Consider the following 115,343-nt stretch of genomic DNA (forward strand, 5'->3'; position numbering starts at 1 on the left):
CATTTGTTACTATCCTCAAAGCTTATTTTGTTCGACCACAAACGAGCTGGTAAGTTGAATATTAAATAACCGACAGTGATTGATCCCTTTTTCATTACGCCTATTAACTAGACCGCTCCTTTACAATTTTTATAGAACTGTGTCTCTTCTACCGTTCCTCTGCTTTTTTCCCCTTCCTGTCGGAGCATAAAAGGATAAACTCATTGCTTCTTCTGGCCACCATTGATGTCGTTAATTCCACACTATTCCGTAGTATAAGGTTGTATTAGAACAGATCTGCGAAAGAATACGTATTCGGCAAGAGGAAGTGAGCACTATATAATTACGGTTCTTGGAAAAGGGTCAAAAGTCGTTTCTATAAATAAAGAGATGAGGAACTACTCACATCCATTCGTCAAGCGCTACACGTTGAACCTGATTTTTATACCTTGAGCATTTGCGGGGGCTACGAAGTAAAACAATGCATCAGCGTTAGTCCTGGTGGCAAGACAACCTAAGTATTTGACATGTCCGACAGGAATCCTACTCCATCTATTCAAAATCCATGAAAATTGATAGTTTTTCACACATGTTTGAGCACTTAATTTAATTAAATAAACTATTTTTTATCTTTACAAACTCATTGTTGCATTTAATCCAATTCTTTCTATTATTTATATACACAACTGCCCCTTTTGAAATGACTCAGTGATGACTTTTTAGACACGTCTTAAATTTTCTATTGCCTGTCCATCGCTACCAAGCAACCGAACGTAATCCTCTGTCTGCAAGGTCAGACGTTATCTACCCACTGCATTAGAGCACCAATAGTCCCTATCCCCATTTTTCAATCTAACTGACAAAATTGACATATTTCACTGATATCCCATCTGGGCTAATCGATGACTTGTTATTTTTTTTCAAGTGTGAGACTTAAGTATTCAACTTCAATTAGTATATTTATGAACAAATTCACAATCCCGGTATGAGGACTTAATGATTTTGATCCGCATGCTGACAACATATCATTAGTACCACTGAGCAGATTATTCCCAGTAGGCTTGACTGGAACTTCATTGAAATAAGAGCGATAAGTTTAGCTCATTAAGCAAGAAACAGTTCTAACATTCGCACTGTTATACTCCAATGATTTCTACATACAAAAGAAAACTTAACATCAATTAAAGGATTGACACACAAAATCACCAGTGTTAGCATATATAAAACCGATATAAAGTCATATTTCATGACATAATCTTTCCGTAAAACATAATGCCCCCTCTTTATGTGAACTATGTGTCATATTATTAGCCAACCAAATCCCTCTTGTATAAGCCCATTAATCTGGAATGGGCGTTTCTACAGGCAACCGTAAATTGCCCCAGGCTACAAGAGGCACACAAGACTCAGCGTTCTCCCTGGAGAAGCCGTGCTCCGGCATGTCCCTCCAAGGCAGCGTATGTAGCTTGACCGTGCCTCTTGCGCCCGGGGTTTTTTATATTTAACATTAATGCATTTTGCATAAGGAGTGAGGAGCATGAGCACCAATGTAGAGAAATTAAGCCAGTCCATCAGCAGCGCCAAAAGCGTGCGTATCCACAAAGACCAGGATACCGTCTATGATTTCAAGCTGTATCCCTTCGGGGAACGCGGCACGTATATCGAGCCCGGACTGATCAGGGAAATTACGGATAATCTGGCGGAGGACGTCACAGAGCATTTCCCGGCCTTCGATTACATCGTTTCGCCCGAACCCGGCGGGCACACCTGGGGGATGCTGGCCGCTTACAAGCTGGGGAAGCCGATGAATATTTTGCGGCTCAGCACCGAGCTTTATGACAACTATGAAGTATGCGTTAAGCGCGAAACGGCCTATAACGAGAACTACATTTATTTTGACGGCTTCAAGCCGGGCGACCGTGTGCTGCTCCTTGACGATGTGATCAGCTCCGGAGCCACAATCCGCTGCATTGCCCGCCAGTTTGCCGTTATGGGCGTGGAACTGGTTGGCGTTCAGGCCATCTTGGCCAAGGGTGAGCATTACAAGAAGCTGGAGGCGGACCTGCAAGTTCCGGTGCGTTTCCTGTCCCGCGTATAACAACCTTCATCAATCCCCTGCCTGCTTCCCGACTTCTATTTAAGGATGTGACCGCCACTATGGCTTATTACTACGACCAACCTTCCAGAACATTCAGTGAATTCCTGCTCGTCCCCAATCTCACCACCAAGGAATGCGTGCCCGGCAACGTCGATCTGCGTACTCCGGTGACCAAATTCCGGCGCGGCGAGACCCCGGCGCTCAGTATGAACATTCCGTTCACCTCCGCAGTGATGCAGGCCGTCTCCGATCATAACCTGGCGATTGCCCTGGCCAAGAACGGCGGCATCTCTTTTATCTACGGCTCCCAATCTGTGGAGCAGCAGGTCGAAATGGTGAAGCGAGTCAAGAAATTCAAGGCCGGCTTTGTCATCAGCGATTCCAACCTTCGTCCGGAAGACACGCTCCAGGATGTACTCCAGCTAAAAAAACGCAGCGGCCACTCCACCATCGCCATCACCGACAACGGTGAGCCGACCGGCAAGCTGATGGGCATTGTCACCAGCCGCGATTACCGCGAGAACCGTCTGCCGCCGGAATGCCCGATTACTGAATTCATGACGCCCCTCTCCTCGCTGATCTATGCCCAGGAAGGCATCACGCTCACTGAAGCCAATGACCTGATCTGGGATCACAAGCTGAATTGCTTGCCGATCGTCAACGCCGACGGCCATCTGGTCTACCTTGTCTTCCGCAAGGATTACGACAACCATCAGCAGTATCCGCTGGAGCTGCATGACAGCAACAAGCAGCTGATCGTCGGAGCCGGCATCAATTCCCGCGATTACAGGGAGCGCGTCCCGGCGCTGATCGAAGCAGGGGCGGATGTACTGTGCATCGACTCTTCTGACGGCTATTCCGAATGGCAGGCCGAGACCATCCAGTATATTAAAGCGACGTTCGGCGAGACCGTTAAGGTAGGGGCCGGCAACGTCGTGGACAAAGAAGGCTTCCTGTATCTTGTCGAAGCCGGGGCGGATTTCATTAAGGTCGGTATCGGCGGCGGCTCCATCTGCATCACCCGCGAGCAAAAAGGCATCGGCCGCGGCCAGGCCTCCGCCGTCATCGAGGTAGCCGCTGCGCGCCAGGAGTATTATGAGAAGACCGGCATCTATGTACCGATCTGCTCCGACGGCGGCATTGTGCACGACTACCACATTGTGCTGGCGCTGGCGATGGGCGCCGACTTTGTGATGCTGGGCCGCTATTTCGCCCGCTTCGACGAGAGCCCCGGCCGCAAGCTGCTCGTGAACGGCAACTTCGTCAAGGAGTACTGGGGCGAGGGCTCCAGCCGGGCCCGCAACTGGCAGCGCTATGACTTCGGCAACGCCGACAAGGAGAGTAAGCTCGAATTCGAGGAGGGCGTCGATTCCTTCATTCCCTATGCCGGCCGGCTGAAAGACAATCTCGACCTCAGCATCAGCAAAATCAAATCCACCATGTGCAACTGCGGCGCCCTGAGCATCCCCTCGCTGCAGGAGAACGCAAAGATCACCCTCGTCTCATCGACCACGATTTACGAAGGCGGCGCGCATGATGTTATACTGAAGGAGAAGGACAGATCATCATAAGCAAGGAGAGTTCACATGTACGCATTACGCAACACCCTTGTCACCCGGGAAGAACTGCAAGAAGCCGTTAAGAAACTGGGCGCAGCCATTTCCCGCGATTACGCCGGCCAGGAGCTGGTGCTTGTCGGTATTCTCAAAGGCGCCGCCGTGTTTATGGCCGACCTGATGCGTGAGATCTCTTTTCCCGTGGCTATCGACTTTATGTCCGTTTCGAGCTACGGCAGCAGCGCTACTACTTCAGGCGTCATCACCATCAAGCAAGACATTGATACCGACATCCGCGGCAAGCACGTCCTGCTGGTCGAGGACCTGATCGATACCGGACTCACCCTGCAGCATCTGCAGCAGCTGTTCGCCCTCCGTGAAGCGGCCAGCGTCCGCATCTGCACCATCCTCAGCAAGCCGTCCCGCCGGATCGCCGATATTCCCATCGACTACTGCGGCATCGAGATCCCCGACGAGTTCGTCGTCGGCTATGGCCTCGATTATGCGGAGCAATACCGCAATCTGCCGGAAGTGTGGGTGGTGGAGACGGGGGAGTAGGCGGTTAACGCTTTTTAAACAAAGAACTTGATATGACCGAAGTCCAAATAAACCGGTACCTTCGAACGCTCTAACCCAATCGGGCCAGGAACGCGAAGGTTGCCGGTTTTAGTTCGTCCAGCTCTACCCTCTTGATAAAGCCCTGATCTTCTGCAATGAAAGATGGTCCCTCACAAAATACAGAGTTGACCCGATCATCAGCGCATAGTAAGGAATCAGAAGATACAAGCTGTAATCATTCACATGCCCGGTCAGCAGCACAAAATGTGTACTGGTCAGGAACATCGCCTCCTGAGTTTCCTTAAGATCAAAGAAAGGATAAACGAACAGAGTTCCATTCAGCGCATACATAAGAAAAAGCAACAAGGTGCTCAGCGAACGCCGGATTGCCAAACTGACCAGCAGCAGCAATAGCGTAATCACAAACAGCAGCGCATAGAGGGCTATTTTCGCTTCCAGACCATCATCCGAATAGATCGTAAAGAGCATCGTGGTATCCTTATTCGAATACGTGATATTCGAGAATTCATGATCATAAGATATTGCCGTCGAGGCGGAATGATTTATGGTGAGCAACAGATGACCCACAAATATCAAAATCATGAGCACAATCAAACCATTCATGATCAGATAGGCTTTGCTATCTTTTGACCCGTGCGAATGCGACATTGGGTAGCGTCTCCCATCCGTTTGTGGAACTGCTGTCCAGGCATGATATGATAAGGAACATCCTAATGGTATAAACTTAAACCATGCTCCGATACGGCACAGATCACACCTCATGGCAATTGTAGATTTTTACGGATGGAATTTGACGGTACGTTAACGCTCCCCGGTGTTCACCTTACTCTGCTCTCGCTTCGTCTGGTAATAAGCCAGTCCCCAGACCAGCAATACAAGCGGGATGAAAATGTACAATGGGAGGGAAAGATCCTTACCGGTAATCATCGACAGGACAGACCAAACTACGAACACAATCAAATAATAGATAAACATCCTGCTAAAAATGCTCACCACCCACACCTCCACTTCTATATTTCTCGTGTCACCACTCGGTTAACATACCAGGAAATCCGAACCCCCAAATAAGCAGGCCAATGATGATCATAAGGCCGCCGGCTATTCTCGTCATTACCAGCGGCAGCCCGCGATCATGCTCAGACCGCTTCACAGAGCTTAACGTTCTCGTCTCCAGCGTCACCGTCTTCATTCGCGCAAAGTATAGCCCCATGGCCACAAAGAATAATCCCGCCAGCACTCGTAAAATTATCATCTGCCCTCACCTCTTCTTCTTTTCTGCGAATTCATCACCATATAATAGGAGGTAACCCCAACCAGCAGCCCGTACAGCGTATATAGAATCTTCCACTTCAACGTCTTCTCATCAAACAGCAGCCACACGACCGCCGGAATCCCCAGCCCTGTGAACAGACCCACAAACCGTGCTTGCGCTTTGATCGACATGTCTCACCCCTCCAGTATTTTCCTGATAATATCTAATAACCAGAAATCATGGCAAGAATTCATCCCCCTGCTCATAAGCGAACCAAAGTCCAACCTTCTAATCCCACGCAAAAAAAAGCGGAACCTCGCCAGAAAAAGCCAAGTTCCGCTTGTTACTCCCGTTTATATCCCTGTCTTCGGGTTTAAAATCTATTATCTAATTACTCTCTTATAGACTGGCGGTGATGCAGCAATGGGTGTCCTCCTGATTATAGGGATCTGCGGTATCATAAACGGAGTGCTCAACCTGGCCTTCCCCGGCTTCATGGCCAAAATACGTCCCTACCTCATCACGCATCTTGTACCTGAAGACCCGGCCTACCATATCCAGCGGGCAAAAATGAGCCTGACCATCGGCTTGTCGTGCCTGATCTTTTATGTAATACTGCGCCTTGCCTAAGCCCCGCTCACTCCCCGACTTCAATCCCGAAATAATAGGACGCCGAATTCCGCTCCTCCCAAACCGCCTCCAGGACATACCGGTAATATCCCGGTTCCTCGGGAAGATTATAACGATATTGATCTGGTTCACTAATAGATTCCTGCACCCCATCCACCCCTATAACCGCTAACCGGAACTCATCCGGCTGCATGGGAAACTTAATCCGAAGAACATCACCCGGTGCTGCAGACACCGCCTGCTCCTGCACCATGCCATAGAACACATCCGGATGAACCGGATCTGTGCAGATTCCCTCCGTCTTCGTCCCAAACCAGCAAGAACTGCCGCCCAGATAATCAATCGTTTGCCGCTGCACCGAAATCTCTGGCTGTATTGGCTCCTCCGGTAACATCTGGGACTTCGAGCACCCAGCCAGCAGGAGGAATAAGAAGGCGATACAGATAAGGGTAAAAGATTTCTTAAGCATAGACACGCTCCCGAAAAAAACCTCTACGCTGCGGTAGAGGCAAGTAATTGTGGAATATATTAATGGATATATATTCTTATTATAAACCGGGACATCCATTTTATTTGTCGTTTAGTGTAATATCAGGCACTATAAAACGCAGTTCAGCCTGGACCCCTCTATTGGTTCCCTTCCCTCGCCCTTTCTCTGCTCGACTGATAGAACGCCAGCCCCCAAATGAGAATTAGCAGCGGAATGAAAATATACCACGGCAAATAAATCGTCTCCCCAATCACGAAAGAAATGACCAAAAGAACCGCTACCGCAATAATCGAATACAACATACCACGCCCAAACGTTCTCACATCCATCACTCCTCACGTAAGTTAAGTGGGTTATGGGATTTATTACCCCTAGGAGTTAGGAATTACCCATAGAATGTTGAAATGGGAAAACAAAAAAACGGCACCCTCGCCTGGCTGAATCGGCCAGGTGTGGGTGCCGGTAGTGTAGGGATTGGGGAGATATATTGGGGGTCTTGGATACAGGACTTACTAACACATTTACAGACAACCTTAATCTTATTTTGCTAACGTAGAGTAATTGCTTTGCGTTTGTTCTTGTCTTACCCCACCATATAAACTATCTACCTAGTTGCCACTCATTAATTCATAGACTTTAATACTAATGATTCACAATGCTTCTCTACTTCTTCCCAAGTCATATATATTCGCTGAATATCTTCTTCAACTAGATCGGATCCTGTTTGTACCTCAATAAATTCTAAATCTGTAGACGCTTTAATTCCATGCTTTGTTTCTAGTGGGATATGCAAAACATCTCCAACTTTTACTCGGCGAATTACATCATTTATGACAAATTCACCCTCTCCACTAATAATTGTCCATACTTCACATCTAGCATGATGTAGTTGATAACTTAAATTGCAACCAGCTTTAACACAAATTCTCTTTGTTATAACTTCATTTCCTTCGGTAAACTTGGTATGATCCAGTACTTTATACCATCCCCAACGCCGTTCTTCATACATAGGACGTTGCTCAAATCCTTTTAGTACTTCTTTTATTTTTGGGCTTTCCGCTTTATCAGACACTAATATCCCATCAGGACTTACTGCAATAATTGCATCCTTAATTCCTAATACTGTTACTTGGATATCCAATTCATTCACTAAGTGTGTATTAATTGAATCATCACTTAATATACCTTTTCCAATTTGATTAGTACCCATTTCTTCTGTTAAGGTATTCCATGTCCCAAGGTCTTTCCAACTTCCGTTATATGGTATTGCTATAATATTTTTCGTTTTCTCCACTACTGCATAGTCAAAGCTAATCTTTTCTAATAATTGATATTGATCTAATAGTTCTTCATATTGAATAGGTAAACTCATATTTTTTAGTAGAGAAATAATATATTCAAGTTTAAAAGCAAAAACTCCGCAATTCCATAAAGCACTTTGTTCAATCAAAGCCCTGGCTTCTGATTCGGATGGCTTCTCTTTAAAATGACTAACCTTAATATAGGTATTAGACTCCTCATTGGAAACCGGGACTATATAACCATACTTTTCTGAAGGATATGTTGGACTTACCCCCATTAATGCAAGGTCAGCACAAGAAATATTTATTACATTCTCTAAATCTTTTAATCTTTTAAAAAAACTAATATCAACGTATGGATCCACTGGTAGAACCCCTACTACTTCGTTAAGGCTAGCATGTTCCACAGAGTAGAGATATGTAGCTGCCAAAGCAATAGCTGGAAATGTATCACGGCGTTCGGGTTCGATAATTAACGGCACATGACTGCCTAATTGATTTTGAATCATTTCTACCTGTGACTTACCAGTTGTTATTACTGTTGAATCACTTAGCCCCAACTGTTCTAACTGTCTCCAAACTCTTTGAACCATAGATTCCAAACCATTTTCATTTTCCAAAACTTTTAAAAACTGTTTTGATCTAGAATCGTTAGATAATGGCCAGAGTCTTTTACCAGATCCCCCAGATAATAAAACCAATTCCATTTATAGTTCCCCTTAATAAAATTAATATCGAATATTTATAATTTTATAGTCCATAATTGATTATCTCTTAAACAAAAATAATATTATCTAGAGAAAAGTTATGCTATAACCAATCCATCAGTTCTTGAATTTTATCGCCATTCAAGATAATTTTGTTTCTTACAAATTCATGGTCTCCTACTACATGAGAAAACACATCGGGTATTCCAATTTTTTTAAATTTCACACTCATTCCGCTTTCAGCAATCACTTCAGAAACTGCAGATGCTAAACCACCGATTACATTGTGTTCTTCTAACGTAACAATAGGTATCCCTAGCTTAATCATTTCCAGTACTGATTGGGAATCAAAAGGCTTCATCGTATGCATACTAATTAAGGAACTAGATACTCCCCGCGTTGCTAATTCCTGTGTCCATTTATAGCCTAATTCAAGCATGTTACTAGTAGTAAAGATACATACATCTCTTCCCTCTACAACTTTAGCAGCCCTTCCTATTGTTAACGCGGCATCCTGTGAGTGAATTTCCGGCTCTCTGTTTTTACCAAGGCGAATATACATCGGCCCCTCATGACTGACACTTTGGCTAATTATGGATTTCACCTCTATAGGATCACCGGGGCAGCATACCGTCATATTAGGCAGACATCTCATTATCGCAATATCTTCTATAGAATGGTGAGTTGCTCCAGCTGGACCGTATGAAAACCCTGCTCCAACCCCTACCATTCTAACATTAGTATTCATATAAGCTAAATCTACCCGAACCTGTTCAAAACATCGCATAGTTACAAAAGGAACTATACTGTATACATATACAATTTTACCCGACAACGCCAATCCAGCTGCTACCCCAACAGCATTCTGTTCGGCAATTCCAACATTTAAAAATCTGTCAGGAAAACGGTCTTTAAATTTTTCCAAAACAGAGAAACCAATATCTGGAGTGATCAAAAAAATTCTTTCGTCCAACTCGGCCTGTCGAACCAATTCTGCTATAAAAGTATCTCTCATAATATTCCACCTAATTCATCATAGGCTATTCTAAGTTCATCGTCATTTGGCGACTTATAATGCCACTCTAATTTGTTTTCCATAAAAGAAACGCCTTTTCCTTTAATGCTATGTGCAATTACAGCCTTAGGTTTTGTCTGCTTAATATTAAAGACATCTCTAATTTCGTCAAGATTATGGCCGTCTACTTCATAAGTCTCCCATCCAAAGGAACGCCAGCGGTCTGCCATGTTGGACTGGTCAATCACTTCATTTGTCCAACCAAAACTTTGCAATTTATTATAGTCAATGATCACAGTTAGATTTGCTAACTGTAATGTGGATGCAAGCATAACCGCCTCCCACACTGAGCCCTCGTTACACTCTCCATCTCCAAGCAGTACAAAAATCTCACCAGAATCTCCACTTTGTCGATTTGCAACAGCCATTCCGACCCCAATGGATAACCCGTGACCTAGTGAACCTGCTGAGGTCTCTATCCCCGGAACTGCTTCCATATCCAAATGTCCAGGAAGTATTCCGTTGTTCACATAATACTGATTCAAATATCCTTTAGAAAAGAAACCTCTTTCCGCAAGAGTTGCATATAGTGCTGCGCCTCCGTGCCCTTTGCTCAAAATGAACTTATCCCGATTACTCATTAACGGCTGCTGAGGATCGATATTAAGCTTTTCAAAATATAATACATATAAAATGTCCACAATTGACAAACAAGTTCCCACATGAGAAGACTTGGAGTAATGAACCATATGCAATATTGATTTTCTTATATTATTTGTGATCATTATAATCTCCTAGGCTATAAGTTTCCGCACATTAATTCCCGCAATCTGGTAACATCGGCTTCCCAAACTTTAGGCTCATATAACCTTGGAGGTGCGGCACTCCAAGTTGGCTGGATATTAGTTTTACCGCATTTCTCAGCCAGATACCAATAAAACTCTTCAATCGTTTGCTGTTTTCCTGAACCTACATTTATGATTTCACCTGAATTATAATTCAGTTTAATTAACTTCAGATAGACATTCACAACGTCCTCAATAGGTAAAAAATCCCTTACCGAGGAAGGACGCGAAAGTCTCGCACTCTCGTTATTCTCAAGAGCATTCATAATACTGGGAAACAATCTTGATGGATCCTCAAACATTCCATATGGCGAAAACAAGCGAAGCGTACAAATTTTCATTTCACTAGTCTGACTAACCATTTTGCAATAATTTGTAGCTGCCAACTTCGTAATTCCATACAGGTTTACCGGTTCACAAAGATCTGTTTCTTTCATCGGTTGATTTTTGATTCCATATTCCGATGAACTGCCCGTATTAATAAATTGTTCTACATTATTTTTTGTAGCTTCGTCAATAAGGTTGATGGTGGCAGTCAAATTAGTATTGATGGTTTGCTGAGTATCCAATTGACCTGGAAACCCACCATAAGTTGCAACATGATAAATTACATCAGGCTGTATCTTTTGGATTAATTCAGCCACTTCATTTTGCTTGCTCAAATCATCATAATGAACGTTTATTCGTCCCAGTAAATCTTCAACGCGCCAAAAATCGGAATTTATTCTCGCTGTAATATTCACTTCATAATCTGTATTATTAAGAATTCCCCTAACTAGATTTGAACCCACAAAACCTGTCGCTCCGGTAACGAGAACCTTCATCTTTCTACCTGCCTCATTTATTATAGTAAATACTTATCATTCACTGCCTGCCAAAGAATATTCTTCGATTTGACGATAACAAACTTCAAGTAAGTTACTCTCTTGTTCATACTCTTTGTTCCACTCAACGATTTTGTTTAATGCCGTCTCCAAATTCCAACGGGCGCTCCATCCCAATTCGGATACAGCTTTGGAACAATCCAATTTCAAGTACTTAGCTTCGTGCACTTGAGGATTTTGATCAACTACATAATTTGCAGTAGCTCCCCACTTCGCACATATATTTTTTACAATCCATTCCACTGTTTTAGCATCACTATCTTGCGGGCCAAAGTTCCATGCCTCAGCATAGTTTTCACCCTGATGGTATAATTTCTCTGCCAATAGCAAATAACCGCTTAAAGGCTCCAGAACATGCTGCCAAGGTCTAATTGAAAAGGGATTTCTTATTTTAATTGACTCATTATTCAATAGCGATTTTATACAATCAGGAATCAAACGATCGACCGCCCAGTCGCCGCCACCTATTACATTCCCTGCTCTGGCTGACGCCAGCGATACTTTTCTGCCACTAGGCATGGTGTTAAAAAAAGAATTTCTATAAGCACTTGTAACAAGCTCTGAGCAAGCTTTACTGCTCGAATATGGATCATGTCCTCCCAAGGGTTCTGTTTCTCGATATCCCCAAACCCATTCTTTATTCTCATAGCATTTATCCGTTGTCACGTTAATAACAGTACTGACAGTATCGCAAACTCGAACAGCCTCTAGAATATTCACAGTTCCCATAACATTTGTAGCATAGGTTTCTGCTGGAATATTATAAGATTCCCTTACTAAAGGTTGAGCAGCTAAATGAAAGACAATTTCAGCTTGAGAGGACTGAAGCGCCCGCTTCAATCTTTCACCATCTTTTATATCTCCGATTACACTTTCTTTGATTAAACCATCAATGTTACAAAGCTCATACAAACTTGGATTCGTATTAGGAGCTAGGGAATAACCTGAAACTTCAGCCCCCATAGATGTAAGCCATAAGCAGAGCCAGGAGCCTTTAAATCCCGTATGACCAGTTATAAATACCTTCTTGTTATTCCAAAATTCCTTATCTGCCATTATATATTCACCGACTCCATATTCCATGTTTTCCACGGAGCAACCCCCGACTTCCAAAGTTCTTCAAGATAGTTTCTATCTCTCAAAGTATCCATCGGTTGCCAAAAACCCTCGTGTCTGTACCCAACAAGTTCACCGTCACTGGCTAAGCGCTCTAAAGGTTCTTTCTCAAAAACCGTACTATCTTCATCCGCAATATAATTAAAAACTTCAGGTTGCAGTACAAAAAAACCGGCATTAATCCAAGAACCATCCCCCTTGGGCTTCTCCTGAAAACCTCTGACTTCATTATTTGCTGTGATATCCAACGCCCCAAAACGGCCACTCGGTTGTACAGTAGTCACTGTTGCCAATCGTCCGTGCAATTCATGTTGCTTGACTAACTCAGATATATTCACATCTGACACACCATCACCATAGGTGAGCATAAATGGTTCGTCTCCCACGTATTTTTGGACACGTTTTACTCTTCCACCGGTCATCGTATCAACACCTGTATTTACTAAAGTAACCTTCCAAGGTTCTGCTGTATGTGTGTGAGTCACTAACTGATTTTCACTGGTAAAATCAAAAGTAACATCCGATTCATGTAAGAAATAATGTGCAAAATATTCTTTAATGTAAAAACCTTTGTATCCTAGACAAATAACAAAATCGTTAAATCCGTGGTGAGAATATAATTTCATAATATGCCACAAAATAGGTTTTTGCCCAATTTCAATCATCGGTTTTGGTCTAAGATGGGATTCTTCACTGATTCGCGTTCCATAACCACCTGCAAGTATAACTACCTTCATAGGATTGCCTCCAAAATTAATTTTTTGATAGCACAAAACTTCTAATCTTACTTATTACATAGTCGATTTTTTCATGGGTCATACCAGGGTAAACGCCAACCAGGAACGTATCATGCATAATTTTATCCGTATTTTTCAAGTCACCACTAATGCGATAGTTCACACCTACAAAAGCAGGTTGACGCGTCAGATTACCAGCGAATAACATCCGGGTTTGAATACGGTTAGCTTCTAAATACTCTACGATCTCATTCTTAGTAAATTTAGCATTATCTTGTACAGTTAGCATAAAGCCGAACCAGCTTGGATCCGAATTTTCTGTAGCTCTGGGGAGAATGAAGTGATCCCCCAGATCCTTCAAGCCCTCGTACAGGCGTTTAAAGTTATCTTTACGCGCCTGAGTGAACATAGGTACTTTTTTAAGTTGTTCCACCCCAATTGCAGCTTGCATTTCAGTGACACGTAGATTGTATCCAATATGGGAATACGTGTATTTGTGATCATATCCATATGGTAGGGAACCCAATTCCCATCCAAAGCGTCTGTTACATGTATTATCACAGCCCGATGGACACCAGCAATCTCTGCCCCAATCTCTGAAAGATTCAATTATTGATTTAAGTAAGGCATTGTTAGTATATACAGCCCCTCCTTCACCCATAGTCATGTGGTGAGGAGGATAGAAGCTAGATGTACCTATATGGCCATGAGTTCCAGTCAACTTGCCGTCAAACTTTGAACCAAGAGCATCACAGTTATCTTCAATTACCCATAAATTATATTTCGCAGCGATTTGCATAACTTTATCCAATTCAAAAGGATTTCCCATAGTATGAGCTACCATTATAGCCCTTGTCTTAGGTGTAATGGCTTCCTCTATACGGTCTACAATTATATTATATGTCCCAAGTTCAACGTCAATAAAGACAGGAACAGCACCGTTCTGAACAATAGGCGTTACCGTTGTAGGGAACCCAGCCGCAACAGTAATAACTTCATCTCCTGGTTTAATTTGACGGTCCTTCAGCTTAGGGGATGTTAGTGCTGAAAAGGCCAAAAGGTTAGCTGAAGATCCAGAGTTAGTCAGCAATGCATAACGCACTCCCAGAAATTCTGCGTACTCTTTTTCGAATTGTTTATTGTAACGACCTGCAGTCAGCCAAAAATCCAGGGAGGAATCAACAAGACTCCGCATCTCTTTCTCGTCGTAAACGCGGCCGCCGTAAGATACGGCAGATTTATCCGGATCAAATTTTTTATTCTTATCAACATGAAATTCCTCATAATATCCTTCAACTTTAGCCAAAATATCAAGTCTAAAAATCTTCTCTAGATCAGTTTTATTAATTTCAGAGAAAAAATCAACATCTTCGTTACAAGTTATCGTCTTCATACGTACATCTAAATATAGTGGAGTAATAAACTTCGGATGATTTAAATCAATAACATATTTGTCTGAATGGCTCACCAAAAACTCATTAGTAAGAATAAAAATCTCAAATTGAGTTGATGTCAACTCAGAAGATACAACTCCATACTCTTTTGTTTTTTTAAAGATTACAATAGCACCAGGCTTTAACATCTTTGCACCCCTTTTAATTTAGGAAATATTATTCACAACAAAATCAATTCGCGAGGTAGAGTGATTTAACTCAAGAACAACAAGTTTTAATATATTCTTAAGTTGGGTAAACAATCTTGATGATTTTGGGTTGTCTGTTCCTAGAGTTGACTACTACAAATCAGCTTGAATCATTAGTTTTTCGTATAACTCATCTACTACACATCCTATATGCTCCCAACTATGATTTTTCATGACAAATTCTCTGGCATTTCGCCCTATTTCGTTTCTCATTTCGGAGTTATTTAACACCTTCAATACTAGAGAAACGAATTCTTCTGCATTATCTGCAATTAATATATCTTTTCCAATTGAGACATCAATGCTTCCAACACCTAAACTAGTAGTTATAACAGTTAAACCACAAGCCATAGCCTCTAAAATTTTATTTTGCATCCCTGAACCAGATTGCATTGGTGCAATAGAGACAATTGCATCATTTAAAATTTCAGGCAAGGATTCTACAAAACCCATTACCTTTATTCCTGGTCTTTTTCCTAGATTCAATACTTCTTTCGATGGACTTACTCCTGCAATAACAAATTCTACATCGGGTTCAGCTTTATTAATTTCAGGAAAACAGTTATCAGCAAACCATTTAACTGCATGTACATTTGGAGCATAACTCATATTACCTGTAAAAATAATTTTATTTTTTCTATTTTCTCTGTTCACTGGTTTAAATGAATTTGTATCCACACCTAAAGGTATTACACTAACATTGCTGTCATCAAAATACACTTTGTCTTTATCAGAAACCAATAACATATGATCAAAAGACTTACCAATCTGTCTTTCATACTTAATAATTCTTTTTAACTCGTTTTTTAATATCCATGATTTTGGTGGGGCTTCTTTCAAAATACTTCTTTCTAGATTCAATTGCATAGAATCTATCAAATCCAATATCTTTATACCTTTGATATTCAAAAAATAGGGAGCAGTCCGCAATAAAAAACCATTCACAATATCAAATTCATGTTTTTCAATAAGAGAATCAACTTTTTTTTGAAATTCTCCAGACTTATAATAAACAACTTGTAAGGGAAATTTTTTATAATAACCTTTAATAGTATTCATTAGTGAACGCCATTTAGACAATTTTACAGTATGAACTTCACAACAGTACTTTTCTAAAACTTCAACGCCTATTAAATCCTCCTCTTTTTGATAAAGTGAGAGTAATACTATTTCATGTTTTTTACTTAATGTTTTTAAGCGATTGAAAACAATATTCTGATCACCTTTTAATGTTGGGTACGGTAATCTTAAAGTAACATATAGAATTTTCAACTGTCTATCTCCCTATTTTTCCATTAAAGATTTATAAACTTCTAATGTATTAAAGGCCATATTCCTCCATGAAAACTTTTGAACTCTTTGTAAACCTTTTACACTGAGCTCTTTTCTTAACATTTCATTATTAAACAATTCAATAATCCCTTGCTTCAATTCTTCTCCACTACTTGGGTTAATAGTAAGTGCTGCATCTTCTACAATTTCCGGTATAGAGGTGGTGTTAGAAGTAATTACAGGTGTTCCGCAAGCCATTGACTCTAGCGGCGGTATTCCAAAACCTTCATATAAAGAAGGATACAGGAACATAGTTGCATTTTTATACAAATAAACCAATTCTGTTTCGTTGATGAAATCCATAAAAATAATTTTATTTGCAAATTCCGTTTTTTCTACAATGGAATACATTTCGGAATTTCTCCAATTCGGCATCCCCACAATCACCAAATTACAATCTATACGGCCATCTTTTATAGCCTCAATATATTTCTCAATTACTAATCTAGTATTTTTCCGATGATCGTCTGCACCTAAAGTTAGTATGTAGTTATCCCCATTCATTTTATTTGGTATATCCGAAAATTCATCTAATCTAACATCATCTTTAAAACAATCGTTTGCAGCTTCATAAATTACTTGTATTTTTTTGTTATCATACCATGGAAAATGCCTTAGGATGTCATTTTTAGAAAATGTAGACACAGTAATAATTAATTCTACATATTTCATCATTCTATTAACGACAAATTTTCTATAGATCCTCCCCATTTTTTGGTATCTGGAATTTGGTGTTGGTATTACAGATTTCCCCTTAAGGAACATTACGTCATGTAACGTAGTAATAATTTTTGTTTTTTTCGGTAGTATATGCGTTATCGGAGAAGTATTTCCCGTACAATGAATTATATCAACTTTATCTTTCTTAGCAGCAATAGGGAAATAAAGTTGTTCCCATAAAAAGTAATTTCTTTGCATCAAATTTCTAATAATAAAATTCGGCTGTGTTGGCAGTACATTTTCCTCATCTTCTTTATCTATATAAAGAAAATACAAGTTTTCTTTATCTAGTTCGGCCAGATGACATAATAAATTTAAAGTATAATTCCCAATACCGCGACGGTTATGGATAGCAAAACGCGCATCTATACCAATATTCATAAAATAATTATACTCCTTCTGAAGCTAATAAATAAAACTTCTTCATATTTTTTTTCGCATAAAAAAACTAAATAATTTAACTGAAAGGAGCATTACAACAATTTCACTTATCGTTGTAAAGATCATTAAAGATATTGATCCTCTGATTAATTGCAAACCATAAGCTGAGTATATAGCAAGCAGCAATATCCTTTTATTCGCATTTTTATTATCAAAAGCACTTCTTATATCTTTTAGTTTCTTGTCAATGCCATTCGAAAAAGCAAAAAATATAAACGGGTATATGAATAACCCTAAGAATGAGAAATGCACAAATATGCCTTCCAGACCTCCGCTAACAATACTATTTGGATACCAATAAAATGATTGTATTTCAGCGGGTATATCACCTAAATTTTTCCTGAAATAGCTCGGTATAAGTTGTACCAGACCTTCAAGAAGTGAGATACCAAAATCAGCTCTAAGTTTTCCTGAGTTAATTATTTCAGTCATAACGCCAGATAATCCACTCATTGCTTCAATCGAAATTCGATAATTAAGATCCAAAGAAAACAATGTCGATTCAGGATTTTGAACAATATAATTAATTATTTTTAATATATTTGAAGAGCCAACCATAGGCACAACATGCCTGTATGATCCATAAGCAAACATCATAATAAAAATAAGTAAGCCAGAAAACATAATAACAAAACGATACCTTTTCAACTGTATTCCATTACTAGTTCTTTGTGAATAGACATAAACGACCAAAAGCATTAACAAATGATAAATTGCCATTATTCTTGAGAATGATAGTATTAAGATTATTGAAATCACATACATGATCCTATCAAAAAAATTCACATAATAATTCGAGGCAATCTTTATCAGCCAGGGATATGTCATAGCACCCAGTCCTATTATAAGAAAAGTTGTACCTGAAGCTGTAGATCTATCTGATAATAACCACGCACTAACTCCACCCACTAAATTAATTACTAAAACAGTTAATACAGCTTGTAACATAAATAATAATCCATAATATATTGGGCTCATAGAAACTTTTTTCTTCTCTTCATTGTCTTTTACTAATAAATAATCTATTTCCGTAGCAAATTCATTTTTTTGATGAGCCTTATCAATGAGAAACAATATAAATACAATTGTGAATAAGCAATAGCTCGCTAATCTATGACCTTGTAAACTTATTACATTATATAGATAAACTGCGTAATCATATTTTTCTAGTGATAGAGTAATATGTATTGCTTGTCCAGCTGCTAAAAAAATAAATACTGCCCAATAGATGATACCAATCATGTTATTTTTCTTATAAGAACCTATCATTAATAAAGTCGAAAGTAATAATGTCAAAACATTAATTATCATTAAGTCATTCATCGTAATATTCCTCTATAAACATCATTTTAGTTTTTTTACTTTCTCTGCTTGTGTATTTAACCAAAACTGTTCTTTAGGATACTTATTTTTTGCGCCATCTATAAAACCTTGAATCTTACATCTTGCCAATGCCAAACGATAATGTTTCTCATTAATTTTTTCCAAAGTCAAAATATTTCTATCTTTTTCATACAAATCTTTAAAAGCGGATATAACAATTCTTAGTATCCAGTAAAACCAAATTTTCTTAGACTGTTTTTTCATAATAATACTTACTGCATAACCAGCTCCGTAAGAATAACCTAAAATGGTTTTTAAGGATTTAGCTTTCTCAAATAAACCCGGATGAGAAACTTTTATTGAGGCGAGAAGCTTTGAATTCATTTTTTTCTCAATACCTTTAGCAATTAAAACAAATGCCTCTCCAGATAATGCAGAATGTTTCGAACCTACTCCTACCTCAGGAAAACCGCCCAGGTCAATTAAAAAGAAACTTTTTTTCACAATCAAATTCCATTCAATAATATATCTAGGGAAATTATAAAAATCTAAATACGGAGGATTTCCTGGCCAATGAGTAGAGTATGAACCGTTAATCATTTCACCTCTCTGCACTGCAATTAAATCCAAAGTTCCTTCATCTAATAACTGTATAAGTTCCGTTAAATTTTCATAATTAGAGTGAAGAATAGCATCGTCATCCATGAAAAATATATATTTACCTGATGCGATGTTGGCACCAGTATTTCTAGCAATCGCAGCTGAAAAGATATGTTCAGTCAGATAATCGATCACATTAATTGGGGATATAAAATCAATTAGCGATTGATCTAATTTCTTTTGTGTTTGGTTTACTATAACTATTTCAATTCTACTATCCTTCCATTTTGAAAGTGAATCGAACAATATGTTTAAATTTTCATTAATATTTACTACTGGTACAACAATTGAAAGAATCTTCATGTTTGGTTAACCCCCTTTAAACGACGTTTACAATATCTCATAATAGTAAACGGAAACTTCAAAAGGGGTCTTGGTATTATATAGAATGGGTAAATTGCAAACCAAAATAGTGGATTTTTCGAGTGTGTATCGACAATCAACTTTTTAGTTTTGATAACTTCTTCATCTCCATAATTACATCTCCATGCAATTAAACCTGGAAGTACAAGTTTCAACAAAGCTTCATTTATTACTTTTTTAACAGCATGCTCAGTGTATCCCTTATCTTGAAAACTCAAGTAAATACGAGGTAATTCATAAGCAAAATATTTCAAAGGAAACCAACCACCAGTGTCAGTCCTTTGAGCAATTATATAATCACCAACCCAAACAGATCTTTTATCTGTTGACAAAGCACTAAGCATTAGAGAGATTTGTACAAAGCCAGACCCAATAGAATCTTTAATTTTCTCTCCTTTTATAATAGTCTTTGCCTCTCTGGCATTTATAACTATTGAAGAAATAAAACCTAAATTATATGAAACAAACTTAATATGTTCATTTGGATCATTAAAATAAATATCTTTACCGCTAGATTTATAGGTAACATATTTTATTTTTGGATTTGTTCCTTTGAAAGAGTAATAATTGAGGGATAACAAAGAAAATTCTTCATTTTGTTTAATTATGTTTAGAATTTTTCTCAGACCCTCTTCTAATAAAACGTCATCGTCTGAACAAAAAAATATATACTCTCCATTTGCATAATTAATCAAAGACAAAAAGTTCCCATCAAACCCCAAATTCACTTCATTAGAAAAATATTTTATGAATCCATGCTTAGAACATAGCTCATACATGATGTCTTTAGTATTATCCGTAGAGGCATTATCTGAAACAATTATTTCCACTTCATCTTCTAATTCAACAATCTGACTTATGAACTTATTTAAGCACTCTTTTAATTTTTCTGCTCTATTCCATGTCGGAATGCAAATCGATAATTTCATATGAAATTCCCCTTAGAATTATTACTTGATTTCATCATATATCTGATCTCTATAATATTTGATATCAATATTGGAGTTATTGCCAATACGGATCCAAAGGACACCCCAAATGCTCCATAATAATTCCCTAAATAGAAGCACAATGGAAGATTAATTATAGCAGCCACCATAAACATAAGTGATTGTCTTTTTATTCGATTCATCCCATTAAGAAGGGCGCTCGTTGAATTAATCAAAGCATAAATTAAAGCCCAAATAGATAAACTCACAACCAAGGGCAAGTTATGTATTTCTTTTCCAACCCATAAATTCAGAAATACGTTATGGAAAACCACAAAAACACTACCACCAAAACCAAAAATAAATAATGTTAAAATGTTGATTACTTTAAAAGTTCTTTTTATCCATACTAAGTTACCGGTCGCGGATGCTTGAGTATATGCAGACCAGAGTGGCGTTAATAGTGTAGATTGTACTGATATTAATAAGACAAATAACTTTTGAATAATGCTAAAGTCCCCTGCCTCTGCCAAACCTGTGACTTTCCCAATAATTAAAGAACCAGTCGAAAAAATCAACACAGAAGATATTCCTTGCAACCAAAAATTATAAGATACTTTTTTAAGATCATTAAAAATCCTTATAACAAGACTTAATTTAACTAATCTAACTTTCCATCCTCGCAACTTCACGAACACCATTGTACGAATAATCAATATACACGTCATCGTAATGAAGTAACTTGATACTAGGAATAAGAATGAAATATGTTCAAAACTCAAACTAATAATTATGACAATTGCTAATAATAATGATTGGCATGTCTCCATAAGACTTCGCCAATGTGTCTCTTGATACGCTAATAATGTTGACGAATGTAGCCCAAAAGGAATATTGAACATGAGATTACCTATTACCACCAACATTATTAATTTTATGTTTTTCAAGAGATAATTTTCAGATATATTAAAAATATTTTGCCATGGAAAGATTGATACCAGTACAAAAGCTAATATTATCCCTAAAAAAGACACTATACATAAAATAAAAAACACTGAAAAAAAGTATCTCTCTTCTTCTTTAGAATCATTCTTAGTTGCAGAAAAAAAAGTTAACTTATTTCTTAGACTTTGTCCCAATCCGAAATCTAAAGAAGCAAACATTACTATAAAAGAAGACAGCACTGACCATAACCCAAACATTTCATCATTCAATTTTCTTCCGAGTATAGTAATAACAAGCATATTGCTTGCAATTGTTACAAACTGAGATAATAACATGGAAAAAGACCCCATCAAAAGCCTATTCCCCTTAAATCTATTTGTAAATACTTTTTTAAGAACTAAGAGCATTTAAATCATCCTTTTAGAATTAACCTCATTCTTAAACAATTTATCTTTAACCGTTACTAACTCCCCATTGCTTTTCAGTTAAAATAATTGAATTTTCGAAATCAACAACATTATAATTGAACTCATCATCATACTTCTCTTTTTCGTACGTTAGATTACCGAATAATTTATTAAAAACCTTAATTTTCTTGTCTAACTTTTTCACTATAATGGCTAAAGTATGTGAGAATATTATCTTGTTTTGGTGTACATGAGCTAGAAGAAAAACCAACTCTTTTGTAGAAACCCATTCATTATTCTGGGGCAAAAAAACACCGCTGGTTTTCTTTTCCAAAAGAATTCTTATGAATTCGCTTAGATTATCTATATAAATCATACTTCTCTTATTTTCAAGTAAGGGAAATATTTTGAATTTTAAAACTAATGTGCGTAATTTTGCATAATTACCTGGACAGTTAGGTCCATATATCATAGGTGCACGAATTATAGAAACTGAGAAGTTTACGTCATTTAAGGTTGTAATTTCATTTTCAGCATCCAGCTTACTTTCCCCATAAAATGAATTCGGGTTACACTTTGTTTTAATATTCAATGTAGTATCGGCCCCAATTGTTCCTTCTTCTCCATAGACTGACATACTACTCATAAAAATAAAATGCGTTACCTTAGAAGCTTTAGCCTTTACAGCAACATCAAGTGTGAGCTTGCTATTCACCTTAAAGTATTCTTCTCTCGTTTTTTTTGATTCTTTTTGATGCGCAATACCTGCAAAATGAAGAACGGAATCATATTTAGAAAAGTCAACTAACTTCCATTCATCTGTTTTCAAAGAAATAGTGTCTACATTATATTGTTTAGGGTAATTTTCTAACCATATTTTCAATCTGGTCGTAATATAACTACTTTGACCAGTTATTAATATATTCATTTAAGCCACCTCAACTAAACATACTTTCGTTCCCATCTGAATCTCCTCTCAACATTCCTTGATGACCTTCTTTTATTCCATCAGCTGTAAACACATTGAGAATTGTAAGGAAGACTATCTTAATATCAAGTAATAAATTCAAGTTTTTTTTGTAATAGCCATCAAGTTCCGCCTTGCGTTCTATCGATACCTCATCACGTCCATTGACCTGTGCCCATCCAGTCAAACCTGGTTTTATTTCATAAACTCTATATCTATCTCGCTTTTCAATCAGATCTACTTGGTTCCATAAAGCAGGTCGAGGACCTACAACACTCATCTCTCCTTTAAATATATTTATTATCTGAGGTAATTCATCCAAACTTGTTTTTCTAAGAAACTTGCCTACTTTAGTAATAAAAAAATCAGGATCCTTAAGAAGATGAGTTGGGGTATTACTAGGTGTATCTGTACGCATTGTTCTAAATTTAAAAATATTAAATTCCCGTTTGTTTTTCCCTACCCTTTTTTGTTTAAAAAAGATTGGACCTTTAGAGTCAAACTTAATAACAACTGCGATAAGTAAGAAAAAAGGCCATAATAGGAATATCCCAATTAGCGCCAACAGAAAATCAATAATTTGTTTAAAATAAGCGTAAAAACTCATGAGTTCACCTGATCCTTTTATGTACAATTTATAGGGATGTAATTCCATTATAAATTTGCACAGTCTCTATTTTATGAGACTGTGCAAATAAAGGCACTAATTCCCCATTCCCTCAGCAATCTCCATGCCTTTTTGTAATTCCGCCTCAAATGTAGCTCTGTATTCGCCAATAATCGCTGTTGGATATCCGTATTTCGTGAGTTGTTGTTCCGCATCAGCAACTATACTGTTAAAGCTGGCTGTAAATGAAGACAGTTGCTTCTTACCTTGTGCAAGAAGACTTGACTTAGTTGCCTCATCTGTCGTGCTAAGGTACTGTATAGCAAGTTCCATTAATGTAGAAGTACTTTGAGATTGCAGCGCTGTAAGCTTAGCTTCGGTTGAGCTGGTAATTTGCTCATATGTTGGAATAGCTATAGCACTTCCGTCTCCGCTACTTCCTTTGGATGGTGTTGTTGAAGTTCCGGAACTCGTGTTATTATTTGTTGATCCGCTATTAGTACTATTAGTTTCTTGATAGGAAGCAGATTTAGCTGTTATAGTTTTTGTCTTCTGATCCCATCCAATAGAATGGCCGACTGATTCTGCAAAGAAACGCAGGGGTACATATAACGTCCCATTCACTATGAAACTGGATTGTCCAGTTGGCAAATTCTTAGATGCTTCTTCAAAAATATAACTTGCATTCACTTTATTAAGGACAATATTCTTATTGCCGGATGATGCACTGTCCCCTAAATTCATTAAATATTCTTTAATTATAACCAATTCAGAACTATTGGGCTTAGAAACAGTTGCTCTAATATTTTTCGCATCCCAACTCACACTTTTTTGAAGAGCATACGACATAAAACGTAAAGGAACATATGTGGAACTGTTATAAATAAATGTGTATTGTCCGGCAGGCGGTTGAATACTGACGCCATCAAATATCATCTTAACATTCATCGTTTGAACTTTTACGTTGTTAGCAACCGGGGCCGCTGTAGTTGCAGCAGAAGCAGATATTGGAGCTGATGCAGTCAATGGCGAAGCTCCAATTAAAGCTAGTAATAATAAGGCTGTAGCCGGTAATTTCAATTTTGTCATACTATTCACTTCCTTCTCCTGATGCTTGAGCCTGTTCCTTTTCAATTGCTTGCATTTCCTCTTCTTCTGCTACAATTTGATCATGCGATAAACCACGACTAACTCCATACTTTTTAGCAATTTGCGAAAGCTCGTTATACTGATCTTCAGAAACTTTACCTAATATGATTTGACGCGCTTCACGTTTCTCATCAAGCGTCAACCCTCCACTAGCAAGCTCCTGAAGCCGTTTAATATCCGATAAACTTAGTTCACCCAACACAATCGAGGTCACATTGGCTTTATCCTTAACCGTTACATTTTCTTGAATTTCTTTAGCCTTCTCTGTGGAGACCTGGGCGGTGTACCCATCGGTTGTATTCCCCTTTTCTTCGTTCCCAGTTGGCTTATTTGTCGCATTATTATTGTCAGCACCTGAATTAGTAGCAGTTGTAGATGCTGGTTTATCAGTCACTTGCTTTGTAGGTGATGATGTAACTGGTGAAGGTGTTTCTGGAGGTGACGTTACAGTCTCCTCTGTGTTATTGATCCCGGTTGTTTCTGTAGGTGTGACAGTTTGTGATGGTTCTTCTGAGTTCTCAGCAGTGGCCATTGGCGGTTCTGTAACTTCGCTCGAAGTTGTTTCGTCTATAACACTTTCATCCTCAAAACTAGTAGCCATGGAATTCATTAACTTGTCCACAGCATAGTTAGCTGCAAACAGGCCTCCTACACCAAGAACCACAATGATCGACGCTACCCAAATCAAGACCTTCTTCCATCTCTGCATTGCAAAACCCTCCAAACCGTTATTAACTTATTGCTGCCTGCGCGACTGGCTGCATAGGAACAATCTGATTAATTACTTCTCTAATCGCCGCAGGTTCTTCAGTTAACACACGTTCCAGACGTTTAAATTCCAGTTCAAGCTGATTCTGGCTAATGACATTTGGTTTACCTATAAATATACGGTCATTTTGGGTAGACCCCAAGTTCTCTTCCGCAGTCAGTAATTCTTCGTATAGCTTCTCACCTTCACGAATACCACTAAAGACGATATCAATGTCTTTGTAAGGTTCATACCCGGATAAGGTAATTAAATCTTCTGCCAAGGTGAGAATCTTCACCGGTTCACCCATATCAAGAACGAAGACTTCTCCACCTCTAGCGAAGGAACCTGACTGAATGACCAACTGTACAGCTTCTGGAATCGTCATGAAGTAACGTACCATTTCCGGATGGGTGACAGTAACCGGGCCACCGGCAGAAATCTGTTGCTTAAATGCCGGTATAACGCTCCCCCGGCTTCCCAATACATTACCAAAACGCACAGCAGAGAATTTTGTTGTACTTGTTGTGTTCAGACTCTGCACATACATTTCAGCGATTCGCTTAGTAGCGCCCATTACGCTGGTCGGATTGACGGCTTTGTCAGAAGAGATCAGTACAAACCGTTCAGCACCGAACTTATCTGCCGCATCTGCGACATTTCGTGTTCCGAAGACATTATTTTTAATCGCTTCCGAAGGGTTGCGCTCCATTAAGGGAACGTGTTTATGTGCTGCCGCATGAAAGACAACATCCGGACGATAATCGCTAAAGATATCCATGATTCGTGTGCGATCTTGTACATCTGCAATCAATGTTACAATCTGCAAGTATGGAAATTTCTTGCGAAGCTCCATCTCTATCGTGTAAATACTGTTCTCACCGTGACCGAGAATAAGTAGTTTACTAGGTGCATATGGTGATATTTGCCGGCAAAGTTCTGAACCGATAGAACCACCAGCTCCAGTAACCAACACCGTCTTGTTGTGTACATAGCCCAAGATGCTGTTCATATCCGCTACGATGGGTTCGCGCCCCAACAAATCTTCTACGCTAACGTCACGCAGCTTCTTAACTGATATCTTCCCGGCTATCAAATCATTCAAGGCCGGAATAATCTTCAGCTTGGCACCAGTTGCCTTAGATAGATTAATAATTTCAGATATCTCCGAACGCGAAACCGAAGGCATTGCAATGATAATCTCTTGAATATCCCGTTCCTTGACAATACGCGGGATATCATAGCGGTTCCCAAGGACTGGAACACCCATAATCATCATATGGTACTTGTCCTTGCTGTCATCGATGAAACCTACAAGCTTTGTCCCCGCAAACGATGGACCCGTCAATTCTCTGGCAATCAGGATCCCACAATCTCCTGCCCCGATAATGAGCGTATGTACCACTGTATCCTGTACAGGATTCTTGCTGCTGCGGAACATCCTCCAGCAGAAACGGACGCCTCCTACCAGCAACAAAATCGTCTCCACCGAGCGTACTTCAACACTAAATGGAACTTGTCCAGGGAGTACAATCAGCGAGGCTACATAGGAGATTAATGCTCCGACTACAATGGCTTTGAATACCGAAATAATCTCACCGATACTGGCGTACTGCCAAATCCGGCGGTACAATCCAAAATAGACCAAACTCCCTCCGAAAACAAAGGAGGAAATCAATCCATACCCTATCATTTGCGATACGTATTCACCGGGAATATGACCTTGAAAGCGAAAGAGGTAGGAAGTCACAACGCTGAACCAGATTATCGCTATGTCGATCATAAACAACATAAACACTCTTGTTTTAGCTGTCATTTTTAGTGCCTCCAAAAATAACCAATTCTATTTAGGAGCGTCAGTTCCCGTAATAGTAATAATAATATCCTTCACTGGCTTTGCGTTTGACGTTGTTAAGTACAACACCCAACATTTTGGCTCCCACGCGGTCAAGATTACTCTTGGCCTTGGCAGCAATTTCCCGTTTCACCTTACCGTAGCTCACTACCATAATTACGCCGTCGCTCTTGGAAGCAATAATCTGCGCATCGGTTACTGCAAGCAGAGGTGGTGTATCAACAAGGACAACATCATACAATTGGCGCAATTCCTGCAATAGTGCATTCATCCGGTTGGAAGCCATCATTTCGGCAGGATTCGGAGGAATCGGGCCTGAGGTAAGAATCGATAGATTAGCAATATCTGATACTTGTATTGCTTCTTTGAGAGACGACTGCTGTGACAACAGCGAAGATAGTCCATGACGGTTGCTGAGCGAGAACGTTTTATGGGCTGTCGGTTTACGGAGATCACCATCAATTAATAGTACCTTCTTGTCAGCTTGCGCATAAGCTGCAGCCAGGTTGGCTGTAACCGTTGATTTACCTTCTTCCGGACCGGTTGAAGTGACCATAATAACCTGAATCCGTTCATCTACAGACGAGAAATCGATATTCGTCCGCAGTGTCCGAAAAGCTTCCGATACCGGCGAACGTGGATTGGTCACGGTGATTAGATGGCGTTGTTTACTTGGCTGCTGTGACATGATCGAGTTCTCCCGCCTTTCTGCTTAACGTCTGAGCCTGAGTTTCAGTATGCTTTATTTCTTCTTGGCCTAGTCTGGTGATCATAGCAATAGTTGAAAGTCCCAGATACTTCTCGATGTCCGCTTCTGTTTTGATCGTATCGTCCATATACTCCAGCAAGAAGGCTATTCCAAGACCAATCATCAAGGAAAGAATAAATGCAATAGCTAGATTCAAAACTACATTCGGTTCTACCGGTCCGGGTTTTACCGGAGGATTAACTTTGGCCTCATTAAGAATCGATACATTCTCCACACTAAATAAGGAAGGAATTTCCTGTTTAAATACAAGTGAAATGGCATTTACGATTTCCGCGGCTCTTTGATATGAATTATCTCGAACGACAAGTGTCATCACCTGCGTATTATTTACAGAACTCACATTAACTGTCTTCAGTAACTCTTCGGCAGTTGTATTGAATTGCGGATAATCCTTGGCAACAACATCGAGTATAGCTGGTGTCTTAATTATTTCTTTATACGTATTAATCAGCTGAATATTGGTATTAATTTGGTTCAGGTCCAGTTGCGTGCCTACAGCCTGTGTAGGGGTCTGATTAACAATAATCTTGGTAGAAGCTTCGTATACGGGCTTCTTAATATAAAGACTGTATATACCGGCCAATAAACAAACCACGACGACGATACTGACAATCATCCACAGTCTCTTCCTGATAATCTGGAAATAATCGCGAAGATCCAATTCTTGTGCTGACAACTGAATTTCCCTCCAAGCTGTTTCAGTAATCTTTCAGTTTCCCCTCAAAAAAGTGCCTCCTCTCACCTTGACGAGAGGAGGCCCTCCTTGCTTACATATGATTACTTAAAGTTAATTGTACGGTAGATGATAACCGCTGCTTCAGCACGGTTAGCTGTGTCGTTCGGGTTGAACTTGCCGGCATTTCCAATTACCAGGTTATTGCTAGCTGCAAAGGCTACGCCATCTTTCAAGGAAGCAGCGATCTTCGAAGCATCGGTGAATTTGCTCAGCGATGCTGTGTTCGAAGTAGCAGCAGGGTTAAGTGATTTAACTGCACGGGCGATCATGGTTGCCATTTCGGCGCGTGTGATCGAAGCATTCGGATCGAACTGAGTTGCGCTGCGGCCAGTGATAATGCCCTTCTCAGCGGCAACAGCAACATATGAAGCATACCAAGCGGTTGCGCTAACGTCGCTGAAGTTCTCAGTTGCTGTGCTGTTCTCCAGGTTCAGACCGCGAACCAGCATTTTGGCGAATTCAGCGCGGGTAACGTTATTCTTCGGAGCGAACTTACCGGCTCCCACACCTTCGATTGCACCCTTAGCGGCTACAACCTGAATCTGTCTGCCAGCCCAAGCTTGAACTGAGGCAGTATCTGTAAAGCTCACTTTGTTCTCAACTACAGCGTAGGAAGAGAAAGTTTCGCGATTCTCAACGATTACGTTACCGTCTACCACACCGCCGTGGAATTCAAGGGCACCGTACACTACCTTGGCAACGGAGAGTAATTCTTTATCCAGACCAGTAGTATCAGCAAGCGGAAGCTTGATTGTCAGAGGCTGTTTGAAGACAGTGGTCTTCACACCGCCAACAGTCAATTCAAAATTATAAACCTTGGAAGCCAGCTTCTGTGTAGAAACCGAAGTTACTGCTGTGTTATCCAGTGTAGCAGCTGTGAAGGTAACAGCATCGCCGAACTGAGCAATCGGAATTGCAATTGTCAGACCATTGAAGGTCAAAGCGATGTTGGCAATGCCTTTAGCCTTGGCGGCATCAATGATAGCTTTAGACAATGGCACTTCCACATTCTTGGCATCTACAGTTCCCAGGTTCAGGGTAAATGTAAGACCAGTCTTGCCAGTGTTAGCAGCCAACAAGCTATCAAATGCTTTCAGTACATCTGCGTCAACAAGTTTGAGAGTAGCTTTGTCTCCGCTGATGCTTACGAGCTTAGAAACATCATAAACACCGGTTGTAGCATCAAGAGCTGGTGTAGTAATAACAGTAACACCGCCGTTGCCCGTGCTAGGATTGCTGCCTCCGTCCGCTTTCAAATACAGATCGTAGTAGGCACCTACAACAACCAGAGCAGCCGCTTTACCCTTATCAGCAACAGACTTTGGAAAATTGTCTTTCACTGCTAAAAGATCATCCAAGGTAATTCCAAAATCATTCAGACCATTTACCACATTCTGAACAGTAGATGAACCCACTTTAACTTTCAGAACAGCCTCTTTCACTTGTTTAAATATTGCACTGTCTTTATTTTGAAGGTCAACAATAAGCGATGCTTGGTTTATACCTTTAAGAAGCGGAATAATAGCTTGCTCAGCGTCATAGGCGGCGTTATAAACCTGCTCAACTGTAAGATCAGGTAATCCAACCTCGGTACCAATTTTCTTCAACAAATCTTTATAAGCTTGGTAATTCGGAGATTGCTGAATATCAGTGATTGCTGAATAGTCCGGAGTATAATAGGAATTCACAACTTCAACATACAGATCGTACAAAAGCTCTTTGTCATCTGTTGTCAAGAAATCCAATTGATCTACTACTGGTGCAAAAGCTTCTTCCAACTGGGGATAGGTTAAACCCTGAAGTGCAGTACGGAAATCTTGAAGAACTTTTTTATCCGTAACGTCTAATGTGTTGTACAAAGCAGTTGCACGGGCCTTCAACGTAGTAAGAATCTCGTTACTAGTAGCCGCAGAAGCTACGCTAACACCCAGGTGCTTAGCCAAGCCTTCGGTGCTGAATGGAAAACCTGCAAAGGATGCAGCTGTCATGCTCGCTGCGAGTGTAGTTACTGCTAATTTCTTCTTCAAACTCACTGCTCATCCACCTCTTCTAATATGTATTTATTAATAATATGACAATCACCCAGTAATACCCATTCTACCATCAATTTTCATAGAGGTCACCCTCTGCGGGAAAAAATTCCGAACATTCTTTGACGCAAGTTGCGGGAACCGTTATAAATCGCACGAATCAGCTCGCCATTTTCGACAATATTTCGGGAATTTTGTTGAAAAAAGTCGAATGTTGCGGATCCCAACTCTTTCTCTACCACTCTGTACGCTTCACTTAATCCAAAAGGACGATGGCCGCTGTCATGCGCATCCGAGGCGATCACATGCACCAGATTCCGCCGGCACAGATCCAGCGACAGCTTCTGCAGCTTGCTGCCGAAGACTCCGGCCAGACTCTGGGCCGTGACTTGCCCGACAGCTCCAAGGTCGATCAATTTCTCCAGCTTGCGCGGATCGTCCGCCACCTCGCTGTTGCGCTCCGGGTGGGCGATAACCGGTATGAGACCCTGAATCACCAGTTCATGGCAGGTCTCTTCCATATTGCGCGGCACCCGCGACGATGGCATCTCCAGAAGGATGTACCGCGTTCCCGCCAGCGTCAGAAGCTCTCCCCGTTCCAGGTCGGCCAACAGGTCGCCATAGACGCGGATCTCTTGTCCGGCAAGCACCTGTACAGGAATACCCGCCTCCTGCAGCCGCTCTTGCAGCTCAGGCACCAGCTCATTAATCCGTGAAGCCGGATTCAGATACACCCCGTTGGCGTGATGGGGCGTTGCGATTACAGCAGTAATGCCGTCTTGATGCGCGTCCTGCGCCATGGCGAGAGCTGCTGCCCAATCGGCAGCCCCGTCGTCAACAAAGGGTAGAATATGGCTATGGATATCTATCATATGCTTAATATCGGCCCCTCTCCAGACAAATATTATAGAGTTTCCCGAAAAAAAACAACCATTTCACTGGGAAATGATTGCTGAAAAGGAAAAGTAAATAATGGGTGATTACCCTGTTTATAACTCCCCACTAGCACAAGCTTCCTATTAGAAATAACCCTCTGCCAGTCTAGCAGAAAATCAGGATTAGAAGAAGCCTATAGATATAAAATATAACCGGCAGCTGATCGACAGCCGTTTATTCCTCAGCAGCACTACTCGGGACATCGCCGGGTTCAGCACTAATAAGCTCGTCTTCACCTGTTTCCAAATCCTCTGAATGCGTAGCCTTAAGAATCACTTCCCACAGCTCATTCTTACCAAGACCAATCTCTGAGGAGAATGGAATGAAGGTATCACCCGGCAGCACGCCAAGCTCCTGCTTCATAATCTTGATATGCTTCGGCCAGCGGGTCTTCGGGATCTTGTCCGCCTTGGTCGCGACTACGCAGAGCGGCAGGTCATAATGCTTGATCCAGTCGAACATCATCCTGTCGTCGGCAGTCGGCGGATGGCGCAGATCTACGACAAGCAGAATCAGCTTCAGCGTCTCGCGCTCGGCGAGGTACTTCTCCACCATCTTGCCCCAGGCGGCACGTTGAGTCTTGGACACCTTGGCATAGCCGTATCCAGGGAAGTCAACAAGGTATAACTGCTCATTGATACGGTAATAGTTCATATGCTGCGTCTTGCCCGGCGTGGAGCTCGTCCGTGCCAGGTTCTTGCGCTGGATCATCCGGTTGATCAATGAAGACTTCCCGACATTGGAGCGCCCTGCCAGAGCAATCTCCGGCAAGGCGTCCACAGGATATTGATCAGGCCCGACGGCGCTGATGACGAATTCGGCCTGATTCACTTTATATTCAGTAACGTTCATATCGTTTCCTTTCTAATGCATACTGCTCTGCGCCTCGCTGAGGGCGGCGGTCTGCTGTTCTACGAGCGCGTGCTGCAGCACCTGGTCCATATGGGAGACCGGCACAAATTCCACATCATTACGCACGCTCTCCGGAATATCCTTGAGATCACGCTCGTTATCCTTCGGAAGCAGAATCTTCTTGTAGCCGGCGCGGTGCGCGGCCAGCGATTTCTCTTTCAGTCCGCCGATCGGCAGCACCCGGCCGCGCAGCGTAATCTCGCCCGTCATCGCCACATCCTTGGAGACATAGCGCTTTGTCAGTGCAGAGATCAGCGCAGTGGCAATGGTAATGCCCGCCGACGGCCCATCCTTCGGAATCGCACCCTCGGGAATGTGGATGTGAATATCGTTCTTCTCATGAAAATCAGGCGCAAGCCCCAATTCCTCCGCCTTGGAGCGTGTGTAACTGAAGGCGGCTTGCGCCGATTCCTTCATCACATCGCCGAGCTGTCCGGTCAGAATCAGCTTGCCGGAGCCCTGCACCACCGTAACTTCGATCAGCAGCGTATCGCCGCCGACCTCGGTCCAGGCCAGCCCGGTCACCGTCCCGATCTGGTCCTCCAGCTCCGCTACGCCGTAGCGGTACTTGGAGACACCCAGATAGTCCTTGATGTCTTCCGGATGAATCACGACCTGCTGCGCTTCGCCGGCGACGATGCGCTTGGCTGCTTTGCGGCACAGTGCCGCGACCTGCTGCTCCAGGTTGCGCACGCCGGATTCGCGGGTATACTCACGGATAATCTTCAGCACACTGTCGTTCTCGATCGTCAACTGCTCTTCTTCAAGCCCGTGGTTCTTACGCTGCTTGGGCAGTAGATAACGCGCGGCAATCTGCAGCTTCTCCAGCTCCGTATAGCCCGGAATGTGCAGCATCTCCATGCGGTCCAGCAGCGGACGCGGAATGTTGTGCACGGTGTTGGCCGTGGTCACAAACATGACGTTCGACAGGTCAAACGGCATCTCCACAAAATGGTCGCTGAACGTACCGTTCTGTTCAGGGTCCAGCACCTCCAGCAGCGCGGCCGACGGGTCGCCGCGGAAGTCCGACGCCATCTTGTCGATCTCGTCAAGCAGGAAGACCGGGTTAATGCTACCCGCCGTCTTCATCCCCTGGATGATCCGGCCCGGCATCGCACCGACATAGGTGCGGCGGTGACCGCGGATCTCCGCTTCATCGCGCACGCCGCCGAGCGAGATACGCACGAACTTGCGGTTCAGCGAGCGGGCGATGGAGCGGGCGAGCGAGGTTTTGCCGACCCCTGGAGGCCCTACCAGACATAGAATCGGACCCTTCAGCTTCTTGACCAGCTGCTGCACGGCCAGGTATTCCAGTACGCGCTCCTTCGGCTTCTCCAGACCATAGTGGTCCTCGTCCAGCACCTGTTCCGCTTTGCGGATATCCAGGTCATCTTCCGTCGCTTCGTTCCATGGCAGACTGAGCAGCCAATCGACATAGTTGCGGATGACGCTGCCTTCGGCGGAACTGGCGGGCATTTTTTCCAGACGGTCAATTTCCTTCTCGATCTTCTCCTGCACGCGCTCCGGCAGATCCTTCTCCTGCATCTGGGCCCGCAGCTCGTCGGCTTCGCCGGCGCGGCCTTCCTTGTCTCCGAGCTCCTTCTGGATCGCTTTCATCTGCTCGCGCAAGTAATATTCCTTCTGCGTCTTCTCCATCTGCTTCTTCACGCGCTGGTTGATCTTGCGTTCAAGCTCAAGCACTTCGCGCTCATTATTGAGAATATCGAGCAGCTTCTCCAGGCGTTTGCTGACATCGATTGTTTCCAGAATCTCCTGCTTATCCTTGATCTTCAGCGACAGATGGCTCGTAATCACATCGGCCAGACGGCCCGGCTCTTCGATGTCGGATACAGCGGCCAGCGTCTCGGGGGTAACCTTCTTGGACAAGGTAATATAATGCTCGAACTGGCTCAGCACGGTACGCATCAGGGCATCGCTTTCCTGGTCGACCTCTTCTTGCTCCGGCAGCTCACGCGCCAGCACCTCGTAGAAATCCTCATTGTCCATATAATGAATGATCTCCGCCCGCTCCACGCCTTCGACCAGCACACGGATCGTTCCATTCGGAAGCTTCAGCATCTGCCGCACATTGGCGACGGTCCCGACGCGAAAAATATCTTCTTGCCCCGGCTCCTCGATGTTCACTTCCGACTGGGAGCAGAGGAGGATCAGGTTATCTTCAACCATAGCTTTTTCCAGCGCCCGGACGGACTTCTCGCGACCCACATCCAAGTGAAGAACCATGCTAGGGTACACAAGAAGACCTCTAAGCGGCAATAAAGGAAAACGACGACCTTTAGATTGTTTTTGTATCATCGCTTTCGCACCTCCCATGGTTCTCAAGTAGTTTCACCTGCATTTATTCTAACAAAAGCGGCATCAAAACACCAATAGCTTACATTCCGCAACGGCGGCAGCTGCAATAAGCACTAGTAGCTCCTTGTTCAGTATTCGCTTAGGAAGCGTGGAATATGTCGGGAAGCGGACTAAATGAGCCGGAACGATTCTTGTGCACAAAAAAAGAAGAAGCAGCTCCATTCAGCCGCTCCTTCTGATTCAATATGTGTACTGCAGCCTAGTTGGCTGCATTGTCGGGTGCGGCATCTGCTTTAAAAAGCGAAGGCCCGGCCGAATAAATCTCGCCCGACACGGCGGGCAGCCGCACATCGGCGATCTCCGTCCCGAATAAATGGCGGAACACTTCCTCGACAGTTTCCACCGGAATTACCTGCAGCGGCGCCAGGTCGGCGAACAGCGACTGCCAGTTGTCCTTCGGAATCAGCACCGTCGTCGCTCCAGCCTGAAAAGCCGCCTCCACCTTGGCGATCACGCCGCCGACCGGCTTCACCCGGCCATGGATGCCGATCTCTCCGGTGATCGCTACGGTGTTATCCACCGGCAGCCGCCGGATGGCCGAGACGATCGCTACCGCCATGGCCACCCCGGCGGAAGGGCCGTCGATCGGCGTGCCGCCGGGGAAGTTGACATGCAGGTCGAAGCGGTCAGGCTCCAGACCCATCATCCGCAGCACGGTCAGCACGTTCTCGACCGAGCCCTTGGCCATGCTCTTGCGGCGGATCGTGCGCGAGCCGCCGCCGATCTCTTCTTCATCGACGACGCCGGTAATGTGCAGACGGCCTTGGGCGTTCTGCGCCGGAGCGGCAGAGACTTCAATCTCGAGCAGTGTGCCCATGCCCGGGCCATAGACGGCGAGGCCGTTGACCAGCCCGATCTGCGGCGCGGACGGCACCTTGCGCTCGGTGCGCAGCGGCAGCTGGCTGCTGCTGGCCACCCACTCCACATCGGCTGCGCTTAAGCTCTCGCGCCCTTCGGTGAGGGCGAGGCCTGCGGCCAGCTGGATCATATTGACCGCCTCACGGCCGTTGGTGGCGTATTGCTGTACGACAACAACCGCCTCAGGGCTAGGCTTCAGCCCGATCTTCTGGACCGCGTCGCGCGAGATGACGGCAATCTCTTCCGGCAGCAGCGGCCGGAAGTAGATCTCCATGCAGCGCGACCGCAGCGCCGGCGAGATTTCCTCCGGCGAACGGGTCGTGGCGCCGACCAGGCGGAAGTCGGCCGGCAGGCCATTTTGGAAGATATCGTGGATATAGGCCGGCGTATTGCTGTCCTCGGAGTTATAATAAGCGCTCTCCAGCAGCACCTTCCGGTCTTCCAGCACCTTCAGCAGCTTGTTCATCTGTATCGGGTGCAGCTCGCCGATCTCATCGAGGAAAAGAATGCCGCCATGCGCCTTCGTGACCGCTCCCGGCTTCGGCTGCGGCACCCCGGCAATGCCCATGGCCCCCGCTCCCTGATAGATAGGATCATGCACAGACCCGATTAGCGGATCGGCAATGCCCCGCTCGTCAAAACGTGCGGTCGTGGCGTCAATCTCCGTGAATTTGGCATCCTTTTTGAAGGGGGATAGCGGGTTCCGCTTGGCCTCCTCCATTACGACGCGCGCAGCCGCCGTCTTGCCGACACCGGGAGGCCCGTAAATGATAACATGCTGCGGATTGGCGCTGCACAGTGCCGCCTTCAGGGCGCGCAGGCCATCCTTCTGCCCGACGATATCACCTATGGAAGCCGGCCGCGTCTTTTCCGAGAGCGGTTTGGTCAGCGAGATCATCCTCATTTTGCGCAGCTTGTCCAGCTCCTTGCGCGATTCGCGTTCCACCGCTGATTTGTTGGTCTTCTGTCCCCGCAGCTGGTTCCAAAAATAAACGCCGATAACCAGCGCAAAAAAGAGCTGGACAAGCATCACCAATATTCCTAATTCTCCCACAGGACTTCCCTCCGCTTTCCTCTTTCTATTGTCAGCACCCTTGGCTACTACTAGGTAGTATAGCCTTTTCAGAAATTCATAAACCCGGGCTTGGCGGGGAATTGTGAAAGCGGGGAATATCGTGTCAAGCAAGCTTGACTGAACTTAGTGCGCGCTATCCAACTAACCACTGGCTGAAACTTCATGCACATTACTTACGCATCCTGATTAACAATTCTGCATACAAATTTCCGGGGAAATAGAGGTAAAAGCTACCTCAAGTTTTTCCGAATCAGACCCAAATAAAAAATAGGGGTAAATCCTGCTTCTAATTTTCCCAATTTTCTCGAAATCAGGCCTTCCGCTTGAATTAGAGGTATGTTTTCCCACTACTCGGTTAATTTTCTTCAACAACAGAAAATTAGAGGTATATTTTACCACTAATTATCTGTTACACGTTACTTTTGGCGGCAACATTCCTCCCCACCTTCCAACGCGTCCCGTATCCCGAACCACTTTCTCTAGATTCCACCAGCATCCCCAGGGTACCAGCGTCCTTCCCCATCTCACTCCCAGTAGTCCAGAACATTACGGGCCAGCTCATAGCGGACATTGCGGAGCCCTTGCCCTTGCGGTACTACAACAATCCATCCCTTCTCCTGAAGCCTGGTTAACAGGTTGCGCACCGTCTTGGGAGCCAGCGAGAAGTAATTGCCGACATCCTTCGGGCGCACGGTTCCGCCAGCACTGATCATATACCGCACCGCCTCCCGTTCTTCCAGCAGCAGTCTCCCTTCCGGCGCAGGAGATGCCATATATCTGCTCAGCAGCATCCGCAATAAGGTCACACATAGCTCCGGCCGCTGCTCCACATCATCGTACGCAAAAGGGATTACCTGGCAACCCATGGCCGCGAGAAAGGTTTCCCGGTTTAGCTCATTGCTGTATTTGAGGCGATCCATGTCTTTGACATGCACTTGGTATCCCTTGATTTCGAATATTAGTTTAAATGCACCCGGCAGGAAGGCGAAGTCAGCGAAATAGGACCGTCCCCGCCAGTCCAGCACCTCATACTCCGGGTGTAGGCCGCGCAAGTCTCCACGCAGTTGCCACCACACATTCCGCAGAAATAGCTGCTCCGCATGGCCGTGTCCCCGCTCTAGCCTTCCCTTGCGCTCGCCAGTCCTGTTGCTTAAATGCTTTGCTAGAAACTCCTGATGGCATTGCTCAAACCCCATAACTCTCCATCCCTTCTGAAAAAAATCACTACCTACTTGTGCACTGCGGGTCCGGACCCCCTTCCAGCTCCACGCAAAAAAACGCCCCATCCGCCTACGGATACCCGTTAAGCGGAGGGACGTTCTTCGTCACACCTATATGGAATAATAGCAAAATAAATATGAGATCAACGCGATCACATACTGTCCTACACTTCCGCCTCGGCCGGAGCCAGTCCGGCGTGGTTACGCCCGGGAATCTCGCCGGTCCGCTCAAAATGCTCGACAATGACGTCGATTTCCTTCTTCAACTCGGAGACCAGCTCGGCTTCGGGCACCTTGCGGATCATCTTGCCGTAGCGGAACAGCAAACCTTCGCCGCGGGCGCCGGCGATGCCGATGTCGGCTTCGCGCGCTTCGCCGGGGCCATTGACGGCGCAGCCGAGAACGGACACCTTAATCGGCACCTTAAGCTTGGAGATGTACTCCTCTACTTCATTGGCGATCGAAAAGAGGTCGATGTCCAGTCGGCCGCAGGTCGGGCAGGAAATCAGGGTGGCCGCGTTCGAGATCAGCCCGAAGGTCTTCAGCAGCTCGCGGGCCACCTTCACTTCCTCGACCGGGTCCGCGCTGAGCGAGATGCGCACGGTGCTGCCGATGCCCATGGAGAGCAGCGCGCCGATGCCCGCCGAGCTCTTCACCGTTCCGGCGAACAGCGTGCCGGATTCGGTAATGCCCAGGTGCAGCGGATACGGAATAACTTCCGCCGCCTTGCGGTAGGCTTCGATGGCCATCGGCACATCGGAGGCCTTCAGCGAGACAATGATATCATGGAAGTCGAGCTCTTCCAGAATGCCGATATGATAGAGGGCACTCTCTACCATCGCATCCGGGGTAGGATAACCGTATTTCTCCAGCAAATGGCTCTCCAAGGAACCGGCATTGACGCCGATCCGGATGGGAATGCCTTTTTCCTTACAGGCCTTAACGACCGCTTCCACCTTATCCCGGCGGCCGATGTTGCCCGGATTGATCCGGACCTTGTCGATGCCGTTCTCAATGGCCAGCAGCGCCAGCTTATAGTTGAAATGAATATCCGCTACCAGCGGAATATGAATGCGCTTCTTGATTTCCTTGATCGCTGCGGCCGCTTCCTCATTGTTCACGGTTACGCGTACAATCTGGCAGCCCGCTTCTTCCAGCCGCAGAATCTCGGCAACCGTCGCTTCCACATCAGCGGTTTTGGTTGTACACATGCTTTGAATCGCAACCTCGTTGTTTCCCCCGATGATGACCCCACCGACATTGACAGGACGGGTCTGGTGTCTCAAATACATGGTTTTCTCCCCCATAACGATCAAAGCTCCACCTGTATTCCGGTATTCAACCGAAGACAGGTGGAGGCAGTGACTAATATTGTCAGGCAGTCACGTCTATATCCTCTTATGCAAGGACGTTTAGGCGCTCTCCTCTTTTTTCTTATCCTTCTTCACGCTGAGCTCAGGCACAGCCTTCTCCTGTACGACCTTCTCGGTGATGACACAATCCTTGATGTCATCGCGCGAAGGAACTTCGTACATCACGTCAAGCATAATGCTCTCAATGATCGCCCGCAGTCCGCGTGCTCCGGTGTTGCGCTTAATCGCTTCCTTGGCGATGGCTTCCAGCGCCTTCGGCTCGAACTTGAGCGCTACATTGTCCATCTCCAGCAGCTTGACATATTGCTTCGTCAGCGCATTCTTCGGCTCGGACAAAATACGCACCAGCGTATGCTCATCCAGCGGCTCCAGGGTAGAGATAACCGGCAGACGGCCGACAAATTCAGGGATCAGACCAAATTTCAGGAGGTCTTCAGGCAGAACCATGGACAGATATTCGCCTGGCTTAAGGTCCTTCTGGCCTTCCACGGCTGCGTTGAAGCCGATGACCTTTTTGCCGATACGGCGTTTGATCATTTGCTCCAGTCCGTCAAAAGCACCGCCAACGATAAACAGAATGTTCGTCGTATCGATCTGGATGAATTCCTGATGCGGATGCTTGCGTCCGCCTTGCGGCGGAACGGAGGCTACCGTGCCTTCCAGAATCTTCAGCAGCGCCTGCTGCACACCTTCGCCGGAAACGTCGCGCGTAATCGAAGGGTTCTCGGATTTACGGGCAACTTTATCGATTTCGTCAATATAAATAATGCCGCGTTCAGCCTTCTCCACATCATAATCGGCAGCCTGAATCAGTTTCAATAGAATATTCTCGACGTCTTCGCCGACATAGCCCGCTTCTGTCAGGGAAGTGGCATCAGCAATCGCAAACGGCACGTTGAGAATCTTCGCCATCGTCTGGGCCAGCAACGTCTTACCGGAGCCAGTAGGTCCAAGCAGCAGAATGTTGCTCTTCGTCAGCTCCACATCTTCAATCTTGCTCTGGCTGTTTACACGCTTGTAGTGGTTGTATACGGCAACGGAGAGAGACTTCTTAGCCTGCTCCTGTCCGATAACGTATTGGTCGAGGATATCGCGGATTTCCTTTGGCTTCGGAATATCCTTGAGATCCAGCTCTTCCTCATGGCCGAGCTCCTCTTCCACAATCTCCGTGCACAGCTCGATGCATTCGTCACATATATAAACGCCGGGACCAGCCACGAGCTTGCGGACCTGTTCCTGCGATTTACCGCAGAAGGAACATTTCAGCTGCCCTTTTTCGTCGTTAAACTTAAACATCTTACCACCCCTTTAAGATATGATCGATGAAGTGAGTACCTGGTCGATTAGCCCGTATTCCTTCGCTTCTTCCGCGTTCATGAAGTTATCGCGGTCTGTATCCCGTTCGATTTTCTCAAGGGGTTGACCTGTGCGCTCCACATAAATCTGATTCAGCTTCTGTCTCGTCTTGAGAATCCAGTCGGTATGAATCCAAATGTCGGAAGCCTGCCCCTGGACGCCGCCGAGCGGCTGGTGAATCATAACCTCGCTGTTGGTCAGCGCATATCGCTTGCCTGGAGCTCCGGCCGTAAGCAGGAGCGAGCCCATGCTGGCCGCCATCCCTACACAAATCGTCGATACATCCGGTTTGATGTATTGCATCGTATCATATATACCCATGCCGGCTGTGACAGAACCACCGGGTGAATTGATATATAAGTGAATGTCTTTCTCGGGATCGTCGGCTGCAAGGAACAACAATTGGGCTATGACCAGATTGGCGACATCATCGTCAATTGCAGTGCTCAGGAAAATGATGCGGTCCTTGAGCAATCTGGAATAAATATCGTATGAGCGTTCGCCCCGGCTCGTGGTTTCTACAATCATTGGTACCAGACTCATGCCACCAACCTCTTTTCTCTGTACAGATTAGTCTTTCCGTTTCAAAAATATTTTAACACGTTCAAGACGGTATGTCATTTTTTCACTGCGCCCCAGAGTCACGCTTAAGGCGTGTGCCTGCATTATAGCTTAATTGCGGACGGAATGCCAACTTCTTCTCTATGGACAGAAAAAAATCGAAAAACAAAGGCACGTAACCTTGATTACGTGCCTTATCGTTGGATTATGGAGGCTGCTAATCTGCAGGCCCTTCTGGTTGAATTACAGCTTATATCCTAATGGAACTTACTCAGCGCTCGGCTCTTCGGCAGGAGCTTCTTCGGTAGCTTCAACTTCTACGCTGTTCTCTACCAGGAAGTCGATTGTCTTGCGCATTGCGATCTCTTCCTTCAGGCTGCCCAGGGATCCGTTGGCTGCCAGGATGGACTTGATTTCTTCCGGAGTACGTCTGAAGTTCTCGGCCATGGAAGCCAGCTCTTCGTTGATTTCCTCTTCGGAAACTTCAATGTTCTCCGTCTTGGAGATCACTTCAAGCACCAGGTTGTTGCGAACGCGCTTCTCGGCATCGCCCTTCATCTGCTCTTCCAGATCTTCGCGGGTCTGGCCGGAGAAGCTCATGAACATTTCCATGTTCATGCCCTGCTGACGCAGACGGTTGTCGAAATCGCGAACCATGTTCTGAACTTCGCTGTTGATCATCGCTTCCGGAATTTCCACTTCCGCATTGGCAGCCGCTTTTTCGACAACTGCATTCTCGCGTGTACCCTTCAGCTCGTTCTGCTTACGGGATTCCAGCTGGCTCTTCAGGTCGGCTTTGTATTCTTCCAGCGTGTCGAACTCACTCACATCTTTGGCGAATTCGTCGTCCAGCTCAGGGAACTGTTTACGCTTGATTTCATGCAGCTTCACTTTGAATACGGCAGCTTTGCCTGCAAGGTTCTCGGCATGGTAAGTCTCTGGGAAGGTTACTTCCACGTCCTTGAAGTCGCCGGTAGCCATTCCTACCACTTGCTCTTCAAAGCCAGGGATGAAAGATCCGCTGCCCAGTTCCAGGGAATGACGCTCAGCCTTGCCGCCTTCGAATGCTTCGCCGTCTACATAGCCGTCGAAATCGATCACAGCGATGTCGCCGTTCTGTGCCGCATCTTCTTCAACGACAACCAGCTCAGCATGACGCTCCTGCAGACGTTTCAGTTCAGCGTTCAGCTCGTCCTCTGTAACTTCAGCCTTCTGGGCCGGTACTTCCAGACCTTTGTACTCGCCCAGCTTCACTTCAGGCTTCACAGTCACTTTCGCTTTGAAAATGAAGGATTTGCCCTTGGCAAATTGTTCGATGTCCACTTCCGGACGATCTACAGGGAAGATGTCGGTTTGTTCAACCGCTTCACCGTAAGCTTCCGGCAGCAAAATATCGATGGCATCCTGATACAGGCTTTCCACACCAAAACGGGATTCAAAAATGACCCGCGGTACTTTACCTTTACGGAAGCCCGGCACGTTCGCTTGCTTAACTACTTTATTAAAAGCTTTGTCGAGCGCTGCCGCTACGCGTTCAGCTTCAACTTCAACTTCAAGAACCCCAAGGTTCTTCTCTATCTTTTCCCAGGTTGCTTTCATGATATACTTTTCCCTCCAAAAATAGGTTGCATATTTACTGTAGATAATTCACGTATTCACGCACAGAATAACCATTATAGTATATCCAAGATTACTCTAATTATCAAGTAGAGAACTCTTTACAAACCCTTTCAAATAACGGTAAGCCGCCTCAAATTGAAAGCGCATGCCGTCCGTTATTCCGTACATTGTGCGGGTTTCTTCTTCCTGCCGGGTGCCGTTCAGGGTCTCGGAGACCATCTGATGGAGCGCGCCGGCCCAAATATCCAGTTGGGCATCTTCCCCGTCCATCAGCTTGCGGTATTCGGAAGTGCCATAAATCGACATCATAAACTGCCCCCACAGCTCCTGGGCAAAATAGTAAAGCGTCGGCTCATGCACCTCCGTCTGCTCCGCGAGCCTCTCCATCACCTGGCTGGCCTGAACCGGAAAATCATCGTTAGTCAGGGGTACGTCCTCGATCTCTATTAATGAAGTTTCCTGCCCGCGGCGCAGCCGGACGGTTCCCTGCGCACCCCGCCGCCGCAGCGTCTGCAGCGCCCGGAACTGCAGGAGCGGATGCACGCGCGCCTGCTCCAGCCAGTCCGTCAGCTTCTGATCGACCTGCGGGCCGTCCAGGTAGGACAGCTGCTCCAGCGCGAGAATTGTCGCCTCCGACAGCGGCTCGTTCATGACACGGTTCAACAGTTTGTCAGGATATGCCGAATCCTCCTCCAGCTTGGTTTTGGCAAGATAGCGGGCCATGTCCTGCTCATCCAGCTCCTGCTCTTCCTCGGGGGTCTCCCCCTGCGGATCACTGCTGCGGACCGCATAAGGAAACGCCGCCTCCAGCCACTCCAGCAGCGAGCGCCATTCCTCGTAATTCCGCTCTTCCTGTCCCTGGCATTGCAGCAGAAAACGCAGCAGCTCCATTGCCTCGCCGTAGCGCTCGCTCTCCAGCATGACCGTCAGCTGCATCTGATAGTAATCCAGCGTCTTCGGGAACAGCACAATATTCTCTTTGGCGGGGGAATTGAAATGATTGATAAGTGCGACCTCCTTTCATCCGTCCATAGTCATTTGTAGATTATAGCATATCCCGCCCCCTTTTCAAAAAAACAGGTTGAAAAAGTTATGCAGTTGTGATAACATAATTTTTGCTTGCTTTCAGTCTCTGTTATTATGTCCCAGTAGCTCAGCCGGATAGAGCATGCGCCTTCTAAGCGCACGGTCGGGGGTTCGAATCCCTCCTGGGACGTCATTAGAAACAGCCTTCTTTCGGGAAGGCTGTTTTGACGTTCAGGGGATGAGAACCCCCGCTGGTTCGTTGGAGCTTCCGCTTCGTTAGCGCCTGCTCCGCAACCCGCCCGCACGGGCGGCATCCCTCTCTCCTGGGACGTCATTAGAAACAGCCTTCTTTCGGGAAGGCTGTTTTGACGTTTCAGGCGAGAACCCGGGCGCCTCCTCGCTTGCGGACTCAGGAGCCTTTATTTCTCGTTTTATCGGAGGTGTTGTATCGCAACGGACACCAGCGCTCTTAATTACGAATCACAACGCATGCATACATTATTCCCTGCATGCGGGATAAGGTCATCTGTGTCCGTTAGGTCGGCAGAATCGCGGCATTCGCTAAAATAGAGGCTATACGGTCCGTCCCTCGTATTTAAGGAGTATTCTCACGAATGCTTTACTCATTCGCAGGATTACATCACGATGAATCCGCCTTGCGGCGGACACCCTTGCCTTTGGCTAACAGTTCCTACTGCCAAGCCTGTAGCGGACTTTCACCGCCAAGTTATCGCCCATGCCGGGCGCACCAAAACAGGCCGCCGGATGCACCCGGCGGCCTGTACTATACCCGCTGCTACCGGCCCTTGCGGCGGTTGCCGAGCCAGAGCGGGAAGCGGAACATGAAGTTGATCATCAGCACGACGAAGACCAGCACCGCCGCCGACTTGTCGGCGATCTGCCGCGCGTCTTCGACGATGGCCTCGGACTGCACATACCAGAGATGCACGGCGAGCGTCTCGCCCGGGGAGAACAGGTTGAAGTCCCACATCTCGCCGGAGGTGCTGAGCCCGGCGGTCAGGATGATGACCGCCGATTCCCCGAAGGCGCGTCCGGCCACGAGGCAGACGCCCGTTACGATGGCCGGCAGCGCAACCGGCAGCACGACCTTGCGGATGACATAGGATTTGGTCATGCCGAGCGCGTAGCCGGCTTCGCGGATGTCTCCGGGAACGGCGCGGACGGCCTCCTCCGTGACGCGCGCCAACATCGGCAGGTTCAGCAGAGCCAGGCTGACGCCCCCGCCGAGAATGGTCAATCCGATGCCGAAGTACTCGGCAAAGATCGCAAGTCCCAGGAGGCCGAATACAATCGACGGCACCGAGGACAAGGATTCGACGCAGATCCGCAGGGCGGCCGTGAATTTATTGTCCGGGGCATACTCCGCCATATAAATGCCCGCACCGATGCCGATCGGGATCGAGATGACCAGCGAGATCAGCAGGATATAGAAGGAGTTGAACAGCACCGGGCCGATGCCGCCGCCCGGATCGATCTCCTCAGGCTGCTTGATCAGAAACTCCGGCCGCAAGGACGGCAGGCCCTTGCTCAGAATGGTGAAGAGCAGCCAGAAGATCAGCAGCAGGACGAGCGTGCCGAGCGCATAGAAGCCGAACGTTGCCAATCGGTTGCGGCGCTGTGCACGCGCCGAATGGCGTGTACGTGTGAACCCGTTCACTACGCATCCCTCCTTTTACGGCCCATAAAGCGGATAATCAGGATGAGCGCGAAGGAAATGAGCAGCAGCAGGAAGGCCATCATATGCAGCGCATAGTTCCAGTTGGAGTCGAATTCCACATTGGAGATCTGCATCACGATGTTGCTGGTCAGCACCGAGGACGGCGAGAACAGCGATTTGGCCAGCTGCGGCGTGTTGCCGATGACCATAACGACGGCCATCGTCTCGCCGATGGCGCGGGTCATTCCCAGGATCACTGCGGAGATAATGCCCCGCTTCGCCGCCGGCAGCACCACGCGCATAATGACCTGCAGACGCGTGGAGCCCAGCGCATAAGCGGCGTCCCGGTATTTGCGCGGCACGGCAACGATGGCATCGTCGCTGATCCGGCAGATCGTCGGCAGCACCATCAGCGCCAGCACGAGAGCGGCGGCCAGCAGCCCGTCGCCCAGCCCCTCGCCGCTGACGCGGCGGAGGAAGGGCAGCAGCACGGTCAGGCCCAAATACCCGTAAACGATGGACGGGATACCGACCAGCAGGTCCAAGACCGGCCGGATGAAGCTGGTCAGCCACTTTGGTGCAATCTCGGCGCACAGCACGGCCATTCCGACGGAAATCGGCACAGCTATCACCAGCGTCAGCGCCGTGAGGGACAATGTATTGATAATAAAGGCCCCGGCCCCGAAGAAATCCTCCTCCGGCGTCCAGTTAAAGGAAAGAAAGAAATCCGCCGGAGAGACATCTGCGAACAAGAGCAGTGCCGTTTTTCCGATAAACACAATAACTAGCCCAAGCACGAAGCATAAGGCAAGAATGCTGAACAAGAAATAATAGCGAGATAAGGAATTGCTTAGCAGATGTCTGCTGTGGCGCTTTGCGTTTATTTTTATTTTCCCCTCTGTATGCTTCTTTGGCGCCCGGGAAGCCAGGCTTTCCACTTCTGCCCCCATACGTTCCCTCCTGTAAGCGGCCACCCCCGGGAATAGTACCGGAGCTGGCCGCGTTTACCTTTCAATATGAATGCTGTAATCCGGTTAGCCCTTCATCGCCGAGATCGGGATGAATTTCAGCTTCTTCAGCGAGCCGTTCTGGAACTTCTTGCTTTGCACGTATTCGATGAATTCCTTCGTAGCTCCGGTCGGCTGGCCTTTGGTCATGTAGTAACCATACGCCCAAATCTTGTACGAACCGTTGATCACGTTGTCTGTAGTAGCTTCGACACCGTTGAATTTCACAGCTTTGATGTCGCTGCCGCTAACATATACAAGGTCGATATAACCGATGGAGTTAGGAGTAGTGGCTACGGCCGTCTTCATGTCGCCGCTGGAGCCGGTTTCCTTGTAGTTCTTTTCTTTCTTCACGATATCGCCGCCGGCCAGCGCCTTCGCCTGGTAGTTGACGCGTGTGCCGGAGCCGAAGGAGCGGGTGATGACGACAATGTCTGCGTTGGCGCCGCCAACGTCCTTCCAATTGGTGATTTTGCCGGAGAAAATCCCCTGCAGCTGCTCGGTAGTCAGGTTGTCGACGCCGACATTCTTGTTCACGATGGTGGCAAAAGGAATGACTGCTACCTTGTTGGCCACTTGCCCGTCAAAGGCTTTGAAGCCCGGCACATCAATGCTGGCATCCCAGTCGCAGGCGCCGATATCGGCGATGCCTTTCTTCACGGCCTGCGGTCCGGTTACGGAGCCTTTGCCGGAAGCGGCGATTTTCACTTTCGGATGCAGCTTCTGGAATTCCTTGGCGGCCTGCAGCGTAAGCGGCAGCAGTGCCGTCGAGCCGTTGATCGTAATTTTACCTTTAAGCGTGTCGGCTGCAGCGGCTACCCCGGCAAAAGCGGTCGTTACTGCGAGTACGGCGGTGAGCGCCGTTACCGTAAATTTTTTGAACACCTTCATTGTTGAATTCTCCTTCCGGCGGTTGGCGCCGTTAATGTTGTGAATGGCCTATTTCGTGAGTTGTACCGCCTGGCCGTTCTGGATCAGGAACACTTTGCCGTCAATGACAATGGCCAGCTTGCTGCCGTCATGATTCACCGCTACTTCGGATACGTCCTCGGAAGTACGGTACAGCTCTGTTGCTCCTCCGTCTGCAGTAACGGAATAAATGACGGTGCTGCCGTCAGCAGCCAGCCCGGAGACGATGAGTCCGCTGCTCACAGGCGCCACCCAGTTGGCTTCGGCGCTCAATGTGATATCGGAGGCCTTTCCGTCAGCCGCAATCGACTTCAGAACATTTGCCGCATTTCCTTCCGGATCGGCGCTCAGGTACACCACTCCGCCGCCCACAACTTCAGGGTACAGCTTGTTGTCCGCAGAGGTGGTCAATGCGGCCGCCTTGGCGTCTTTTACCGTCAGGTCCAGCTTATACAGCTGCTCTCCGGCGCCGCTGAAGTCTACGGTAAGCGAATCCTCCGTGCTGTCGGCATCGTTCTTGGCCACGCCGGTTACGTTGACGATGTAGACGACACTCTTCTCATCTGCTGCAACGCGCAGCTCGGATTTGTTCTCCACCTTGTCGGCGAGTACGCTTGAGATGGCACCGGTCTCCACGTTCACCTTGGCAACCTTCTCCTGCTTGTCGCCTTGGATGAAGTAGATGCTCTTGCCGTCCGCGGACCAGACCAGATCGGTCTTCACGCTGGTATCGCTGCCGAGTGCCTTGATTGCACCGCTGTTCAGGTTAATTAACTGGAGCTGGGCATTCTCGTCGGTGAAAGCGCCCCACTGCTGGTCGGTCGAAACAGCGAAGCCCGCTGCGCTGTCGTCGGAGCTGAACAATTCATAATTGCCCGGAGCAGCGCTGAATTTATAGAGCAGTGCAGTTTCAGCATCGCTTTTCGACGCGATCAGGCTGCCGCCAGCATTCCAGCTCAGGGTGTCGAATTGGCCCTCCGGACGGGCAAAGCTGGCAATGGTAGCTGCCGTGCTGTCCAGCTCGCCGCCGAGTGCGGTAACCAGCTTGGTCAGCTCCACATAAACCTTGCCGTTATGAATGACAGGTGCGGCTGTAAACTGCAGGGATTCCCCGTCCACTGTATAGCCGGTCTGGCCTGTCCGAATTTGTACATTATGTAGTCCCTTGCTGTCGTTCAGTTCATAACCGTTTGCGCCGGCTACTACCTTAGCCCCCAGTTCACCTGCCACCTGGCTGAGCGAATACAGCTTGTAGCCGCTGCTGTCAATGGTGCTGAGCACTACCGGAGTCCCGTTAATATTCCAGGTTGCGGATCCTGTCTTGACCGCATTGTTAACGGCGGCGGCACTTACGGTGCTTTCTGCAGCCAGAATACTACCCGCTCCTCCTGTTACAAGAAGTGCAGTTGCTACAGCCGCACTGAACCATTTGCTTTTTTTCAATTCCATTCACCCTTTTCGTCTAGGTAACTGCTACTGTTATTTTCATCCACGAATGTGAATTCTGTTACGGAGGAATGTTATGGAAATATTAAGTCATGCAAAAATGCCGACCCCGTAACGGCTCCAGGTCGGCTCTAACGTAAATTTCATGTAAAATGGCGCTAATGTTTCTGATTTCCGCGTTAATTGTCCAGCCAGGTGACGATAATTTCCGTATCGCCCGAGTCCCCGGCAAATCTGCTGCCAATGATGGAATACGAGTAGCTGCCCGGCACCTTACCGCTGATCAGGAGATTGCCCGGTTCAATGATTTGCGTGCCGTGCTCCAGATGCTTGCTGCCGAGATACTTCTGATATGTACTGCCCAGCAGGGTCATGCTTTCCTTAGTTTCATAGATCAGCATCCCCGATTTCTTCCCGTCCACCAGTTTACCTTCGGAAAAAGTAATACCCGCCTCCGCCGGGATCGGCAGATCCTCCGGGAGGTAAACCGTCTCGGCAGGTATGGATTCCGACAACGTGCTGAAAGGCGAGCCCTCCGCTCTATCCGGGGCCGGACTGCAGGCGCTGAGCGTAGCCGCGAACAACCCCAGGGGAATAAACATTTTCAAGCGACCAGCCATGAATGAACCTCCTTCAATCTGGATGTACTGAGGTAACCGGTACTGCGCAGATATCCTTCATTAACCCCAAAGCTTCCCACACAACCATATGTATAAAATTTAAAATATTTTTCGGCTGACAAAATCATTTACAACATAGTCTGTCGGGACTAATATAATGAGTGAGCACTCACTCAAACCCTAAAATAAGCGAGGCGATTGGCATGAACGAGATTCATCCCGTCATATCTGTCCGTCATGCCGGCAGATCTTTTGGGCAAAAAGAGGTACTCCGCGATATCAGCCTTGAGGTGGACAAAGCGGAAACCTTCGGTATTCTTGGGCCCTCCGGCTCGGGCAAAACGACTCTCGTCAAGCTGCTGGCCGGGATCGATGAGGCAACCTCCGGAGAGGTACAGGTGCTGGGTACAGTGATGCCCAAGCTGTCTGTACTGCAAAAGATCGGCTACATGGCCCAGTCCGATGCACTGTATAGCGAGCTGACCGCTAAAGAAAACCTGGAATTCTTCGCTTCCCTATACGGCTTGAAGAACGGCAACCGCAACCGCAGGATCGGCGATGTCATGGAGCTGGTAAACTTGCAGGAGCATCTGCGCAAACGCGTGGACCAATATTCCGGAGGCATGAAGCGGCGTTTGTCGCTGGCGATTGCCCTGCTGCACGAGCCGCCGCTGCTGCTGCTGGATGAACCCACCGTCGGCATCGACCCGCTGCTGCGCCAAGCGATCTGGAAGGAGCTTAAAGCCCTGAACCGGAAAGGCACAACGATTGTACTGACCACGCATGTGATGGATGAGGCCGGGAAATGCGACCGGCTGGCGATGATCCGAGAAGGCCGGCTCCTCGCCGCAGACACCCCTGCGGGAATGCTGAAGGCAGCGGGCGCCGCTTCTATCGAAGAAGCCTTCCTGTATTACGGAGGTGGCCGTCCATGAGAATCCGGGCAATCGCCCTGCGTATCCTCCGGCAGTTCATTCATGATAAACGGACGATGGCGCTGATGTTCATCGCGCCGCTGCTGGTGCTCAGTCTGATGAGCCTTGTGTTGGGCGGCGGCATCTATACGCCAAAGCTGGGGCTGGAGAAGAGTGCGGCAGTGCTCGCTGAACCGCTGGCCGGCACCGGTGCCGAAATTTACGAATATACAGACGCCGCTGCGGGAGAAGACGCGCTCCGCAGCGGAAGGATCGACGCGCTAATCTCACTTGGCGCGGCCGCACCCGAGGTGATCCTGGAAGGCAGCAATCCCGCTGCCAACCAGGCGGTAATACTTACTCTGCAGGAGCTGCTCAGGCAGCAGGCTCCTGCCGGAGGAGCGGGGCTAAGTCTAGCTGCGGCGCAGCCGCAGATCAGTTATTTGTACGGTGCCGAAGATATGAAGACCATCGACCGCTATGGCCCGGTCATGATCGGTGTATTTGTCTTCTTCTTCGTCTTCCTGATCGCCGGCGTCTCCCTGCTGCGCGAGCGCACCAGCGGCACCCTGGAGCGCCTGCTGTCCACTCCGCTCCGGCGCGCTGAAATTGTGCTCGGGTATGTGCTGGGCTTCGGCCTCTTCACGGTGATTCAGGCGCTGCTCATCTCCTGGTTCTCGGTCAAGGTGCTGGGCATCATGATGGCCGGCAGCTTCGTCTATGTACTGCTGATTACGCTGCTGATGGCACTGACGGCGCTCACGCTGGGCACGCTACTCTCCGCTTTCGCTGCCAATGAGCTGCAGATGATCCAGTTCATCCCGCTGGTGATCGTGCCGCAAATCTTCCTCAGCGGCCTGTTTCCGCTGGATACACTGCCGCTCTGGCTGCAGCGGCTTGGCCTGGCTACCCCGATCTATTACGGCTCGGAAGCGCTTCTCGACATTATGATCCGGGGCAAGGGCTGGAACGCGATAGCTGCGGATGTGTACATTCTGCTGGCGTTCTCCCTGCTGTTCATGACACTGAATGTCCGCGCCCTGCGCAAGCACCGGAAAATGTAACTTGTCCCGCAGCTGTGGTAATATAACAAAAAACATGTTACTTCGTGGAGGTTCTGCAGAAATGAAGGAGACTGGCGCCGCCGGAGTGCCGGAGGAAGAACAGTGGATGAAGGAATTGCTGGCATTAAGCGAAACCGAAGAGCAGATGACGCCGAGGCAGCTTGCCATCGTTCAGGCGGCAATCGAAATTTTCTCCGAAAAGGGCTATTCCGCCGCTTCCACCAACGAAATCGCCCGCAAAGCGGGCGTGGCCGAAGGGACGATCTTCCGCTACTACAAGACAAAGAAAGACCTGCTGCTCTCCATCGTCGGCGGAACGATGAGCCGTATGCTTGCCCCGTTTGTCCTGAGCAAATTCAACGGGCTGCTGGATGAGCCTGGCGGAAGCTGCGAGGAATTTCTGCGGGCGCTCATCCGCAACCGGCTGGATTTCTCCAGGGAGCATATCAAGATCCTGCGCATTTTTATTCAGGAGGTTCCGTTCCAGCCCGCGCTGCGCGAGCAGTTCGTGAAGAACGTGCTGGACCAGGTGCTGGAGCGCCTGACGGCAATCACCGGGCACTATAAGGCCAAAGGCGAAATTATCGACGCCCCTACCCCGGCGCTGCTCCGCTTCACCATCTCTGCCGTCATCGGCTATCTGCTGACCCGCCTGATCTTTATACCCGACCACGAGTGGGACGATGAGCAGGAGATTGATTTGACCGTGAACTTTATTCTGCACGGCATCGGCGGCCCGCAGGGTAAGAACGCCACCGGCGACAGCTCCGGGCAGATATGAGCGCTACTGGATGCGGAGCGAGACGCCTCACCAGAGAGGATGTTTATTTAATAGAGGAAAAATAGTCTGTGCTCCAAATCAGCTTGCCATCCTCTTTCATGTAATCGGCAGGTGAAAATAGAAGTAGAAGCTATCTATATTTTCTCTGAACTTCGCTGAATTAGAGGCAGAGAATTCCACCAATCTTCTGAAATTGGCCTGGTTGCTAAAATCAGTGAGGGAATATGCCTTTATTTCCTGCAGCGCTGGTATAGTGGAGTGCAGGATTGGTCTAAGCGAGGTGTCTCCTACAGTTGCTGTACACGGATTGGCAAGTGTTGCTATGGTGTTGTGTTGAGAGACAAGCATCTCTAATCTGCTGCAACCAGCTTTTTGGCTGAATTGGAGGTAGAAGGAGCACGTAACGCCACGGTCCTCTTAAGGATGTGCCGCCTGATAAATGTTGAGCGCGTAGCTGGTTCTTGGCAAGGCAAGTGCGGCGTATGGACAAAATACATTGAAGGTCTACCAGCAATGAAGATATACCAACATTGAAGATTTACCGGCTAATCAGCCGAAGCAACTTTTCTAAAGAAGCCATGCTTGCAGCGAAGGCCGCAGGAGGCTTCTTTGGTTTATTTTTCTGCGATCAACCGGAAATTTCCTTCAGCTGCGGAAGCGGACTGCCCTTTGAAGCGCACATTTGTTCTGCTATGATAGAAGGACCAAAGAACAGGCGGATAAGGGTGTGAACGTAAAGTGGGTTATCATGTACCGGAACGGGTGATTAAGCTGCTCTGCGGCCGAGAGGCTTTTGACCAGGGAATGGCTTACTATACATCGGGCAAGGTTCAGCTGGTCTATGCCGAGCATAATGAGAAGCTGGAGTATTCCAAATACCGGGCGGAGATTACCGGCCTTGAGCTCTGCGAGGTTACGCTGGCCGTGGACATCGACGGCGACGTCAGCGGCGACTGCACTTGTCCGGCTTATGTGCACGGAGGGGCGTTCTGCAAGCACATTGCCGCCGGTCTGGTGTGCATTCTTCACTCGGTGGAAGTCCGGCCGGCACAGGACCGTGAACACTCCGCAGCGGCCATCACCGGCCCTTCCGCTTCAAGAACGGCTGCCGCGGACAGCGGGCTGGTGAGCAGCATGCTGCAGATCTTCGGGGATAGACGGCGGCGGGCCAGCGGCACGGGAATCTATATGGACACCCGGACGCCGCTGCAGGCGGAATTCACCGTGAAGCAGCTATCTCTCGGACGCGGACGTTCCATGCTTGGCGTAGAGCTGAAGATCGGGCAGCAGCGGCTGTATGTGGTCAAGAAGATCCGGGCCTTTCTTACCGCTGTGCAGCGGGGCGAAACCTTTGCCTTCAGCGACCATTTCGTCTATGATCCGGCGCAGCACAGCTTCGCTAAGGAGGACGACCATGCTATAAAGCAGCTGATCGAGGTGCTGGGCAACGAGCAGGTATACCGCGAAGCGCAGCCTTCTTACAGCCAGGGCATTATGGGGACGGAGCGGCTGCTGCCCATTCCGCCGTACTTCTGGGAGCGGCTGCTGGCCGCGTTGGCGGCAGCACCTGCCGCCTCTTTGCAGCTGGAACGGGATGTGATCACCGGACTTCATCCTGCGGCGGAGTATCCTCCGCTAAGCTTCCATTTCAATGAGGCCGAAGGAGCGGGCTACCTGCTGGAGATTCGGGGTCTCTCCAAAATTACGGTCATGGAAGATTACGGGCTGCTGACAGCGGAAGGGAAGCTGCTTAAGCTGCCGGAGACGGACATCCGCCGCCTGGCAGGGCTGAAGCAGATGCTTGCCGGATCAAGCAAGGATGAAATGATCATTGCCCCGGAGCAGATGGAGGCGTTCATGGAAGGCGTGCTGCCGGGACTGAAGCGGCTGGGCCGCATCGAGATTGCCGACCGCATCTTCGGCCGCATTGTGCAGTCGCCGCTGCGCGGCCGCCTCTACCTCGACCGGATCAGGGACCGGCTGCTGGCCGGTCTGGAATTCCAGTACGGTGACGTCGTGCTCAATCCGCTTGACCCGAGAACCTACGAACGCGGCGAGCAGGTGATTCTGGTCCGCGACACGGCTGCCGAGCAGCAGATTCTGGAGCTGATGGAGCATCCGGCCTTCGTGCAGACAGAAAGCGGCTACGTGATGAGCGACGAGGAAGGCGAATTCGATTTCCTGCACCATACCATTCCGCAGCTTGAACCGCTGCTGGAGGTCTATGCCACCACTGCAGTCAAAAGCAGGCTCTATACAGGAAACGCTCTGCCCATTGCCAAGCTGAGCTGGAACGAGAAGACAGACTGGCTGGAGTTCCGGTTCAGCATGTCGGGAGTTGCCGAATCCGAGATCATATCGGTGCTAAAATCACTCCAAGAAAAGCGAAGATACTACCGCCTTCCGGACGGGGCGCTGCTGCCGCTGGAGGGAGAGGCTTTGCAGGAAGTGGTCCGGCTGATGAACGAGCTCGGCGTACAAGCCGGCGATCTGACGCCGGGCGCCGGATATCCCCTGCCGCTGCTGCGCGCCCTGCAGCTTAAAGCCGAGGATTACCAGGAAGGAGCGGTCACCCTTAACCGCTCCTTCCGGCGGCTGCTCGCTGATATGGCCAGCCCGGACAGCCTAGATTTCCAGCTGCCGGGGACCCTTGCACCCGTGCTGCGGGATTATCAGCAATACGGCTACCAATGGCTGAAGACACTGGCCCATTACCGGTTCGGGGGCATCCTCGCTGATGATATGGGCCTGGGGAAGACGCTGCAGAGCATCGCTTTTCTGCTGTCCGAGCTGGAGGATATCCGCTCGGGCGGGGTGCCTGCACTGATCGTAGCTCCGGCCTCGCTTCTCTATAACTGGCGCAACGAGCTGCACAAATTCGCCCCAGACATTAAGGCGGCCATAGCCGACGGGCCGGCGGCGCAGCGGAGCCGGACCATCCGTAACACGGCGGCCCATGATGTGGTTATTACCTCCTACCCGCTGCTGCGCAGGGATATCGGGATGTACGCCAAACACAAATTTCATACGCTGATTCTGGATGAAGCACAGATGATCAAGAATCATGAGACGCAGACCGCCCAGGCGGTCAGCCTGCTGGAGGCCCGCTACCGGTTCGCCTTGACCGGAACGCCGGTGGAGAACGCGCTGGAGGATTTGTGGTCGATCTTCAGTGTGGTGATGCCGGGCCTGTTCCCGGGCAAAAAAGAATTCCACGATCTGCCCCGCGAGACGGTCGCCAAGCGGGCCAAGCCTTTTTTGCTGCGCCGGCTCAAAAGTGATGTGCTGAAGGAGCTGCCGGACAAAATCGAAACCGTGCAGGCTTCCGAGCTGCTGCCCGAGCAAAAGAAATTGTATGTCGCTTACCTTGCCCGCCTGCGGAAGGAAGCGCTGAAGCATCTGGACGACGACAGCTTCGGCAACGCACGGATCAAAGTGCTGGCCGGACTGACCCGGCTGCGCCAGCTGTGCTGCCATCCGGCGCTCTTCCTCGACGGCTACGCCGGAGGCTCGGGCAAATTCGCCCAATTGCTGGAGATCATCGAAGAGTGCCGCAGCTCCGGCAAACGGATGCTGGTGTTTTCGCAGTTCACCGGCATGCTGGATCTGATCGGGCGTGAGCTCGGTATGCTGGGCATCCCCTTCTTTTATCTGGATGGCGATACACCTTCTTCTGTGCGGGTGGAGCGCTGCAACCGGTTCAATGAAGGCGAACGCGACCTGTTCCTGATCTCGCTGAAGGCCGGCGGTACGGGCCTCAATCTGACCGGAGCCGATACGGTCATTCTGTATGATCTGTGGTGGAATCCCGCCGTCGAACAGCAGGCTGCGGACCGTGCGCACCGGATCGGGCAGAAGAAGGTCGTGCAGGTGATCCGCATGGTGGCCCAGGGTACGGTCGAGGATAAGATGGTGGAGCTGCAGCAGAAAAAGACCCGGCTGATCGACGAAGTGATTCAGCCGGGGAGCGAAAGCCTGTCCACCTTCAGCGAGCAGGATCTCCGGGATATCCTGTCGATTTGAGGAGCGGCCGCTATATAAATATTCCCCAAAGCGGAATCTTTGCAGGGAGCCGGTTCAGGTGCCGGTTCGGGTACTAGGGACTCCCGGGGGAGAGCAAGCAACGCCTCTTCTTGCAGTCCGCCTGCCCGGCCGATCCGGGCAGGCGGACTGCAAAAGGCAGATTCCGGCCCCATCAGGGGCCTACGAGAGCCAACAGGATAACCGTTTTAGTATCTCTTGACGCTACCCCCTGGAGCTGATGTTGGTGGTGGTGATGCTGTTGATGGTGGTCTGCTGATGGTTTTGATGGTGCTGTTGGTGCTGTTGCTGCTGCTGATGATGCTGCTGCTGCTGATGCTGCTGCTGACGCTGCTGCTGATGCTGACGCTGCTGATGCTGACGCTGCTGCTGCTGCTGATGCTGATGCTGACGCTGCTGATGCTGATGCTGACGCTGCTGCTGCTGCTGCTGCTGATGCTGACGCTGCTGCTGATGCTGACGCTGCTGCTGACGCTGCTGCTGATGCTGACGCTGCTGCTGATGCTGCTGATGCTGACGCTAATTGGAAAATCGCACACTAATTCCGCTCTTTTGACGGATTTGTTGAATCTAAGTGGAAATGCTCCAACTAATTCCCGGGTTTTGTTGGGTTCGCCCGTAAAACGCTGGTATTAGTGTGCTATTATCCACTTAGATGATCTGCGCACCGTGTTAAGAGTAATTTAGTTTGCAAAAATCCAATTAGTACACTGACCAAACCAAATCTAAGGACGATAGGCGCAGCCACCTCCTGATCCTTACTTGCAAGTTAGGTGGAGCATAGCAACAATTTGATGCGGTCAAGTCTTTATTGGTTTGCGGCCGGACTGTTTACTCGGCTCAATATGAGTATAAGAGTAGTGCAGCGCCATGTTCGTTATAGATGCGAAAACAACAAGGACCGGCACAGCGAGGTGCCGGTCCTTGTATTTATAGGAGTTGTAGCCGGAGACTTCTCCGCCTAAACGATCGTTACGCCTGCACTGGCATATCCCGCTACCGTGGTAGCGACATCGAGCCCGGCGGTAACCGTGGGCGAGAATACCATCAGGAGGCGGGTTCCGGCAGTCACCGGAATGCTCAGGCCTGTAGTGAGGCCGCTGCTGATCGTACCGAGCGAAAGGACGCCGGTCAGCGGCGGAGCCAGGGTTACTAACGCACCGGGAACCGCCGTGAAAGTATTATTCGGCGTTGTAGACTGGAACAGTTGGGCGGTGATGGTTACAGTGGAACCGACCAGGGCCAGCGCTGCCGTCGTACTGAAATAGGCAGCCAGCGAGGTAATGGTTCCGGCCCGCGGCACCGAGAAGGCGAAGTTCAGCAGTGTACCGGCCGCACCGGTCAGATCAATCGTTCCCCCGGCGACGGAAATCCCGGCTACGTTATTGCCGAACCCGACCAGGCCGGAGGTGTTGAGCAGCCCGCCCAGTACGGTGGTCAGCGTAGTCGGCAGCCCGGAAGCATACGGAATGATGGCTCCCGATCCGGTGGCCCCGGTTGCACCTGTGGCCCCCGTCGCACCGGTTACGCCTGCGCCTGTTGCGCCGGTGGCGCCCGTTACACCGGCGGCGCCTGTCGCGCCGGTGGCACCCGTCACACCGGCGGCGCCTGTCGCGCCGGTGGCACCTGTTACACCGGCGGCGCCTGTCGCGCCGGTGGCACCCGTTACACCGGCGGCGCCCGTCGCGCCGGTGGCACCCGTCACACCGGCGGCGCCTGTCGCGCCGGTGGCACCCGTCACACCGGCGGCGCCTGTCGCGCCGGTGGCACCCGTCACACCGGCGGCGCCTGTCGCGCCGGTGGCACCCGTCACACCGGCGGCGCCCGTCGCGCCGGTGGCACCTGTTACACCGGCGGCGCCTGTCGCGCCGGTGGCACCGGTGGCTCCGCCTCCGGGACCTGTCGGGCCGGTGGCCCCTGCAGGACCGGTAGCGCCTGTTGCGCCGGTGATGCCAATTGCCACGGTGTCGCTCAGCAGTTCAGCCGAAACCAGCCGGTGGGCAGTGACCAGAGCGCCGGTGCTGCTCTTGCCCCACAGTGAGATCTGCACAGGATCATCAGCAATATCCGTTGTCGAGAACAGAAACTCAATCGCATCCAGATCCGCAAAATAGCTCGCAGTAATTACCTGGTTGGGAGCAACGTTCAGGAACTCGCTGACATACAGGTTCCGTACCCCGCCGCTTAAGTAATATCCCTGCACGGTTACCGTCGATGCAATGGAGCTGCTGCGGTTATCGATCCGTACAGTGACCTGCTGGGTCGGTCTGACTCCGTTGACTGCATTATTTTCAATAGGACCTGTAGATAGTAGCGTCATTCTTCAACTCTCCTTCTCTGCGGATTGTTATAGCTGACTGCCGTTAATGTCAGCCATTAATTGCTCCTGTGCCACAATGCGGTGCACGGCAGCCAGTTCTCCGGTATTCCGCTTGCCCCATACTGAGAGCCCGAGCAGCTGAATATCCGTCGGTCCGGTGTTAAAAACAAACTCAAAGCCGTTCAAATCGGCATAATAATTGCGGATGAGCGCTTGATTGGGGGCAATGTCAACAACTTCGCTGACATATAAAGTCCTTGTTCCATTCAGCACATAGCCCTGAATCGTCACCGATATGGCTTCTACGGCAGCCCGGGATACCAGTCTTACGGTCACCAGCTGCGTCGGTCTGATTCCGTCGACAGGAGTATTGTCAATAGGGCCGGTTGATAGGATGGCCATCCCTTCCTTCCTCCTTCCTGCAGTTGCACTTTAAATTTGAGCTTATGATTCTAGCGCGGTTTATACGAAACCGCACACGATCATCCTATTCTGTGCCGGGGACCGCGGTTTGGACATAAGACAGGCCTGCTGCATATTGGGTCCCCTATTGATTTTTGCCGGAAAATCGGTATACTGGTAAAAAATCCATTTCAAGCATCCATGAACGGGAGAGTAATGTTCCTGAAGCCTAGTCTCCAGCGAGCCGGAAGAGTGAAAGCCGGTACAGGTTAGGACCATGAAGCGCACCCGGGAGATGGACTTCTGAACCTGCCAGTAGGAAGTCCCGGTCAACGACCGTTATATCCGTCAAAGCGGCCGGACTGTTTCCGGCAACGAGAGTGGTACCGCGAGCGCATCTGGCCCTCGTCTCTTTAGGGAGACGGGGGCCTTTTTGTCTTTTGTATATCTAAAAGGAGGTCTTTTCCGTGATAAGCCAGCTTATAACTTCCGCATTGCAGCAAAGCATCAAGCAGGTATTCCTAAATTCAGGAGAGAATGCCGTTATTTCGCCGACTGTCACCCTGGAACAGCCCGCAAACCCCGAATTTGGGGACTATTCCAGCAACATTGCCATGCAGCTTGCCAAAGCTCTCCGCAAAGCGCCCATGGCCATCGCAGAGTTGATTGTAGCGGAGTTCCGCAAGCAGGAAACTGTGGGCAAGCTGCTGGACCGGATGGACATTGCGGCTCCCGGTTTCATCAATATGTATGTGAACTGGCCGGAGTGGGCTGCAAGTACCTTTGAAATACCGCAGCATTCCGGAACAAAGGTGCTCGTCGAACACACAAGTGTTAACCCGAATAAGTCCATGCATATCGGGCACCTGCGGAATTCCTGCATCGGCGATACGCTGGTCAGAATCCTCCGCAGAACCGGCCACGAGGTGGAAGTACACAATTATGTGGATGATCTCGGCAATCAGCTGGCAGATACGGTGGTAGGATTGCTCCATGTTCCACTTGCAGGGAAGCATACAAGGTTTGGGGATTTCTGCTGGGATATCTATGCCGGGGTCAACAAGCGGTACGCCAGCGAGCCGGAATCTGTTCACCAGCGGACGGAGGTGCTCCACGATCTCGAGCAGGGAGGCAATAATACAGCCTGGCTCGGTCAGCTGGTCGCTGAGCGGATTGTCCGGGAGCATGTAGATGAGATGCGCAGCTTCGACATTGAATATGATTTGCTCGTCTGGGAGAGCAGCATTGTGAGAGAAGGGTTTTGGGAGGCGGCTTTCGGGCTGCTGAAGCAGACGGCGGGTTTTGTTCAGGTGCAGGAAGGCAAGCTGGCCGGCTGCTGGATTCTGAAGCATACGGCGGACGATACGTTAGGCGAGGGCCCGGAGGAGCATTCGAAAGACAAGGTGCTGGTGCGCTCGAACGGCATTTTGACCTACACCGCCAAGGATATTGCTTACCATCTGTGGAAATTCGGACTGCTGAACAAAGACTTCGCCTACAGCGAATTTCAGGCCGGATTATGGACAACGGGAGTTTCCGGTGAGAGTAGGTCTTACGGGCGTGCGCAAAAAGTAATTAACGTCATCGACTACAGACAGGAGTACCCGCAGGCCGTGGTCAAGCAGGCTCTGGAGTCGCTGGGATTTCAGGAGCAGGCAGACCAGCTTCATCATGTCAGCTATGGCGTAGTTTCGCTTAGCCCGGCTTCCGCCGGGAGGCTTGGTATGGATACTTCGGACGGAAAAAGCTCTTATGCCATGTCGGGCCGCCAGGGCGTCGGCATCAAGGTGACGGAACTGGTCTCGCTGATGGAGAAGACCATCGAATCCACCCGTTCCGACAAAACCGGGCTGTCCAGCAAGCAGATCGCCATCGCCGCCATCCGTTATTACCTGCTGCGGTTTAACCTGGGGACCGAGGTTATTTTTGACTTCGACCAGGCTACGGAGATTTCCGGCAATACCGGTGTCTATCTTATGTATACGTACGCGCGCGCAGGCAGCGTGCTAGGCAAATCCGGCCGCACAGCCGATGAGCTGACAGGTCCTGTCCCTTTCCCGGAGCGGCCCCAGCCGGCCGAGCTTGCGCTGCTGAGACAGCTTAGCGTCTGGCAGGATACCCTGCTAGCCGCCAGCCGCACTCTAACGCCGAACACGCTTTGCAATTATGCCCACACGCTGGCTTCGCTGTACAATAATTTTTACTCGGCATGTCCGATTCTGAAAGGGGAGCCTGCGGCGATCACTTTCCGCCTTTGGCTGACAGGCAGATTCCGCGCGACATTGGGTGAAGCGCTGGAGGTGCTCGGGCTGCCGCAGCCGGAGCGGATGTAGGATAAGGGTAATAGTCGAGGGGCTATTTTGCATTGCTGGTAGTCTATAATCTCTTACGGGTCTGAAATCTATGCATACACTGCTAATGTTCTTGTATCCATAGAAAAGGAGTTGTTAACATGCCAAATGCATGCAATACAAATGCTTACGGACCATGTTCAACCGCGGAGGGAAATTCAACGGCGGCTACAGGCAGCGCTACCCATGCGGAAGGATTCCAGACTCAGGCAGCAGCTGACGCCTCACACACCGAAGGAACACTGACCATTACGCGCGGCTTCGCCTCCCATGTGGAGGGACTCTCTAACCAAGCTAACGGCGCCGCTTCCCACTCCGAAGGCTCCGGAACCTCTTCCATCGGCCCCTCCTCCCATGCCGAAGGAAGTTCAACGGCCGCTTCGGGCAGCGCCTCCCATGCCGAAGGGTTCCAGACTCAAGCGGCTGCGGACACCTCCCATGCCGAAGGAACGCTGACGATTGTCCGGGGCCCTGCCGCCCATGCCGAAGGTTTGCAGACCCAGGCCAATGGAACCGCGTCACATTCCGAGGGTTACAGCACTTCCGCAAATGCCGATGCCGCTCACGCCGAAGGAAGCACCACCGCCGCTTCGGGCAGCGCCTCCCATGCTGAGGGGTTCCAGACGCAGGCGACCGATGATGCAGCCCATGCCGAGGGCAGCAAGACCATTGCTTCGGCGGAGGCAGCCCATGCCGAAGGGATTTTGACGCGTGCCATCGGCTTGGCCGCCCACGCAGAGGGCTATAACACAACGGCGAATGCCGCCGGAGCCCATGCGGAAGGAATTTCTACAGTGGCCAGCAATGAAGGGGCTCACGCAGAGGGCTTCTCCACGACTGCAAGCGGACTCCGCTCCCATGCCGAAGGGCATCAGACCATGGCCAGCGGATTATACTCCCATGCGGAAGGCAACAACACCGTTGCTGCAGCACAGTCCGTCCATGCCGAAGGATTCTTTACGCGTGCCAGCGTTTTGGCGGCCCATGCGGAGGGCTCCAGTACTGTAGCGAATGCCCTTGCAGCCCATGCCGAAGGAATCTCAACTGTAGCCAGCAATGAAGGGGCTCATGCGGAAGGCTATTTCACAACGGCAAGCGGACTCCACTCCCATGCCGAAGGGCATCAGACCGTTGCCAGCGGCATAGATTCCCATGCGGAAGGAGACAATTCGATTGCCAGTGGAGAAGAGTCACATGCCGAAGGAACCTCATCGACCGCCAGCGGACGCTCTTCACATGCCGAAGGAACCTCATCGACCGCCAGCGGACGCTCTTCGCATGCCGAAGGAATCCTAACTATCGCCGGCGGAGAATCTTCCCATGCTGAAGGCATCGCATCCATTGCGAGCGGCCCGGCCGCCCACGCAGAGGGGGAAGTGACTACGGCCAGCGGAAACTTCGCCCATGCCGAAGGTAGCAACAGTACAGCCAGCGGAGCCGTCTCCCATGCGGAAGGGCTTAGCACCATTGCCGGAGGTTTCGCCTCGCATTCGGAAGGCGTAAACACCAGCATTATCAGCGATTTCGGTCATGCCGAAGGAGTCAATACCACTGTAATTAACAACGGCGCCCACATTATGGGCCAGAATGGAGCGACACGCTTTCCCTTCTCCTGGCATTTGGCGAATGGGCTGAACGTCGGCCCCACCTTAAACGCAGCAGTTATTCAAGGCTCGACCGGAAACCTGTTCCTGGATGGCGCCGTGCTGTCCCCTGCGATGGCGGATTATGCGGAAATGTTCGAGACCACGGACGGCAACCCGATCGAACCAGGATATTTTGTCACCTTTGATGGCGAAAAAGATACCATCCGTGTAGCGACTGCGGACGATGATTATATTATTGGAGTGGTGAGCGCCGCGCCGGCGATGATTGCTGATGCGAGCGATTTGCGCTGGCATGATCTTTTTGTGAAGGATGAGTGGGGCCGGATTCAATATCATGAAGTGACCGTTGCGGAAAAAAGAAATGCGCAGGGGCAGTTGCTGCAGCCTGGATATACCAATGTTGAGCCTGTACTGAATCCCGCCTGGGACTCTTCTGCTGTGTATATTCCACGTTTGGAAAGACCGGAATGGGTCGCGGTAGGCATCGTCGGCAAACTGCTGGTGCGCGATGATGGAACATGCAGACCGGGCGGATACTGCAGCCCGAACGCTGAGGGAATTGCAACAGCCTCAGCCGAAGGCTTCCGGGTCATGAAGCGTACAGGCAATAATCAAGTCCGGATTTTTGTGAATCATGCTTGGAGCAAGAACCGCTAGAGCTGTATCCCACTCTACTTATCCCCGCACGCCAGACAGCCTTCCCGAAGGAAGGCTGTATTTACGTCCAGAGGGCCGGAATACAGGGTATGGTCACGGACTCCCTAAGCTTCCATCTGTATCTCCCCTTAGTCTGTCCGGGCGCATTGCAGTGCTGGCCGGGCAGTCACTTTATGCCCTTTGTTACCGCCTGAGCCGCCTCACTGAACGAAGCCCATCTCCACTACCATTTGGTCCGGCGATACGGGCTGATCTTGTCCTCCATAAATCTGGATGTAGAAATTCTGGCCATCTAAAGAGACTTCCTTCATTAGCATCAGGTATTTGCCTGTGTCAATCACTGTGTATTCCTGATCTTTATAGATCTTTATAGGTCTCTACATGTCTGTCCAGACCGGGGTCCACCAAGTCGATGGGAGTCCGGCTGATTTGAATAAACACCCGCTGGCATCCGCAGAGGCAAAAGAGTATTCCCCGACAGCCGGTGGCAGTACCAACTAAGAAACAGCCTTTTCTGCCCGGGTGATCTCTTGAAAATGCTCTGTTAAACCGGACGAGATAAAGTTGCTTTCGCCATAACCCGTGAGCTTAAACTCCCAGTATACATTAATAGTAACTTATTACCAATCAATTGAAATCAGCGCGATTGTCTTCGCCCTAATCTGTAAGGTGCAGCGATAAATAACATTCCGTTTACGTAATAATGATTTTACTTTAACAAAGACCTTCTATACTTACTCCTTGGGAAAAAGCATTTACCTACTAGGAGGGTCACTACTCATATGTTGTACAAAAAAGCCACTATCGATGCGCTTAAGACACAGGTGAAGGATGAAAATGTCGTGGCAGCCGTTACCGCGATGATGGGCGTCCAAAAAGAATTCCTGCAAGCAGCCATCGATGAAATGAAGGCAAAATACGGATCGATTGACGGCTTCCTCGAAAAAGGTCTCGGGATCACCAAACAGGAACGCGCTAAGCTGAAGGCGATGTATACGGAATAATAGCAGAAACAAGCAGAGCAGCGACTCTCCCGTTATTGGGGGGATCGCTGCTCTGCGTTTTGGATCCTATCAACTTGTCTAAGCATATGGCTTTCCCGGCGTGGAGAATCTATTGCTTAAAGCCTGGACTACCTCGCTTGCCAACAGCCCTCCGGGCTGATTGCGATGCCCTTCCTCACGATGCCTATGCTCCAACGAACCTCCGGGGCTTCTCTCCCCGTACGCAAAACAGCCTTCCCGAAGGAAGGCTGTCTTTACGTCCCAGAAGGGATTCGAACCCCCGACCGTGCGCTTAGAAGGCGCATGCTCTATCCGGCTGAGCTACTGGGACAAGGTGAGAATGGAACGTTTGTTAAGACATATGTATTAATGCAACGCTATTTATTATACCGTATTCAGCAAATTTTTCAAGGATGATATGTAAAAAAATCTATGGGTACCGTCAGGTCATCGTACTTGCTCCCGGTACGCCCTCTTGTGCCGCAGCGTCTGCCTGCCGCCCCGGCGGCGGCCGAAACAACGCCCAAGCGCCGCTGTCTCAACCCTCCGCCGCCGGATGATCTGCCGTGGACAGCACTCAGGGATAAGCCGTGAAATGGCGTTCCAGCTCTTTTTTCAAATTGCCGAACATCAGGAGCTCGCGCTGGAACTTGGAGCGTTCGTCCTCCGGTGTCATAATGTCGCTGCCGGTAAACGCGCTGAAGGTCACATCCTCAAACGCGGTGTGCAGATTGTTGTCAAACCAGTCGGTTTCGAGCGAAGCATCATTCGTCAGAATGCGCACAATCTCAAAACCGTCCTCGCGCCGGTCCTCCACAATATAGACGAGCAGCGCCGAATCGCCCACCGCTCCGGGCAGCACTCCCACTTCTGCACAAGGTGCACCGTCATACTCGGTCATCCGGCGGATTTTGGCATCTTTAATGTAATACACCTCATCATCCCTCCTTGAGCAAATTTTCCTCTACCCTAGTGTTCGGATAAGGACATACATTTTATCCCTTCCTTCGGCATATATCTGTATTACTTGGCAAAAAAGAAAGGACAACAATCGCACCAAAAGAGAGGATGAACCATCATGTGCGGAATAACCGGATTTATCCAGTGGCGCGGCGACCTTACACAGCACTCGCAGCTGCTTGTGAAAATGACTGAAACCCTGCAAAACCGCGGACCGGATGCGACCGGAACCTGGATCTCAGGCCCCTGCGCTTTCGGCCACCGCCGGCTCAGTGTCATTGACCCCGAAAACGGCGCACAGCCCATGATCGCCCGCCATGACGACCATGTATACGCGATTGTTTATAACGGAGAATTGTATAACGCCCCGGAGCTGAAAACCGAGCTGAAGCAGCGGGGACACCACTTTACAACCGAGTGCGATACGGAAGTCCTGCTCCATGCTTATATGGAGTGGGGGCCGGACTGCACAGAGAAGCTGAACGGCATCTTTGCCTTTGCCGTCTGGGACGGCCGGCAGGAACAGGTTTTTCTGGCCCGTGACCGTCTGGGCGTCAAGCCGCTGTTCTACAGCCGGGTGGATGACTTATTTATCTTCGGCTCGGAGCCGAAGGCCCTGCTGCAGCATCCCAAAGTACAGCCGAAGGTAGGACCTGAAGGGCTGGCGGAAATCTTCATCATCGGTCCGGCCCGCACTCCGGGACAGGGCGTATACAAAGATATATTCGAGCTTCGTCCCGGTCATGCCATGATTTACAGCCGGGAGGGCATCCACAGCTATGCTTACTGGGAACTGGAGAGCTACGACCACACCGACAATGTGGAGCAGACGGCGGCCCGGGTGCGTGAATTGCTGCAGGACACCTTGGAGCGCCAGCTGGTGTCCGACGTTCCGGTCTGCTCGCTGCTGTCCGGCGGGCTGGATTCCAGCGCACTGACTGCGCTTGCCGTTAATTACTATAACCGGACCGGCCAGGGCCGGGTCGATACGTACTCGGTCGATTATGTCGACAACGACAAGCATTTCAAAAGCCATTCCTTCCAGCCCGGCGCCGACGGCCCCTGGATCAAGCGGATGGTGGATGAGCTGAATACCAACCATCACTATGTCGCTTTTGATACGCCGGAGCTGGTGGCTGCCCTAGACAATGCGCTCTACTCCCGCGATTTGCCGGGGATGACCGATGTGGATTCCTCCCTCTATTTATTCTGCCGGGAGATCAAGAAAAATGCGACGGTGGCTATTTCCGGGGAAGCCGCCGATGAAATCTTCGGCGGGTATCCCTGGTTCCACCGGGAAGAGGCGCTGTCCTCCGGCACCTTCCCCTGGTCGGTCGCTCCCAAGATGCGCGCCGGCCTGCTGTCGCCGGAAGTGCAGGAATGGATCCGTCCGCTGGAGTACCTCGGGGACCGGTACAGCGACGCCGTGGCTGAGGTGCCGAAGCTGGCCGGCGAGACCGGCAAGCAGGCGCAGATGCGTGTAATGTCTTATCTCAATATCACCCGTTTCATGCCGACGCTGCTGGACCGCAAGGACCGGATGAGCATGGGCGTCGGGCTTGAAGTACGCGTGCCGTACTGCGACCACCGTCTGGTGCAGTATGTGTTCAACATTCCATGGGAGATCAAAACAACGGGCGACCGCGAAAAGGGCATTCTGCGCAAAGCGCTTGAAGGCATTCTTCCGGATGATGTGCTCTACCGCAAGAAGAGCCCTTACCCCAAGACGCATAACCCGGCCTATCTGAATGCCGTACGTTCACAGATGCTAGGCATTCTGGATGACGCTTCATCCCCCATCCTGCAGCTGATCGACGCCGCCAAAATCCGCGAAATTGCCGCCAGCCCCGAATCCTCCAGCAATCTGCCCTGGTTCGGCCAGCTGATGTCCGGTCCGCAGTTGTTCGCCTATCTGGCGCAAGTGGATTTGTGGCTGCGCAAGTATAATGTGTCCATCGGGTAAGAACGATACAGCTATCAGTTGATTACGGCCCGCTACTGCTGATATTTTGTGCCGGAACCGCCATTTCCGTGATGTTTGCCGCATCAAAGGGCAGCCGCTTCCTTTACAACTAGAGTGTATGATTATTCTATTGTGCGAAGGAGTTCTGCCATGCCTGCCCGCCAAAAAGCAAACCCTGCCGCCCTCCAGAGCCTTGCCCCATTTCTGAGCGTCACGTTTGGCGTCACCTGGCTCTGCTGGCTGCCGCTGTTGCTGAACCGTCAGTTCACCGCCGGACTTCCGGTGCTGCCCGGGCAGTTCTACCTGGGTTCGTTCGGACCGCTGCTAGGCACATTAGCCAGTGTACAAATGAGCGGCCGGCAGGGTGTGCGGCAATGGGCCAAACGCGCGTTTTCGCCGGCTTTTCCGCTGAAATGGCTGCTCCTATCGGCCGGTCTTCCGCTGGCCTACGGTGCGGTGGCGGCAGCGGTACACACCTTAATAACCGGCAGTCCGCCGGATCTGAATAAGTTCGGCCTGACATCCGATTTGCCCGCGGGCTTCAATGTATGGATGACTTCAGTGGTGTGGATATTTACCTTTGGCCTTGGAGAAGAGAGCGGCTGGCGCGGCTATCTGCTGCCTGAGCTGCATAAACGTTATTCTCTGTCCGCCTCCGCTTTGCTCGTAGCCGGCGTATGGATGCTGTGGCATCTGCCCGCCTTCTGGTTCAATGAAAGCTACATGGGGATGGGATTCGGCGTCGTCGGCTGGGCCATCAGTATTTCCTACGGCTCCGTGGTGCTGGCCTGGATCTGCGCCGGCAGCCGCTGGAGCCTTATACCGGTCATTATCTGGCATGCCATCTTCGATTTGCTGACCGCCAGCGACCAGGCCGCCGAAGTGATGGCCATGGTCTGCAGCATTCTCGTTATTGTCCACGGCATCCTGCTGATGCGAACCCTTAGCCGTCGGAGCAGTCGGCCTCCGCAGGAATAACTGCCGTGCCCGACTCGCGATTCGCTTACGCCTGCAGGCACAGCCAAACAAAAACAGCAAGCCCGCTCTCAGGGCTTGCTGTTTACGCATTAAGGCTTAGAAATTAAAATTGTCCGGGTCCGGTCCGAAGCGGTGATTGCGGTTCAGGTCCTCGATCGCCTTCACATCCTCGTCACTCAGTGTGAAGTCGAAGAAGCCGGCGTTCTCCTTGATCCGTTCTGCGCGTACAGACTTCGGAATTGTAACGACGCCCTGCTGCAGATCCCAGCGCAGCACGATTTGTGCCGGTGTGCGGCCGTATTTCTGCGCCAGCTCCTGAATCAGCGGCACATCCAGGTTGCCGTGCATCAGCGGGCTCCAGGCTTCGAGCTGGATGTCATGCTGGCGGGCGAACTTCAGCAGCTCACGCTGGGTAAGCAGCGGATGGAACTCGACTTGATTAACTGCAGGCACGACGCCAGTGTCATCCATAATGTCCTGCAGGTGATGCGGCTGGAAGTTGCTGACGCCGATGGACTTGACCAGCCCTTCCTTCTGCAGGTGGACGAGCGCCTTCCACGATTCCCGGTACTTGCCGGCAACCGGCCAGTGGATCAGGTAGAGATCAATTACGTCCAGGCCCAGCTTCTTCCGGCTGACCTCGAACGCTTGAAGCGCGGATTCATAGCCCTGGTCCGCATTCCACAGCTTGGTCGTGATGAACAGCTCCTCGCGCGGCACGCCGCATTCCCGAACGGCTTGTCCCACGCCTTCTTCATTATGGTATCCCGCCGCCGTATCGATGCTGCGGTAGCCGATCTCGACCGCCGCCTTGATGGCGTTCACCACCTCCGCGCCTTCTTTAGCCTGCCATACGCCAAGTCCGAGCCAAGGCATAGTGGCGCCGTCGTTCAGTGTCGGTCCTCCGGTAAATGGTCCGTTAAATTCCGTCATGGTTTACCTCCAAGCCAAATAGTATTTGTCGACATTCTTCCATAACCGCAAAAACGGCGCTGTAATCAGTTCCGTTACCCAGTATAGCAGAACATTTCCGGCAGACCAAAACGGCCCCGTCTTCCGCGAATGGAAGACGGGGCCGCCCCTCTTACTCTTCAATTAATTTGAAGTCGTCGAAGCGGAACTCCGGGGAGACAATGCAGGAGACCAGCACCGGCTCGTCGCCGAGCGGCCGTGCCGCCTGCCATACGCCTGAAGGAACGACGGCCTGAGGCCGCTGTCCGGCGGCAATGTCCGGGCCGAGGATCACCTCGGTCACATTCTCCGGCTGCTCGCCGCTGCCGCCGAAGCTAAGCGCAATCGGACTGCCGGAATGCCACAGCCAGATCTCATCGGATAGCACGGTGTGCCAGGCGGATTCCTCGCCCGGATGCAGCAGGAAATAAATCGAGGAGGCCGAGGCCCGGGAGCCGGAATAGCGGCTGCCCAGTGTTTCCTGCGGAATTTCAAAGGATGAAGCCCATAATCTCTTGTACCATCCGCCCTCGACATGCGGCTCCAGGCCCAGCAATTCGACAAGCGGAGAAATTGGTTTCTGCGTCATTCGATCTTCTCCTTTAAACGTGTTGCCTTTACTTTAAAGGAAGCGGACGCAATTGTAAATGTGATCAGGACTGCTTGCCCGCCTTGCCGTCCTTGAACACCTCGGAGATGGCGCCGAGGCTGCCGAGCGCTTCGACGGCGCTGGACGGCAGGAACACCTTGTTGGCCGGGCCCTTCGCGATATCGGTCAACGCTTCAAAGGACTGGTAGGCAAGCACCCGCTCATCCAGGCCTGCACTCGCGATAAGCGCGATCCGGGACTGCTCCGCTTCGGCCACGGCCTGAATGGCCTTGGCCTGACCGAGCGCTTCCAGCTCCTGCGCCTGCCGCAGACCTTCCGCCTGACGGATCCGCGCTTCCTTATCCCCTTCGGCCTTCAGAATCTTGCTCTGCTTATCCCCTTCGGCGCGCAGGATCATATCCTGCTTGGCGGCTTCCGCCTCAAGCACGATCGCACGCTTGCTGCGCTCGGCCTTCATCTGCTTATCCATCGCTTCCTGGATATCGAGCGGCGGCTTGATGTCGATGACTTCCACACGTTCGATGCGCACGCCCCACTTCTCGGTCGCTTCATCCAGGGCGAGCCGGATATCGGCGGAGATTTTTTCCCGGCCGGACAGGGTTTCATCCAGCTCCAGCTTACCGATAATCTGACGCATGGTGGCCGTCGAAATATTGCGGACCCCGTACACATAATCGGAAATACCGTAGGTTGCCTGTTCCGGACCCACTACCTGGTAGAAGATAATCGTGTCGATCTGTACCTGCACGTTATCCTTGGTAATGACCGTCTGCGGCGGCACATTGGCCTGCTGAATCCGTAGATCATGATACGTCCGCACCTGGTCGATTACCGGAATCAGGACATTCAGACCCGGCGTCAGCAGCCGGTGGAATTTACCGAGACGTTCCACGACACCAACCCGCTGCTGCGGTACGATCTTGATGGTAAGCGCAATAAATACGACAACAACAGCAACTATAATCCCTACAATGGCCCATTGCATCAGTAACCATCCCCCCATCTTTCCACTTCAATAATGGTATTGCCCCTGCGGATCACCATAACCGCTTCATCCTTGCCCAGCGCCTGCACCGAAGTAGCGCTCCAGGTATCTCCGCCAACCTTCACCTGCCCGTACCGCCCGGGAACGATCGGTTCCACGACAATGCCCTGCCTGCCGACAATCTCGACACCGGTATCATGGAATCCCCGCGTTCCGCGCAGCTTAGCCGCAAGCGGCTTCGTAAACACGGTAAGCACCAGTGCAGCTACAGAACCGACAGCAACCTGCAGTATAATCGCTTCCGGAAAAAGAAATGAAATGAGTGCGGCCGCCACACAACCGATACACAGCCACAGCAGATAAAAAGTAAGCGCAAACATTTCGACTACTAACAAGATCCCCGCTGCGATCAACCAAAGAATCCAACCTTCCAAGGTGAACCCACCACCTTTCGCTATATACTCTTTATAACGAACGAACGGCACCATGCGTTGCAACTTTTTCTTGGAAGCCGTTTTTCCCCGGTATAGCCATTATATTGCATCCTATGGGAGCTTATGAAGCCCCGAACGGTATTTTTCAGCAAAAATTCCACACAATTTCCACAAAGACAACCTGCTAATTACGAGTACTCCATTGTTTTTAGTGTGATAATGAGACTATGATCAACAAAACTGGATATATTTGTACATCAGAGCTTAAAGATCATACATTGCGGAAGGAGTGAACATAGTTTATGAGTCATGTTGAAGCAGTACAGAGTACGGTTCCGGCAGGAGAGCTGCATTTTCTGGGGAACACCATCTGCGCGTTGCGCGATGTATTTCGCATTTCGTTCGAGGAATGGACCCGGGAGTATGAGGCCCGGGGAGGCCGGCGGCTGAGCAGCTATCTTCCGGAAAAATGCAGCGGCGGCGCTTATGCGGAGGTATGGCAGGCCGGGCACATTAATGCATTTCCAGCAGCCGTAACCGGCTTCGGGCTGGGGAGTTTTTTTCACAAGCCGTTTATGGATACGCTGGTTTCTGCAGGGCATTTCAAATCCGTTCCGCTGCGCGAGACCCCATATTTCGAGGCCGGCCAGTTCCGGGACCCGCAGGATGCGTTTACGGTCTACGGCGTGTATCCGTATGTGCTGATGATCGATCACCGTCATCTGGGCGGGCTCCCAGTACCCTGCAGCTGGAGCGATCTGCTCCGTCCGGAATACAAGGACCAAATCATCGCCGTCGGCTCCTCAAGCAAAATATCGGAGCTGCTGCTGTTGACGCTTTACAAGCAATCCGGCGAGGACGGGATTATCCGGCTGGCGGATAACGTGAAGGACGGCTGGCATGGCCGGGTGATGGTGAAGACGGTGGAGTCTGCGGAGTTAAATCCGGAGGGTGCCGCAATCTATGTGATCCCCTGGCTGTTCGCACAGGCCTGCAAGGAGCTGGAGCATGTAACGGTTATTTGGCCGGAGGACGGGGCGCTGGTCAATCCGCTGCTGCTGCTGGCACAGAAAGACAGGCTGCAGGAAATTCAGCCGGTTACGGATTTTGTTACCGGTAAAAGCTTGGCACAGCAGGCAACGGAACGTCATTTCGTCATGCTTCATCCGGAAGTGGACCCGGGCTTGCCCGCAGGTGCGGGCTTCAACTGGCTGGGCTGGGATTTCATCCGCAGCCATGACCTGGAGGCACTGAAAGACAAGGTGCAGGAAGTATTCCAGAGCCACTGGAAATATGCCGGACTGAAAAACAGCGGAGGCTGTTAACGCCGCCGTGAACGCAGCGGGCAGGTGCGCAGCAGCAGGCCAAGCGCCCGGGTGCATAAAACAAGCTTGCAGACTTCAGGCGCTGCCTGTTCTGCAAGCTTTTGTTTATGTTGCTACTGCAGCTTCCACAGCGCAGGCGCTGCGGCCGGCTCCCAGCCGGCCAGCGAGGTATGGGCCTGCTGGCAAATATACCGCTGGCCGCCGTACGAGACGATGTCGCCGGCCTTATAGGCTACGCCCGCAGCCCACGCCGCGGCTCCCGCCGTCGGTGACGGACTGGCGGTCGGAGCTACAGTGGCGGTCGGCGTTGAGGTCGGTGCAGCCGTTGGCGATGGCGTCACGGCCGCAGTCGGTGCCGGTGTCACGGCCGTAGTCGGCGCAGCCGTAACGCCCGGCGTTGCCGTGGCCGTTCCGCCGCACGGCCCGATCACCTTCCACGGGCCATAAGCGCCGCTCTGGTCAGGACGGTCGCCCTGGGTCCACCATTTGGCCTCGTAAATAATGCCGCCATAGGAGGCCTGCTGGCCTTGGGTGTAAACGGCCGTAGCGCTCCAGGCAGCTACGCTGCACTGTCCGGGTGTGGGCGTTGGCACGGGAGTCGCGGTTGGCGTGGCCGAAGGCTTGACGGTCGGCGATACTGTGGGCGTGGCCGTTGGTGTTGGAGTTGCTGTCGGCTTGGCCGTTGCCGTAGGCGTTGCGCTCGGCGTAGGCGTTGGCGTGGAAGTAGGCTTTACCGTAGGCGTTACTGTCGCCGTTGGTGTAGCCGTGGCACCCGGTGTCGGGGTCGGCGTTGTCCCGCCATACAGCCTATCGTACTCGCTCCGCGAGGAGCTGCCGTTCAGGGTAATCCGCTGCGGACCGCCGGAGAAGCTGAGCTTCATCATCCCTTGCAGCTCCAGAGCTCCTCTATCCGCAATGCTTTGCGATGCAGTGCCTGTTATCCGGTAGCGGTTGAAATCCCAGGCCGAGGCGATTTGCTCCACGGCCCCCGCTCCCCATACCGAGGTTAAGGCCGTCGTGGTCGGCAGATCGAACTCCAGCTTCCAGCCGCCGGGGATTGCCGCCCCGGTGCTATTGGAGATTTTGAGTGTATAGGTGTAATTCGGATGATCGTAGCTGCCGCTGAAAGCGACGTCGAAATCGGCCGGAGCCGGCAGCTGCGGCCCCACCGGACCGCCGGGAGGCGAAGCCGACTTCAGCTGCTCGTAGGCATAAGTGGTCAGCGAGCTGCCATAGGTGTACGTGCCGTCCGCCTGCAGCGAGTAGTCACCGGTAAGCTCCCAGAACATCATGCCGCCGAGCCCTTTTTCCTTAATATAAGCCAGTTTGTAGCCGAGCGACTCCTGGTCCTCGTAGGTCAGGAACACCTTTTGGGCCGCGTTGTAGAGGTAGGGCGTCTTGGTCACCGGATCGAAATACCGCTGATTGGCCGGATTCTTCAGCAAATTCAGGATATGCCAGATCGGATTAGCCCCGGCAGGCTGCTCCGGCGCAGGATCGTTCCAGATGCCGAAATCTCCGTCCGCCCCTCCGCCTGTAGTTGCCGCCGAACCGTAAAGCCCCGTGTTATTGACCCCGCCGTTCACATTCTTCCAGCCGCGCGAGTAATACGGAACCCCGATAACAATCTTCTCGGGCGGCAGGGTGCCCAGGTAATACCGGACAGCCCAATCCGTATTCAGCACCGGCGTGCCGAGCGCCGCAGTCTCTGTATCTCTGGCATCGGGATAGAGCGCGGAATGCGGGCCGACATAGCCGTTCCAGGCACCGTGGAAATCGTAGGTCATCAGGTTCGCCCAATCGAGGTAACGGTTCGCTTCACCCAGCTTCATTCCTCCGAGGATCCATGAGGAGGCTGTGGCGGCGACGGTCAAATCATACTTCTGGTTATCCTGCGCACCGGCCAGATCCAGCTTCTCCCGCAGCTTCTTCAGCAGTAGCACGTAGTTGTCGTAGTTCACTCCGCGCAACGGCTCCGCCGCTGCAAAATCGTTCGGGTTGCCGGATTGGGCCGTCCCCGAAGGGTACTCCCAGTCAATGTCGACACCGTTGAACTGGTAGGTGCGCAGGAAGCTCACCACGCTGTTCGCGAACGTCTCACGGCCGGCTTCGGTGCTTGCCATGGTATAGAACCCGCCCGAAGCGGACCAGCCGCCGACCGAGATCAGCGTACGTACATCCGGATACAGCCGCTTGTATTTGACGAGCTGGTTGAAATGCCCCTTGAACGGTACATCGGCCAGCTGGCCGGGATAATCCTTTTCGATGGCTGCGGTCCGGTCCAGGAAATCAATCTGATTCTGGGCGTTCACCTTGGCAAAAGCATAATTAATGTGGGTAATTTGGCCCCACGGGATTTTGTCCACGGTGTAGTAACCTTTGTTAGCCTGATCGCCCCATTCGGGAAAATAGGCAATGATCTTGCGCGGATGATCGGCAGCCGGTGCAGGCGCTTCAGGCGCAGTCCCGGCGGCAAAAGCTTGCTCCTCCGTTCGGCCCGGCCAAGCCGCATAAACCGGCAGCAGCAGCAGGACAGCCAGGGCAGCAGCGAGGAAGCGGGCAGTCCGGGGCCGCCTGGCATGGTTGGGCTTCTTTATGGACATGAACATCGTTCTCCTTCCATTGAATTATTCCAGGGTATGAACGCTCCGCAAGGTGCAGGTCACTCCGGCAAAGAGAACCTGCAAGCTCCTGCGGAGCGCGGGCCTTATATCAAATGGACCGTGATATCAGTTACTGCAGCTTCCACAGCGCCGGTGTGGTTGCCGGCTCCCAGCCGGCCAGCGAGGTATGGGCCTGCTGGCAGAAATACCGCTGGCCGCCGTACGAGACGATATCGCCGGCTTTATAGGCTACGCCCGCTGCCCAGGCCGCGGCGCCCGCCGTCGGTGACGGGCTGGCGGTCGGAGCTACGGTCGCCGTCGGCGTTGGGGTCGGCGCAGTGGTCGGCGACGGCGTCACAGTGGCACTGGGCGCAGGTGTGGCCGTGCCGCCGCACGGCCCGATCACCTTCCACGGGCCGTAGGCGCCGCTCTGGTCGGGACGGTCGCCCTGCGTCCACCACTTGGCCTCGTAGATCATGCCGCCGTAGGAGGCCTGCTGGCCTTGGGTGTAGACTGCGGCCGCGCTCCAGGCCGCTACGGTACACTGGCCCGGCGTCGGCGTAGCCGTCGCTGAAGGTGTCGGTGTGACCGTTGGCGTAGCGGTGGCGGTCGGCTTGACCGTGGCCGTTGGCGTTGCACTCGGTGTGGCGGTCGGCGTCGGGGTAGCCGTTGGCGTTGCTGTTGCTGTTGGCGTAGGCGTAACCACAACCACTCCGCCGCCCAGATCGGCAAACAGTTTATTAGTCAACGTCTTATTCCGGTCGCCGCTGGTCTCCCAGAACATCGCCCCGGCCAGCCCCTTGGATTTCAGATAGCTGGTCTTGTAGCCCAGGGATTCCACATCATCGTAGCTGATAAAGGTCTGATTCGACGGATTATACAAGTAAGGAACCTTAGCGGTGTTGTTCCAGTAGCGGGTATAGCCGTTTTTGTTGATATAGTTGGCTTCAAGATCAGAGAAATCATAATTGCCCTTCTCCCAGGTGCCGGTGGAGGAAATACCGGCGGATACCTGGTATTGGCCGTTCCCGGTGCTTGGAGCCCCGCCCCAGCCGCGCCCGTAGAACGGAACGCCCAGCACCAGCTTGCTTGCCGGAACACCGTTTGACAAATAAGTTGTGACCGCCTTATCGATATTGTAATTGGCCGGGTCGGTCAAGCCCGAGGAAGCCGCAGCCGGATCGTAATAGAGCGGTGCATTGTGCCCGGTGGTCGTATTCCAGCTGCCGTTGAAGTCATAGGTCATAATATTAATCCAGTCGACAACGGAAGCGATGCCGGCAAGGTTGTTGTTCTGCACGAACGCCGGACCGGCGCCGGAGGCGATGGTCAGGAGATACGTTTTACCGTCGGCCGTACCGGCGGCGTTCAGCTTTTCCCGGATTTTTTGCAGAAGGAGGACGTAATTCTGTTTATCTTCGGGCCGGTAACTGTTGCCCGCCAGGCCGCCGCTTACCGGATACTCCCAGTCCAGATCCACGCCGTCCATCTTGTATTTACGGATGAAATCGACCGCCGAATTGGCGAACACCTCACGCGTCTGCGCGGATGCCGCCACATCCGAGAAACGGTTCGACCAGGTCCAGCCGCCGACGGAGATGATGGTTTTTAAATCGGGATTCCGCTCCTTGAGCTTCCAAAGCTGCTTCAGATTGCCTTTGATCGGATCATCCCATTTGTCATCGCCGAAGCTCTTCTGCGCATCGATCCAGGGATCGCCCAGCACAATCGTTCCGTTCGGCACGCTGATCGCCTGGCCTTGCTCGTTCTGACAGGTCCAGGTCACCGGATTCGGTCCGGTCGGGTCGGGGTTGCCGTGGATGCCATTCCAGCAAATATCGGCAAAAGCATAATTGATCACATTCAGCTTGGTCGGGTCAATATCGCTGACATTAAAAGCCCGTCCATATGCGGCCCACGAGGCGTAGTATCCTACCAGCTTATAATTGGTTGCCGCGTTGACGGTCTTGGCGCCTGGGCCCAGCGCAGGAATGAGCGTAATCAGCAGTGCAGCAACCAGTCCGAGCAATAACGGTTTGCGGTTTTTTTTGGCAAAAGGCCTCATTTCGGTATCTACCTCCTAAGGTTCAATGGATCGCACGGCTTTGCTGTTCTTAAGACCAGCGCCCACCTCCTGTACCGGATTCGCCTTCACTCTGTAATCTATGAAATTGGGTGTTGGTAGAATTGGAGTTACAATTAGCACAACGGGCATGCGCAAACAACACTCCGGTGCTAAAGGTAGCAGAGTATACAAGTACGGGCCTGGATTAAATGCTGCTGCAATAGGTCAATACCGCTTAAAGGTGTGTGGGAGGGGTTCGTGTCCTTGTAGGGTAGGCATGGAAGGGATAGAATTGAAGGCAACTCTATTCTCATACAAATTGAGCCAATATTCTAGGGGGAAATTTCCATTTTATAGGGATATTATTATCTGATTTCTAATTCCAAGAGGGATGACTCTTCGTCATGGGCAATCCATCTCAATCGTTTACAGCAAATAGTTCGATTACCGCACACTAATATTGCCTTTTTTACGGATCTCAGCAATCTAAGTCGATTATCTCCACATAATTTGGCCGGTATTAGTGCAAGGCATGAATTTCACCCATATTAAGTGGCGATTTTCCAACTAGATTCGCGAACTTTCCCATGCAGATGAAAATTAAGTAGCGATTTTCCAACTAATGATGTGTGAACTTGTGCTGGCTTTCCTCAACATCTATAGCTTCCCAAACAAAGAGGACCGTGCCGCCGCACGGTCCTTCCTGCTTCGATTCGGCTTACCGGCTTCGCCGCCCGGCTCTCAGCCGGCAGCCGCAGCGCTGCCCCCCGGCGGCTGTAACTCCGCATCGGTGGCAGATGCTCCGCTCCGGAGGCGAAGCTTCCGTTACACCTGCCCCAGCTCCGCCTCGGTCCAATGGAGCTGGACGCCATGATCGATCAGCAGCTGCTGATAAGCCTGGCGATGCCCGGCCGCCGCATGAACCTCACGCGGCAGAATATTGTTGGCAATGGCATAGCTGGCCAGAAGCCCGGCGGATTCACCAATATTCCACTCCGTAGGATGAAGGCGGTAGCAGCCGTTGGCAATCTGGGTCATCGAAATATTTTTGCATGCCGGAAGCAGATTGGTTACGCGGACAGGAATCAATGAACCGAGCGGAATTTCATACGGATGATTCGGGATGTAGAAGGTGCGCTGGGATACGGTCGTAGGATGAAGATCCAGATGATAGCTGCCGACGCCGACACTGTCCTCATAGCGCAGAGGTCCCGCTTCGCCGCGCAGTTCCTTGCTCACATCCTGCTCGGTCACTGTGTAAAGCCCGCGGATTCTTCTCGCTTCGCGGATATAGGGAGACTTCGCCAGCCCGTCCTCTGTTCCCAGTACATCGCCTCTCAGCCGGACCCCCGGATACCCCTTTCCGCCATCCAGCCGGGGCGCCTCGGTCTGAAGCCAGTAGACAAGCGACAAGGTCAGCTGCCGGGCTCCCCGCAAATGCTGCTCCCGTTCCTCCGGAGATACTCCGATCAGTGGACCGGCATAATAATCGTTCAAGGCCCAGTTCAGCAGAGTGACTTCACCCGCGTTCAGCGGCAGGCTCCAGATCGCAGGATCGACAATCCTCCGGTAATCCCAAAGCGATACGATCCCTTCATTGTTCGGGAACATCGTGAACTGCTTCAGCTTGCTTGTATCCTCTGCATCCGATGCGTACCAGCTGAGTATGGGATACAGCGAGAAGGACGGCACATATTGACGCCAATAGTCATAGTCCGCAGGGCGTTCTATCGTAAAATCACCGTCCGGCAAATAATCTACGGCAGCCACATGCGTAATCGACTGCATGTCGAGCGGGTCCGCTTCCTCCAGCGCATGCGGTTCGCCTGTTTCCTGCCGGGATTCGGCGCCGCTTCTGTACTCCACTCCGGCCATTGGCAGCAGATCCCCGCATTCAGTGGCATCCAGGTAATAACGCCCCGACAGCTTGATTTCGGTGCCCTTCAGCGTATGTAGTACAGTTACCGCAGTGACCTCATCCCCCGACGTTTCGGCATGAACAGGAACCGTATGATAGAGCACTTCGATACGCCCGGTGTTCACATAAGGAGCCAGCATTTCATGAAGCACGCTGAGGGCAACCTTTGGCTCATGGGCCAGACGGCTGACCCAGCCGTTCCCGGGATTCAGCAGCGGATCCTGCTTCGCCGACTCCGTCAGCGGATAGTTCCGTCTGTAATATTCCCGCACCCTGGTGCGGAATTCCCGGTAAGAGGCCGTGCTGCCCGAGCTCTCAATCCAGCGGTGCTCATCCGGCGGAACGGCTTGCACGGTCAGCTGTCCCCCGAGCCAATCCGTCTCCTCGGTCAGAATGACGCGCATCCCCGCTTTGGCGGCGGAGAGAGCCGCCGCCGTCCCTCCCAGTCCGCCGCCGACAATGATTACATCACTTTCTTTAACTCGTCCGGTTGTCATGCCGTATCCTCCTGTTCATAGCTTTCCGCTTGCCGCCGCAGGCCATCCAGCGCCAGCTTGGCCGCTCCGAAGCAGCCCGCCCGGTTGCCGAGCTCCGCCGCCGCAACCATAGGGTAAACCCCTTCGCCCTGCAGCCCATTCTTCAGCAGCTTCCACCACACGTCCCGGTCATGAATAACCCCGCCGCCAATCACAATAAGCTCGGGATCGAGTGTGACGGCAATATTATCAAGGACAACCGCCAAGTCAGTTGTGTAGTCGTTAAGAACCCGCAGGGCGCCCGGCTCTCCCCGTCTCGCTTCCGCCATAATTTCCGAACCGTGTGTATACGTCCGGCCCGTCAGCTCTTGCCCGAGCCGCAGCAGCGCCGAGCCTGAGACATATTGTTCGGCACAGCCCCTTCGGCCGCAGTTGCAGGGCCGTCCGCCGGGGAACAGAATACTGTGCCCGAAATCTCCGCCGCTCCAGCGCTTTCCCCTGCTGAGCACACCTTCAATCATGAACGCGCCCCCGACTCCGGTACCCAGCGTGAGCATGGCCAGGCTCCGCCGTCCGCGGCCGGCCCCCTGCCAGGCTTCTCCAAGGAGAGCGGCGTTGGCATCGTTATCGGCAGCTGCAGGCAGTGCAAAAGTCGCCTCCGCCCAGCCGGCAAGCTGGACTCCCTGCCATCCGGGCAGATTATCTGTAGCGTATACCACTTCACCGCTGCCCGTATTCACTCTGCCGGCTGAAGCTATGCCGATGGCTTCAGCCGGACAGGCCTCCAACAGCTCTCTGATGACAGTGTACAGCTTGCCGAGGATCGCTTCTCTTCCCTGGCGGGCCTCCGTGACACTCCCCGCTTCAGCCCATACATTGCCCATCTCGTCGAGCACCAGACCTTTAATGGCCGTCCCGCCGATATCTACCCCGATGACCCGTCTCATTCACTCACTCCTCCCAATGGCCCTGTGTTCTGAGATCAAGAGCCTCTGCTATAGACCAAGGCTGCGGTACATCCCTAATAGATACGGTCGATGACAGCCCTGGCCGTCCGTTCCTTCATTCTCTTCGTTTCGTCCGTATGCCTGCGCTCCAATCCCTCGCAGATCAGGTCGATAATGAACAGCTGGGAAATCTTCGCACCGATTGATCCGCCTTCCAGGGGCGACTCTTTACCGGCAGTAAGCAGGACGATATCGGCGATGGACGCAATAGGCGACTTCGCGTAATTGGTCATGGCAATAATCAGAGCACCGTTCTGCTTCGCTTTCATTAACATATCATTGGTATCCAGCGTGCTTCCGGAAACACTGATGCCGAAGGCAATATCTCCTTCGCCCATCGTTACGGCCATCATCGACTGGATATGACTGTCTGCGATGGCTTCAACACGCCGCCCGATCCGCAGGAAGCGGTTCTTCGCATCCAGTGCCGTAATCGCCGATGAGCCTACGCCAAAAAACTGCACATGGCGGGCCACATCAATCCGGCTGACAGCCTCCTCAAGCTGGCTCCGGTCCAGCATGCTCAGACTGGACTGAAGAACGTCAACCATGGACTCGTACAGATGCGTCGGGTAATCACCGTCTCTGTCTTCACGGCCGGACAAGGCTTGCTGCTTCGGCAACCCCTGGGCAAGCATCAGCTTGAAGTCCTGGTAGCCCTTGAACCCGATTTTGCGGCAAAAGCGCATCACTGTGGTTTCGCCTGTACCGGCGAAATCCGCAAGCTCAGTCACCGAGAAGTAAATAATATTATCCGGGTGCTCCAGCACACAACGGGCCACCTTCTGCTCCGATTTGGTCATGGAAGGATAATATGTGTTAATCCGATCCGTCATTTCCATTGCTAACAGCCACCTCTCTAATTGCTGCCATAAACCGCCCGGTAATTAATTGGGGCCTGGTGATGGCCGAGCCCACCACTACCCCGAAGGCACCGAGCTCAAGCGCCTGCCGGACCTGGGCGGGTTCAGTGATCCTGCCCTCGGCAATAACCGGAATGGACAAGCGCTCCACTGCACTTCGCAGCAGCCCGAAGTCCGGCCCTTCCCGCTGCAGGGAATACGGTGTATAGCCCGAGAGGGTTGTTGAGACGCAGTCCGCTCCCAAGGATTCGGCCAGCAGAGCCTCCTCCAGAATTGAAATATCCGCCATCGAAGGCGTGCCGCTCTCTTTCAGAAAGGCGGCAATCTGCTCCACCGTGCTGTCTCCCGGCCGTTTCTGGCTTGTAGCATCAAAAGCAATCATATCCGCTCCCGCTTCCAGCAGCTCGTCAATTTCTTTCAGCGTCGGCGTAATATACACAGGCGAACCGGGGTAATCCCGCTTCACAATACCGATAACCGGCAGCGATACGGTGCTCTTGATGGCCCGGATGTCCGCAGCACCGTTGGCCCGGATGCCCGCAGCCCCTCCTTCTTCGGCGGCGGCCGCCATACGCGCCATAATACCGGCACCGTGCAGCGGTTCACCCGGAAGTGCCTGACAGGATACGATAAGTCCACGACGCAGCTTCTGCATGATCGGATTCAGGGTCCCCACCCTCTCTCTTAAAAGTCTAATGTTCGCTGTATTCCCCGGCCGGCTCGAAACGAACGGACAGTCCCACTTCAAACATCCGGTTCCACGGCATGTAGCAGTCGGTAATCTCCACCCTTCCGCCTGTCCCGTCAATCCTCGCCGCCAGCTCCTGCCGCAGCCGCTGTTCGACCAGGCGCGAGACGCTTCCCCGTTGCCCGTCGAGCAAATATTTGCCGAAGCCCATTTCCTGGACCGGACCTTCGCTAAGCTCGCCGCGGACAACCGAGCAGTAGCACACATCTTCGGCATACCGGAGGGCCAGGAAGTCCAAATGCTCCTGCGTCCGTCCGTAATGAAGATAGATCAGCGCTTGCGCAATGACGGTTCCCAGCGTATTAGAGCTTGTATTCCAGCCGGCATACCCCGCAAGGTCAAACAGCAGCCCCTTCTCGCGGAGCAGCTTCACCAGCTTCTGGTCACCGCCGTTGGCATAGCCGACATCCGCAACGGCAACCGGCATTCCCTGCTGCCTTATCATATAATTGCCGTATTCCACAAGCTCCATCAAGTTCCGGTACACATCGTAGCTATAAAAAGCATGCTGCTGCGATACCGCTTCCGCCATCGTCTCTCCCGGTGTATTCAGGAGCAGCACGAGGTCCGCCTCCCTGGCGCTGGAGGCAATCAGCCCGCCTGCCGCGAGAATCTGATACTTCAGTGTCTCATAGAAGAAACGATCCTCATACAGCGGAGTAACGAATGCTCCCTGCACCGAAGACAGCCGCGGATAAATCAGCGGTACGGTCCCTTTGGTTTTATTTATCATCCGCGCCAGAAGCGTGCAGCCCACTTCGTCTGCGCCGGGGTACATATACACCTTCAGCTCCAAATCAAGCTCTGTAATCCGCGCGCGGACCTTTTGCTGGTCTTTGGCGGTATGCCCGAAGGGTGCCGAGTCATCCTGCGGGAAAATCATAAACTCAATAATCCCGTCCTTCACCAGCTCCAGCACCAGCTTGTTTGCTTCAATATTAATGCTGCGCCGGGAAAGATAATCCTCCAGAATGTCCTGCGGCAGGCGGGTGTCGATATCCTCAAGCTCCTGCAGTTCTTCAGCTGCCGCGTTGCCCAGCTCCCTGCGGTGGCCGATAAATCCTTTGCGGAAAATCTCCCTGCCCCAATCGGCGTAATAATCCGGCTCCTCGTCCGAGATGGAATACTGCGGACAGCGCATAATGAGCTGAAACGCATAAATAACCAGCTCCGGCTGCCGCGCTTTAAGTTCACGCAGCTTCTCCAGCCGTGCAGCAAGCTCCTCCAACTTCAGGCTGTGCAGTCTGGAAGGAATAATTCCGCCGTACAGCAATGTATCCAGAGCGACCACCGCCCCGTCCGCCCGGCTGCAGGCCTCTTCAAACCAGCTCCATAAGCCGTCCGTATCTCCGGGACGCTTCTTAAGTCCCATCAGCTGCACCGGAGGCCGCAGCACTTCAAACTCCGTTCCCTTGGCTAACAGGGGAGGAAATTCATAATTACAGGGCCGCTCATCGAGCGGCACAAAAGCGATAGTATACCGATTCGCCATCCTCATCCGCCTTCCTTTCTGTCAAGGCCCCTATCCATTCCAGCACCTCATAACTCCCCGTGTGTCATGGTCAGCCGGTATCCGCTCTTCCCTTCCAGGGCGGCAAGCCCCCAGGCTTCGGCTGCTCTCCAGGCCGGATCACTCCCCAGACGGACCGGGAATGCCCGGCAGGCTTCCGCCCGCCCGCGCAGCTCTTCATCCGCTCCGGGTCCGCCCGGGCCGGTTACCTTCTCCCGTACGGCTCTCCACAGTGCCACATCGGCCAGTGCTCTTTGCAGCCATGGCTCCGCCTCTTCCCTGAACTTCGGATTGTCCAGCTCAAGCAGCCGGGAAGCCGAATGCTCCAGACGGTCGAAATATACATCCAGCTGTGGGATATCCTTGCTGTTCACAGCCTCTTTCAGTTCCTCATATCCTCCGGTGTAAAGGCGGCTGTTCAGATTCTGGCGGCAGAAGAACATCATCTCCTCCTCCAGTTCCCCGGCAAATTCCCGGACCGACAGCTCCCAGGAGAGCTCGGGCATATAACGTTCACTGTTCCACATATAGTGGGCCATGGTATTCAGTGTAATCTTTGAGCATTCCCATTGATTCATCGGATTGGCGACAACGGCCTGGTGTCCTGTCCGGCCAAGCTGCGAATAACGTCCGCGTACCGGGTCCAGAAACAGCCGGTCATGGTCACAGTCGTTCACCGGGATGTTGTCCCATAGCCATAAGTCATGTCCGTAATAACCACTGTTATCCTGGGCATGCCTGCTTCCGATCTGCGGAGCAAACACGAAATAGCCGGTCCAGAACACTTTGATCTCCGCATGCAGCTTCCCGCGGATGTCCCGCTTATACTCGGTATCCCAGTAGGACCAATATTCCGAAGGACACATCGCGAGGGTAGCCCCCTGCATCTGACTGCTTAGATAGTCATGAACACGGTTGGCTACAAAGGCATGGGCAAGACCGGACCGCTCCAGGTAATGCAGGTTGTCTCCGGTCAGCACATAATCAATATCATCCATCAGCAGCGCAAAATGCCGGACACCGATGGAGATCATCGCCGCAAGCTTCGCCTCCAGGCTGGCAAAATCGGATTCACTGCGAAACTGCAGATCATTCCCGGGGCTGATGCAATAATAGAAGTCCACCAGATGCTTATCGCATTCCTGCTTCAGCTCAGCGATCCTGGCGAAGATCTCTTCCGGATAGGGCTCACGCCACAGTTCACGGTGATACGGATCATCCTTGGGTGCATACATAAAAGCATTCATCCGGTGTGCCGCCATATAGCGGACGGAATCCATCCGGTCTTCAAAGCTCCATGGGGTGCCGTAGAAGCCCTCGATAATGCCGCGGACCGGAAAAGACGGCTCATCGTGAACCGCAGCCACCGGCAGACGGCACTTGCCGTCTTCGATTCTGAGCAGCCGGTGCAGCGCGTCCATCCCGTAGCGCAGCCCTCTTTTACCTGAAGCAGCTATGGTAATCTTCGCTTCCTTATCAATATCCAGACGGTAGCCGTCCGCCTTAAGCGTGCCCTCATATTCAAGCAGCAAAGCGGCATTGCCCCGCTCCGTTGTCTCTACTCCCGGACCCGGCGGTTCTATAATCACGATAGGCCCGTCTGCTGGCAGATGCCCTTCGTAGTTCTGGTTCATGGCGAACCGGGAGGACAGCTCGCATCTCAGCTGCGCCCCTTCCAGCACCAGCTCCTCGCCCTGGTCGTAATAATCCCGAAAGTAATACTGCCGTTCCCGCGGTGACAGCGTCATCATTCCAGCCTCCTCTTAACCTTTAATCGCACCTGCAATGCCTTCCATGTAGTACCGCTGCGTAAACAGGAAGACAAGAATAATCGGGGTAACCGAAATCATGGTTCCGGCGGCAATCCAGCCGAAGTTGTACGAGAACTGGCCGTTCAGATACGTCAGCGCGGCGGCCAGCGGATATTTGGTGGGGTCCTCCAGGATGACGATAGGCCACAGGAAGTTATTCCAGAACGCCATAACCTCCAGCAGCACAATCACCGCAATCCCCGGTTTGACCAGAGGCAGGACCAGCTGCCAGAAAATGCGGAACTCCGAAGCGCCGTCCATCTTCCCGGAATCCCGGATATCCGAAGGAACACCCAGAAAGGTCTGCCGCATCAGGAAAATATTGAACACCGACACCGCCGCCGGAAGCACGACGCCCAGATAGGAATTGCCCAGATGAAAGGCCTGGATGGTCAGGTAATGGACAATCATCGCCGTCGAAGAAGGAATAATCATGGTCGCGACCAGCAGGGAAAAGACGAGGCCCCTGCCTTTGAACTGAAAGACCGCCAGCGGATAGGCCGTCATGCTTGCCAGCAGGACATTAAAGACCACGCCAAGTGCGGCGATAATGACTGTATTCGTTATATAGCGCGGAAAGGACATGAACTGCCAGACCTGCACGTAGTTATCGAAGTCAATGAAGGTGGGCAGAATGGCCGGCGGATTGGAGAACACATTTCGGCCGGGCATCAGCGACACGCTAAGCAGCCAGAGAAAGGGGCCCATCATGAATACAGCCAGCACAATCAGCAGCAGGTAAGTGACCGTATACCGGGCACCTTTTTTCAAAGGCTTAAAGGATCCGCTCATGGTACTCAATAGGAATTCACCCCGCCTTTCCGGTTAAAGCGGAACACCAGGACGCTAAGCGCTCCAATAATCACACTGACAATCAGACCGAGCGCCGAGGCATAACCGAAGTTGAACTGCTCCAGCCCTTTTTGAAAAATATACACGCTTGAGGTCAGCGTCGAGGTCCCCGGTCCGCCCTTGGTCAGGATGTATACCTCATCGAACACCCGGACTGCCCCCATGATCGAAATCAGCGTACAGAACAGGATGTGCGGGCGCAGCAGCGGAATCGTCACATGCCAGATGAGCTTCATCGAACTGGCCCCGTCCACTCTGCCGGCTTCATATAAATCCGCGGGAATGCCCTGAAGACCTGCCAGGTAGAGCATCATGTAATAACCGAGGCCCTTCCACATGGTGATGAACATCAGAACATACAGCGCAGTGCTGCTGCTCGACAGCCAGGAGACCTGCTCACTGATGATTCCGGTCTGGATCAGCAGATAATTAACGACGCCGTTATGGCCCAGCAGCCAGCTCCAGATGAGCGCCACCGCTACCATCGAAGTGACAACCGGAATATAGTACGCCGCCCTGAACATCTTCACACCCGGAATACGGCTGTTGACCAGAATAGCCATCAGGATGGACACGATCTGGATAACCGGAACAATAAGGACGTAGACCAGTGAATTCCATAAGGAAATGGTAAAATTCTTATCCTGAAAAGCTCTGGTGAAATTGTCAAACCCGACATAATGGGTCTCGGCGATGACCGAGTAATCGGTTAATGAAAGCGGAATCCCATAGAGGATCGGCCAAAAGGTAAAAATGGCAAGAAACAAAAGGCCCGGCGTCATAAACGCCCAAGCGCTGAAAGATTCCGAACGCAACCAGCTCTTCATTCGATATTCCTCCCTCCCCGTCACTGCAACCTGTTAAGGGGAGGGCAGTGCCTCCCCGATCTGTAAGCGGCTTACGAAGCCTGAGCAATGATTCCGTTCACTTCCTTCTCCACCGCATCCAGCGTTTGCTTGATATCGGCTCCGTTCAGCAGAATCTCCTGAAGACCGCGGGCGAGTGCGGAGTTAATATCGGATGCACTGGGAACGCCGACCATATAGTCAGTTGCCTTGTCCAAGCTCTGGGAAGAGACCACCTTGGCTTCCGCTTCAAGCGAGCCGTCGGATTCTGTAAAGAACGGGTCTGTGATGGAGGCCTTGGTCGACGGCAGCGTATTGGCTACCTTGGAGAATGCCGTTTGATTGTCTGCGCTCGTTATAAATGCCGCAAACTCCACGGCCTGCTCCGGATTCTTCGACTTCGCAGGCACTACCACATTCATGGAGTTGGAGAGGCGGAGGCCCGCCTTGCCAGTAGGCAGCGGAACCGCAATCGTGTTCGCATAAACTTCCGGTGCCGAGGTCTTGATAAAGTTGATAAAGGTAGGACCTGATAACTGGAAGGCTACCTGCTCACCGGAGAAATATTGGATTTGCTTCGTGAAATCCGCATCTTCCTTCAGCACCACGCCTTCTTCCATCAGACTGCGCATATTCGAGATCATGGCCTCGGCTTCAGGCGTATTAAAGGCCGCAGCCGTCTTGTCTTCATTCAGGATGGAGATTCCGTCTATCGGGAACAGCTTGGAAACGAGCTGCTGCGCGTAACCGGCGGCTCCGGTCTTCTCATGAATCTGGCGCGCCCACTCCGTCAGCTCATCGCGGGTTTGCGGCGGATTGGCCGGATCGAGGCCGGCTTCTTCCACCAGCTTTTTGTTCATGAACAGAACCTCCGTACCTGTATACCATGGCAGCGCATAGGCTTTGCCGTCCAATACGGTTGAGTTGTAGATGCCGTCAAAATAAGCACCCGCCTGTTCGGCTGTAAGGTAATCCGAAAGATTCAGCAGGGCGCCTTTGCTGCCCAGTTGGCTCGCGAATTCAGTGTTCAGGTTGACCACATCGGGGCTGTTGCCGCTGGCTGTACTCGTCAGCAGGCGCTGTGAGATGGCATCGTACGGGTAGTCTTTCCATTCCACAGTCACGCCGGGGTGGCTTTCCTCATATTTCGCAATGAGATCATTGAAATAATCATTAAAGGTCGGCTGGAGGGCAATGGTCCAAAACTCCAGGGTAACAGGTTCCGCCTTGGGTGCTTCGCTCTGTCCGGCAGAAGGCTCGGCTCCATTCGCAGAGCTGGCCGGTGCCGGTGAATTGCCGTTTCCTCCACAGCCGGCCAGCAGCATTACAGCCAGCAATGACAGAATAAAGCCCGTTCTGTTTGTTCTCATTCAAAATCCCCCTTAATAGTGGTGTAAGACGAGAGCCTGTACGCATTCATGTCACATTTCTTCACTTCGCCCTCTCTTTCTTAGGAGTATAGCAGATCATTCCAAAATAATGAAGTATTTTTTCATAAAAATAAAATAAAAAGAAATAATCTTTCTTTTTTTTGTGTAAGCGTTTCATAATATGATAAAATCAGCATTATGACAAAAAAACCTGTCCGCAAGGTTGCGGACAGGTTGCTTCTTCCTCACTATGGTTTTTGAAAAACCGGCGAGTAATGGATTGATCCCATCAAGGGTTAAATCCATTGCAAGCTGGAAAACAGGGTTCATCATGTAACTTTATGTTACATAGCGGAACATAGCATGTGTCAGCTCGCCACCTGCAGCCCTTATTGGCGCGAAGCCGCCAGCTTCTCCGTCAGCAGCCGCAGCGCCCGGCCGCGATGGCTGATACCCTGCTTCTCTTCAAGCGTCAGCTCAGCCATCGTCTTCCCGAACTCCGGCAAATAAAACAGCGGGTCGTAGCCGAAGCCTCCTCCGCCTGCAGGCTCGGAGGTGATCCAGCCTTCGACGGACCCTTCGGCGGTAAGTTCCCGCCCGTCCGCAGGGTCATACAGCGACAGCGCACAGACGAACCGGGCCGGGCTGAGCAGCGGCTGGTCGGTATCCTCGCCCTGCTTCAGCCCCTCCAGCTCGCCCAGGAGCTTCAAATTATTAGCCTCGTCATTTGCGTCTTCTCCGGCATAGCGTGCAGAGTAGACCCCGGGTCTGCCGTCCAGCGCATCCACACACAGCCCGGAATCGTCCGCCAGCACCGGCAGCCTGAGCGCATCGCCGACGGCCTTGGACTTCTTCAGCGCATTCTCGGCGAAGGTTGCACCGTCCTCCACTACGTCCGGCAGCTGCGGGTAGTCGAACATGCTGCGGACCGTCAATCCCAGCGGGGCAAAAGCATGCTCAAACTCACGCACCTTGCCTTTGTTCTTGGTCGCCAAAATGAGGATTGCGTTACCGCTCATCCTACACCTCCTGGCCCGGCTGGCCCGCAGGAATCTTGAGGGCGATGGGCCCGAGCGCTTCCTGCTGCGCAGCGATCAGCTCCTGGATTCCCTTCTCGCCAAGCCCTAGCAGCTGATCCAGTTCCTGGCGGGTGAATGGCCGCTCTTCGCCGGTGCCCTGCAGCTCTACAAAAGCGCCGCCGCCCGTCATCACGACATTCATGTCGACCTGGGCTTTGGAATCCTCCTCATAATTGAGGTCCAGCAGCGCCTTGTCGCCGACGATGCCGACACTGACCGCAGCCAGATAATCGGTGATCGGAAATACGGCCAGCTTGTGCTGCAGCGCGATTTTGTTAATGGCAAAAGCCATAGCGACAAAAGCGCCCGTAATCGAAGCCGTCCGCGTCCCCCCATCGGCCTGAATGACATCGCAGTCCAGCGTAATGCTGCGTTCACCAAGCGCCTGCAGGTTCACTACGGAACGGAGCGCCCGGCCAATCAACCGCTGGATCTCCATGGTGCGTCCGGTCAGCTTGCCGCGCGCGGCTTCCCGCTGGTTGCGCGCCTGCGTTGCCCGGGGCAGCATCGAATACTCGGCAGTGACCCAGCCTTTGCCTTGCCCTTTGAGGAACGGAGGTACCTTCTCATCCACCGTCGCCGTGCAGATCACCTTGGTATCTCCCATTTCAATGATTACGGAGCCTTCCGCGTATTTGTTCGTCTGTGTCGTTATGGTGAGCGGCCGGAGCTGGTCGTCTTGTCGTCCGTTTGATCTCATCAAGTTAGCCTCCTACATCAGTAGCAATTGGTATGGTTTGGACCTTCATTCTACCAAAGAGGAGCCATAAAAGCATCTTTTCGTCCGGAAAGCGCCGCTACAGCGCCAGCTCGTTCACATAATCCGGCGCGGACACCGGCTGGCCGTAATTGACATTATTCGTACCGGTAACGGTATCCTTGCCGTTAAGGCGGATTTGTACCGGGGCATCCCCGGCATTCTGCGCAACCGTCAGCACGACGGACTCCAGCATTTCCTCAGGCACATCCGAGCCGTCTGCAAACATATCGTCCGTCAGCGAGACGGTGACCACGCCGTTCTGGCCGGCTTCCACTCCCGTGAGCTCCGTTCCCCCCGTCATGACCATTTCCAGCCCCTGCTGCGGCGTCGGGCCGGCGATCAGCTCATTCAGTGCAGCTTCTACCGGCTCTTGTCCGGCGGGTACAAACCGTGTAACCGGAACATAATATTGTTGAGTGCCATCGGGTGTAGCAGCGCTGAAATAGACGGTTACCGCGCTGGAATTCATCAGCAGCGAGCCTACCTTCGGCAGATTGATGCCGAAGCTGCGCGTGAGCGGCCGGTCCAGCGGAGTGCCCAGCAGCGGCATTTCGGTCAGCTTCTTGCCGTCCACCCAAAGCTGGACGCCCTGAATATCATTCAGTCCGGTCAGCGTCCAGGTTACAGCTTCAAGGATTTTCCGTTCATCGGCCGGATCGTAGTCGTTAAAAGCCGAGTTAAATTCCACTACGGCGATACGATCCTTATCCACAGAGACCGTCTTCACTTCGGTTCCGGCAGGAAGCACGCCCTTGAAGCCTTCCGGCAGCGCCGCCGCGTATTCTCCCTTGCTGACAAGCGCTGTCAGCGAGGATTCCAGCAGCGAAGCTTCACCGCCGCCTGCCAGGCTGACCGACACCGGAGCCAGCAGGCCGTTGCCGTCTTCCAGGAAGACGGTGGTCCGGTCCCCGGCGGCCCGCGCCGCGCCGCCCGTCTCTGCGGCCACCCCGCTGTCTGCGGTATTCACGGTCTCCTCGCCGGATATCGGCGCAAATACGCCGGTATCCAGCGTGGTTTCTCCGCTGATCTGAAGCATTTGCGCTTCGACCTCTTCCGGCGGCGGATCCACGGCGGCTGACTCCGAGCCGAACAGGCCGCAGCCGGAAAGCGCCAGCGGAACCGCCAGCAGGCATGCCGCGGACAAGCCGCGAACCGTATGTTTAGGTTTCATCATTCACTACCCCTTTCAAATCCTGATATCAGCTGTTGCTGACGCTGGTACTGCTATGTATACGAGCCCTTCGTCTGAAAAATAACAACGGCTTATCCAAAACTTTGGCCAAGATATTCTGTCCGGTCCAATGATAAATGCAGGCGGGTAGAGCAGGCCCGCTGGAAGATAAGCGGACTCACAGTTTACAAAAGCGGGTATAAATAAAACGGGTGCCTGCTCCCAGATCCATTTTTTTGGACATGCCGGGTGTTGATCAGTACAATCTCTATGCGGTGAAGTTTCACAACTATAATGTCAATGGGGTGACCAATCATGGCAGATGCCAAAATTCCTTACAGCCTTAACAGCAAGGCGGTTGCAGAATCGACCAAGTATTGGCTGCACAAACGCGGAGTCACGGTAGAGGAAATCGCAGAGCTGGTGCAGTTCCTGCAAAAGAAATATTATCCCGGACTCACGATGGACGAATGCATCCACAACGTCGAAATGGTGCTGAGCAAGCGCGAGGTGCAAAATGCGGTGCTGACCGGCATCCAGCTTGATGTGCTGGGCGAGGAGGGCAAGCTGTTCGGACCTTTGCAGGATATGATCCGGCATGACGAAAGCTTGTATGGAGTGGACGAAATTCTGGCCTTCTCCATCGTGAATGTATACGGCAGCATCGGGTTTACGAACTACGGCTATGTAGACAAGCTGAAGCCCGGCGTGCTGGAACGGCTGAACGATAAAAGCACCGGCGAGGTGAACACCTTCCTCGACGACATCGTCGGCGCCATCGCCGCTGCGGCCAGCAGCCGCATCGCCCACCGCAAGCAGGCGGAACGGGAGAAGGAGCTCGGTCTGCCGCATCAGCCCGAAGACATCGAACCCGCAGCCAAAAAAGTCGCTGCCGAAGAGGCACCGGAGTAAACCGGAAGCGGTATGGCGCGCGTCTCGCTAGAAGAGTGGCGGACGCGTTCGGGCAGGCGGATACCTCTGCGGAGTCTATAAGTAGCCGGGAGCGCGGTATGGCGGCGATCATTAGGAGCAGGGCATTGAGAGGCGCTAGGAGCAGGGCATTGAGAGGCGATAGAGGTAAAGCTTACAACGAATACTAGAGCAGGTCGTTTAGCGGTGATGGAGTACGTTGTGCGGGGAGCCGCTGCACCCTTTGCAGACTGACCGGGTTAGGCCGACGCGCCAACTGCGCATGGATTGCCCATACGGACTCTAGAGCCGTTATTTGGGCTGCTGGGCCTCATGTTACAATCATACGGACTCCAGAGCCGCTATTCAGGTGATTTGCCCCGGACAATGGGCACTTCTCCGCAAATAGCGGCTTTCCTGTCCGTTGGGCGCAGGAAACCGGCCCGCTGCAGCAAATAACGGCTCCTCAGTCCGCTCGTTCAGGCGGACAAGCCGTCATGCCGGGCCGCCCAGCGCCGGCCCTGCGGATGCGCAATCACGCGCGCGGCTGTCCGTGCGCGTGGCACTGCAGCGGCGTGCACCGCAGGGCAGGTGCACGGAGCCCCCGCCGCGCACCGCAGGCGCGGCGACCGAACCAGCGCCGCGCGCGCAGCAGCGGCGCCAGACCGCGGCGCGCCTACCGCAGCGCCGCGAACACCGCAGCGCCGGGAGCGGGCTCTAGCAGCTCCGCCCGCTCCCGGCGCACCAGCTCGGCGAGATGCGCCAGCGTCTCGCTCATGGCAAAGCGCATCTGGTGCGCGCTGGACACCCGGCTGCGGAACAGTGCCTCGCAGACCGCGAACCCGCTCAGCGGGCCGCCCTCCAGGAGGCCCGCCACCGTGTCCAGCCGCTCCTCGTGATGACGGAGCAGGCTCTGCACCCGGGCCGTGAACCCGGTGAACGGCTCCCGGTGTCCCGGGAACGCCAGCGTGACCGGGACGCTCTCCAGCAGCCGCAGCCCCTCCAGGAAGGTGAGCAGCGGCTGGGGGTCGCTGCCGGGCTGAAGGCCGACGTTCGGCGAGATCTGCGGCAGCACGGCATCGCCGCACAGCAGCTGGCCGCTGGCGGCATGGTGGAACGACAGATGGCCCGGCGCATGCCCGCCGGTCAGCAGCGGGCGCCACGTCCGGCCGCCCATCGCAAACGGTGCCGCCGGGTCGATGAAATCGACCTCCGGCTGCGGCGTCACCTGGGGCGCGAAGCTCTCCAGGTGCTCCCGCACCGCCGCCAGCCACGGGGCCGGCATGCCGTGCAGGGCGAAGAGCTGCGGCAGCGCTTCGTTCAGGGTGGCCGCCGGCCCCCAGGACATCTGCGCCTCCTGATAGGCACGCCGGCTCATCCAGACCCGGCTGCCGCTGTGTTCCTGCAGCCAGCCGGCCAGGCCGTAGTGGTCGGGGTGATGATGGGTCACGACGATACGGCGCACCGCCGTCCATGCGCTGCCCAGCTCCGCCAGCACCCCTGCCCAGGCCAGCTCCGTCTCCGGCGTATGCGGGCCGGGATCGATTACGGTGAGACTGCCGTCTTCCTCCGGCAGAATATAGCTGTTCACCTGGCGCAGCGGCGGCGCCATCGGCATCGAAGCCCGCAGGATACCGCCCTCCCAGCGCGTAATCTCCGCCCCTCGCATGCCGTCCCCGCCGCTGCCGCGCAAATTCCGGCCCGAAACCATTACTCGGGCCGGATCCCGGTGAATATCATGCGGGTGGAAGTCTCCGCATGATATTCATCCTCGTTGTAGCTGCCGTGCACGGCTTCCAGCGACAGGCCGGCTGCGGAGATCAGCCCGCGGAATGGCTCCAGCGGGTACAGCTTCACCCGCTCCTGATAAACGCGCGGAGTGCTGTCCACCCTGGAGGTCAGGACGATATCTTTTTTAACATAGCTGTCTTCAATCCGCCGTGTTTCATCGATCAAGGTATCACCGTCCTCACGGGTGGATTGCGGCACCAGATGTTTAATCACATAGGCCGGATTTAAGTAGTCGATCACAAACTTTCCGCCCGGCTTCAGCATCCGCCAGACTTCCCGCAGCACCTTAACCTGCTCCTCGTCCTCCTCAAAGTACCCGAACGATGTAAACAGATTGACCACCGCATCAAAACCGCCCGTAAGCGGCAGCTGCCGCATGTCGGAACGGATCCAGGTAACGCGCTCCGCCCCGTCCAGCTTCCGGGCTTCCCGCAGCAGCACCTCGGACAGGTCCACGCCGGTTACCTCATACCCCGCCTGGGCGAGCGCCACGGAATGCCGGCCCATGCCGCAGCATAAATCCAGCACTTTGGCGCCCTGAGGCAGGTGCAGCCAGCCGATCATCGCCTCCACCTCACGCCGGGCCCCGCAAAAATCCCGGTGTTTGTACACGATCAAGTAGTCTTCCCCGAAGCTTCTCTCATACCATTCGCTCATCTTCCGTCTCCTCCCGCAGGCGGTATTAAGGCCGCCTTTAACTCTCTCTATGTATGGGTGTAGCGTCAGCAAGTTATCGACATTGTAACGCTTTTTCGGCGAAACCTAAAGAAGAGTTGCCAATTCGCCACAGTTCCCACGGCACGGCAACTCTTCGCTGATGTTATTTCCGGCGCTGCAGGTAGACCCGGGCTTCAAAGGGCCTCAGCTTCAGCTCCTGCAGATTCTCCCCTTTGACCGGCGCATAGTTGGAAATCAGAAGCTCCAGCTTCTCCTGTACAAACTCCCCGGGCAGCTCAAAGACCGGCTCACCCTTAAAAAAATTCAGGATCACCAGCAGCCGCTCCTCCTCCAGCGTCCGGCTGTACACGTAAATTTCCGGGTGCTCTTCGAGATGCAGGGCATATTCGCCGTAGACGATGACCTTATGCTTTTTGCGGAGCTCAATCAGCTTCTTATAGTAATGGAAGATCGAATCCGGGTCCTTCAGCGCATTTGCGGCATTGATCTCCTGGGAATTGGCGTTCACGCGGATCCACGGCGTGCCGGTGGTGAACCCGCCCTGGTCGCTGTCATCCCACTGCATGGGGGTACGCGCATTGTCCCGGCTTTTGAGATGGATTGCCTTCATAATGTCGGCTTCAGGCACGCCCTGGTTGCGCTTCTCCTCATAGTAATTGAGCGTCTCCACGTCCCGGTAATCGTCGATCGACTCAAACGCCACGTTGGTCATGCCGAGCTCCTCACCCTGATAGATATAAGGAGTGCCTTCCAGCATGTGGACGAAGGTCGCCAGCATTTTGGCCGAAGGGACCCGGTAGTACAGGTCGTCGCCGAAACGGGACACCGAGCGCGGCTGGTCGTGGTTGCAGAGATAATTCGCGTTCCAGCCCCGGTTATGCAGCACGGTCTGCCACCCGGTAATAATCCGTTTCAGCTCCAGCAGGCTCCAGGGTACCACATCCCATCTGCCGCTGCCCGGCGAAGCCGCATCGAGATTCATATGCTCGAACTGGAAGGTCATATTCAGCTCCCGCCGCCCGTCCCCGACATAATTGAGCGCCTGCTCCGGCCCGAGGCCCGAGGTCTCTCCGACGGTCATGATGTCATAAAAATAGAGCACTTTGTCGTAAAGATTTTGCAGCAGCGTGTGTACATGATCCAGATTCGAGAACATGTCGTAAGCACGCACGGTAGCTGTTCCGCCGGGATTGTCGGCATCGGGGTAGCCTTCTTTTTTGACCAGATGGGCCACTGCGTCGAAGCGGAAGCCATCGATCCCTTTCTTCAGCCACCACTGCACCATGTCGTGCAGCTTGTCGATCACTACCGGATTGTCCCAGTTCAGATCGGGCTGATATTTGGAATACAGATGCAGATAATACTCGTCCGTCTGGGGGTCATGCTCCCACACTGAGCCGCTGAAATAGGATTCCCAGTTGTTCGGCGGCCCGCCGTTTTTGCCTTTGCGCCAAATATAATAATCCCGCTTCGGATTGTCCTTCGAGCTCCGGGACTCCACAAACCACGGGTGTTCATGCGAGGTATGGTTCAGCACCAGGTCCATCATCAGCTTCATGCCGCGCGCATGCATCTCCCGCAGCAGGAGGTCAAAATCGTCCATCGTACCGAATTCCTTCATAATGTCGCAATAATCGCTGATGTCATAGCCGTTGTCATGGTTCGGCGATTTATAAATCGGGCAGACCCAGATCACATCCACACCTAGATTCTGCAAGTAATCAAGCTTCGACAAAATCCCGCGCAAATCGCCGATCCCGTCCCCGTTGCTGTCCATAAAGCTGATGGGATATATCTGATACACGACGCATTCTTTCCACCATTTCGGGTTCACTGCCGCTCCCTCCGCTTCATTCAGTGCTATAGTCAGGTATGCATATATCTTAACCAGACAGCAGGAAATGAATAACAAAGGGCCGCTGGACTGCAGGCTTTGTACTTGTGCTCTAAGGACAAATAAGTATGGGATGGTCAAGTCCTGGATTTATATATTACTCTGTCAGGTCCTGCGCATATCTAAGAATTTGTATTCGATTTTTCGTATACAATCGGTCCGTTTCCCTTGGCACCAGCGTATTGTATTCGATTTTTCGCATACAATTGGCACGTTTCTCCTAGCACCAGCGTATTGTATTCAATTTTTCGCATACAATTGGCACGTTTCCCTTGGCGCCAGCGTATTGTATTCGATTTTTCGCATACAATTGGCACGTTTCCCCTAGCGCCAGCACATTGTATTCGATTTTTCGAATACAATTGGACCATTCACCCGCGCAACAGCACATTGTATTCGATTTTTCGAATACAATTGGCACGTCTCCCCTAGCGCCAGCACATTGTATTCGATTTTTCGAATACAATTGGACCATTCACCCGCGCAACAGCACATTGTATTCGATTTTTCGAATACAATTGGGCAGGTTACCCGCGCTGCAGCACATTGTATTCGATTTTTCGAATACAATTGGACCATTCACCCGCGCAACAGCACATTGTATTCGATTTTTCGAATACAATTGGACCATTCACCCGCGCAACAGCACATTGTATTCGATTTTTCGAATACAATTGGGCAGGTTACCCGCGCTGCAGCACATTGTATTCGATTTTTCGAATACAATTGGGCAGGTTACCCGCGCTGCAGCACATTGTATTCGATTTTTCGCATACAATTGGACCATTCACCCGCGCAACAGCACATTGTATTCGATTTTTCGAATACAATTGGGCAGGTTACCCGCGCTGCAGCACATTGTATTCGATTTTTCGAATACAATTGGACCGGTTACCCGCGCTGCAGCACATTACTCCACAGCCCCCTAATTAAGTTGGAGTCCTCCCCCAAAATGTAGACTTAGTATATGGAGGAGGATGTGCTTAATGGGAAAAATGTCCGAACAGAGAGAGAAGGCTGCACAAGAGGTCTTGTCCGGCATTAAGGCAGCCGTTGTTGCCAGAAAATATGGCGTTACCCCGGGTACGGTGAACCAATGGGTGAGAGATTACCGGGAACAGCATGGTGAACAAGATCATCCCTATCCCCAGGAGCAGGCTGAAGAGCTGAAGCGGCTTCTTGAGGTCGAGCAGAAATACGAGAAGGCCGTCAAAATGTTGGGAGAAAAGGATCTGGAGATCGAGATTCTACGTGAGCTGCTAAAAAAGCCGACCCCTGCTTATCCGAAAAATTCAAGATAGCCGAGATGTTCATTAAGCAGGGGAATTCAGCAGTCCTTGTACTGCGTATTATGGGGCTGTCGGAGTCCACTTGCTATGACCGCATGAAGCGCATGTACCAGTCCCCACAGGCGGCTCAAGGCGGGCGCGGGAGACCCGTTCCGGGTACTCCCTTACGGAGTCTGGGGAGAAGATTAGCGACGAGCAAATCCAGGAATGGCTGCTGGAACTGGTCTCTGGAGAAGAGCACGTGTATGGTTATAAACTGCTTGCGGAATGCTTGTGGAACCAGTACAGGTTGAAGCTGAATCATAAGAAGAGCTACCGGCTGTGTAAGGCGCTGGATATCCTACAGCCACAGCGTCAGAAGCGCTTCAAGCATCCGCGGAAACTGCCAGAGAACCGGGTCATTACAGGACCTAACCAGCTCTGGCAGATGGACATTAAATATGGATATATCGCGGGTTGCGACAGGCATTTCTTCGTACTGAGTATTATCGATGTATTTACCCGTGTCATCGTTGGCTACTACAGAGGATCGTCGTGCGAGGCGAAGCATGCCTGTCAGACGCTTTGGAGAGCCATGGACCATTACTGCACGAATCCTAGCGAACGCCTAGTGATAAGGACCGACAATGGACCACAGTTCGTAAGCCACCTATTCGGAGACATGTGTGAAGGCTCATCGGTAACACACGAACGGATTCCGCCGCGAACGCCGGATCTAAATGCTTTTATTGAATCGTTCCACAGCAACTTAGAGAGAGATCTGTTCGGCAAGGAAGAATTCGCAACGTTCGAAGATGCCTATGAGGCCGTAGACCGTTACATGGATTTCTACAACAACCGCAGAATGCATACGAGCCTTCGCAGAATGCCGCCGGTCAAATTTTTGGAATGGGTCATGAGTTTAGAAGACAGGCTAGAGTCGATTTTATACGGAGGACTCCGGAATTAGGGGGTCGCACCGCAATTGGTCCGTTCCCCTTGGCACCAGCGTATTGTATTCGATTTTTCGCATATAATTGGCCTGTTTCCCTTGGCGCCAGCGCATTGTATTCGATTTTTCGCATACAATTGGCACGTTCCCCCTGGCGCCAGCACATTTTATTCGATTTTTCGCATATAATTGGCCTGTTTCCCTTGGCACCAGCGCATTGTATTCGATTTTTCGCATACAATTGGCACGTTTCCCCTAGCGCCAGCGCATTGTATTCGATTTTTCGCATACAATTGGTCCGTTCCCCTTGGCACCAGCGTATTGTATTCGATTTTTCGCATATAATTGGCCTGCTTAACTTCGCAGTATCACAATGGGCAGGAAAAAGGATCTCTTCGCTAAAGCACATCAAGCTATGGTTTATAGCAATCTCTCAGGATGGCACCATAAATTAAGGTGACGGTGGCAGATATCTCCCCTTGAACCTGCAGGGTGCATCGCACCCCAAAATAAAACAAGCGGCGGAGCGCCTTTGTTCAAGGCGCTCCGCCGCTTGCTCTCTTCTTCACAGTTCAATGTATCCGCAATAGGATGAACAAGATGAACCTATTCACCTTCTCCCATTAACAGCCAATCCCGAACAGCCTGTCCCCGGCGCCTTGCACCAGGCCCTTTACACCACATGCTGGGCCCGCTGCTGATCCTCCATCAGCCACTGCACCAGCATGACCTCCGGCACCGGCCCTTTGTAGGCCTCGGCATATTCCCGCACGCGCTCCAGCAGCCGCACCGCCGTCTCGGCGGTAACGGTCAACCCGCGCTGCTGCAGCGCATGGACCACCGCTCCGCTGCCGGAATGCTTGCCGAGCACAAAATGGTGCGCCCGGCCCACCTCCGCCGGATTAAAGGTCTGATAGGTCATCTGCTCCTTCATTAATCCGTCCACATGGATGCCGGACTCATGCGTAAACGCCAATGACCCGACAATCGGCTTGGCGTCACCGACGCTGCGCCCGGAGGCCGCGATGACCGTGTCGGCCAATCCCTGCAGCAGCTCCGGCTTGACTGCGCTGCGGCCGCCGTACAGATGCCGCCAGGCCATCACCACTTCCTCCATCGCTGCGTTGCCGGTGCGCTCGCCGATACCTGCAACCGTTGTGCTGGCCCACAAGGCACCTGCGGCGATGCCGCTCAGCGTATTGGCGCAGGCCAGGCCAAAATCGTTGTGGCAATGCACCTCCAACTCCACATCGTCCGGAACGGCACCGAGCAGTTCCGCCACCCGTGCGGACATCTGCCCCGGATGATGCGCCGATACCGTGTCGGCATAACGGAACCTCCGCACGCCTTCACGGTACAAGGTGTTCACGACTTCTACAAGATATCCCATCTCCGCTCTGGAGGAATCCTCCATCCCGACCGACACCGTCATCCCGAGCCGCAGGCCGTATTCGGCGGTGCGCTGCAGCTTCTGCAGCCCTTCCGCCGGCGTCAGCCCCAGCTTGCCGTGCAACTGAATCAGCGATACCGGAAGGGAGACATGGCTCCAGTTCACCCCGGTGCTCCGTGCCTTATCAATATCGCCGGTGACCGACCGGTTCCAGGTCATCAGCTTCATCGGAAGCCCCAGTTCAGCAATGGCCGCGATGTCCTCCTGCTCTCGCTTTCCCATGGCAGGGATCCCTATTTCCGCCTGATCTACCCCGCACTCCGACAGCAACTTTGCGATTTCCAGCTTTTCCGCCCTCGTGAATGAAACACCAGCCGCCTGTTCGCCATCTCTGAGCGTCGTGTCGCATAGCTTAAGACTGTTCACGGTGTACCTCCTTCTCCGCAGCAAGCGCAATTCGGATTACGGGTAAGCCCAACGCTGTAACAGGCGAAGTCGAGTGAGCTGAAACGGTGCATTACGCCCGCATAAGTTGTCCCTACCCTTGTAATCCATTTTACGGCTTCCAATGCTGCCAGACAACCCGCAATACCGGAGGTAGCACCCAAAACTGGAAAACCGAGCGGTTCCCACTCCGGTGACTTATCGGGATACAGGCATTCCAGACAAGGCGTTTCACCGGGGATCACCGTCGTCAGTGATATTTCGAAACCGTACATGGCTGCCTCGACCATCGGCGTTCCGGTAGCGACACACAGCCGGTTCAGGGCATAGCGCTCCGGAAAATCATAACGCGCGTCGATGACAATATCGGCGCGCTCCACCCATGGCCTGGCTGTATCCGCTTCAATTCTGGCATTATAGCCCTCAATCTCGACATGCGGGTTCAGCCGTTTCAGATGCGCGGCGGCCGTGCTGATCCGCTCCATCCCGAGATGCTCATGGTCCATCAGGATTTGCCGGTTGAGATCCGGCGGTACAATGATTCCCTCATGCGCCAGAATCAGCCGGCCCACGCCGGCGGCTGCCAAATACAGCGCCGCCGTACCGCCGAGCCCGCCGACACCGGCCACCATTACGGTGGCCTCCGCCAGCGCGCGTTGTCCGCTCTCGCCAAGCAGCTTCAGCTGCCGGGCATACCGCTGCAGTTCCAAACCTTCGGCCAGCTGTTCCATTCCCGTCTCCTCCTGTGCCTGTATATTATGGGTTCTACCCCTCCAGGCTCAGCAATCCGTGGAGGGCTGTTGCATCCTTGTAGTTGTGCAGAAAGACGAGCCCTTCTTCTATGCATTCCACACCGTACCGCAGCAGCTTCTCCTCTGCGATAAACGGGAACGGGAAGCCCGCGCGCAGACTCTTAAGCAAAAGAATCACCCGGCCGGTGTACACCAGCCCCCGGCCAAACCCTTCATGATTAATCTCCGCCGTACTTTCCATCATCGCGCCGCTCTTCTCTTCAATGACGCCGGCGGCAGCCTGAAAGACCAGCGGCACCTGGTGGCGCACCTTCGGCGAGACGGAGCAGTTGAAATCGGAGCTGCTGCGGTCACCCTCGGAAGCCAGGAATTGCCGGGCGACCTTCTCCTGCGGAGAGAGAGCCGCATACCGGCCGAAGTGATCCTCGGCGTCCAGCAGAAGACACAGCCGGCGCATAAACGCCCGGGCCAGTTCTTCATTGAGCGGCTTCGGCTCCCTGCGTTTCGGCCGCTTGCCCGCAGCCGCCCCCGCCGCTGGCGCGCCCTGCAGCTCCATTGCAGAGCTGCCTTCAACCATCGGTTCCATCGGATTCGCCCCTTTCGCCCTGCTCTTCTTCCGCACGCAGCACCTTGGCCAGCCACATCGGCGGCTTGCCCTGCAGCATCTCCACCAGACGCTTCACCTGGTCGTCGATGGGGCTGCCCACCGGCACCTTTACTGGCATAATCTTGCGGCGCGTCACCCGTGCAGCCGCCGATGCGCCAATCTGCATAATGAAGATCAGCGTACAATCCTCGACTGCATCGATCCGGCTGTCGATCTTGCCGGCTTCATCCTGGCTCAGCACCGCCGGAATGCGGCGCATTTCCAGCAGCTCGCCGCCCTGTTTGCTTACATTGTATACGGCGAATACCGGAGCCTGCCCGAAATGGGCATTGACCCGCGTGCCGTCATCTGTGGCGAATGCTACCTTCACGGTGTCCCGCCTCCCTCCGCATGATCAAATTCCCCGCTTTGTTCGTCCATTCCATAGCGCCTCTGTAACCAACCGAGACGGACATATAGGCGCCCAGTTCGTTCCATACCGGAAAGCCCGCGGGCATAAATGCGGCACCGATCCTTTCCGCTCCGTTTATCCCGTGCGAATTGCTGATCCACAAATCGCTTCCTTTGCCCAGCACCTCTGCATCATCCAGGTCACCGACCCACACCTCGCGCTCCAGCCCGGCAACCAGTGGCGTCTCGAAGGAAGCGATAAGCGCCTTCTGCTCCACCCCAAGCTCTTCCAGCCAGCCCGAGACAGCTACCAGATGATCCGGCTCCAGCGCAGCTACCGCCGACATTCCGGCGAACTGGAAGTGGGCGTCCAGCATGCCGTCCAGCAGATTCTCCCGTTGCCAGCAGTAACGCACCGGCACCGGTTCACCGCTGATCTGATGCAGAAAATGCAGCAGCTCATCGGTGGCCTTAAGACCCATCGCGCGGCTGAAGACCTTATACGGCGTGCCAAGCGCATTATGCAGCCGCCGCGCCGGGCGTTCCATGCTGGCTCCGACGGCGATGGTCAGGCCGGACTGCAGACTCTGCAGCATCGAATCCAGCGGTACACCGCCGCGGGTGAGCGGCGAGAAGCCGGTCAGCAGATGCCCCGACAGCGAGGTGGAGGTGTCCGGCAGCGCGATGACCTCGAAGCCGAAGGAGGAGATGATTTCTTTCAGCTCCATGACATCTGCAGGCGTCAGAAACGAACCGGGCAGCAGCGTAATCTGCCGGGTGTTCACCGTTCTTGCGCCCCGGTGCCCCACCTGCTGGATCATCTCGTCCAGCATGGCCTCTACCGTGCTGCTGTAGCCGGACTCCAGCGAACCGCGGAAGTCGGGCAGCACCACCGAGAAGGCCAGCCCGCCGCGCATATTGCGCTCCCGTTTATAGGACTTGAGCATCGTCTGGTAATCCACACCTGCGACATCGGTCAGCTCTGTGCCGATGATCCCGATGATGTCCGGACGGTGCTTGCTCAGCACGACATTCAGCGCCTCCTCCAGGTTGCGGTTGGCGTCGAAGATAACGTCCATCTCCTGCAGCGCCGAGGTCTGAACGGCAATAGGCTCACGGAAATGCCGCGTGAGCAGCGCCTTCGGAAAAGCGGAGCAGCCCTGCGCGCCGTGAATCAGCGGCATCGCCCGGTAACAGCCCTGCAGCGCCAGCACGGCGCCGAGCGACTGGCCGATCTTGATCGGATTAATCGCTGCAGGCTTGGGCCTGCGGTTAACGGTCATACGCACCCTCCTTGTCCCAGGGGGCCGGAGCGGAGGCCAGCTTCCAGATCGGATTGGCCAGCGAATAGGTCAACTCCTTGGCCAGCCGCAGCAGACCCTCGTAGCCGGCGTACGCCTTATGCCGCTCCTGATTAATATCAATGAAGGGAATCTGCTCCTTCATCGCCACATACATATTGCGTCCGCCGGCGATCATAATATCGGCCTTGCGTTCGCGCACCGTCTTGAGAATCCGGCCGGCGCCGCCTTCAGGGATATACTCGGTATCGTCGCCGACCCGGTCGGCGATCCTGCGCACATCATCCTCTGTGCTCTTGTTGGTGCCTACTCCGACAACCTGCACCCCCAGCTCCTTCAGGGCAGAGATCACCGACCAGCTCTTGACGCCTCCGGTATAGAGCACCGCCTTTTTGCCCTTCAGCACTTTGCGGTAAGGCCGTAGTTCCTGGATAAGACGGCTTTCCTCGCGTTCCGTCAAGCGGTCCACCCTCCGCTCCATGTCCCGGTCGTTCATGAGATAAGCCATCTGCCGCAGTGAATAGGTCGTCTCCTTGGCCCCGTAGAAGGAGCCTTCAAAATACGGGATTCCGTATCTGGACTCCATCTGCTTGGCCAAGCCCAGCAGAGCCCGGCTGCAAACGACCATATTCACCTTGGCGCGGTGTGCCCAGGTGAGCTCCCGGTACCGGGCATCCCCCGTAATCCGGGAAGTTACCGGTATCCCCGCGCTGGTCATCAGCTGCTCGATATCCCACATCTCGCCGGCAATGTTGTACTCGCCGATAAGATTTACACCGAGAGGCGCATCCGGCTCCGGTTCACCCGTACCGACTACATACTGCAGCAGAGCGTCGCCGGCCAGCCGGTTGCCGAGATTCTTGCTGCCGACAAAACCCGGGCTGTTCACGGGAATGACCGGCACACCGATCCGTTCCGCCGCCTCCTTGCACACGGCATCCATGTCTTCGCCGATGAGGGCCGTCACACAGGTTGCATATACAAATATTGCCGGCGGCGCAAAGCGCCCGGCAATATAGTCGATGCTCTCTCTCAGCTTCTTTTCCCCGCCGAAAATAATGTCGGAATCGTTCAAATCCGTGGCAAAGCCATATTGCGAGAGTGCGGGGCCGCTGGTGAGCGTACCTCTGCTTTCCCAGCTGTTTCCGGCACAGGCAATCGGACCATGGACCAGATGGGCGGCGTCCATGATCGGCAACAGGGTGATCTGGGCTCCGTCGAAGGAGCAGCCTCCGGCTGCTTCGCCCGGTTTGGGGCGCGGGCAAGCCTTGACTTTGGGAGCATGGCTTCCGCAAGCCTCAGAATCCAATTCTTCTTTGCGCACAGGTTCCATCAGCTTCTCATCTCCTTCCCATAAGGTGGATGCTCATCGCATGCCCGCTAGCATGTAATGAAATGATAATGGCAGGGGATTGCAACAATCCCGGCCTGCCTGGCCCCCGAGCCCACCTGTGGAATCAGGCGAATTGCGGAGCCAGGTACGCCGGGCATTTTTACTTACATTTATTTGAATTGATGTTATTAAGTTTAAAGTGAAATTGCAGAAAATTACAGTAAATTTCATCACTGGCCGGGATCACATTTTCTTTAGGCATATATAAAAGATTCTTCTACCTAACGCACCAGGTCATAGTTAAAGCCGGAGTTGTTGCGGTCCAGCTCATCCAGCACCGTGTTCACGATCAGCGTCAGCAGATTCAGGGCGCCCTGGTAGCCGAGAATCGGATAGCGGTGCATGTGATGACGGTCGAAGATCGGGAAGCCGACCCGCACCAGCGGAACATCCGCATCCTTGGCGGCAAATTTGAGATGCGAGCTGCCGATGGCCAAATCCACCGGATCATTCAGGAGCAGGGAACGCATATGCCACAGGTCATTGCCGATGTACAGTTTCGCTTCCGAGCCATAGGGACTCGCAGCCAGCAGTGCTTCGGCTTCGTTCTTGAATTTCACATCATTGAAATCGACATCACCATTCGAGCAGACGATATGCACCGGCTCCATGCCGGTTTCGAGACAAAAGCCGATCAGACCAATCAGCAGGTCGGGATCTCCCACCAGCGCTACCCGTTTGCCGTGAATGTACGGATGGCTGTCGGTGAGGGCATCCACTACCCGGCCCCGTTCTTCGGTCAAGGACGCTGGAACCGGCAGGCCCGTCAGCTCGCTGATCGCTTCCAGCAGCCGGTCGGTTCCGGTAATCCCGAGTGGCGTCGACAACGCCTGAACCGGCTGCTTCCAGGTCTGGCCGATGTAATCCTGCGTCTTCTTCAGCGTGTACTTCTGCAGCGACAGTGTTGCCAGCGCATTGGCCGCCAGCGGTACATCCGCCAGCTTGGTGCCGCCGTAGTAATACTCATATTCACCGGTAGCCGGAGAATCGTAGTTGCCGCTGTGATCGCCAAGGAAGGTATACTTTGTATCAAAAGCGTCCAGGATCTTGCGGATCTCCGCAAAGTTTCCGGTGTAAGGCTCAAATCCGAGCAGCACATTCAGCTTCTCGCCGGTCTCTTCACCGCTGCCAGGGGCCGCCTGGATGCCGGAACGGTCATACAGATAACTCAAGATACCTTTCATCATGGCATCGTAGCCGGTCGTATGGGAGCCGACGAAGCTCGGCGTGTTGCAATAGGCAACCGGGAAATCCTCGGACACGACACCCTTTTGCCGCGCATTACCGATGAATGCCGAAAGGTCGTCGCCGATAACCTCGGCCATGCAGGTCGTACAGATGGCGACCATCTCCGGTTTATACAGCGCTACGGCATTCTCCAGACCGTCGATCAGATTGCTCATCCCGCCGAATACCGCCGCATCCTCGGTCATCGAAGAGGAGACCGCCGGCGTCGGCTCTTTGAAGTGACGGCTCAGATGGCTGCGGAAGTAAGAGTTGCAGCCCTGTGAGCCGTGCACGAACGGCAGGGTCTTCTCAAAGCCGAGGGCGGCCATAATGGAGCCCAGCGGCTGGCAGGCTTTATGCGGATTGATGACCACAGCTTTGCGGTCGAAATTCTTGGCCATATACTCTGCGGATTTGGAGTAGGCGAGCGCCTCGGCGGTTTCCTGCGCGCTGCAGGGCGCTTCGAATTGTTTCTTGTTCTCCCGTTGCTGCACAAAGCGTTCTTCCGAGAACAGCGAATTATAATCCGGAGCCTCCAGTCTGTCCTTGCTCATATGCTCGCCCCCTCTTTCTGCACTTTGGCCTTCTTCGGAATCAGATTCCACACCGGGCTGTTCACCGTCATATCCATATCCTTGGCAAAAATCTTGAAACCGTCGAAGCCGTGATACGGCCCGCTGTAATCCCATGAATGCATCTGGCGGAACGGAACGCCCATCTTGTGGTACACATACTTCTCTTTCACGCCGGATCCTACCAGGTCGACGTTCAATTTCTGGGCCAGCTCTTCCAGCTCATAGGCTGTCGGATCGTCCATAATGATCGAGCCCTCCTGCATCATCGGGAAGGTCCGTTCGTAATCGTCCTTATGGGCAAATTCATACCCGGAAGCCACGATGTCCATGCCCAGATCCTCGTAGGCGCCTACCGTATGACGGGAGCGCAGGCCGCCGATCATCAGCAGCACTTTTTTATTCTCCAGACGGGGTTTGTATTTAGCGATCACCGCATCCATCTGCGGCTTGTATTTGGCAATCAGCTTCTCGCAGTTTTCCTGGATGGTTTCATCAAAAAGCGCGGCGATGGCCCGCAGGCTCTCATAGGTCTTCGTCGGGCCGAAGAAGTTGTACTCCATCCACGGGATCCCATAGGCCTTCTCCATATGGTCGACCATGTAGTTCATGGAACGGTGGCAGTGGATCAGGTTCAGCTTCGCCTTATGGGCAATTTCCAGCTCATTCAAGGTTCCGTCTCCGGACCACTGGGCAATGACGCGCAGGCCCATTTCCTCCAGCAGGATACGCGAGGCCCAGGCATCGCCGCCGATATTGTAATCACCGATAATATTTACGTCGTAAGGGCCGGTTTCCGCCAGCTCGGCGCGCCCCATCACGAAATCGCGGATTGCATCGTTGGCGATATGGTGGCCGAGCGACTGGCTGACCCCGCGGAAGCCTTCACAGCGTACCGGGACAATCGGCATATCGAGCTCTTTGGCCATCTTCTTCGATACCGCTTCAATATCGTCGCCGATCAGGCCGACCGGACACTCCGACTGCACCGATATGCCCTTGGCCAGCGGGAACATTTCCGTTATCTCTCGCATAATCACTTCCAGCTTTTTGTCACCGCCGAAGACAATATCCGTCTCCTGAAAATCGCTCGTTACCTGCATCGCGGTAAAGTTATCGATGCCCAGTGTGCCGTTGGCATAGTTCCGGCGCGTACCCCAGCTGTACTGTCCGCAGCCGATAGGGCCGTGGCTGATATGGACCATATCCTTGATCGGTCCCCAGACTACCCCTTTGGAACCGGCATAAGAGCAGCCGCGCGGCGTCATGACGCCCGGACGGGATTTGATATTGGACTTCAGCGCGCAGGTACCGCAGGTCTTGGAGTCCTCGGTATTGACCTGATAATGCTTTTGGCGGTCCTTGCGCGCCTTTTGGGGATAGGCTTCCAGCATTTCTTCTACTATTTTTTTACTCGACTCGATATCCAGTCCCATGTTGACCCTCCTTTTCAAGATGCAGGCTGCCTGATGGCTCCTGCGTGTCATTCATTGACCCTCCGGCGGCCTTCCGGTAAAGCTCTCGTCTCTCCACTCCAGCTTTACCGGATCTATGCGGCCGTTTATTGTCCGGAAGCCTGCAGCTTCTTGATTGCCGCTTCTTCGTCTTCAATAACGCCGAATTCCATCAGCAGCTCTTCCAGCTCTTCCATGGAGATCGGGGTCGGAATAGTCAGCATCTTGTTATTGAGGATCTTCTCGGCAAGAATCTCATACTCTTTGGCCTGAGGATGCTCCGGATTGTACTGGGCAACCGTCATTCGGCGCAGTTCGGCATGCTGTACAACATTATTCCGGGGTACAAAATGAATCATTTGCGTATTCAGGCGGCGGGCCAGCTCGGTGATCAGCTCATCCTCACGGTCGGTGTTACGGCTGTTGCAGATCAGGCCGCCGAGGCGGACGCCGCCGCTGTTGGCGTACTTCAGAATCCCGCGGGCAATGTTGTTGGCGGCATACATCGCCATCATTTCACCCGAACAGACGATGTAAATCTCCTGTGCCTTGTTCTCACGGATCGGCATGGCGAATCCGCCACAAACTACGTCGCCGAGAACGTCATAGGATACGAAATCCAGATCCGTGTAGGCTCCTTCCTGCTCCAGAAAGTTAATGGCAGTAATAATGCCGCGTCCGGCGCAGCCTACGCCAGGCTCCGGTCCGCCACATTCGACGTTGATGATATCGCCAAAGCCGGTCTGCAGCACATCATCGAGCTCCAGATCCTCGACGGAGCCAAGCTCCGCTGCCAGATGAAGCACAGTCTGCTGGGCCTTGGTGTTCAGGATGAGCCGCGTAGAGTCTGCCTTGGGGTCGCAGCCGACGATCATAATGCGTTGGCCGAACTTGGTGGCCAGCTGAGCCAGGGTGTTTTGCGAAGTGGTGGATTTACCGATACCGCCTTTACCGTAGAAAGCTATTTGTCTCATGTTTCATCATCCCTTCGATATGTTGATATTTCCAAAATAAGAGCTGTACTTCACACTTTCGAGAATCGCCTCGCGGATATCGCCCTTACGGACAAGCGGCAATACTCCGGCTTTGTTCAGACTGGCCCGGGGAGCTTCCCCGATGCCCGAGCAGAGAAGAATGCGGCAATCACTGAGAATAGAGATAATTTCCTGCAGGGTGACGGCTTTATCGCCGTTGCAATCGGCAGTGCCGTGGCAGTAGGCTTGAATCTTGCGGACACCGATCAGTTCAACCCCGGTACCGTCGGTATCGTAAATCAGAAATTCCGTCGCATGGCCGAAATGCTGGTTGACCTTGTCGCCGCCTCTGGTGGCAACAGCCAGCCGGGTCTTCGGCGTTCCGGCTTGCAGTCCGTTAAGCCGGGCCTGCTTCGCACTTAGCCGCTCGCGCAGCTTGGCGTCGAGGTCGTTCTGGAACAAAGCCCTCGCCTCCTGATTGACGACGGGATCGGCCTCCATCGCTTCCAGCGGAAAATCCCGGTTGCGGTCCTGGCCGAGCAGCCCGATGGCGTCGGCCCGGCACTGGCGGCAGTGGCGCATCACTTTCATGCCATCCCGGCCGATCAGTTCCTGCAGGTTGTGGAGCTCTTTCGGACGGGGCGCTTTGCGCCCATCCTGTTCATACTGGCTTCCCGGCGCGATTATCAGCGGTGTGACGTTGTGCAGCGTGGCCCCGAGCTCTTTTACTCTTTGGGACACAGCCGGCAAATGATGATCGTTGACCCCCGGAATCATAATGGAATTGACTTTGACCAGAATTCCCAGCTGCGCCAGCATTTCCAGCCCTTTCAGCTGCCTGCTGATCAGCAGCTCCGCAGCTTCTCTTCCTTCATACCGGACCCCCTCGTCGAATACCCAGGGATAAATTGCGGCCCCGACATCCGGATCAATCGCGTTGATGGTAATCGTCACATGACGGATGCCCAGCTCCACAATTTCATCCACATGCCGGTACAGCGTGAGGCCATTGGTGCTGAGGCACAACGCCACATCCGGGACATGCTGCTTCACCCTGGCGAACGTATCGAAGGTCTCCTCCGGGTTGGCGAGCGGATCGCCCGGACCGGCGATGCCGACGACCGACAGCTGCATAAGCTGTGCGGCAACTCCCTTGACCTTACGTTCCGCCTGCTGCGGCGTCAGCACCTCACTGACTACACCCGGCCTGCTCTCATTGACACAGTCGAACTTGCGGTTGCAGTAGTTGCACTGAATGTTGCAGGCGGGAGCAACCGGGATGTGCATCCTGGCATAAAACCGGTGAGCTTCCTCGCTGTAGCAAGGATGGCGGCTGAGTTCCCCCTCCGCTTCATCTGATAGACACGTCGGCTGCATGTTCCCACCTCCTGAAAGTTTTGTGGAGCCTTACTTCTGTGTTTTCGCTTCGCAACAAAACTCGCTTCGGAAGCCTACACTTTGTTTTGCTTGGCGATGCTTCCGTGGCTTTTGCTTCGGGCAAAACTCACTTCGGAAGCTCTTCATGATCCTTAACGGCGAGTATCTGCAGGCACTGGAGGTTTATGTTATTTTACTTAACAACAACCTCGCTTGACCGCTTGAATTAGTTTCATCATATTTTTAAATATCGGCACCGTCAATTACACAGCAGCTTAAAAAGCCCTGAATTTCCTTATGTTTGCAGTATCGCCACAAGAGATGTTATCTTATCTAACCTTTATATATCATGGTTCCGTTTCCATTATCGGTCATTTATCCATTGATATTTGTTCTCACAGGCATTGACATTAGCTTTCGGCTCATATATGATACTTTTTAGATTTATCCAATCATCATATCCCGTAAAGGGGAGTAGCTGCCAGGCAGAGATCATCCTTCTTGGAAGAGAAGGAGAATTTGTATTTCTGCATGTAATATAAGCGGGGCCACCGGTTACCATCGCGCCTGCTTGTATGTAAATAAAGTCGTCAGTACGAGAGCTGATCCTCTCCGGCTTTATTGGCAATGTTCCATTGTTAGCGAGACCTTTACCAATCAGGTTAGCCTCTGTAAGAGGTTGGTCTGTTTGGTAAAGGTCTTTTTTATTGACTTCGGTTCACGCTAAGGTGGTCCGAAATTATATTGATATCCGAAAGAGGGGAAGCTGGTCATGGATTGGGGATTATTATTGGAGTATGGATGGGTGCTGCTCGTCCTGGTGGCTCTGGAAGGACTGCTGGCCGCCGACAACGCGCTGGTGCTGGCGATTATGGTCAAGCATTTGCCGGAGGCGGAGCGCAAGAAGGCGCTCTTTTACGGACTGGCGGGTGCTTTTGTATTCCGCTTTGGTTCACTGTTTATCATCTCTTATCTCGTCGATATCTGGCAGGTACAAGCCATCGGAGCGGTTTATCTGCTGTTTATAGCGGGCAATCACATATTCCGCAAGCTGCTGTTTAAGAAGCCCGTTACGGAAGAAGCGAACGAAAGCGGCACAGCGGCTGCAGTCGAGCCCAAGAAGGGCGGCTTCTGGCTTACTGTACTGAAGGTGGAAGTGGCCGACATCGCCTTTGCGGTAGACTCTATTCTGGCTGCTGTCGCATTGGCTGTGGCACTGCCGCCAAGCGGCATGGGACATATCGGCGGTCTGGACGGCGGGCAGTTCCTCGTTATTTTTGCCGGCGGATTCATTGGACTTATCATTATGCGGTTCGCCGCTTCGTTCTTCGTTAAGCTCCTGCATTCCCGCCCGGGCCTGGAGATTGCCGCATTCTTCATCGTCGGCTGGGTCGGCGTCAAACTGACCGTCATAACCCTGGCGCATCCGTCGCTGGGGGTTATCGCCGAAGATTTCGCCCACAGCACCGGCTGGAAGGCCAGCTTCTACATCGTACTGGTTCTGATCGCCCTGATCGGCTGGTTCATGAGCGGCAAGTCGATCGAAGCGCATAAGAGTGAGAATCCGGTGCGCGAAGTTGATCAGCAGCTTGGCAAATAATTTATGGAAAGGTATAGGACCAGGCACCGAAACGGGGCTTGGTCCTATATTTTTTAGAATAGGCATGTGCCGAAGGAATGGTTGCAAATTAGGAGCAAAAATTGCCTCTAATTTTGGTTGTCACTCGGACTCAGGAAAATAAAGGAAAAACCTACCTCTAATTTCTCGCAAACGGCCCATTTGGCTAAAATCCACTGAATTAGAGGAAGAAAACGCCACTAACCTGCTGAAAATAGACTTTAGGCGAAGATTAGAGGCAGAAAATGCCTCTAAATCAAAATAAGCCTATCCCAGTGTTCTAGAGGGTGACCGAAGCGCATGCGTCCGGGCCATAACACCCATACTAGAGGGAATTCCCCCTCTAACATCTGTTGTATCAAAAAGACCCCAAAAGCCGCATGCGGCATTTGAGGTCTTTTGCTTGCTCAGGCATTCGGCTGCCCCGCCATTCTGCGCTGTTCACGGAATTCCTGCGGTGTGCAGCCGGCAGTCTTCTTGAAGAAGCGGAAGAAATAATGCTGGTCGCTGAAGCCGAGCTGGGCGGAGATTTCATGCATTTTCAGCGCCGTTCCGAGTAAGAGCTCCTTGCTCAGCTCCACCTTCTTCTCCAGAATGTAATCCGAAATCCCCTTGCCCGTCATCCGCTTGTACCAGCGCGATAAATATGACGGATTCAGCGATACCTCCCGGGCAATCCGGGTGAGCGACAGGTCATCAGCCAGATGGGTCTTGATATATTGGTGGATCACCTGCAGGATGCGCGACTCATCATGCCTGGAGGCGGCGCTGCGTCTGGAGACGATCCAGGCAAAAGCGGAATGGTAATAAGACACAATCTCCGGCCAGGGCGACTGGACTGTAAAATACAGCATCCGCGACAAATCGGTCTCTGTTCGCGCCGCCTCCAGCAGGCCCAGCTCCTGCAGCGTCTGGATCAGGCTGGCGCTGATCGCCGACAGCAGCCTTTGCCGGTGAAAAGGGTCCTCCGGGCCGCCTTCACCGGCGGCACGGGCCCATTTGCGGAAAGCGCCTCCCCAGTCGCCGGCGCCGGATTGCAGGCCCTGCTTCAGCTGCTCCAGCAGCAGGTCCGAAGCGGCATAGCGGTCCTGCAGCTGCGCCGGAGGGGCGGCGCTTTCGCGCAGATCCAGCTTCAGCAGCTTCTCCATCCCGAGCCCGGGGCTCTCGTGCACGGCAAGCCGCAGCCGGTTGATGCCCGGCCCCAGCTCCTGCCAGGCCAGCGTATGCTCACTGGCGAAGACCGACACGGACAGCTGCAGGAACTTCCCGCAGGACTGCTGGATCGATTCCAGCGTCCCGTGCACGAACCGCAGCGTCCGGGCCCACTGCTCCTCCTCGGCCGCTGCGCTGAACGCCGGCTCTGCGGCCTGCAGCTGGACCAGGCACACAATCGTGCCCGTGTCCAGAGCGATGGCCTTCACCACAGCCTTGTCGCCCAGCAGCTCCTCGGCGATGTTCGCCGCTGCATAGCGGAGCAGACCGCGGTCGGAGCCCGTCTCGGCACTGCGCCAGGTCTCGATGCGCAGCAGCACCGGCAGCACCTGCCGGTCAGCACGGAACGGCAGCCGGATCGCATCGAACTCTTCCTGCAGCTGCTTCCGGTCGCTCCGCTCCGGTCCCCGCAGAAGCTCCAGCAGCGACTGCTGCTGGAGATGGGGCAGTGCGCGGGGCAGCTTATCGCGCAGCCACTGTGTCCGGTAGAATTCCTCTTCTTCGGCCGCAATCTGCTCCAGCGTCCGCATGACGGCAGTTCGGATGCTCTCCATCCCCTCGGTCTTGAGCAGATAATCCACCACACAAGGGTTGCGGATCGCCTGATGGGCGTAATTAAACTCATCATGGCCGGTCAGGAGAATCACCTTGCAGCGCGGCCAGCGGTCGACAATTTCCTGGATGAGCTGCATTCCGTCCATGCCGGGCATACAAATATCGCTAAGCACAATATCGATTTTGACCGTATTCAGCCACTCGATGGCATACGCCGCAGAGTGCACCTTGATAATTTCCAGTTCCGGAAGCTCCGCTTTGACAAAATATTCATAAAGCCCGTCCAGTATGATCGGCTCATCGTCAACGATCATCATTCGCTGCATCCGGGCACACCTCCCGTCGCCGGTATGATAACCCTTACACAAAGCCCGC

The 115,343-nt window shown here is 51.9% G+C and carries 95 protein-coding genes, 2 tRNA genes, 1 pseudogene, 1 riboswitch and 1 other annotated feature (1 of these 100 only partly in view); of the genes and pseudogenes, 20 read left to right on the plus strand and 78 right to left on the minus strand.

The genetic code is table 11. The features are described from left to right. Positions 1-1,285: 1,285 nt before the first annotated feature. Positions 1,286-1,388, plus strand: a riboswitch (purine riboswitch). Positions 1,389-1,516: 128 nt separating this feature from the next. Genes F1381_RS19520 through hpt form a run of 3 tightly spaced genes read left to right on the plus strand, consistent with a single transcriptional unit; the run spans position 1,517 to position 4,191 of the window. After that, positions 1,517-2,077 (plus strand): phosphoribosyltransferase, encoded by a 561-nt coding sequence (locus F1381_RS19520; protein ID WP_151736529.1) that lies wholly within the window; start codon positions 1,517-1,519, stop codon positions 2,075-2,077. A 59-nt stretch (positions 2,078-2,136) separates the two neighbouring features. Continuing rightward, positions 2,137-3,648, plus strand: a complete 1,512-nt coding sequence (locus F1381_RS19525) for an IMP dehydrogenase (RefSeq protein ID WP_151736530.1) — start codon at positions 2,137-2,139, stop codon at positions 3,646-3,648. 15 nt (positions 3,649-3,663) lie between these two features. After that, positions 3,664-4,191 (plus strand): hypoxanthine phosphoribosyltransferase, encoded by a 528-nt coding sequence (gene hpt / locus F1381_RS19530; RefSeq protein WP_151736531.1) that lies wholly within the window; start codon positions 3,664-3,666, stop codon positions 4,189-4,191. Positions 4,192-4,314: 123 nt separating this feature from the next. On the opposite strand, the gene F1381_RS19535 is transcribed toward hpt, so the two are convergent. From F1381_RS19535 to F1381_RS19550, 4 genes are all read right to left on the minus strand, one after another. Further along, the gene (locus tag F1381_RS19535; protein WP_187355462.1) at positions 4,315-4,779 is read right to left on the minus strand and encodes a hypothetical protein; all 465 of its coding nucleotides are present in this window, start codon (positions 4,777-4,779) and stop codon (positions 4,315-4,317) included. Positions 4,780-5,013: 234 nt separating this feature from the next. After that, positions 5,014-5,205 (minus strand): hypothetical protein, encoded by a 192-nt coding sequence (locus tag F1381_RS19540; RefSeq protein ID WP_151736533.1) that lies wholly within the window; start codon positions 5,203-5,205, stop codon positions 5,014-5,016. A 31-nt stretch (positions 5,206-5,236) separates the two neighbouring features. Beyond that, entirely contained in the window at positions 5,237-5,464 is a 228-nt protein-coding gene (locus F1381_RS19545) for a hypothetical protein (RefSeq protein WP_151736534.1), read from the minus strand. Then, complete coding sequence (locus F1381_RS19550) at positions 5,461-5,655, minus strand: hypothetical protein (protein ID WP_151736535.1); 195 nt, start codon at positions 5,653-5,655, stop codon at positions 5,461-5,463. Before F1381_RS19550 ends, F1381_RS19545 begins: the two co-directional genes overlap by 4 nt. Positions 5,656-5,887: 232 nt before the next feature. Between F1381_RS19550 and F1381_RS19555 the strand changes: the two genes are divergently transcribed. Then, positions 5,888-6,094 (plus strand): hypothetical protein, encoded by a 207-nt coding sequence (locus tag F1381_RS19555; protein ID WP_151736536.1) that lies wholly within the window; start codon positions 5,888-5,890, stop codon positions 6,092-6,094. Positions 6,095-6,101: 7 nt separating this feature from the next. On the opposite strand, the gene F1381_RS19560 is transcribed toward F1381_RS19555, so the two are convergent. From F1381_RS19560 to F1381_RS19720, 32 genes are all read right to left on the minus strand, one after another. Continuing rightward, positions 6,102-6,488 carry a hypothetical protein gene (locus tag F1381_RS19560; protein WP_187355463.1) on the minus strand — a complete coding sequence of 129 codons (387 nt, stop codon included), beginning with the start codon at positions 6,486-6,488 and terminating at the stop codon, positions 6,102-6,104. A 718-nt stretch (positions 6,489-7,206) separates the two neighbouring features. After that, positions 7,207-8,592 (minus strand): sugar phosphate nucleotidyltransferase, encoded by a 1,386-nt coding sequence (locus tag F1381_RS19570; protein ID WP_151736539.1) that lies wholly within the window; start codon positions 8,590-8,592, stop codon positions 7,207-7,209. A 103-nt stretch (positions 8,593-8,695) separates the two neighbouring features. Further along, positions 8,696-9,607, minus strand: coding sequence for a transketolase family protein (locus F1381_RS19575; protein WP_151736540.1), 912 nt, complete (start codon positions 9,605-9,607; stop codon positions 8,696-8,698). Then, a complete protein-coding gene (locus F1381_RS19580; protein ID WP_151736541.1) occupies positions 9,604-10,392 on the minus strand; it encodes a transketolase in 789 nt (262 codons plus the stop codon). The genes F1381_RS19575 and F1381_RS19580 overlap by 4 nt, the downstream gene beginning before the upstream one ends. A 14-nt stretch (positions 10,393-10,406) precedes the next feature. After that, the gene (locus F1381_RS19585; protein ID WP_151736542.1) at positions 10,407-11,276 is read right to left on the minus strand and encodes an NAD-dependent epimerase/dehydratase family protein; all 870 of its coding nucleotides are present in this window, start codon (positions 11,274-11,276) and stop codon (positions 10,407-10,409) included. Positions 11,277-11,312: 36 nt separating this feature from the next. Continuing rightward, positions 11,313-12,419 carry a CDP-glucose 4,6-dehydratase gene (gene rfbG / locus F1381_RS19590; RefSeq protein WP_246188122.1) on the minus strand — a complete coding sequence of 369 codons (1,107 nt, stop codon included), beginning with the start codon at positions 12,417-12,419 and terminating at the stop codon, positions 11,313-11,315. After that, the gene (gene rfbF / locus F1381_RS19595) at positions 12,392-13,189 is read right to left on the minus strand and encodes a glucose-1-phosphate cytidylyltransferase (RefSeq protein ID WP_151736543.1); all 798 of its coding nucleotides are present in this window, start codon (positions 13,187-13,189) and stop codon (positions 12,392-12,394) included. The genes rfbG and rfbF overlap by 28 nt, the downstream gene beginning before the upstream one ends. Positions 13,190-13,205: 16 nt before the next feature. Beyond that, the gene (rfbH, locus tag F1381_RS19600; RefSeq protein WP_151736544.1) at positions 13,206-14,771 is read right to left on the minus strand and encodes a lipopolysaccharide biosynthesis protein RfbH; all 1,566 of its coding nucleotides are present in this window, start codon (positions 14,769-14,771) and stop codon (positions 13,206-13,208) included. A gap of 153 nt (positions 14,772-14,924) precedes the next feature. After that, positions 14,925-16,103, minus strand: a complete 1,179-nt coding sequence (locus F1381_RS19605; RefSeq protein ID WP_151736545.1) for a glycosyltransferase — start codon at positions 16,101-16,103, stop codon at positions 14,925-14,927. 12 nt (positions 16,104-16,115) lie between these two features. Then, a complete protein-coding gene (locus F1381_RS19610; RefSeq protein ID WP_151736546.1) occupies positions 16,116-17,264 on the minus strand; it encodes a glycosyltransferase family 4 protein in 1,149 nt (382 codons plus the stop codon). Positions 17,265-17,306: 42 nt separating this feature from the next. After that, positions 17,307-18,620: a hypothetical protein gene (locus F1381_RS19615; RefSeq protein WP_187355464.1), complete on the minus strand. Its 1,314-nt coding sequence runs from the start codon at positions 18,618-18,620 to the stop codon at positions 17,307-17,309. Positions 18,621-18,668: 48 nt separating this feature from the next. Then, entirely contained in the window at positions 18,669-19,610 is a 942-nt protein-coding gene (locus F1381_RS19620) for a glycosyltransferase family 2 protein (RefSeq protein ID WP_151736548.1), read from the minus strand. After that, positions 19,607-20,599 (minus strand): glycosyltransferase family 2 protein, encoded by a 993-nt coding sequence (locus tag F1381_RS19625; protein ID WP_151736549.1) that lies wholly within the window; start codon positions 20,597-20,599, stop codon positions 19,607-19,609. Before F1381_RS19625 ends, F1381_RS19620 begins: the two co-directional genes overlap by 4 nt. Further along, on the minus strand, positions 20,596-21,951 hold the full coding sequence (locus F1381_RS19630; RefSeq protein ID WP_151736550.1) for a lipopolysaccharide biosynthesis protein: 1,356 nt from the start codon (positions 21,949-21,951) through the stop codon (positions 20,596-20,598). The genes F1381_RS19625 and F1381_RS19630 overlap by 4 nt, the downstream gene beginning before the upstream one ends. 46 nt (positions 21,952-21,997) lie before the next feature. Beyond that, positions 21,998-22,879, minus strand: a complete 882-nt coding sequence (locus tag F1381_RS19635) for an NAD-dependent epimerase/dehydratase family protein (protein ID WP_151736551.1) — start codon at positions 22,877-22,879, stop codon at positions 21,998-22,000. Between the two features lie 10 nt (positions 22,880-22,889). Continuing rightward, positions 22,890-23,525 (minus strand): sugar transferase, encoded by a 636-nt coding sequence (locus tag F1381_RS19640; protein WP_151736552.1) that lies wholly within the window; start codon positions 23,523-23,525, stop codon positions 22,890-22,892. 96 nt (positions 23,526-23,621) lie between these two features. Beyond that, a complete protein-coding gene (locus tag F1381_RS19645) occupies positions 23,622-24,614 on the minus strand; it encodes a stalk domain-containing protein (RefSeq protein WP_151736553.1) in 993 nt (330 codons plus the stop codon). A 1-nt stretch (position 24,615) separates the two neighbouring features. Next, positions 24,616-25,383 carry a hypothetical protein gene (locus F1381_RS19650; protein WP_151736554.1) on the minus strand — a complete coding sequence of 256 codons (768 nt, stop codon included), beginning with the start codon at positions 25,381-25,383 and terminating at the stop codon, positions 24,616-24,618. A gap of 22 nt (positions 25,384-25,405) precedes the next feature. Continuing rightward, positions 25,406-27,238 (minus strand): polysaccharide biosynthesis protein, encoded by a 1,833-nt coding sequence (locus F1381_RS19655; protein ID WP_151736555.1) that lies wholly within the window; start codon positions 27,236-27,238, stop codon positions 25,406-25,408. A 40-nt stretch (positions 27,239-27,278) separates the two neighbouring features. After that, positions 27,279-27,965, minus strand: a complete 687-nt coding sequence (locus tag F1381_RS19660) for a CpsD/CapB family tyrosine-protein kinase (RefSeq protein WP_151736556.1) — start codon at positions 27,963-27,965, stop codon at positions 27,279-27,281. Next, positions 27,946-28,722 carry a YveK family protein gene (locus tag F1381_RS19665; RefSeq protein WP_151736557.1) on the minus strand — a complete coding sequence of 259 codons (777 nt, stop codon included), beginning with the start codon at positions 28,720-28,722 and terminating at the stop codon, positions 27,946-27,948. The genes F1381_RS19660 and F1381_RS19665 overlap by 20 nt, the downstream gene beginning before the upstream one ends. A 101-nt stretch (positions 28,723-28,823) precedes the next feature. Further along, positions 28,824-30,815, minus strand: coding sequence for an S-layer homology domain-containing protein (locus F1381_RS19670; protein ID WP_151736558.1), 1,992 nt, complete (start codon positions 30,813-30,815; stop codon positions 28,824-28,826). An 86-nt stretch (positions 30,816-30,901) separates the two neighbouring features. Continuing rightward, complete coding sequence (locus tag F1381_RS19675) at positions 30,902-31,684, minus strand: tyrosine-protein phosphatase (RefSeq protein ID WP_151736559.1); 783 nt, start codon at positions 31,682-31,684, stop codon at positions 30,902-30,904. A 238-nt stretch (positions 31,685-31,922) separates the two neighbouring features. After that, on the minus strand, positions 31,923-32,600 hold the full coding sequence (gene yihA, locus F1381_RS19680) for a ribosome biogenesis GTP-binding protein YihA/YsxC (RefSeq protein ID WP_151736560.1): 678 nt from the start codon (positions 32,598-32,600) through the stop codon (positions 31,923-31,925). A gap of 12 nt (positions 32,601-32,612) precedes the next feature. Beyond that, complete coding sequence (gene lon, locus F1381_RS19685) at positions 32,613-34,976, minus strand: endopeptidase La (protein ID WP_151736561.1); 2,364 nt, start codon at positions 34,974-34,976, stop codon at positions 32,613-32,615. 259 nt (positions 34,977-35,235) lie between these two features. After that, on the minus strand, positions 35,236-36,924 hold the full coding sequence (gene lonB / locus F1381_RS19690) for an ATP-dependent protease LonB (RefSeq protein WP_151736667.1): 1,689 nt from the start codon (positions 36,922-36,924) through the stop codon (positions 35,236-35,238). 569 nt (positions 36,925-37,493) lie between these two features. Further along, on the minus strand, positions 37,494-38,165 hold the full coding sequence (locus F1381_RS19695) for a helix-turn-helix domain-containing protein (protein WP_151736562.1): 672 nt from the start codon (positions 38,163-38,165) through the stop codon (positions 37,494-37,496). Between the two features lie 188 nt (positions 38,166-38,353). After that, positions 38,354-39,481 carry a flavodoxin-dependent (E)-4-hydroxy-3-methylbut-2-enyl-diphosphate synthase gene (ispG, locus tag F1381_RS19700; RefSeq protein ID WP_151736668.1) on the minus strand — a complete coding sequence of 376 codons (1,128 nt, stop codon included), beginning with the start codon at positions 39,479-39,481 and terminating at the stop codon, positions 38,354-38,356. A gap of 120 nt (positions 39,482-39,601) precedes the next feature. Beyond that, a complete protein-coding gene (gene clpX, locus F1381_RS19705) occupies positions 39,602-40,858 on the minus strand; it encodes an ATP-dependent protease ATP-binding subunit ClpX (RefSeq protein WP_151736563.1) in 1,257 nt (418 codons plus the stop codon). 12 nt (positions 40,859-40,870) lie between these two features. Then, the gene (clpP, locus tag F1381_RS19710; protein WP_151736564.1) at positions 40,871-41,461 is read right to left on the minus strand and encodes an ATP-dependent Clp endopeptidase proteolytic subunit ClpP; all 591 of its coding nucleotides are present in this window, start codon (positions 41,459-41,461) and stop codon (positions 40,871-40,873) included. Between the two features lie 285 nt (positions 41,462-41,746). Then, positions 41,747-43,078: a trigger factor gene (tig, locus tag F1381_RS19715; RefSeq protein WP_151736565.1), complete on the minus strand. Its 1,332-nt coding sequence runs from the start codon at positions 43,076-43,078 to the stop codon at positions 41,747-41,749. A 96-nt stretch (positions 43,079-43,174) separates the two neighbouring features. Next, positions 43,175-44,020: a hypothetical protein gene (locus tag F1381_RS19720; protein WP_246188123.1), complete on the minus strand. Its 846-nt coding sequence runs from the start codon at positions 44,018-44,020 to the stop codon at positions 43,175-43,177. Positions 44,021-44,241: 221 nt separating this feature from the next. Between F1381_RS19720 and F1381_RS19725 the strand changes: the two genes are divergently transcribed. Next, positions 44,242-44,315, plus strand: a tRNA-Arg gene (locus F1381_RS19725). A 606-nt stretch (positions 44,316-44,921) separates the two neighbouring features. On the opposite strand, the gene pstA is transcribed toward F1381_RS19725, so the two are convergent. The 5 genes from pstA to F1381_RS19755 all read right to left on the minus strand — a co-directional run bounded on the left by pstA (position 44,922) and on the right by F1381_RS19755 (position 49,785). Further along, a complete protein-coding gene (pstA, locus tag F1381_RS19735; protein ID WP_151736567.1) occupies positions 44,922-45,803 on the minus strand; it encodes a phosphate ABC transporter permease PstA in 882 nt (293 codons plus the stop codon). Continuing rightward, positions 45,803-46,753: a phosphate ABC transporter permease subunit PstC gene (pstC, locus tag F1381_RS19740; protein WP_151736568.1), complete on the minus strand. Its 951-nt coding sequence runs from the start codon at positions 46,751-46,753 to the stop codon at positions 45,803-45,805. The genes pstA and pstC overlap by 1 nt, the downstream gene beginning before the upstream one ends. 84 nt (positions 46,754-46,837) lie before the next feature. Then, entirely contained in the window at positions 46,838-47,701 is an 864-nt protein-coding gene (locus F1381_RS19745) for a phosphate ABC transporter substrate-binding protein (protein WP_151736569.1), read from the minus strand. 48 nt (positions 47,702-47,749) lie between these two features. Further along, complete coding sequence (locus tag F1381_RS19750; protein WP_151736570.1) at positions 47,750-49,168, minus strand: TolB family protein; 1,419 nt, start codon at positions 49,166-49,168, stop codon at positions 47,750-47,752. A 176-nt stretch (positions 49,169-49,344) separates the two neighbouring features. Beyond that, a complete protein-coding gene (locus tag F1381_RS19755) occupies positions 49,345-49,785 on the minus strand; it encodes a hypothetical protein (protein ID WP_151736571.1) in 441 nt (146 codons plus the stop codon). A gap of 203 nt (positions 49,786-49,988) precedes the next feature. Here F1381_RS19755 and F1381_RS19760 point away from each other — a divergent pair, with 203 nt between their 5' ends. From F1381_RS19760 to F1381_RS19780, 5 genes are all read left to right on the plus strand, one after another. Next, the gene (locus F1381_RS19760; protein WP_151736572.1) at positions 49,989-50,720 is read left to right on the plus strand and encodes an ABC transporter ATP-binding protein; all 732 of its coding nucleotides are present in this window, start codon (positions 49,989-49,991) and stop codon (positions 50,718-50,720) included. Beyond that, on the plus strand, positions 50,717-51,763 hold the full coding sequence (locus F1381_RS19765) for an ABC transporter permease (protein WP_151736573.1): 1,047 nt from the start codon (positions 50,717-50,719) through the stop codon (positions 51,761-51,763). Before F1381_RS19760 ends, F1381_RS19765 begins: the two co-directional genes overlap by 4 nt. A 61-nt stretch (positions 51,764-51,824) precedes the next feature. After that, positions 51,825-52,544: a TetR/AcrR family transcriptional regulator gene (locus tag F1381_RS19770; protein ID WP_151736574.1), complete on the plus strand. Its 720-nt coding sequence runs from the start codon at positions 51,825-51,827 to the stop codon at positions 52,542-52,544. Between the two features lie 738 nt (positions 52,545-53,282). Continuing rightward, the gene (locus F1381_RS19775; protein ID WP_246188110.1) at positions 53,283-56,567 is read left to right on the plus strand and encodes a DEAD/DEAH box helicase; all 3,285 of its coding nucleotides are present in this window, start codon (positions 53,283-53,285) and stop codon (positions 56,565-56,567) included. A gap of 276 nt (positions 56,568-56,843) precedes the next feature. Then, positions 56,844-57,221 (plus strand): hypothetical protein, encoded by a 378-nt coding sequence (locus F1381_RS19780; protein ID WP_187355466.1) that lies wholly within the window; start codon positions 56,844-56,846, stop codon positions 57,219-57,221. 325 nt (positions 57,222-57,546) lie between these two features. Here the strand turns inward: F1381_RS19780 and F1381_RS19785 are convergent, their stop codons facing one another. Then, positions 57,547-58,905: an exosporium glycoprotein BclB-related protein gene (locus F1381_RS19785; protein ID WP_281349935.1), complete on the minus strand. Its 1,359-nt coding sequence runs from the start codon at positions 58,903-58,905 to the stop codon at positions 57,547-57,549. 27 nt (positions 58,906-58,932) lie between these two features. Then, on the minus strand, positions 58,933-59,307 hold the full coding sequence (locus F1381_RS19790) for a hypothetical protein (protein ID WP_151736575.1): 375 nt from the start codon (positions 59,305-59,307) through the stop codon (positions 58,933-58,935). Between the two features lie 192 nt (positions 59,308-59,499). Continuing rightward, positions 59,500-59,723: a binding site (T-box leader), on the plus strand. Positions 59,724-59,774: 51 nt separating this feature from the next. On the opposite strand from F1381_RS19790, the gene F1381_RS19795 reads away from it, so the two are divergent. From F1381_RS19795 to F1381_RS19805, 3 genes are all read left to right on the plus strand, one after another. Next, the gene (locus F1381_RS19795) at positions 59,775-61,640 is read left to right on the plus strand and encodes an arginine--tRNA ligase (protein WP_151736576.1); all 1,866 of its coding nucleotides are present in this window, start codon (positions 59,775-59,777) and stop codon (positions 61,638-61,640) included. A 119-nt stretch (positions 61,641-61,759) separates the two neighbouring features. Next, on the plus strand, positions 61,760-63,922 hold the full coding sequence (locus tag F1381_RS19800; RefSeq protein ID WP_151736577.1) for a peptidase G2 autoproteolytic cleavage domain-containing protein: 2,163 nt from the start codon (positions 61,760-61,762) through the stop codon (positions 63,920-63,922). A 782-nt stretch (positions 63,923-64,704) separates the two neighbouring features. Then, on the plus strand, positions 64,705-64,926 hold the full coding sequence (locus F1381_RS19805) for a tyrosine-protein phosphatase (RefSeq protein WP_246188111.1): 222 nt from the start codon (positions 64,705-64,707) through the stop codon (positions 64,924-64,926). 257 nt (positions 64,927-65,183) lie between these two features. Here F1381_RS19805 and F1381_RS19810 read toward each other — a convergent pair. Both F1381_RS19810 and F1381_RS19815 read right to left on the minus strand, forming a co-directional pair. Next, a tRNA-Arg gene (locus F1381_RS19810) sits at positions 65,184-65,257 on the minus strand. Positions 65,258-65,503: 246 nt separating this feature from the next. Continuing rightward, the gene (locus F1381_RS19815) at positions 65,504-65,860 is read right to left on the minus strand and encodes a hypothetical protein (RefSeq protein ID WP_151736578.1); all 357 of its coding nucleotides are present in this window, start codon (positions 65,858-65,860) and stop codon (positions 65,504-65,506) included. A gap of 144 nt (positions 65,861-66,004) precedes the next feature. Here F1381_RS19815 and asnB point away from each other — a divergent pair, with 144 nt between their 5' ends. Beyond that, complete coding sequence (gene asnB, locus F1381_RS19820) at positions 66,005-67,849, plus strand: asparagine synthase (glutamine-hydrolyzing) (RefSeq protein WP_151736579.1); 1,845 nt, start codon at positions 66,005-66,007, stop codon at positions 67,847-67,849. A gap of 150 nt (positions 67,850-67,999) precedes the next feature. Continuing rightward, positions 68,000-68,827 (plus strand): CPBP family intramembrane glutamic endopeptidase, encoded by an 828-nt coding sequence (locus F1381_RS19825; protein WP_151736580.1) that lies wholly within the window; start codon positions 68,000-68,002, stop codon positions 68,825-68,827. Positions 68,828-68,923: 96 nt separating this feature from the next. Here F1381_RS19825 and F1381_RS19830 read toward each other — a convergent pair whose 3' ends face one another. The 4 genes from F1381_RS19830 to F1381_RS19845 form a co-directional block, all read right to left on the minus strand. After that, positions 68,924-69,760 carry an aldo/keto reductase gene (locus F1381_RS19830; protein ID WP_151736581.1) on the minus strand — a complete coding sequence of 279 codons (837 nt, stop codon included), beginning with the start codon at positions 69,758-69,760 and terminating at the stop codon, positions 68,924-68,926. A 151-nt stretch (positions 69,761-69,911) separates the two neighbouring features. Continuing rightward, a complete protein-coding gene (locus F1381_RS19835) occupies positions 69,912-70,367 on the minus strand; it encodes a cupin domain-containing protein (RefSeq protein ID WP_151736582.1) in 456 nt (151 codons plus the stop codon). 64 nt (positions 70,368-70,431) lie between these two features. Further along, positions 70,432-71,373, minus strand: coding sequence for an SPFH domain-containing protein (locus F1381_RS19840; protein WP_151736583.1), 942 nt, complete (start codon positions 71,371-71,373; stop codon positions 70,432-70,434). After that, entirely contained in the window at positions 71,373-71,768 is a 396-nt protein-coding gene (locus tag F1381_RS19845) for an NfeD family protein (protein ID WP_246188112.1), read from the minus strand. Before F1381_RS19845 ends, F1381_RS19840 begins: the two co-directional genes overlap by 1 nt. A gap of 341 nt (positions 71,769-72,109) precedes the next feature. On the opposite strand from F1381_RS19845, the gene F1381_RS19850 reads away from it, so the two are divergent. Further along, positions 72,110-73,132, plus strand: coding sequence for an ABC transporter substrate-binding protein (locus F1381_RS19850; RefSeq protein WP_151736585.1), 1,023 nt, complete (start codon positions 72,110-72,112; stop codon positions 73,130-73,132). Between the two features lie 113 nt (positions 73,133-73,245). Here F1381_RS19850 and F1381_RS19855 read toward each other — a convergent pair whose 3' ends face one another. The 14 genes from F1381_RS19855 to F1381_RS19920 form a co-directional block, all read right to left on the minus strand. Continuing rightward, positions 73,246-75,735 (minus strand): glycosyl hydrolase family 18 protein, encoded by a 2,490-nt coding sequence (locus tag F1381_RS19855; RefSeq protein WP_187355467.1) that lies wholly within the window; start codon positions 75,733-75,735, stop codon positions 73,246-73,248. A 130-nt stretch (positions 75,736-75,865) separates the two neighbouring features. After that, positions 75,866-77,800 carry a glycosyl hydrolase family 18 protein gene (locus F1381_RS19860; protein WP_151736587.1) on the minus strand — a complete coding sequence of 645 codons (1,935 nt, stop codon included), beginning with the start codon at positions 77,798-77,800 and terminating at the stop codon, positions 75,866-75,868. An 825-nt stretch (positions 77,801-78,625) separates the two neighbouring features. Continuing rightward, a complete protein-coding gene (locus F1381_RS19865; protein ID WP_151736588.1) occupies positions 78,626-80,215 on the minus strand; it encodes an FAD-dependent oxidoreductase in 1,590 nt (529 codons plus the stop codon). Then, positions 80,212-81,141, minus strand: coding sequence for an ROK family protein (locus tag F1381_RS19870; RefSeq protein ID WP_151736589.1), 930 nt, complete (start codon positions 81,139-81,141; stop codon positions 80,212-80,214). Before F1381_RS19870 ends, F1381_RS19865 begins: the two co-directional genes overlap by 4 nt. Positions 81,142-81,215: 74 nt before the next feature. Then, positions 81,216-82,043: a MurR/RpiR family transcriptional regulator gene (locus tag F1381_RS19875; protein WP_151736590.1), complete on the minus strand. Its 828-nt coding sequence runs from the start codon at positions 82,041-82,043 to the stop codon at positions 81,216-81,218. Next, positions 82,021-82,719: an N-acetylmannosamine-6-phosphate 2-epimerase gene (locus tag F1381_RS19880; protein WP_187355471.1), complete on the minus strand. Its 699-nt coding sequence runs from the start codon at positions 82,717-82,719 to the stop codon at positions 82,021-82,023. Before F1381_RS19880 ends, F1381_RS19875 begins: the two co-directional genes overlap by 23 nt. 37 nt (positions 82,720-82,756) lie before the next feature. Continuing rightward, positions 82,757-84,304: a DUF4127 family protein gene (locus tag F1381_RS19885; protein ID WP_246188114.1), complete on the minus strand. Its 1,548-nt coding sequence runs from the start codon at positions 84,302-84,304 to the stop codon at positions 82,757-82,759. Positions 84,305-84,351: 47 nt separating this feature from the next. Beyond that, the gene (locus F1381_RS19890) at positions 84,352-86,070 is read right to left on the minus strand and encodes a protein O-GlcNAcase (protein WP_151736673.1); all 1,719 of its coding nucleotides are present in this window, start codon (positions 86,068-86,070) and stop codon (positions 84,352-84,354) included. Positions 86,071-86,085: 15 nt separating this feature from the next. Beyond that, the gene (locus F1381_RS19895; RefSeq protein ID WP_425495285.1) at positions 86,086-86,844 is read right to left on the minus strand and encodes a carbohydrate ABC transporter permease; all 759 of its coding nucleotides are present in this window, start codon (positions 86,842-86,844) and stop codon (positions 86,086-86,088) included. An 86-nt stretch (positions 86,845-86,930) separates the two neighbouring features. After that, positions 86,931-87,812 (minus strand): carbohydrate ABC transporter permease, encoded by an 882-nt coding sequence (locus F1381_RS19900; RefSeq protein WP_151736592.1) that lies wholly within the window; start codon positions 87,810-87,812, stop codon positions 86,931-86,933. A 71-nt stretch (positions 87,813-87,883) separates the two neighbouring features. Beyond that, a complete protein-coding gene (locus tag F1381_RS19905; RefSeq protein ID WP_151736593.1) occupies positions 87,884-89,200 on the minus strand; it encodes an ABC transporter substrate-binding protein in 1,317 nt (438 codons plus the stop codon). A gap of 389 nt (positions 89,201-89,589) precedes the next feature. Continuing rightward, positions 89,590-90,219 carry an XTP/dITP diphosphatase gene (locus tag F1381_RS19910; protein ID WP_151736594.1) on the minus strand — a complete coding sequence of 210 codons (630 nt, stop codon included), beginning with the start codon at positions 90,217-90,219 and terminating at the stop codon, positions 89,590-89,592. Between the two features lies 1 nt (position 90,220). Beyond that, positions 90,221-90,979 (minus strand): ribonuclease PH, encoded by a 759-nt coding sequence (rph, locus tag F1381_RS19915; RefSeq protein ID WP_151736595.1) that lies wholly within the window; start codon positions 90,977-90,979, stop codon positions 90,221-90,223. A gap of 97 nt (positions 90,980-91,076) precedes the next feature. Beyond that, the gene (locus F1381_RS19920; protein WP_151736674.1) at positions 91,077-92,210 is read right to left on the minus strand and encodes a GerMN domain-containing protein; all 1,134 of its coding nucleotides are present in this window, start codon (positions 92,208-92,210) and stop codon (positions 91,077-91,079) included. A gap of 315 nt (positions 92,211-92,525) precedes the next feature. On the opposite strand from F1381_RS19920, the gene F1381_RS19925 reads away from it, so the two are divergent. Continuing rightward, positions 92,526-93,122: a phosphatidylglycerophosphatase A family protein gene (locus F1381_RS19925; RefSeq protein WP_151736596.1), complete on the plus strand. Its 597-nt coding sequence runs from the start codon at positions 92,526-92,528 to the stop codon at positions 93,120-93,122. 673 nt (positions 93,123-93,795) lie between these two features. Here F1381_RS19925 and F1381_RS19930 read toward each other — a convergent pair. The 3 genes from F1381_RS19930 to F1381_RS19940 form a co-directional block, all read right to left on the minus strand. Next, positions 93,796-94,830, minus strand: a complete 1,035-nt coding sequence (locus F1381_RS19930) for an MBL fold metallo-hydrolase (protein ID WP_246188115.1) — start codon at positions 94,828-94,830, stop codon at positions 93,796-93,798. After that, positions 94,830-95,567 carry a class I SAM-dependent methyltransferase gene (locus F1381_RS19935; RefSeq protein ID WP_151736597.1) on the minus strand — a complete coding sequence of 246 codons (738 nt, stop codon included), beginning with the start codon at positions 95,565-95,567 and terminating at the stop codon, positions 94,830-94,832. The genes F1381_RS19930 and F1381_RS19935 overlap by 1 nt, the downstream gene beginning before the upstream one ends. Positions 95,568-95,730: 163 nt before the next feature. Continuing rightward, positions 95,731-97,422, minus strand: coding sequence for a glycoside hydrolase family 13 protein (locus tag F1381_RS19940; protein WP_151736598.1), 1,692 nt, complete (start codon positions 97,420-97,422; stop codon positions 95,731-95,733). Positions 97,423-98,468: 1,046 nt separating this feature from the next. On the opposite strand from F1381_RS19940, the gene F1381_RS19945 reads away from it, so the two are divergent. Both F1381_RS19945 and F1381_RS19950 read left to right on the plus strand, forming a co-directional pair. Further along, positions 98,469-98,783: a helix-turn-helix domain-containing protein gene (locus F1381_RS19945; protein ID WP_187355468.1), complete on the plus strand. Its 315-nt coding sequence runs from the start codon at positions 98,469-98,471 to the stop codon at positions 98,781-98,783. A gap of 148 nt (positions 98,784-98,931) precedes the next feature. Beyond that, a pseudogene (locus F1381_RS19950) lies at positions 98,932-99,720 on the plus strand (IS3 family transposase); the annotation flags it as partial. Between the two features lie 655 nt (positions 99,721-100,375). Here the strand turns inward: F1381_RS19950 and F1381_RS19955 are convergent. From F1381_RS19955 to nifB, 10 genes are all read right to left on the minus strand, one after another. Further along, complete coding sequence (locus tag F1381_RS19955) at positions 100,376-101,518, minus strand: homocitrate synthase/isopropylmalate synthase family protein (RefSeq protein ID WP_151736601.1); 1,143 nt, start codon at positions 101,516-101,518, stop codon at positions 100,376-100,378. After that, positions 101,515-102,267 carry a HesA/MoeB/ThiF family protein gene (locus tag F1381_RS19960; protein ID WP_151736602.1) on the minus strand — a complete coding sequence of 251 codons (753 nt, stop codon included), beginning with the start codon at positions 102,265-102,267 and terminating at the stop codon, positions 101,515-101,517. Before F1381_RS19960 ends, F1381_RS19955 begins: the two co-directional genes overlap by 4 nt. A gap of 34 nt (positions 102,268-102,301) precedes the next feature. Further along, positions 102,302-102,874 carry a DUF269 domain-containing protein gene (locus tag F1381_RS19965; protein ID WP_151736603.1) on the minus strand — a complete coding sequence of 191 codons (573 nt, stop codon included), beginning with the start codon at positions 102,872-102,874 and terminating at the stop codon, positions 102,302-102,304. Continuing rightward, positions 102,858-103,265 (minus strand): nitrogen fixation protein NifX, encoded by a 408-nt coding sequence (nifX, locus tag F1381_RS19970; protein WP_151736604.1) that lies wholly within the window; start codon positions 103,263-103,265, stop codon positions 102,858-102,860. Before nifX ends, F1381_RS19965 begins: the two co-directional genes overlap by 17 nt. Continuing rightward, positions 103,240-104,568, minus strand: a complete 1,329-nt coding sequence (gene nifN / locus F1381_RS19975) for a nitrogenase iron-molybdenum cofactor biosynthesis protein NifN (protein WP_151736605.1) — start codon at positions 104,566-104,568, stop codon at positions 103,240-103,242. The genes nifX and nifN overlap by 26 nt, the downstream gene beginning before the upstream one ends. Then, a complete protein-coding gene (nifE, locus tag F1381_RS19980; RefSeq protein ID WP_151736606.1) occupies positions 104,558-105,919 on the minus strand; it encodes a nitrogenase iron-molybdenum cofactor biosynthesis protein NifE in 1,362 nt (453 codons plus the stop codon). Before nifE ends, nifN begins: the two co-directional genes overlap by 11 nt. Positions 105,920-106,200: 281 nt before the next feature. Beyond that, positions 106,201-107,760, minus strand: a complete 1,560-nt coding sequence (gene nifK / locus F1381_RS19985) for a nitrogenase molybdenum-iron protein subunit beta (protein ID WP_151736607.1) — start codon at positions 107,758-107,760, stop codon at positions 106,201-106,203. Next, positions 107,757-109,214 carry a nitrogenase molybdenum-iron protein alpha chain gene (gene nifD / locus F1381_RS19990; RefSeq protein WP_151736608.1) on the minus strand — a complete coding sequence of 486 codons (1,458 nt, stop codon included), beginning with the start codon at positions 109,212-109,214 and terminating at the stop codon, positions 107,757-107,759. Before nifD ends, nifK begins: the two co-directional genes overlap by 4 nt. A 125-nt stretch (positions 109,215-109,339) precedes the next feature. After that, a complete protein-coding gene (gene nifH, locus F1381_RS19995) occupies positions 109,340-110,206 on the minus strand; it encodes a nitrogenase iron protein (RefSeq protein ID WP_151736609.1) in 867 nt (288 codons plus the stop codon). A 6-nt stretch (positions 110,207-110,212) separates the two neighbouring features. Continuing rightward, the gene (gene nifB, locus F1381_RS20000; protein WP_151736610.1) at positions 110,213-111,583 is read right to left on the minus strand and encodes a nitrogenase cofactor biosynthesis protein NifB; all 1,371 of its coding nucleotides are present in this window, start codon (positions 111,581-111,583) and stop codon (positions 110,213-110,215) included. A gap of 772 nt (positions 111,584-112,355) precedes the next feature. Here nifB and F1381_RS20005 point away from each other — a divergent pair. Further along, positions 112,356-113,183 (plus strand): TerC family protein, encoded by an 828-nt coding sequence (locus F1381_RS20005; RefSeq protein WP_151736611.1) that lies wholly within the window; start codon positions 112,356-112,358, stop codon positions 113,181-113,183. Positions 113,184-113,608: 425 nt separating this feature from the next. Here F1381_RS20005 and F1381_RS20010 read toward each other — a convergent pair whose 3' ends face one another. Both F1381_RS20010 and F1381_RS20015 read right to left on the minus strand, forming a co-directional pair. Next, positions 113,609-115,294 carry a response regulator transcription factor gene (locus tag F1381_RS20010; RefSeq protein ID WP_151736612.1) on the minus strand — a complete coding sequence of 562 codons (1,686 nt, stop codon included), beginning with the start codon at positions 115,292-115,294 and terminating at the stop codon, positions 113,609-113,611. After that, positions 115,282-115,343, minus strand: the 3' end of a protein-coding gene (locus tag F1381_RS20015) for a sensor histidine kinase (RefSeq protein ID WP_151736613.1). The gene runs 1,240 nt beyond the window's last position; only the last 62 of its 1,302 coding nucleotides appear in the window; its start codon lies off the right edge, out of view; its stop codon occupies positions 115,282-115,284. Before F1381_RS20015 ends, F1381_RS20010 begins: the two co-directional genes overlap by 13 nt.

This window comes from Paenibacillus tengchongensis (assembly GCF_008973665.1).
Lineage (GTDB): Bacteria > Bacillota > Bacilli > Paenibacillales > Paenibacillaceae > Paenibacillus_AQ > Paenibacillus_AQ tengchongensis.

What these genes read in the sequence shown, in the direction of transcription:
- F1381_RS19520 (WP_151736529.1), top strand. Translation starts at nt 1,517, where the DNA reads ATGAGCACCAATGTAGAGAAATTAAGCCAGTCCATCAGCAGCGCCAAA.
- F1381_RS19525 (WP_151736530.1), top strand. Translation starts at nt 2,137, where the DNA reads ATGGCTTATTACTACGACCAACCTTCCAGAACATTCAGTGAATTCCTG.
- hpt (WP_151736531.1), top strand. Translation starts at nt 3,664, where the DNA reads ATGTACGCATTACGCAACACCCTTGTCACCCGGGAAGAACTGCAAGAA.
- F1381_RS19545 (WP_151736534.1), bottom strand. Translation starts at nt 5,464, where the DNA reads ATGATAATTTTACGAGTGCTGGCGGGATTATTCTTTGTGGCCATGGGG.
- F1381_RS19550 (WP_151736535.1), bottom strand. Translation starts at nt 5,655, where the DNA reads ATGTCGATCAAAGCGCAAGCACGGTTTGTGGGTCTGTTCACAGGGCTG.
- F1381_RS19555 (WP_151736536.1), top strand. Translation starts at nt 5,888, where the DNA reads ATGGGTGTCCTCCTGATTATAGGGATCTGCGGTATCATAAACGGAGTG.
- F1381_RS19560 (WP_187355463.1), bottom strand. Translation starts at nt 6,488, where the DNA reads ATGTTACCGGAGGAGCCAATACAGCCAGAGATTTCGGTGCAGCGGCAA.
- F1381_RS19570 (WP_151736539.1), bottom strand. Translation starts at nt 8,592, where the DNA reads ATGGAATTGGTTTTATTATCTGGGGGATCTGGTAAAAGACTCTGGCCA.
- F1381_RS19575 (WP_151736540.1), bottom strand. Translation starts at nt 9,607, where the DNA reads ATGAGAGATACTTTTATAGCAGAATTGGTTCGACAGGCCGAGTTGGAC.
- F1381_RS19580 (WP_151736541.1), bottom strand. Translation starts at nt 10,392, where the DNA reads ATGATCACAAATAATATAAGAAAATCAATATTGCATATGGTTCATTAC.
- F1381_RS19585 (WP_151736542.1), bottom strand. Translation starts at nt 11,276, where the DNA reads ATGAAGGTTCTCGTTACCGGAGCGACAGGTTTTGTGGGTTCAAATCTA.
- rfbG (WP_246188122.1), bottom strand. Translation starts at nt 12,419, where the DNA reads ATGGAATATGGAGTCGGTGAATATATAATGGCAGATAAGGAATTTTGG.
- rfbF (WP_151736543.1), bottom strand. Translation starts at nt 13,189, where the DNA reads ATGAAGGTAGTTATACTTGCAGGTGGTTATGGAACGCGAATCAGTGAA.
- rfbH (WP_151736544.1), bottom strand. Translation starts at nt 14,771, where the DNA reads ATGTTAAAGCCTGGTGCTATTGTAATCTTTAAAAAAACAAAAGAGTAT.
- F1381_RS19610 (WP_151736546.1), bottom strand. Translation starts at nt 17,264, where the DNA reads ATGAATATTGGTATAGATGCGCGTTTTGCTATCCATAACCGTCGCGGT.
- F1381_RS19620 (WP_151736548.1), bottom strand. Translation starts at nt 19,610, where the DNA reads ATGAAGATTCTTTCAATTGTTGTACCAGTAGTAAATATTAATGAAAAT.
- F1381_RS19625 (WP_151736549.1), bottom strand. Translation starts at nt 20,599, where the DNA reads ATGAAATTATCGATTTGCATTCCGACATGGAATAGAGCAGAAAAATTA.
- F1381_RS19630 (WP_151736550.1), bottom strand. Translation starts at nt 21,951, where the DNA reads ATGCTCTTAGTTCTTAAAAAAGTATTTACAAATAGATTTAAGGGGAAT.
- F1381_RS19635 (WP_151736551.1), bottom strand. Translation starts at nt 22,879, where the DNA reads ATGAATATATTAATAACTGGTCAAAGTAGTTATATTACGACCAGATTG.
- F1381_RS19640 (WP_151736552.1), bottom strand. Translation starts at nt 23,525, where the DNA reads ATGAGTTTTTACGCTTATTTTAAACAAATTATTGATTTTCTGTTGGCG.
- F1381_RS19645 (WP_151736553.1), bottom strand. Translation starts at nt 24,614, where the DNA reads ATGACAAAATTGAAATTACCGGCTACAGCCTTATTATTACTAGCTTTA.
- F1381_RS19650 (WP_151736554.1), bottom strand. Translation starts at nt 25,383, where the DNA reads ATGCAGAGATGGAAGAAGGTCTTGATTTGGGTAGCGTCGATCATTGTG.
- F1381_RS19655 (WP_151736555.1), bottom strand. Translation starts at nt 27,238, where the DNA reads ATGACAGCTAAAACAAGAGTGTTTATGTTGTTTATGATCGACATAGCG.
- F1381_RS19660 (WP_151736556.1), bottom strand. Translation starts at nt 27,965, where the DNA reads ATGTCACAGCAGCCAAGTAAACAACGCCATCTAATCACCGTGACCAAT.
- F1381_RS19675 (WP_151736559.1), bottom strand. Translation starts at nt 31,684, where the DNA reads ATGATAGATATCCATAGCCATATTCTACCCTTTGTTGACGACGGGGCT.
- yihA (WP_151736560.1), bottom strand. Translation starts at nt 32,600, where the DNA reads ATGAACGTTACTGAATATAAAGTGAATCAGGCCGAATTCGTCATCAGC.
- lon (WP_151736561.1), bottom strand. Translation starts at nt 34,976, where the DNA reads ATGATACAAAAACAATCTAAAGGTCGTCGTTTTCCTTTATTGCCGCTT.
- lonB (WP_151736667.1), bottom strand. Translation starts at nt 36,924, where the DNA reads ATGCTTGTCCAGCTCTTTTTTGCGCTGGTTATCGGCGTTTATTTTTGG.
- F1381_RS19695 (WP_151736562.1), bottom strand. Translation starts at nt 38,165, where the DNA reads ATGGGGTTTGAGCAATGCCATCAGGAGTTTCTAGCAAAGCATTTAAGC.
- ispG (WP_151736668.1), bottom strand. Translation starts at nt 39,481, where the DNA reads ATGTATTTGAGACACCAGACCCGTCCTGTCAATGTCGGTGGGGTCATC.
- clpX (WP_151736563.1), bottom strand. Translation starts at nt 40,858, where the DNA reads ATGTTTAAGTTTAACGACGAAAAAGGGCAGCTGAAATGTTCCTTCTGC.
- clpP (WP_151736564.1), bottom strand. Translation starts at nt 41,461, where the DNA reads ATGAGTCTGGTACCAATGATTGTAGAAACCACGAGCCGGGGCGAACGC.
- tig (WP_151736565.1), bottom strand. Translation starts at nt 43,078, where the DNA reads ATGAAAGCAACCTGGGAAAAGATAGAGAAGAACCTTGGGGTTCTTGAA.
- F1381_RS19720 (WP_246188123.1), bottom strand. Translation starts at nt 44,020, where the DNA reads ATGCTGGAGAGCGAGCGCTACGGCGAGGCAATGGAGCTGCTGCGTTTT.
- pstC (WP_151736568.1), bottom strand. Translation starts at nt 46,753, where the DNA reads ATGGGGGCAGAAGTGGAAAGCCTGGCTTCCCGGGCGCCAAAGAAGCAT.
- F1381_RS19745 (WP_151736569.1), bottom strand. Translation starts at nt 47,701, where the DNA reads ATGAAGGTGTTCAAAAAATTTACGGTAACGGCGCTCACCGCCGTACTC.
- F1381_RS19750 (WP_151736570.1), bottom strand. Translation starts at nt 49,168, where the DNA reads ATGGAATTGAAAAAAAGCAAATGGTTCAGTGCGGCTGTAGCAACTGCA.
- F1381_RS19755 (WP_151736571.1), bottom strand. Translation starts at nt 49,785, where the DNA reads ATGGCTGGTCGCTTGAAAATGTTTATTCCCCTGGGGTTGTTCGCGGCT.
- F1381_RS19760 (WP_151736572.1), top strand. Translation starts at nt 49,989, where the DNA reads ATGAACGAGATTCATCCCGTCATATCTGTCCGTCATGCCGGCAGATCT.
- F1381_RS19765 (WP_151736573.1), top strand. Translation starts at nt 50,717, where the DNA reads ATGAGAATCCGGGCAATCGCCCTGCGTATCCTCCGGCAGTTCATTCAT.
- F1381_RS19770 (WP_151736574.1), top strand. Translation starts at nt 51,825, where the DNA reads ATGAAGGAGACTGGCGCCGCCGGAGTGCCGGAGGAAGAACAGTGGATG.
- F1381_RS19780 (WP_187355466.1), top strand. Translation starts at nt 56,844, where the DNA reads ATGGTTTTGATGGTGCTGTTGGTGCTGTTGCTGCTGCTGATGATGCTG.
- F1381_RS19785 (WP_281349935.1), bottom strand. Translation starts at nt 58,905, where the DNA reads ATGACGCTACTATCTACAGGTCCTATTGAAAATAATGCAGTCAACGGA.
- F1381_RS19790 (WP_151736575.1), bottom strand. Translation starts at nt 59,307, where the DNA reads ATGGCCATCCTATCAACCGGCCCTATTGACAATACTCCTGTCGACGGA.
- F1381_RS19800 (WP_151736577.1), top strand. Translation starts at nt 61,760, where the DNA reads ATGCCAAATGCATGCAATACAAATGCTTACGGACCATGTTCAACCGCG.
- F1381_RS19805 (WP_246188111.1), top strand. Translation starts at nt 64,705, where the DNA reads ATGTTGTACAAAAAAGCCACTATCGATGCGCTTAAGACACAGGTGAAG.
- asnB (WP_151736579.1), top strand. Translation starts at nt 66,005, where the DNA reads ATGTGCGGAATAACCGGATTTATCCAGTGGCGCGGCGACCTTACACAG.
- F1381_RS19825 (WP_151736580.1), top strand. Translation starts at nt 68,000, where the DNA reads ATGCCTGCCCGCCAAAAAGCAAACCCTGCCGCCCTCCAGAGCCTTGCC.
- F1381_RS19830 (WP_151736581.1), bottom strand. Translation starts at nt 69,760, where the DNA reads ATGACGGAATTTAACGGACCATTTACCGGAGGACCGACACTGAACGAC.
- F1381_RS19835 (WP_151736582.1), bottom strand. Translation starts at nt 70,367, where the DNA reads ATGACGCAGAAACCAATTTCTCCGCTTGTCGAATTGCTGGGCCTGGAG.
- F1381_RS19840 (WP_151736583.1), bottom strand. Translation starts at nt 71,373, where the DNA reads ATGCAATGGGCCATTGTAGGGATTATAGTTGCTGTTGTTGTCGTATTT.
- F1381_RS19850 (WP_151736585.1), top strand. Translation starts at nt 72,110, where the DNA reads ATGAGTCATGTTGAAGCAGTACAGAGTACGGTTCCGGCAGGAGAGCTG.
- F1381_RS19855 (WP_187355467.1), bottom strand. Translation starts at nt 75,735, where the DNA reads ATGTCCATAAAGAAGCCCAACCATGCCAGGCGGCCCCGGACTGCCCGC.
- F1381_RS19860 (WP_151736587.1), bottom strand. Translation starts at nt 77,800, where the DNA reads ATGAGGCCTTTTGCCAAAAAAAACCGCAAACCGTTATTGCTCGGACTG.
- F1381_RS19865 (WP_151736588.1), bottom strand. Translation starts at nt 80,215, where the DNA reads ATGACAACCGGACGAGTTAAAGAAAGTGATGTAATCATTGTCGGCGGC.
- F1381_RS19870 (WP_151736589.1), bottom strand. Translation starts at nt 81,141, where the DNA reads ATGAGACGGGTCATCGGGGTAGATATCGGCGGGACGGCCATTAAAGGT.
- F1381_RS19875 (WP_151736590.1), bottom strand. Translation starts at nt 82,043, where the DNA reads ATGGAAATGACGGATCGGATTAACACATATTATCCTTCCATGACCAAA.
- F1381_RS19880 (WP_187355471.1), bottom strand. Translation starts at nt 82,719, where the DNA reads ATGCAGAAGCTGCGTCGTGGACTTATCGTATCCTGTCAGGCACTTCCG.
- F1381_RS19885 (WP_246188114.1), bottom strand. Translation starts at nt 84,304, where the DNA reads ATGGCGAATCGGTATACTATCGCTTTTGTGCCGCTCGATGAGCGGCCC.
- F1381_RS19890 (WP_151736673.1), bottom strand. Translation starts at nt 86,070, where the DNA reads ATGACGCTGTCACCGCGGGAACGGCAGTATTACTTTCGGGATTATTAC.
- F1381_RS19895 (WP_425495285.1), bottom strand. Translation starts at nt 86,844, where the DNA reads ATGATGGGCCCCTTTCTCTGGCTGCTTAGCGTGTCGCTGATGCCCGGC.
- F1381_RS19900 (WP_151736592.1), bottom strand. Translation starts at nt 87,812, where the DNA reads ATGAAGAGCTGGTTGCGTTCGGAATCTTTCAGCGCTTGGGCGTTTATG.
- F1381_RS19905 (WP_151736593.1), bottom strand. Translation starts at nt 89,200, where the DNA reads ATGAGAACAAACAGAACGGGCTTTATTCTGTCATTGCTGGCTGTAATG.
- F1381_RS19910 (WP_151736594.1), bottom strand. Translation starts at nt 90,219, where the DNA reads ATGAGCGGTAACGCAATCCTCATTTTGGCGACCAAGAACAAAGGCAAG.
- rph (WP_151736595.1), bottom strand. Translation starts at nt 90,979, where the DNA reads ATGAGATCAAACGGACGACAAGACGACCAGCTCCGGCCGCTCACCATA.
- F1381_RS19920 (WP_151736674.1), bottom strand. Translation starts at nt 92,210, where the DNA reads ATGAAACCTAAACATACGGTTCGCGGCTTGTCCGCGGCATGCCTGCTG.
- F1381_RS19925 (WP_151736596.1), top strand. Translation starts at nt 92,526, where the DNA reads ATGGCAGATGCCAAAATTCCTTACAGCCTTAACAGCAAGGCGGTTGCA.
- F1381_RS19930 (WP_246188115.1), bottom strand. Translation starts at nt 94,830, where the DNA reads ATGGTTTCGGGCCGGAATTTGCGCGGCAGCGGCGGGGACGGCATGCGA.
- F1381_RS19935 (WP_151736597.1), bottom strand. Translation starts at nt 95,567, where the DNA reads ATGAGCGAATGGTATGAGAGAAGCTTCGGGGAAGACTACTTGATCGTG.
- F1381_RS19945 (WP_187355468.1), top strand. Translation starts at nt 98,469, where the DNA reads ATGGGAAAAATGTCCGAACAGAGAGAGAAGGCTGCACAAGAGGTCTTG.
- F1381_RS19960 (WP_151736602.1), bottom strand. Translation starts at nt 102,267, where the DNA reads ATGGAACAGCTGGCCGAAGGTTTGGAACTGCAGCGGTATGCCCGGCAG.
- F1381_RS19965 (WP_151736603.1), bottom strand. Translation starts at nt 102,874, where the DNA reads ATGGAACCGATGGTTGAAGGCAGCTCTGCAATGGAGCTGCAGGGCGCG.
- nifN (WP_151736605.1), bottom strand. Translation starts at nt 104,568, where the DNA reads ATGACCGTTAACCGCAGGCCCAAGCCTGCAGCGATTAATCCGATCAAG.
- nifE (WP_151736606.1), bottom strand. Translation starts at nt 105,919, where the DNA reads ATGGAACCTGTGCGCAAAGAAGAATTGGATTCTGAGGCTTGCGGAAGC.
- nifK (WP_151736607.1), bottom strand. Translation starts at nt 107,760, where the DNA reads ATGAGCAAGGACAGACTGGAGGCTCCGGATTATAATTCGCTGTTCTCG.
- nifD (WP_151736608.1), bottom strand. Translation starts at nt 109,214, where the DNA reads ATGGGACTGGATATCGAGTCGAGTAAAAAAATAGTAGAAGAAATGCTG.
- nifH (WP_151736609.1), bottom strand. Translation starts at nt 110,206, where the DNA reads ATGAGACAAATAGCTTTCTACGGTAAAGGCGGTATCGGTAAATCCACC.
- nifB (WP_151736610.1), bottom strand. Translation starts at nt 111,583, where the DNA reads ATGCAGCCGACGTGTCTATCAGATGAAGCGGAGGGGGAACTCAGCCGC.
- F1381_RS20005 (WP_151736611.1), top strand. Translation starts at nt 112,356, where the DNA reads ATGGATTGGGGATTATTATTGGAGTATGGATGGGTGCTGCTCGTCCTG.
- F1381_RS20010 (WP_151736612.1), bottom strand. Translation starts at nt 115,294, where the DNA reads ATGCAGCGAATGATGATCGTTGACGATGAGCCGATCATACTGGACGGG.